The sequence below is a fragment of the Xanthomonas sp. NCPPB 2922 genome, assembly GCF_041520885.1.
GTDB classification, from domain to species: domain Bacteria; phylum Pseudomonadota; class Gammaproteobacteria; order Xanthomonadales; family Xanthomonadaceae; genus Xanthomonas; species Xanthomonas campestris.
In genome coordinates, this window is sequence record NZ_JBGOFY010000010.1 from 1 (window position 1) to 115343 (window position 115343).

The window sequence follows — 115343 nt, forward strand, 5'->3', positions numbered from 1 at the left end:
TCACCAACGCGGTGTAGCGCCCAGCATTCTTCCGCAGCTTCTCCAAAGCCACCTTCGCCTCGTGGATCTGCCGCTCCAGTTCCAGTTCCCGCTGCTGTTGGCTTAACCGCTCCAGCTCCGAACTCAACCGGCGCTCCTTCGCCGTCCTGCTCTGCTGTCCGTCCTTCCACGCCAAAAGCTCGTCGTAGTCGTATTTCACCCGCTGATTGGGGCCGTTAGCGGCACTGCCCGAGGCCTTTTGAAAGCGGGGGCCCATGGGCGGAATGCGGCGTCGCCACTCGCCCAGCGTGTCGGCGTGGATGCCCAGGAACCATGCTGCAGCTTTCGCCGACACCATTCCTCCGCTCGCGCTCTTCGCGCGGACCAACTCCCCGCTCCACGACGCCTCGGCTTTGGCAAGAAACGCTTCTTCCGTGCGGACGGGTTCAATGCTCGTCATCGAGCGCCACCTTTTGATTTCGTGCAGCGAAGATCGTAGCCGGAGGGTCATTGGCTTCGTCAAGTCGCGGCTTGTCCGTGCCTTTCCAGCGGTTCCAGACCCGGGGACTGCTCGCCATCATGTGCTCTTCCACCTCGCCAAACGCCCGGCGCAGCTCGGACCATTCCTGCTCCGTGTAAATCTCGTCCGTTGAGGCGGTTTCCCGGTCTTTGGCCCGGTGATGCAGCATCTGGGACACCACCCGGCTCTTGCCCAACAGCCGCCCCGCGTAGCGCCCCAGCGTGCGGCGCAGGTCGTGCGGGGTCAGGCCGATGTCCACCTCCTTGCGCAAATCGACCAGCCCGGCGTCACGGCGCACGTTGGCGATGATGGATTTGCTGTCCGAGTAGTGCCCGGTCTTGCTGCGCCCGGATCTGGCCGGAAACACGTATCGGGTGCGGTCCAGCGCGTGCTCGGCGTTGGCCACCTCTTCTTGCAGGGATTCAATGAGCGCCTTGCTCCCGCCCCGCTTGCTCACTGCCGCCAAGGCAGCTTTTGCAGCCACCAGATCCTTCTTGGCTTGGGTATCGTCCAGGCGCTCGTTGAACCGGCGCTGGAGAATCCGTTCGGCAAAGTAAGTGACAGGCAGAAATCTCTCTTCCCAGTTCTTCGTCTCGAACAGGTAGACCTGACTGCCTTCGCGCTTTGTGGTCGGATTGATTTGACCGGGGGAGGAAAGGGCAACCCAGGACACCTGCGCCTGAGACAGCTCGCCCGGCGTGCACCGGTCATACCAACGCAACGGAGCGGCCTCGCTGCGGCGGGTGCCCCATAGCAACGTCAACAGCAGGTAGTCCGCCCCTGCCGCGTTCCGCCCACCTTGCTCATCGCGCCGCGCGGCAATGGCTTTGAGCACTTTGGGCAACGTCTCATCGCCCAAGGGGTTGCGAACCTCGGCCCGGCTGTAGTGGCTGCGCAACTCGTGCGCCTCTCTAAGCATGTCCTCGGTATGGATGACGTCCAGCGGGTTGTAGAAGTGCCGTTGAGGCCTGCCCAACTCGTGATCCCGCGCCCTCTCCTGCTTGATCACGAACTCCACGGCCCTCCGCGCGTCGGAAAACGTGTGTTCGGTCGAGGACAGCCCTGCAGCCCGCACCCACTGGATGTGTTTCCCAGTGATGCCCAACGCCTCCAACTCGGCCACCGACAGCTTGGACCAATCCGCTACCCCGCCCAGCTTTTGCCTCATTTGTGTGGGAATGCGATTGGAAAGCTTCATTGAGCTGATCCGACACGCGTCAAAGGCGGCCCTGACCACCTCCGTCTTGATGTCGTTCAACGCCCGATCCGCCAGCTCAACGCCAGGCCTGGAAAGGCGGGACACGCTGTCGTGCACCGCGTCCACACTGACTTGCTTGATCTTTTTTTTCTTTACTCGGGAATCCAGATGGCCGATGTAACGCGCTAGGCACTCCCTTAACGTTAGATCGCCGAAATCAATCGCCGATTCCTCTTCCAAGGCGTCCAGCAGTTGCTGCCGTTTGACGTGGACAGGATTTTTCCCCGTTTCCTTGAGCAACGCTAGATGATGCCGGCAGGCCTCCCTGGCCTCGTCCAGCCCCATGTCGGACACGTTGCCCAAGCTGAAGCGAACCGGCGTTCCGGTTGGCCCTCGTTTCTGGCCCACGTAAGTGGTCATGGTCTTGCCGACCCGGAAGCCAAACCCCGTGGGCGCTCCGGGCCCTCCGTCGAGCACTAGGTAGGGGGTGCCTTCCGATCGAGCGAGCATTCGAACCTTCCCTTGCGCATCCAAGGCCGGCCCCTTGGCGATCGACAACCCCAGCACTTGGGCGTAGGTCAAACTAAACTTAAGAGAGCCGGACTTCTTGCTCGACGCTGGACTCTTCAACACACGCCCCCCTGGATGTCCGTATTGCTACAGTATCGCACGCACATGGCCATCGCCGCAGACCGTTGCTACAGTTTTTTTGCGCCAGAGTCTCCACGTAGCTACAGAATCGCTACACGAAACACCTTCACTTGCCGCCAATCGCCTCCATCCACCATCATTGACGTTACCGGCCAAACAATCAAGTGACTGATTTAAAAGACCAAAGCAGCACCAGCAAGGGATCCAAAGAACACACGCCTGCTATGAAGCAATTCTTCGCAGCCAAGTCGGACTACCCCGACCTGCTGCTGTTCTTCCGCATGGGAGACTTCTACGAGCTGTTCTACGACGATGCGCGCAAGGCCGCGCGTCTGCTGGATATCACGCTGACCCAGCGCGGCAGTTCCGGCGGTGCGCCGATTCCGATGGCTGGCGTGCCGGTGCATGCCTACGAGGGCTATCTGGCGCGCTTGGTGGCGTTGGGCGAGTCGGTGGCGATCTGCGAGCAGATCGGCGATCCGGCACTGGCCAAGGGCCTGGTCGAGCGCAAGGTGGTGCGCATCGTCACCCCGGGCACGGTAACCGACGAGGCGTTGCTGGACGAGCGCCGCGACACGCTGTTGATGGCGATCTCGCGCAGCAAGCAAGGCTATGGCCTGGCCTGGGCCGATCTGGCCGGCGGGCGTTTCCTGGTCAATGAAGTGGACAGCGTCGATGCGCTGGAAGCGGAAATCGCGCGCCTGGAACCGGCCGAGCTATTGGTGCCCGACGAAGACAACTGGCCCGAATTCCTGCGTGGTCGCATCGGCGTGCGGCGCCGGCCGCCGTGGTTGTTCGATGCCGACAGCGGGCGGCGCCAGCTGCTGGCGTTTTTCAAACTGCACGATCTGTCCGGCTTCGGCATCGATGACAAACCCTGCGCCACCGCCGCGGCCGGTGCATTGCTCGGCTATGTCGAAGAAACCCAGAAACAGCGCCTGCCGCACCTGACCTCGATGGCGATGGAAGTGGCCAGCGAGGCAATCTCGATGAACGCCGCCACGCGCCGCCATCTGGAACTGGACACGCGCGTGGATGGCGACACGCGCAACACGCTGCTCGGCGTGCTGGACAGCACCGTTACGCCGATGGGCGGGCGCTTGCTGCGGCGCTGGCTGCATCGCCCGCTGCGGCTGCGTGAGGTGCTGGTGCAACGCCACCATGCGGTGGGCACCCTGATCGACCACGGCACCGATGCCGACATCCGCGACGCGTTCCGCGCGCTTGGCGATCTGGAACGCATCCTTACCCGCGTGGCACTGCGCTCGGCACGCCCGCGTGATTTCTCCACCTTGCGTGATGGCCTGGCGCTGTTGCCGCAGGTGCGTGCGTTGCTGGCGCCACTGGATTCGCCGCGGCTGCAGACCCTGTTTGCCGAACTCGGCGAACACGATGCCACCGCGCATCTGCTGGTCAGCGCGGTGGCCGAACAACCGCCGCTCAAGCTCAGCGATGGCGGCGTCATCGCCACCGGCTACGACGCCGAGCTGGACGAGCTGCGCCGGCTGTCCACCAACGCCGACCAGTTCCTGATCGATCTGGAACAGCGCGAGCGCGAGAGCAGCGGCATCGGCACACTCAAGGTGGGCTACAACCGCGTACACGGCTACTACATCGAGATCAGCAAGGGCCAAGCCGAGAAAGCCCCGCTGCACTACAGCCGCCGACAGACGCTGACCAACGCCGAGCGCTACATCACCGAAGAACTCAAGAGCTTCGAAGACAAGGTGCTGTCGGCGCGCGAGCGCTCGTTGTCGCGCGAAAAACTGCTCTACGAAGGCCTGCTCGATGCCCTGGGCGGCACGCTTGAAGGGCTCAAGCGCTGCGCCGGCGCACTGAGCGAACTGGATGTGCTGGCCGCCTTTGCCGAACGCGCGCAGGCACTGGACTGGTCGCAACCCGAATTGGAAAGCGCGCCATGTCTGCGCATCGAACGCGGCCGCCACCCGGTGGTGGAAGCGGTGCGCGATCAACCGTTCGAGCCCAACGATCTGGAGTTGCACGCCGATCGCCGCATGCTGGTCATCACCGGCCCGAACATGGGCGGTAAATCGACCTACATGCGGCAGAACGCCTTGATCGTGTTGCTGGCGCATATCGGCAGCTATGTGCCGGCCAGCCGCGCGGTGATCGGGCCGATCGACCGCATCCTCACCCGCATCGGCGCCGGCGACGATCTGGCCCGTGGGCAATCCACCTTCATGGTGGAAATGGCCGAAACCAGCTACATCCTGCATCACGCCACGCCGCAATCGCTGGTGCTGATGGACGAGATCGGTCGCGGCACCTCCACCTACGATGGCCTGGCGTTGGCCGATGCGGTGGCGCGCCACCTGGCGCATACCAATCGCTGCTACACGCTGTTCGCCACGCATTATTTCGAGCTCACCGCGCTGGCGGATGCCTCGCATGCCGGTGGCGGCAGCGGCATCGCCAACGTGCATCTGGATGCGGTGGAACACGGCGAGCGCCTGGTGTTCATGCATGCGGTCAAGGACGGCCCGGCCAATCGCAGCTTCGGCTTGCAGGTGGCCGCGCTGGCCGGTCTGCCCAAGGCCGCGGTGACGCAGGCGCGTCATCGTCTGGCCGAACTGGAACAACGCGGCGGCGAAAGCCATGTCGCGCAGATGGCCCCGGCCGCATTGGATGCGCCGCAGCAGTTCGGCCTGTTCACCGCACCGTCCTCCGCCGCGCAGGAAGCACTGCAGGCCTTGGACCCGGACGAACTCACGCCCAAGCAAGCCCTGGAAGCGCTGTATCGGTTGAAGGCGTTGCTGTGAGTAACGGGATTGGGGAGTGGAGATTCAAGATTCGAGATTCGTAACAGCGCAGTTGCATGGCTGATGTTTGCGGCGTTTGCGGATCCGTTGCGGCGACAGGGTCGGGTGGTCGGTTGAATGCTGTTTTGCAGGGATTGGGGGTTCGTAACGGCATAGCTGCATGACCGACGCGTGCGGCCCTGCTAATCCATTGCAGTCGCAAGATTTGTGCGTTTGCTTGCATGCTGCCCTGCGATCGCACCGGCTCGTGCTGCATCACGCTCTGCGCAGTGACGCGCACCGCGCGGATTGCTCTGCTGGCGCAACGGGCGCACCCTGCCACAACGTTTTGTCCAACCGGAGACCACACCGATGACCACGTCCGCCTCGTTGACCGACCAACTGGCCGCGCAGCTGCAGGGGCCGCAGTTGCAGCAACTCGCCAGCCGGCTCGGCATCGCGCCGGAGCAGGCGCAATCGGCGGTGCAGACCGCGCTGCCCCTGCTGATGGGCGCCTTGGGCCGCAACAGCCAGCAGGCCGGCGGCACCGATGCGCTGATGGGTGCCTTGCAGCGCGATCACGCCGGCAGCCCGGACATCGGCAGCCTGCTCGGCTCGCTGCTGGGCGGCTCGGCCAATGGTGCGCAGGGCAATGGCGCCGGCATCGTCGGCCATCTGTTCGGCGACAAGGCACCGCAGGCTGCTGCGGGCCTGGGCAAGGCCACCGGGCTGGAAACCGGCAAGGCCAGCCAACTGCTGCAACTGTTGGCGCCCATCGTGATGGCCTATCTGGCCAAACGCTTCCTCGGCGGCAATGCGGCGGCTGGCGGCAATCAACTCGGCCCGGCCTTGGCGCAGGAACAGCAGCGTGCCAGCAGCAACACCGGCGTCAACGGCCTACTGACCAGCGTGCTGGACCAGGATGGCGACGGCAAACTCGGCCTGGGCGATGTCATGAAACTCGGCGGCAGCCTGTTCGGCAAGCGCTGACGTCACCAGAGCACGTCGGTTCGGCACCGACGTGCTCTCGATAGCACCACGCTATCGATATGGTTGAATAATTCGAATTCCCCAACCGATCGATGCTCTTTATCGTGTGCGAACGCCGCCACGATGAGTCCGCCTGATGCGCCCGTCTGCCAGTCACATTCCGCATGCCGTCCTATACCGACCCCATCGGGCAAGCGCTAGCATCGGCACACGCGGCGACGACTCTCGATGACCCCTGGCCGCACGCGCGCCTTCGATCGATGACCACCTTTTAAATTTTGCCTGCCACTTCGATTCCACCAGCACGTGTCGATGCGTTCGGCACGCAGCTCCCCAAGTGCACACGCACATAGGTAAATCCCATGACAACCGAAGCAAAGTGCCCGTTCAACCATGCCGTCGTCGGTACCGGAACCACCAACCGCGATTGGTGGCCCAAGCAGCTGCGCGTGGATCTGCTCAGCCAGCACTCGAGCAAGTCCAACCCGCTGGGCCAGACCTTCAACTATGCCGAGGCGTTCAAGCGCATCGATCTGGCAGCGCTCAAGCAGGAACTGCGTGCGCTGATGACCGACTCGCAGGACTGGTGGCCGGCCGACTTCGGCCATTACGGCCCGCTATTCGTGCGCATGGCCTGGCATAGCGCCGGTACCTATCGCATCGGTGACGGGCGTGGCGGCGGCGGTCGTGGGCAGCAGCGTTTCGCGCCGCTCAACAGCTGGCCGGACAACGTCAGCCTGGACAAGGCGCGCCGGCTGCTGTGGCCGATCAAGCAGAAGTACGGCCAGGCGATTTCCTGGGCCGATCTGATGATCCTCACTGGCAACGTCGCGCTGGAAAGCATGGGCTTTACGACCTTCGGTTTTGCCGGCGGCCGCGAAGATACCTGGGAGCCGGATCAGGATCTGTATTGGGGCCGCGAAACCAAGTGGCTGGGTGGCGACGACCGCTACTCGCGCGGCTCGCCGGGCGTGGACGAAGCGCACGGCGTGCTGGTGAAGGATGACGACAGCGAAGTGCCGCACACCCGCGATCTGGAAAACCCGCTGGCCGCCGTGCAGATGGGCCTGATCTACGTCAATCCGGAAGGACCGGACGGCAAGCCCGACCCGGTCGCCGCCGCGCGCGACATCCGCGACACCTTCGCGCGCATGGCGATGAACGACGAAGAGACCGTGGCGCTGATCGCTGGCGGCCACACCTTCGGCAAGACCCACGGCGCCGGCCCGGCCGACAACGTGGCCGCCGAGCCGGAAGCCAGCGATCTGGAAAGCCAGGGCCTGGGCTGGCACAACAGCTACGGCAGCGGCAAGGGCGCAGACACCATCACCAGCGGCCTGGAAGTCACCTGGACCACCACCCCGGCGCAGTGGAGCAACGATTTCTTCGATCACCTGTTCAAGTTCGAGTGGGAGCTGAGCAAGAGCCCGGCCGGCGCGCACCAGTGGGTGGCCAAGAATGCAGACGCCATCATTCCCGATGCGCACGATGCATCGAAGAAGCACCGGCCGACCATGCTGACCACCGATCTGGCGCTGCGCTTCGATCCGGCCTATGAGGCGATCTCGCGTCGCTACCACGAACACCCCGACCAGTTCGCCGACGCCTTCGCCCGCGCCTGGTTCAAGCTCACCCACCGCGACATGGGTCCGCGCGCACGTTATCTCGGCGCGGATGTGCCGAGCGAAGAACTGCTGTGGCAGGACCCGGTACCGGCCGTCGACTACCCGCTGGTCGATGCTCAGGATGCCGCTGCCCTCAAGCAGACCATCCTCGCTTCCGGCATTAGCGTGGCGCAGCTGGTCTCCACTGCGTGGGCATCGGCATCGACCTTCCGCGGCTCGGACAAGCGCGGCGGCGCCAACGGTGCCCGCATCCGCCTGGCACCGCAGAAGGATTGGCAGGCCAATCAGCCCGAGCAGCTAGCGCAGGTATTGGGCACGCTGGAGCGCATCCAGGCCGAGTTCAACGGCGCGCATGCCGGCGGCAAGCAAATCTCGCTGGCCGACCTGATCGTGCTGGCCGGTAACGCGGCTGTCGAACATGCAGCGCACGCCGCAGGCTACAGCGTGACCGTGCCGTTCGCGCCGGGCCGCACCGATGCCTCGCAGGAGCAAACCGATGTCGAGTCCTTCGCCGTGCTCGAGCCGGTGGCCGATGGCTTCCGCAACTTCGCCAAGCGCAGCTACGCCGTACCTGCCGAAGCCTTGCTGATCGACAAGGCGCAGCTGCTGACGTTGACTGCGCCTGAGTTGACCGTACTGGTCGGCGGCCTGCGCGTACTTGGCGCCAATGTCGGCGACTCGAAGAACGGCGTGTTCACCACCCGTCCCGGCGTGCTGAGCAACGACTTCTTCGCCAACCTGCTCGACATGCGCACCGAGTGGAAAGCTACCTCCGAATCGAAGGAGGTCTACGAAGGCCGCGACCGCAGCACCGGCGAACACAAATGGACCGGCACGCGCGTGGACCTGGTGTTCGGCTCCAACTCGATCCTGCGCGCGGTAGCCGAGGTCTATGCCAGCACCGATGCGCAGGAGAAGTTCGTGCACGACTTCGTCGCCGCCTGGACCAAGGTGATGCAGCTGGATCGTTTCGATCTGGCGTGAGTCGCAAAGGCGCATGCTTTCTTGCGTGCGCCTGCAGCTCTGTTGAACTAGACGCAAGAGATCGACCTGGCACCCTGAAGACGCTTCCCGGATAGCCGGGAAACACTGGTCACTTGGAGCGGCCAACTGCTCCGTGGCCATCAGTTGGGTGCCGCTGTTGCTCGGTTTGGCTAATGCCAGGTGCATACGCCGCCTCTGGGTATATTGACGGCACCTCCCTCTCCGTTGCTCGCAACACTCTGTCGGCCATTGGCATTTCAAGACCGTGAGATCTCGGTGGTTTTGAAATCATTGAGAGTTCAATGGTGGAGCGGCTGGTCTGCGGCTTGGCTGCAGGGCCCTTGCCCGCCCACCGTCGCGGGACACGCTGCAAGTACGTCCCTGTAAGCTCTTACGCGGCATCCATGCCGCGTAAGGTCCCGCGACGGTGGGCGGGCAAGGACCTGTCGAGATGGTCGTTATGCATGGTTAAGAGCAGAGCATCACGAACGGCGCTTCACACCGCGATGGGGAAGCGCCTTTTTTATTGATTGAACGACATGATGGAGATCCAGGCGCTCCTGTTTCCACCATCCAATTCGTAGCGGACAACCACGCAGCACTACAACGCGTCGATATCGCCCAGTGCATTGATCAACCGGCGCGCACGCTTGTCCGGTTTACCGAGCGGTGCCCGATAGCCGGTGCGCTCGGCAACACGTTGCAGCCGCCACTGCGTGCGTCCCTCGCGTGAGGCGTCGCTTTCGACGTAGAGCGCCTGCGCCACCGGTGCCGGGCCGCGCACATCGCTCAACGCGGCAACCGTGATCTCGAAGATTTCACCGCCACGGTCGATGCGCAGTTGCTCGCCGCTACGCAACGTGCGCGACGGCTTGGGCCGTTGGCCGGCGACATCCACCTTGCCGTTGTCCACTGCCGCTTTGGCCAGGCTGCGCGTCTTGAAGAAGCGCGCCGCCCACAGCCAGACATCCAGCCTGACCGTTGTCGCTTGTTCCGCCAATTGAGTCATTGCCTTGTGCTTGCCGTCAGGTCCAATGGGCCACATGCCGGTGTTGTCATCGCCATTACGTCGGCGCGCCGCAACCGGCTGCGTTGAGCGAAAAATATTTGGGCAACCTCGCCGGAACTCAAGCGCCGCTACCGACCAGACCCAGTCTGCCTCCGGGCTTTGGCTGACCGATACAGCCTGAGCTGCACAGCGCGTGCCGCGCCTCATGTCATCGGCGTGCCAATCATGCTCGCCTGCGCTTGTTTGGATTGCCCCGGCGACCGCACACCTCACACCTCACACATGCCAATGCTAGTGTTCGCAGCTTCCGCACCACGGCGCGTCTGCAATGCCCAAATCCGCTGTCCTGACCGAAGGCCCGATCGGCAAGAATCTGCTGCTGTTCGCGATGCCGATCCTGGCGGGAAACATCGCCCAATCGCTCAACGGCTCGATCAATGCGATCTGGGTCGGCCGCTATCTCGGCGAGGCGGCGCTGACGGCGGCGGCCAACGCCAACAGCATCATGTTCTTCCTGATCGGCTCGGTGTTCGGCATTGGCATGGCCTCGACCATCCTGATCGGTCAGGCGATGGGCGCGCGCGACCTCGCCCAGGCGCGCAAGGTCATGGGCACCAGCGCCAGTTTCTTTGGCGGCCTGTCGGCAGCGATCGCGGTCTTCGGCTGGTTTCTGGCGCCGCACCTATTGACCGCGATGGGCACGCCGCCGGCCTCGCAGACATTGGCCGAGGAGTACCTGCGGGTCATCTTCCTGGCGATGCCGCTGATCTATGTGTTCGCGTTTTTGTCGGCAGCACTACGCGGCACCGGCGATGCCCGCACACCGTTCCGCTTCTTGCTGGTGTCGGTGGTGCTGGACATCGTGTTCAACCCGCTGCTGATCTTCGGTCTCGGCCCGTTTCCGGCACTCGGTATCGCCGGTGCGGCCTGGGCCACGCTGCTGGCGCAGGTGGTCGCACTCGGCGGATTGCTGCTGTATTTACGCAAAAAACGCCATGTCCTGTGGTTGGGGCGCGGCGATCTGCAGCTGTTCCGCATCTCGCCGACGATCCTGCGCGCGCTCATCGTCAAAGGCGTGCCGATGGGCCTGCAGATGGTGCTGATCTCGCTGGCCATGATCGCGATGATGACGCTGGTCAACGGCTTCGGCACCGACACTGCTGCCGCGTACGGCGCAGCGTTGCAGCTATGGACGTATGTGCAGATGCCGGCGATGGCGCTGGGTGCTGCCTGCTCCACGATGGCGGCGCAGAATTTGGGTGCCGGGCTCTGGAATCGCGTCGACGCGACCGCACGCACCGGCATCGTCGCCAACTTCTTGATGACCGGCATTCTGATCGTGCTGCTGATCGTGTTCGATCACTGGACGCTCGCCCTATTCCTGCCGACCGACAGCCCGACGCTGGAAGTGGCGCGGCATCTCAATCACATCGGCATCTGGTCGTTCCTACTGTTCGGCGTGAGCTTCGTCATTTCCGGCGTGGTACGCGCCACCGGTGCGGTGATCCCGCCACTGCTGATCCTGGCATTCGGTCTGTGGGGCGTACGCGTGCCGCTGGCGAACGCCTTGATCCCGCATCTGGGGGCCGACGGCATCTGGTGGAGTCTGCCGATCAGTTCGGTCTGCTCGATGTTGCTGTCGCTGGCGTACTACCGCTGGGGCGGCTGGCGCAAGGCACGCATGCTGACCACAGCTGCGGATCCGGCCGAGCTGGCGGCCGCTGCGGAGGTTCCGGCACACCCGGCTTCGCCGGTCGCCGATACCGCGCCGTTGACGGAATTGCCGCGGCCTCGCCAGCGCTGATGTCGGCTGGCAGTGCGGAGAACAGATGCTCGCGTCCACGTTCCCGCGAACGTTGTGGGATCACAACTGCTGAATCCCGATTCCCATAACGCAAACGGCCGCCCGAAGGCGGCCGTTTGGCAGTGGCAGAAACAACCTGCCAGTGTGACTTACTGAGCCTTGGCAGCAGCCTGGCGAGCAGCCTTGGCCTGTGCAGCAGCGGCCAGATCTTCCTTGATGCGGGCAGCCTTGCCTTCCAGACCACGCAGGTAGTACAGCTTACCGGCGCGAACCTTACCGCGACGCTTCACTTCGACCGAATCGATGATGGCGCTGTGGGTCTGGAACACGCGCTCGACGCCGAAGCCGTGCGAGATCTTGCGCACGGTGAACGCGGAGTTCAGGCCGGCATTCTTGGTACCGATCACGACGCCCTCATAGGCCTGCACGCGCTCGCGGTTGCCTTCCTTCACCTTGACGTTCACCACAACGGTGTCGCCCTGGTTGAATTCCGGCAGCTGGCGCTGAATCTGGGCGGCTTCGAAGTCAGCCAGGATGGTCTTGTTGAGTTTGCTCATGATGGGCACCGCGTGTCTGGTGATATTGGACCGGCAGTCGCCGCACGGCGATTGCTCGAGGTTCGTGGCAGGGCCAGACGCAAGGCTGGCCAGCAAGCCGTATATTGTACCCCAATCAATCTTGCAAGAGCTAGGGGTGAGCCCTTATTCCTTGTCGCCGGGTTTATCGTCGCCTGAGGCGAGTTCGCGACGAAACTCCTCCAACAGACGGCGATCGTTCTTGTCCAACCCGGCCTCGTCGAGCAGGTCCGGGCGACGCAGCCAGGTCCGGCCCAGCGACTGCTGCCGACGCCAGCGCGCAATCGCAGCGTGATTGCCCGAGCGCAGCACCTCCGGCACATCGCCCCAGTCGTGCGTCGATGGATGACTGTAGTGCGGGCAATCCAGCAAGCCTTGCGGGCCTTCGAAACTGTCCTGGGCAGCAGACTCGGCGTCGTTCAACACGCCTTCCTGCAACCGCGTCACCACATCCACCAGCACCGCTGCGCCCAATTCGCCGCCGGACAACACGTAGTCGCCGATGGAGATTTCCATATCCACAGACTGCGCCAGAAACCGCTCGTCCACGCCTTCGTAGCGCCCGCACAACAACACCATGCGTGGCAACTGCGCCAGCTCGCGTGCGAGCGGCTGGGTGAGCGGCCGCCCTTGCGGGCTGAGATAGATCACCGGTGCCGGACGCGTGTCTGCGACTTGCACCGCAGCCAGACAGGCCCGCAACGGCTCGATCAACATCACCATGCCCGGGCCGCCACCGAAGGGACGGTCGTCCACCCGGCGGTAGTTGCCCTGCGCATGTTCGCGCGGATTCCAGCCCTGCAATTCCAGCAAGCCACGCTCCTGCGCCCTCCCGACCACGCCGAACGCCGCGCATTGCGCGATGAACTCGGGGAACAGGCTGATGACGTCGATGCGCAATGGCTGAGAATCGGGAATTGGGAATCGGAAATGGGTAGAACAAGAGCGGAGCCGGGGCACCGCTTTGATCAGAAATCCGGGTCCCAATCCACCACGATCAAATTGGCTTCGAAGTCGACCGACTTGACGAAATCCGGCAGTACGAACGGCACCAGCCGTTCGCGATCGCCGCGCACCACCATCACGTCGTTGGAGCCGGTGGAGAACAGATGCGACACCGTGCCGAGCTTGACGCCTTCGACGGTTTCCACCTGCAACTCTTCCAGATCCACCCAATAATATTCATCGGGCTTGGGTGGCGGCAGCACACTGCGCGAGACGTAAATCTCGATCCCGTGCATGGCTTCGACGGTGTCGCGATCGGAAACGCTGGGGAATGTTGCAACCAGATGCTTGCCCTGATCGCGCCCGCGCGCTCCGCTCAGTGTCGACTCCTCACCCGAAGGCGTACGCAGAATCCACGGTTGATACCGAAAGATTGCGCTACGCGGCTCGGTCCAGGACTCGATCTTGAGCTCGCCCTTGACACCGAAAGCGCCGGCAACCCTGCCCAGCAGGATACGGCGCTCGGTCTGTTTCATCTGCGTCAGCTAGGCCGAGCGGTGCGCTCGGCCCTCCCAGATCAGGCCGCAGCGGCCTGAGGCTTGGATGCTTCGCGGTACAGGTTACGCACCTTGTCGGTCAGCTGTGCGCCCTGGCCGACCCAATGGTCGACGCGCGCGATATCCAGCACGACGCGCGGTTCTGCGCCCTGGGCAACCGGGTTGTAGTAACCCAGACGCTCGATGTTGCGGCCGTCGCGCGCGCTGCGCACGTCGGTCACGATGATGTGGTAGAACGGACGCTTCTTGGCGCCGCCGCGGGTCAGTCGAATCTTGACCATGGTGTCGTTTTCCTGAGTTGCCCAGTCGCCAGAGTGGCGCGGTAAGCCGGCGATTATAGCGGCGCCGGGCGGCGAAGCCAACCCACCCGGTGACCGCCCCCGCGCCAAGGCTCAGATCGCTTGCCAGGCATGGGTTTGCAGGGCCTGCTCCAGCAGCGGCAGCTGGGCTGCATGTGGGCCCCAGCGGGCCGGCCCCATCGCCACGATCGCCTGCTGCCCGCGTGCATTGCAGGCAAAGGCGCCATCGAAACGATCCAGTTCGTCCAGTTGTACCGGCCGCCGAATCTGGGCGATCCCCAGCGTTTCCAGCCCGGCCTGCAGCAATTGCTGACGCGTTCCCAGCAAGGCCGGGCCCTGCGGCCAGACCACGCCGCCGCGCTCCCACAAACCCAGATTCCAGAACGCGCCTTCCAGCACCCTGCCCTGCGGATCCTGCAACACGACATCGTCGTGCTCGGCATTCATGGCCAGCCGGCGCAGACGCAACAACGGAAATGTCCCCACATGCTTGAGCTCGGGCTGATCGCGTACATAGCTGGTCACCTGCACGCGCAGCCCGGTCTCGGGCATGTCCGCTGGCGGCGACACCGCAACCAGTACGTCCAGCGCGACCTCGCGCAAGGGATCGCGAAAATCGTAATCCTGCGCGAACACGGTGACGCGCAGGCTGGCATCGGCCATTGCCGAGGCTTCCAGCGCGGCGTGCATTTGCAGACGCACTGCCTCCTGCGCCAACTCCATACCGAACAGCGCGCGACTGCCCTGCTGCAGACGCTGCAGATGCAGATCCAGCCCGAGCGCGGCACTGCTGCGCACCTGTAGCGTGGTGAAGTGGCCGTAGTTGATCAGCGCGGCAGCCCCGAGCTGCGCCGCGCTGGCGGGTACGCCATTGCAGAAGATCACCGACATAACAGCGCCTGCGCGTCAGCCCACCACTGCGTGACCGCCTGCGCGGCAGGCTGCGCGGGTGCCATCCAGGCCGATTGCCCGGCCCAGGCCTGCATCGCATCCAGGCGGTTGCCGCGGGCTGCGGTCTGACGCATCGGTGCGGTCAGCGCGCGCTGTACCGGGTAGGGCGCCGGCGGTGGCGCGTCCACTGCGGCGGCGGCGCGGACGTAAGCCGTGGCGATCGACCGCCCCAGGCGCCCGGAAAATGCACGTGTTGGCCAGGTCTGCTCCGGCTCTGTGGCCGCCAGGGCATCGGCCCAGGCGCCGGGAAGCGCCGCTTCGGGCGTGCGCAACAAGCCGGTGCCGATCTGCACCGCGCTGGCGCCCAGGGTGAGGGCCGCGGCAATCCCACGTGCGTCGGCAATGCCGCCGGCAGCAATGACCGGAATCTCCAGGTGGTCGACCAGCCGCGGCAGCAACGCGAACAATCCGGTCATCTGGCGCTCGGCCTGGCTGGCATCGAACGCGCCACGGTGACCGCCGGCTTCCGCCCCCTGCGCAACCACCGCATCGGCGCCCGCCGCCTGCGCTGCGCGTGCTTCCTCCAATGTGGTGGCGCAGGCGAACCAGGCGATGCCGGCGGATTTCAGGCGGCTGACCTGATCGGGCCGGAACACGCCCATGATCGAGGAGGCCACTGCCGGGCGGGCCTCCAGCAATGCATCGAACTGCGCATCGAAATCGGCCGGGGCGGCATCGCCGGCGTCGGCCGCCACCGCCGGGCCCCACTGCTCCAGAAATGCACGCATGCGCGCTTCGGCATCGGCATCGCGGGCGGGCGCGGGATCGGGGATCCACAGATTGATCTGCGCAGGCCCGTTACTGGCCTGCCGAAAGGCCTGCATCCAAACCACGATGTCCTGCGGTTGCGACAGCACCGCGCCCATCGCGCCCATACCGCCCGCCGCAGCCACCGCAGCCGACAACGGCACCGGGCAGGCGCCGGCCATCGGGCTGAGCAGGATCGGCACGCGCAGACCGAAGCGCTGGCAGAACGCGGCAACGTGCGCATAGGGACCATCTGTCGCCAGAGTGGCGGCGGCGGCCATGTCAGTGCGCGCCTTCCAGCAAGTGCACGATCCTGGGCCACTGCATCTGCCGTGCCAGGTCCAGCGCGGTCTTGCCGCTCGGAGTGCGCAAGGTGGGGTCGGCACCATGCTGCAGCAGCAAGGCGACTGGCTGGTAATTGCCTGCAAGCGCATCGCGCTGCAACAGCGTCCAACCTGCGTCATCGCGCAGCTGCACCACCTCCGGCTGATCGCGCAGGCCTTCGTCGAACTTGGGGCCCATGTTCTCGCTCATCGGATGCTCCTGTTGCAGTGGATCTTCGACCGCTGGCGCAACAGGCGTGCCCTTGCCGCCGAACATCTTGTCGAACAGGCCCGGCTTGCGCGCCGCAGCCTGTGCCGGCACCAGCCGCACCGCGCCGGGCTCACCGAAATCCAGGCCCCAGGCGGCATCGTGCTCGGCGCGCTCGTCCGGCGCCATGCCACGCCGCATGGCATCGATGGTGTGGCCGCCGTAGACCTTGCCGTCGACCACGTACATCCAGTCTTCCAGATCCGCGAACGGCGCCGACACCGCGTCGCCGGCTGTCAGCGCTTCGATCCATTCCGGTTCGTTGAGCAGGCTGCCTGAGATCTGCTCGCCGTCGAAGTGCACATCGGAGATCCACATGTGCTCATGCGTTGGCGCGCCGTGCACTTCCTGCGCGGCGCTGTCGGTGGCGAACGGCAGTTTGACTGCGGCCATGTCCAGGCCCGGAACGATGCGGCGGTATTCCCAGGACAACTCACGCCAGAAGAATTTGAACGTGTCGCGCGCGGCGATATAGCCCGCCTGCAACGCGGCATCCTGGTTGTCTGCGAAATACATCCGGGTATCGCTCATCTGCTGGCGCTCCTGCCAAGAAAGAGGCAACACGCTACTGCAGCCATGCAGCGAGGGCAACGCGTGCACGACAGATGTAGCGCAATACCGGAGCCGTGCGCGCATAAGCCAAACCGCTGCTGGAAGGCATTGGTATGCGAAAACGAACCCATCGTGGCGCGGCCCGGCCAGGGAGACATCATGGCCATTGTCCCTGCGCCTGGCGTACGCTCGCCAAATTCAGAACCGGCGCCCACGCGGCATGGCGCTCAACACCGATCAGTACTGCAACGGCAACGGCAGGACATCCCGATACCAGTCTTCCACCATCACATCGCGCAATGCGAACGCGCGCACGGCCTGCGGACGCTGCACAAACGCGCCCCACAGGCGAACGTCGACAAATGCCGATGAGGGCCGCGTGCGCCACGCCGCCGGACCGAAGAGACGAACTTCCAGGCAATAAAAGCCATCGGCGATACAGGTGATCTGCCTGCACGCAGGCGTTGTCGCACTTGCCCATAGATGCTCGAGATCCGGCCCACGGACGAGCTTGAACACACGCAGCTCGCCCTGGGTGCACCCGGTGCAATTGTCGGGCAAGGGCAGCGGCTGGTCGAAGTGTTCGGCGGCCCAGGCGCATTCCAGTGTCAGCACATCGCCCTGGCTCAGTTGGAGAAAATACCGATGAAGATGGGTATTTTCTTCCCGCCATGACGAAGCGGGATCCGACGCTGCCGTCACGTCCCAGGCATCCTGCGCGCTGCCGAATAACAGCACCGACCCGCTTGGCGCCGCACGCATTGTCGTCGTCTCCAATTTCGCATGCGGCAGCACACGCGCTTCGTCTTCGATACGCACTCTTGGCGTGCCGTCGTCGCACTGTTCATAACGCAGATGCGAGCCATGCGCGGGCCGCCACGGCAGCGCAAGCCGGTCCGGCTCCGGCACGCACACCCAAAGACTCACTACACCTGGCGAAGGGCCATACGCCTGACCGATGCCGACTGAGTACACGCCGGTTTGCCCCACCGACACACGCACCTCGCGCGTTGCGAAAACGTCCAGCCACTGCGGATGGTTGGCGGCAGGACGCCAGAGATCGCAGCGCCACTGCGCAGGTGCGTCGCCGTCGTTCGGTGCGCGGTGAAATGCGAGCACCAGCGCATCGCCTGTCCGCAGGAAAACATCGACCGTCGTACAGACGTCCTGCCGCGGATAACGCTCTTCTTCGTAGGCGGCGACGTCGATGACATGGCGTCGCCATTGACGCGGCGTGTCCAGGCCAGGCCGCAGATCAGCGGGCCGCAGCGGCGTGTTCGGCAATGCCGCCAGGCGGATGGTCGACTTCGAGTTCGACTTCGGCGGAGTATCGGACACCGCTGCTGCACCCGGCGGTTCACCTGCGACGTTTGCGCGCGCCTCGGCGCGTTCATCGATCAGCCCGGCGACCACCACGACCACCACCCAATACACCACCACCGCCAGCAGCACCGTCCAGCCAGTGGTCGACTGCAGCGCCAGCATGATCGCCAGCGCGAGTTCCAGGCAACGCCTGCCAGCCACGGTACTCATGCGCGTCAGCGCCTGGAACTCAGCGGAACGGCATGCCGCCGCGGCCGCCCATGGCGCCCATCATGCCTTTCATGTTGCGCATCAGGCCTTTCATGCCGCCGCCGGCCAGCTTGCCCATCATCTTTTCCATCTGCTGGTACTGCTTCATCAGCTTGTTGACGTCGGCCGGCTGCATGCCGGAGCCGCGCGCGATGCGGGCGCGGCGCGAGCCGTTGAGCAACGCCGGGTTGCGGCGTTCCTTCTTGGTCATCGAGTTGATGATGGCGATCATGCGCGGCACTTCCTTGCCGGTGACCTGCTGCTTGACGTTGTCCGGGATCTGGCCCATGCCCGGCAGCTTGTCCATCAGCCCATGGATGCCGCCCATGTTCTGCATCTGCTCGAGCTGTTCCTTCATGTCGTTGAGGTCGAACTTCTTGCCCTTGGCGACCTTGGCGGCAAGCTTGGCGGCTTTTTCCTGGTCGACGCTGTGCTCGACCTGCTCCACCAGCGACAGCACGTCGCCCATGTCCAGGATGCGGCTGGCCACGCGGTCCGGATGAAACACGTCCAGGCCGTCGGTCTTTTCGCCGGTGCCGACGAACTTGATCGGCTTGCCGGTGATGTAGCGCACGCTCAGGGCCGCACCACCACGCGCGTCGCCGTCGGTCTTGGTCAGCACCACGCCGGTCAGCGGCAGTGCCTCACCGAAGGCCTTGGCGGTGTTGGCCGCGTCCTGGCCGGTCATCGCATCGACCACGAACAGGGTTTCGGTGGGATTGATCGCGGCGTGCAGCGCCTTGATCTCGTCCATCATCGCCGCATCGATTGCCAGTCGGCCGGCGGTATCGACCAGCAGCACGTCGGCGAAGGACTTGCGTGCGTCGCTGATGGCGGCGCGCACGATATCCACCGGCTTCTGCGAGGCATCGGAGGGGAAGAACAGCACGCCGACCTGTTCGGCCAGGGTCTTGAGCTGCTCGATCGCGGCCGGGCGATAGACGTCGGCCGAGACCACCATGACCTTTTTCTTGCGCTTTTCCTTCAGGTGCTTGGCGAGCTTGCCCACGGTGGTGGTCTTGCCCGCACCCTGCAGGCCGGCCATCAGGATGATGGCCGGCGCCGGCACATTGAGGTTGAGGTCGGCAGCGGCGGCGCCCATGACGGCGGTGAGCTCGTCGCGCACGATCTTGATCAGCGCCTGGCCCGGGGTCAGCGACTTGAGCACTTCCTGGCCCACCGCGCGCACCTTGATGCGCTCGATCAGCGCCTGTACCACCGGCAGCGCGACGTCGGCCTCGAGCAGCGCAATGCGCACCTCACGGGTGGCTTCGCGGATGTTCTCCTCGGTCAGGCGGCCACGGCCACGCAGGCGCTCCATGGTGCCGGAGAGACGTTGGGTAAGGGACTCGAACATGCGCAAGGGACCGCGTAAGGGGAAACGGATGCCGATTATAGCGGCACCGGCTGACGGCCTGCCCCGGCCAGGGCCGCTACCCGGACCAGCGGCCCTGGCCTACCCGACATGGTCAGCTCGCCCAGGCCGCCCGCGTCGCCGCCAGCCCGACCAGCGCCAGGTCGATGCCCGGCCCCACGACTGCTCGCTGCCAGCCCCTCAACTCGCGCGACCCACAGCTGCTGCTTCACGAATCCCGATTCCCGAATCCCGGCCCCACCAATATGCGAAACTTCAACGATGACAATCGTTCTCATCGCCTTTGCCCTGTACTTGCTGGCCGCCGGACTGCTCACCCGCGCCGTACTGCGCGATGGCAACCAGTCGCCCGCGCGCTGGCTGCTGCCGGCCCTGGCGGCCGTGGCGCTGCATGCCGGCTACCACGTGCTGGTGGCGTTTCGCACCGCGGGCGGGCCGGACATGCACTTCTTCGCGGCACTGTCGCTGACCGGGCTGGGCATGGCCGGGCTGACCGCGGTGTTTGGCGGACGCGGGCGCATGGCAGCGGTGGGCGTGGTGGTGTTTCCGCTGGCGGCAATCCTGCTGGCCTGTTACCACGGCTACGGCCACGAACCCAGCGCGGATCTGGGCTGGCGGCTGGAACTGCATGCCTGGATGGCGCTGCTGGCCTACGCCACGCTGGGGATCGCCGCGTTGCTGGCGATCATGCTGTGGCTGCAGGAGCGTGCGCTGCGCCGGCGCGACTTCCACACCTGGCTGCGGGCGCTGCCGCCGTTGACCGAGCTGGAAACGCTGCTGTTCCGCACGATCACGGCGGGCTTCATTTTACTCACCCTGACCTTGCTGACCGGCCTGCTGTTCGTGCAGGACTTCCTGGCCCAGCGGCTGCTGCACAAGACCGTGCTGAGCATCCTGTCGTGGATCGTATTCGGCGCGCTGCTGATCGGCCGCTGGCGCAACGGCTGGCGCGGCACCAAGGCGGTGCATTGGACCCTGACCGCCATGGCGTTGCTGGTGCTGTCGTTCTTCGGCAGCAAGTTCGTGATCGAACTGGTGCTGGGGCCGCGCGGCGGCTGAGGGTGGGCCGGGCGGTGGCGCGACGCGGCGATGTTGGAGGCGTAAGCGCCTATCCATTGCTCGCGATTGATCAGGCACGCCAGCCTGCAGTGTTATCGATCACTAAGGCCGGTGTTATCCGCCGTGTACGCTGGCTGCGCTGAGAGGCACCGCGGCCGCCGAGGTGGCTGCAGTTGCAGCCACGACCAGCAACGCGCCGCTACCTCACCGCCACGCCGGCGCTTCATCGACGCACGCGCCGGACCATGCCGTCCGCGGGAGCAAGCGCGCGACCACCCTCACGCATCCAGCGCAGCGATCACCGACGTCCACGGCTGCTCCGGCCCGGGAGCCGCAAAGTGGTAGGCAATGCGCCGCCGATACACCTGGCCCGGGCGCAGGATCGCGGGCGGGAACGCTGGCTGATTGGGCGCATCCGGATAGTCCTGCGGTTCCAGGCAGACGCCACGGCCCAGGCCGGGATGGTGGCTGTCCAGATGCTGGCCTTCGTACAGCTGTACCGCCGGCGCATCGCTGGTGATGCGCAGCGCGACGCCGCTCTGCGGCGAGTACAGCTCGGCGATGCAGTCGTTGTGCGCGTCCTTCGCTAGTACCAGGCACTGGTCGTAGCCCTTGCCGAGCCGGATCTGCGGGTGATCCAGAACAACGCGCTCGGCCAGCGCAGCAGGCGTGCGGAAATCGAAGGGCGTCCCCGCGACCGAGGCGATTTCGCCGGTCGGGATCGATTCGGCATCCACGGGGAGATAGCGGTCCGCAGGCACGCGCAACACCTGCGAGGCCGCGCGTGTCTGCGGGTCACCGGACAGATTGAAATACGGGTGATGGGTGAGGTTCAACGGCGTGGGGGCATCGCAGTGCGCTTCGAAATCCAGATGCAGGCGATTGCCCTGCACCTGCAGCTGCGCGCGTACCTGCAAGGTGCCGGGGTAGCCTTCTTCGCCATCGGGCGAGGTGTAGCCGAGCACCACCCGGTTCGGCGCCTGCTCCAGCACCTCCCACACGCGCCGCCCGAAGCCGCGCAGCCCCCCATGCAGCTGGTTGCGCCCTTCGTTGGCGGCGAGCACATGGGTCACGCCGTCCAGGGTGTAGCGGGCGCCAGCGATGCGGTTGCCGAAGCGGCCGACCAGGATGTTGAGGCTGTCGTTGTCGGCGGCGTAGGCGGGCAGATCGGGCAGTGTCAGCACCAGCGGCACGCGGCCTTGCGGGGTGGTCAGTTCCAGCGCGTGCAGGATGCCGCCGTAGGTGAGCACTTCCGCTTCCAGGTCGCCATCGCCACGCAAGCGCAGCGCATGCACCTGGACACCGTCCGCCAAGGTTCCGAACACTCGCTGCATGAAGACACCCGCCGATGAAGTGAGCGGCGAGCATAGCGGCGCCACCGGCCCGGCACCATGGCGCGGCGCACATCCTGGCGATGCGGTGCCACCTGCCGCGTCACCGCAAAGCCGCACGCGGCAGAGCTTGCCAGCCAGCGGATGTGGCAGGAAGCAACGTGGGCTGTGGCGCAGACAGGCGAGGCCGCACGCACTAGGCTTGCAGCGCGCCAGCGCTCGCCCACGCACTGCCCACGCACTTGCCCTCGCCCATTCCTCGACAGGAGCAGCACACCGATGCAGTGGATTTCCAACACCTTGCGGCACCCGCGTTCATGGCTGTTGACGGCCGTGCTGATCGCACTGACCGTGAGCGGTAGTGGCGCGCAGGCGGCCGATGTGCAGGTGCGCGGCACGCTGCAGGTAGAGAAGCCAGGCGCGCAGGTGTCGCGGCATCTGTTCGGGCAGTTCGCCGAGCACCTGGGCACCGGCGTATATGGCGGTCTCTGGGTTGGACCGGAGTCTTCCATCCCCAACACGCGCGGCTATCGCAACGACGTGCTGGCGGCGCTGAAGGCGATTGCGGTACCGAACATCCGCTGGCCCGGCGGCTGCTTCGCCGACGAGTATCACTGGCGCGATGGCATCGGCGCGCCCGGCCAGCGCCCGATCAGCGTCAACACGCACTGGGGCGGCGTGGAAGAGTCCAACCGCTTCGGCACGCACGAATTCATGGACTTCACCGAGCTGCTGGGCACCGACGCATACGTGGCCGGCAATGTCGGTAATGCCGCGCCGGACGAAATTGCACAGTGGGTGGAATACATGACCGCCGGCACGCGCTCCAGCCTGGCGGAGCAACGTCGCGCCAACGGCCGCCAGGCACCGTGGAAGGTGCCGTTCTTCGGCGTCGGCAATGAGTTGTGGGGCTGTGGCGGCAACATGCGGGTGGAGTACGCCGCCGATGTGTATCGGCGCTACCAGACCTTCGTCAAGGCGCCGTCCGACCAGAAGATCCTGAAGATTGCGCCCGGCCCCAACAACGACGATTACCACTGGACCGAGGTAATGATGCGCGAGGCGGGCACGCTCATGGATGGCCTGAGCCTGCATTACTACACCGTGCCTGGCGGCTGCCCGCCGCGCGCCTCCTCCACCGACTTCGACGAAGCAGCCTGGATCGAGACGCTGTCGCGCACGCTGGTGATGGACGAGCTGATCACCAAGCACAGCGCGATCATGGACCGCTACGACCCGGCCAAGAAAGTGGCGTTGGTGGTGGACGAATGGGGCACCTGGTACGCCGGCCTGCCTGGCGCCAACCCGGGCTTTTTGCACCAGCAGAACAGCCTGCGCGATGCGCTGGTGGCAGCGTTGAACATCGACATCTTCAGTGCGCATGCCGATCGCGTGCGCATGGCCAATATCGCGCAGATGATCAATGTGCTGCAGGCGATGATCCTGACCGATGGCGACCGGATGGTGCTGACCCCGACCTATCACGTATTTGCGATGTACAAGCCGTTCCAGGATGCCACCCACCTGCCACTGCAATTGCAGACCCCCGACTATCGGCATGGCGACATCCACGTGCCCGCCGTGCATGGCTCGGCGGTCAAGGCCAAGGATGGGCATGTGTATGTGGCGCTCACCAATCTGGATGCCAACAGCCCGGCCACGGTCAGCGTGGCGGTGGACGGGGTCAGCGTGCGCGGCGTGGAGGGGCAACTGCTCACCGCACCGACGATCACCGCGCACAACACCTTCGCTGCGCCCCGCACCGTGCAACCAACCGCCTTCACCGGCGCGCGGATTCAGGGCAACACGCTGCAGGTGGCGCTGCCGGCACGGGCGATCGTGATGCTCAAACTACGTTAACGCGGCGACCATGCGCGGGCGCCGCATACGGCGCTGTGGATGATGCCGCCACGCTGCCATCGCGCCTGCACACTGCACCGCGTGCGCGATGGCGGCATGGCGGGTGTTCTCAAATGCATGGTGTGTGCGCAGGGCTGCTGATCAGCGCGCATCGCTCTTTGACGACTGTGTGAACTCGTCCGCGTCGGTCGGGCGCGCAGCTGTCTCGCGTAACGCGGGGAGCGAAATCCGCCAGTCGTCCGGCAGCCGCTCCAGCACGTGCTCCATGAAAGCACGCACCTTGGGGGTAAAGTCGTGTCGGTCTGCCACGCACAGGTACAGCCGCAACGGCTCCAGCGCGAATGGCGTGGCCGTGCCGCCAGTGCGAGCAACGAACAACGGCTGCAGATGTCCGCGTAGCAGATACGGCTGCACCACGAACGCGCCCAGGCGTGTGATGCCGCCGCCAGCCGCGGCCATGGCGGCCAGTGCATCGACATCGTCGCTGACCAGCGCACGGCCGAGGTCGGGCTGGAAGCGCACGCCATCGCGGATGAAATTCCAGCGCAGGTAGCGCCCATCCACCGGGTAACGCAGCAGCAGGCAGTCGTGATATTTCAGCTCGTCCGGCGTCTGCGGCGCGCCGCAGCGCTGCAGGTACGCCGGCGCTGCGCATACCACGAACGGCACATTGGCGATGTGGCGCGCCACCAGGCCGTCCTCGAGCTGGGCTTCGATGCGCAGGCTCACATCCACGCTTTCCTGCGCGTGTTGCACCACCCGGTCGGTGCACAGCAGTTCGATCTCCAACCGCGGGTAGCGCTGCCGCAGTGACGGCAACATCGGCGCCAGCACATGCCGCGCGAAGGCGGCGGTGCTGGCCACGCGCAGGCGGCCGGCCGGGGCCTGCTGCGAGCCAGCCACCAGTTGCCGCGCGCGCTCCAGGTCGCGTTCGATCTGCCGCACCTGCTCCACGTACAGCGCGCCGCGCTCGGTCAGTGCCAGGCTGCGCGTGGTCCGGTGCAGCAGGCGCACACCCAGGTGTTGCTCCAGGCGCGCGATGTTCTGGCTCACCGCGGCCGGGCTCACACCCAGGCGCTTGGCGCCGCCGGCGATGCTGCCGGCATCCACCGTGCTGACGAAACTACGAATGGACTGAAGAATGTTCATATGCCCAGCCAGTTTTACCAATGGATTCGTAAGATTTTCTTACGTAAGCAACAAGGCTACGCGATCTACCGGCCTGGGTGAGCTGCTTCTACAGTGGCCGCTCCGCCGCACTCCACCCGAGGCCACCGCATGTCATCCACCCCCACCGCCCTAGCCCGTGCTCGCTGGAAGCTGGGCGTGCGCGCCACCCCGTTCGTGTTCGCCTTCTACATGGCCGCGATCATGGCGCTGCTGATGTGCCTGGTGATCACCGGCGCCAACACCGGCCTGGCTGCCGGTTACCTGTGGCGGGTGTTGGATGCCTACCGCATCGCCATGCCCACTGCATTTTGCTGTGTGCTGGTGGTGCGCCCATTGGTCGTGCAACTGGTGGCCTGGACCGTGCATCCGCCGCGCTGAGCCGTGCCGCCTGTGGCTGCCGGCAGCGGCCGGGTTTGCCAACGCAGGCAGGTGCTGCCGCGCAGCATCGCGCCATGCCGGTTTGCGACCGCCGTCATGGCTGGCCGCAATGATTCCGGAATGAAATCCACGGAACTGAACTACAACCGCGAATTGCTTTGACTCTGTACCACCGGCTGCGCAGCGTCGCCCTCCACGAACCCGGGTTCGTTTTGGAGAGAGAGGCAATGAACATGCGATGCAATGTTGCTGTGCAGGTCGCCGTGCTACTGGGAACCGCCTGTGCAGCGCTCACCCCGCAGCTGCGCGCACAAACACTGGTGTGGGAAGACAATTTCAACGGCCCCGCCATCGACGGCAACACGTGGACCTATGACGTGGGCAATGGCTGCCAGATCGGCTTGTGCGGCTGGGGCAATGGCGAGATGCAGTACTACACCAGCCGGCCCGAGAACGCGCGCATCGAAAACGGGCGGTTGGTGATCGAAGCGCGCCGCGAAGCGTTTCAAGGCATGCCGTTCACGTCGGCGCGGCTCAAGACCGAGGGCCGCATGCACTTCAAGTACGGCACGCTGGAAGCACGCATCAAGACGCCGGTGGTCGGCAACGGGCTGTGGCCGGCGTACTGGATGCTCGGCACCATCGGCGTGTGGCCCGGCCGCGGCGAGATCGATCTGATGGAAGCCGGCATGGCCGCGGCAATCGCCAACGGCACCGCCAATCGCCGCATCGGCGCGGCCGTGCACTGGGACTACAACGGCGCGCAGGCCGACTACGACACCAGCTACACCCACCCGGTGGATCTGCATAACGACTTCCACGTGTACCGGATGACCTGGGACCCGAACGTCATCCGCATGAGCATCGACGGCCAGCAGTACTTCGAATTTGCGATCTCCAATATCGAAGGCGCCTCGCTGCACGAATTCCATCAGCAGCATTACCTGCTGCTCAATCTGGCTGTCGGCGGCACCTTCACCGGCATCAACACGCCGGGCGGTGTGACCGCGCCGCTGCCGGGCAAGATGGAAGTGGATTACCTGCGGCTGTATCAGAACCCAGGCGCGTCGCTCTATGTGGGCGCACAACACACCGCGCCGGCCGGGCGCTTTGGTGTGTTCACCGATCAGACCGACACCGCTGCGCGGCTCACCTTCGGCCAGGACGCGCAGCTGTATCTGTGGAACAACCTCAGCCCGATCGCGCAGGCACCGTTCGAAGGCGGCAACGTGATGGCCTACCGCGCCAATGCCGGCGCCTGGTATGGACTGGGCATCCAGACCGACTACCGTGACATGCGCAATTACGCGGGCGGCTCACTCAAGTTGCATCTGAAGACCACCACGCCGTCGACCTTCAAGATCGGCATCAACACCAGCTTTGGCGACAGTTGGGTGGACTTCGTGCCGGGCGGCAACCAGTACGGCCTGGTGCGCGATGGCGTGTGGCACGAGGTGAGCATCCCCTTCAGTGCCTTCTATGACCTGGATCTGCAATCGGTCAAACAGATGTTCATGCTGGTGGCCGACCCGCCGGCGAGCCCGGTGGAGATCGCCATCGACAAGGTCTACTACCAGAGCCGTTGAGCGCCGGCAGCGCCCCCTTGTCTGCATCGCTACGCACGCGGCGATGCAGACTAAGAGCGGCTAACAAAACGTAGCGAGCAGCCGTCAGGTGGGTGTGGACGGCGCGGAGGAACCGGAGTGTACGTGGGTACATGCCGATTCCGAGCACCGGCCGCGCCCGCCTGGCGGCTGCGCAGCCGTTTTGATAGCTGCTCTGAGCAGTAAGGCGACTCAGCCGCCCTCGCCCTTCAACAGGCCGATCAGCTGGCGCAGGCGATAGGGTTTTGGCAGGAAATCCACCTGGGCCGGCAGCGGCGGCAACTGTGCCTTGGCAAAGCCCGAGGCCAGGATGATGCGTGCCTGCGGCAGCAACTGGCTCACCTGTTCGCTCAGTTCGATACCGGACATGCCGTTGGGCATGCGGATGTCGCTGAACACCACGTCGTAGGGGCCGTTCTCGCGCAGCATGCGCAGCGCGCTGTGGCCATCGTCGGCGGTATCGACGGTGATGCCGGCGTCGCGCAGCGCTTCGCCGATGAGATCGCGCAGTTCCTGTTGGTCTTCGACCATCAGCAAGCGCAGGGAATCAGTCATGCTCGGCCTCCAGAATCGCCGGGAGCAACAGGGTCACGGTGGTGCCGCGGCCGGGCGCGGTCTGCAGATCGACAAAGCCGCCGGATTGCGCGGCGAACCCGTGCACCTGGCTCAAGCCCAGGCCGGAGCCCTTGCCGACTTCCTTGGTGGTAAAGAACGGCTCGCTGGCACGCTGCGCCACCTGCGCAGACATGCCCGGGCCCGTGTCGCTGACGGCGATGCCGACATAGGCGCGCGCGGAGCCGTGCGGGTCGTCCAGCGGTGCGCGCTGTTGCGTGGACGCAGACAGCACGATGCTGCCGCCGGAAGGCATCGCATCGCAGCTGTTGAACACCAGGTTGAGCAAGGCTGCCTCCAGTTGGCCGGGGTCCACGCGCACATCGGGCAGCGCATCGGCAAAGTCCACGCGCAGGCTGATGCCGGCCGGGCAGGCGCGCCGCAGCAATTCGAGCGAGCGCTCCACCACCGCCGCGGGTGCGTGGCGCTCGGGCACCAACCGTTGTCCACGGGCGAAGGCGAGCAGCTGCCGGGTCAGCAAGGTGCCACGATCCACCGCGGTCTGCGCGGCCTCCACCAGCATGCGCGTGCGTGCATCCTCGCCGGCGCGCAGCGCGATCAGGTCCAGGCTGGTCACCATCACCGTCAGCAGGTTGTTGAAATCGTGCGCCAGGCCCAGCGTCAGGCGCCCCAGCGCTTCGACTTTCTGCGATTGCAGCAACGCCTGCTGCGCGTGCTGAAGCAACTGCTGAGCTTCATGGCGCTCGGTGATGTCGCGGGTGACCTTGGCAAAGCCGATCAGCACGCCATGCTCGCGCACCGGCTCGATCACCACGCTGGCCCGGAAGCGGCTGCCATCCTTGCGCAGGCGCCAGCCCTCGGCGGAAAAGCGTCCTTCGCGCAACGCCGTGTCCAGCGAGCGCGCAGGCTCGCCACGCTCGGCGTCTTCGGGCAGATAGAACCGCGAGAAATGCGTGCCGAGCACTTCGTCGGCGCTGTAGCCCTTGATGCGCTCGCCACCGGGATTCCAGCTACGCACGAAGCCCGCGGTATCCAGCAGATAGATCGCGTAGTCGGACACGCTCTGCACCAACAGATGGCATTGCCGGCTGTCGTAAGAAAGCGGCCCAACGCTGTCCACGGCCGTTTCCGCATCCATCGCGCGGTTTCCCCCGGAAAAGCGCGCGAACATAGTGACGGAGCCGTGAAGGCAATGTGCAAGCCAACACGGCTGTAAATCCGTCAAAAAACCGGCGATTTGCGTGTGAAATTTATCGGCTACCATGACCGCCCTCCCAGTTTGGTCCACACCTCCATGCAGAACATCACGACCTCGCGCGACCGCTGGATCTGGGTGATCGCAGCAGGGTTGATGGCCGGCACGTTGGGGGTGGAACTGGTCACCCCGCTGGGGTATGCGGTGTGGCTCACCTACTTTGTCGCCGTCGGCGTCACCGTGTTCCAGAACCATGTGCGCGTGCCGCTGGTGGTGGGCGTGCTGTCGTGCGTGTTGCTGGCAATCGGTTTCCACCTGGCCCCGTCCAGCACCAATTCGAGTTTCTCCTCGGTCAACCGCAGCATCGGCGGCATCTCCTTTCTGGCCATGGCGCTGGTGGTGATGCAGGCGATCCGCGCCCGCCGCCAGGCCGAAACCGCGCTGTGGCTGCAGCAGGCCGAAAACACCGTCGAAGCGAGCCTACGCGGCGACCAGAGCCCGGAAGCGCTGGCCGATGCCGCCGTGCGCGCCCTGTGCGACACGCTGGAAGCGCAAGTTGGCGCGCTGTATCGGCTGGAAGGCGAGCGCCTGCGCCTGACCGGCGGCGCCGCGCTGGCCGAGGACGTGCCGAGCACCCTGCCCACCAACCTCGGCCAGCTGGGCGAAACCCTGCAGCGCGGCAGCGTGCGCCGCGTGCGTGGCGTGGATGCCGGGCACCTGCAGATTGCCTCGAGCCTGGGCAAGAGCGATTGCCAGGAATTGCTGCTGGCGCCAGTCACTGCCGACGGCCGCATCATCGGCATCGTCGAGCTGGGCCGCACGGGCGCGCCGGGCACGGCCGCCACCCGCGAAGAAGAGCTGCTCGCCCGCTGCGGCGAGAACATCGGCGTTGCCCTGCGCACCGCGCTGCTGCGCGCCCAATTGGTGAGCCTGCTCGAAGAAACCCAGCGGCAGAGCGAGGAATTGCAGACGCAGCAGGAAGAACTGCGCGTGGCCAATGAGGAACTGGAAGAACAGAGCCGCAGCCTGCAGCAGTCACAGAGCGATCTGGAACAGCAGCAGGCCGAGCTGGAACAGACCAACGTGCAGCTGGAAGAACGCACCCAGGCACTGGAAGCGCAAAAACAGGCCTTGCTGGTGGCGCAGGGGCAACTGGTGCGCAACAGCAACGAGCTGTCCACCGCGTCGCGCTACAAGTCCGAATTCCTGGCCAACATGTCGCACGAGTTGCGCACCCCGCTCAACAGCTCGCTGATCCTGGCCAAGCTGCTGGCAGACAACAAGGACCACACGCTCACCGCCGAGCAGGTGAAGTACGCGCAGGCAATTCACTCGTCCAACAACGACCTGCTTGCGCTGATCAACGACATCCTGGATCTGTCCAAGATCGAAGCCGGGCATGTGGAATTGTCGGACGACACCGTGGCGATGAGCTCGGTGGTGCAGCGCCTGCGCGACACCTTCGAACCACTGGCGCGGCAGAAAGGCCTGCAGTTGGAGATCAGCGCCGACGCGGGCGCGCCGACGCAATTGGTGGTGGATAACCAGCGCCTGCAGCAGATCCTCAAGAACCTGCTGGCCAATGCGATCAAGTTCACCGAGCACGGCCAGGTCAGTCTGGCGGTGCAATCGCACGGCAATGGGCGCGTGCGCTTTGTGGTGTGCGATACCGGCATCGGCATTGCGCGCGAGCAGAGCGAGGTGATCTTCGAAGCATTTCGCCAGGCCGATGGCAGCACGCGCCGGCGCTATGGCGGCACCGGGCTGGGTTTGTCGATCTCGCGCGACCTGGCGTTGCGCATGGGCGGCAGCATCAGCGTAGACAGCGAGCCCGGACGTGGCAGCTGCTTTACCCTGGAACTGCCCGTGGATGGCGCACCGGCCGACGCAGCTGCCCCGGTTGCTGCACCGGCCACGCACCTCGCGCCCACCCCGCGCAGCGACACCGCGCAGCTCTTTGCAGCGCGCACGTCCGCCGCGATCAGTGCTGCGCCGGTAGCGATGCCTGCCAGCAACGCGGCACCGAGCGTGCGTGTCGACGATGACCGCGATCAGCGCACCCGCCCCGGCCGCCTGATCCTGGCGGTGGAAGATGAAGCCCGCTTTGCGCAGGCCCTGGTCGACCTGGCGCACGAGCTCGATTTCGATTGTGTGGTGGCGCCCAATGCCGAAGAAGCGCTGCGGCTGGCCGCCGAACTGCGCCCCAGCGGCATCCTGCTCGACATCGGCCTGCCCGATGCCTCCGGCCTGAGCGTGCTGGAGCGGCTCAAGCGCGACCCGGCCACCCGCCACATCCCCGTGCATGTGGTCTCGGCGCTGGAGCGCAGCCAGATTGCGCTGGAGCTGGGTGCGGTGGGCTACCTGATCAAGCCGGCCACCCGCGAACTGCTCGCCGGGGCGATCCGCCAGCTGGAAGAAACCAACGCGCGCGCACTGCGCCGCCTGTTGATCGTCGAAGACGACAGCGCGCTGCGCGCCAACCTGGAACTGCTGCTGGCCCGCGATCAGCTGGAGATCGTCGCAGTCGGCACCATTGCCGAGGCGATGGACCAACTGGGCAGCGCCACATTCGATTGCATGGTCACCGACCTGGCCCTGCCCGACGGCAGCGGCTACGACCTGCTCGAACGCATGGCCGGCAACGATGCGGTCGCCTTCCCGCCGGTGATCGTCTACACCGGCCGTGCGCTCACCCGCGACGAAGAACAACGCCTGCGCCGCTATTCCAAGAGCATCATCATCAAGGGCGTGCGTTCGCCCGAGCGCCTGCTCGATGAGGTGACCTTGTTCCTGCACAGCGTCGAAGCCTCGCTGCCCAGCGACCAGCAGCGCCTGCTGCGCGAAGCGCGCCGCCGCGATGCGGTGCTCGATGGTGCCACCGTGCTGCTGGCCGAAGACGACGTGCGCAACATCTTCGCGCTGTCCAGCGTGCTCGAACCGCTGGGCGTTACCCTGCAGATCGCCCGCAACGGCCGCGAGGCGCTGGAGCACCTGGCCAAGCACGAGGTGGACCTGGTGCTGATGGACATCATGATGCCGGAGATGGATGGCATCACCGCGATGCGCCAGATCCGCGCCAACCGCCAGTGGCAAGACCTGCCCGTCATCGCGCTGACCGCCAAGGCGATGGCCGACGACCGCGAACACTGCCTGCAGGCCGGTGCCAACGACTACATCGCCAAGCCCATCGACGTGGACAAGCTTGTGTCGCTGTGCCGGGTGTGGTGCTCGCGGCAATGACTGAAGTGGAGCTATTCGACCTGGAGCTGCGCGTGCTGCTGGAAGCGGTGTACCAGCGCTACCACTACGACTTCCGCGATTACGCGGTGTCGTCGTTGCGCCGGCGCATGCGCCATGCCATGGGCCGCTTCGACTGCGCGCGCGTGGCCGATCTGCAGCACCGCTTGCTGCACGAGCCGGACACCTTTGCCCAGGCAATGCAGTTCTTTACCGTGCAGGTCTCGGAAATGTTTCGCGACCCGGCGTATTTTCGGGTGTTGCGCGAACACGCCGTCCCGGTGTTGCGCACCTATCCGTCGATCAAGCTGTGGGTGGCCGGCTGCAGCACCGGCGAAGAGGTCTGGTCGCTGGCGATCCTGCTGCACGAAGAAGGCCTGCTGGAGCGCGCGGTGATCTACGCCACCGACATCAATCCCGAAGCACTGAACATGGCCGAGGCCGGTGCCTACGGCATCGACCGCATTGCCCAGTTCAGCCGCAACTATCTGGACGCTGGCGGCCGCGGTTCGTTGTCGGATTACTACACCACCGCCTACGACGGCGCGGTGTTCGACCGCCGGCTCAAGCGCAATATCGTGTTCGCCGATCACAGCCTGGCCACCGACACGGTGTTCTCCGAAGTGCATCTGGTGTCGTGCCGCAACGTGCTGATCTATTTCAACCGCAGCCTGCAGGATCGCGCGGTGGGCCTGTTCTACGATGCGCTGGTGCACCGTGGCTTCCTCGGGCTGGGTAGCAAGGAGTCGCTGCAGTTCGGCGCCCATGCACAGGCCTTCGAAACCTGCGCCCGCGAGCAGCGGTTGTACCGGAAGGCCGCATGAGCCCGGCCACGCCGCAGTATCTGGAATTCGATGCCATCGTGATCGGCGCTTCCGCCGGTGGCGTGATGGCGTTGCAGACGCTGTTGTCCGGCCTGCCGGCCACGCTGCCGATGCCGGTGCTGGTGGTGCTGCATTTGCCGCGCGACCGCCCCAGCCAGGTGGCCGAGCTGCTGGATGCGCGCTGCGCGTTGCCGGTGCGCGAAGCCATCGACAAACAACCTTTGCAAGCCGGCACGGTGACCATCGCGCCGCCGGACTATCACCTGCTGGTGGAAGGCCGCGACAGCCTGGCGTTATCGATGGATGCACCGGTGCTGTTCTCGCGCCCGGCGATCGACCCGTTGTTCGAATCGGCTGCCGATGTGTTCGGCCAGCGGCTGCTCGCGATCCTGCTCACCGGTGCCAGCAGCGACGGCAGTGCCGGCGTGGCCGCGGTGCGCACTGCCGGCGGAAGCGCCTGGATCCAGCGCCCCGACGATGCCGCCTCTCCCCTGATGCCCGCCTCCGCCCTCGCCCATGCCGGCGCCGATGCGGTGCTCACCCTGCAGGCGATCTGCAGCCGACTGGAAGCCTTTCACGCATGAACCTCACCGCGACCAGCGCCGCCGCCCGCAGCGACGAACCCGCCAAGATCCTGATCGTCGACGATGTACCGCAGAACCTGGTGGCCATGGAAGCACTGCTGCAACGCGAGGGCATCCAGGTGCTGTGCGCGGCCTCCGGTGCGCAGGCGCTGGAGCTGCTGCTCGAACACGATGTGGCGCTGGCATTGCTGGATGTGCACATGCCGGAGATGGACGGCTTTTCGCTGGCCGAGCTGATGCGCGGTTCGCAGCGCAGCCGGCATGTGCCGATTATCTTTTTGACCGCCTCGCCGAACGACCCGATGCGTGCGTTTCAGGGCTATGAGACCGGCGCGGTGGATTTCCTGCACAAGCCGATCGAGCCGCACGTGATCCTGAGCAAGGTCAACGTGTTCATCGAGTTGTACCAGCAGCGGCGCCTGCTCAAGGCGCGCAATGCCTCGCTCGAACGCGCGCTCACGCTCAACGAAACCATGATGGCCGTGCTCACCCACGACCTGCGCACGCCGCTGTCGGTGATTCTGCTGTGCGCGGACAAGCTCGGCCTGGACGTGCCCGAAGACGGCTCGGCCGCGCGCACGCTGGAGCATCTGGAAAACAGCGCGCGGCGCATGGCGCGCATGGTCGAACAATTGCTGGATTTCTCACGCCTGCGTACCGACGGGCTATCGATGCAGTTCGGCCCATGCAACCTGGGCGAGGTGGCGCACAGCGTGGTGGGCGAAGTGGCGCAGGCCAATCCGCACACGCCGATCGAGCTGCGCACCGAAGGCGACCTGGACGGCGATGGCGATGGCGACCGCCTGGCGCAGGTGGTGTCCAACCTGGTCGGCAACGCGGTGCTGCATGGTGGGCGCCACCCGGTGCAGGTGCACCTGGATGGCCGTGAACACGACACTCTGCGGCTGTCGGTGCGCAACACCGGCCACATCCCCGACACCTTGATGCCGCGGTTGTTCGAACCGTTCAAGGCCAGCTTCCACGCCAGCCAGGGGCTGGGGTTGGGCCTGTTCATCGCTGATCAGTTCGTCAAGGCGCATGGCGGCACCTTGCAGGCACGCAACGAAGATGGCGACGTGGTGTTCGAGGCCAAACTGCGCCGGCGCAACCTGGCTGCCTGACGCCGGTCTGCGATGCTGTTGGCAACTGCCCTAGCGGCGGGGGGCAGCATGGAGAGCAGCAAGCAACCCCATCCGCACGGCGCAACGCAGTGCCGCGCGCAGTCTCCGATGTCGATTTTTACAGGCTTCATTCGTCGTTATTTACAGACGCACGCCGTGCGTCCTGCCAACGGAGGTTGTCATGTCGTATATCGATGGGTTTGTGCTTGCCGTGCCCACTGCCAACAAAGAAAAGTTTCTCGAACATGCGCGTACCGGCGACGCGATCTGCCTGGAGCATGGCGCGCTGCGCGTGGTGGAATGCTGGGGCGACGATGTGGCGCATGGGAAGCAGACCGACTTCTACCGCGCCGTGGAAGCCAGCGCGGACGAAACCGTGGTGTTTTCCTGGATCGAATGGCCGGACAAGGCCACCCGCGATGCCGGCATGCAGAAGATGATGGATGACCCGCGCATGGATCCGGAGAACAACCCGATGCCGTTCGACGGCAGGCGCATGATCTACGGCGGCTTCGTGCCGGTCGTCACGCTGGGCAAGGCGGCCCGCTGAGCGCATTGCGCGGCAACCGCGGGTGGATGCAGTCGCCAGTGGCAGTGCATCCACCCGTCCTGCACAAGGCTGCAGCGGTGCGCGCATTACACTGACCAGCCTGCGTGTACTGCATTGCAAGCCGATGCAGCACACGCCGTGCCGGGCAAATGCGCGTACCCACTGGAGAGTCTTGATGACCGATACACCGCTACTGGTGGCCTGCCCCAGCTGCGCTGCAATGAACCGGCTGCCGCCCTCACGGCTGCGCGATGCGCCCAAGTGCGGCAGCTGCCATACCGCCTTGTTCCTGGGCACGCCGGTGGCGCTGTCGTCAGCAGATTTCGATAAACATGCGGTACGTAGCGAAGTGCCGCTGCTGGTGGATTTCTGGGCCCCGTGGTGCGGGCCTTGCCTGAGCATGGCGCCGCAGTTTGCCGCGGCCGCCGCCAGCCTGGAGCCGCAGCTGCGCCTGGCCAAGGTGGACACCGATCTGCATCCGGTGCTGGGCACGCGGTTTGGCATTCGCAGCATCCCCACCCTGCTGATCCTGCGCAACGGCAAGGAACTGGCCCGCCAGTCCGGCGCCATGGGCAGCACACAGATCATCGCCTGGGCGCGTTCGGTGCTGTCCAGCCACTGAAGTCTGTGCATGCGGATGCGTACTGCATGCTGTGCCTGCGTGCCTTGTGACACATGCGCGCGTCAGGCCATAACGTCGATCAGCGGCCGGCCAACTGGCAGCAGCACATTGATCCACGCGCAGGTTGCACGGTGAGCCCTTTGCACGCTGCAAGCCGTTTGAACGCAGTGCGGCGGCTCATGGCCGCCGCACTGCTTACAGCGCTAACGCTTTCGCTTACTGCCAGTTGACGTTGACCGACACGCCCACAATGCGCGGCTCGTTGTAGACCGCGGCCATGTAGTTCTCGATCACGCCCTTGACGTTCTTTTCGTTGGTGATGTTGCGCGCAAATGCCGCCACTTCCCACGCGCCATAGCCACCGGTGTAGCCCAGCTTGAGCCCGCCCTCGAAGTTACCGTCGGCGCGGAACTCGGTGGAGTCGTACAGCACGAAGCTGGTTTCACCCTGCTTGTTCCAGTCGGTGGACACGAAGAACGCGCCGTCATTGCCCACCGGAATGTCGTAGCGCGCGGCCAGGTTGAGGTTGTACTTGGGCGCGTTGGGCAGCGGGTTGCCATCGATCTGCGCGAAGGTGTTGGCGCCCACGCGGATGGTGGGGTCGTTGACCGTGCACACCACCACGCCGTTGAGCGCACAGGCCTGCGCATACACGCGCTTGTCCTGGATTTCGCTGTGCAGCAGGCTCAGGCCGGCGGTCAGCGACAGGTTGGAGATCGGGCGCCAATCCAGGTCCGCTTCCAGGCCGTAGGCCTTGGCCTTGTCGGCGTTGAACAGCACGCCATTGCCGTCGGCGTCGTTGCCGTTGAGCTGGATGTCGTCCACCGTGTAGGTGAAGCCACTGACATTCAGGCGCAGGCGGTTGTCGAACAGGCTGCTCTTGATGCCTGCTTCCCAGGACAGGATGGTTTCCGAATCGGCGGTGGTGAAGTCCGAGTTGAACACCGCGCTGCGGCCCTGGATGGTGGGGCCGCGGAAGCCGCGGGCCACGCGCGCATACACGCTCAGGTCCGGGTTGAGTTCGTACATCGCGCTCAGGTCCCAGCTGGGCTGGGTGTCGGACAGGCGCACGTCGCGACGGCCGCGGTAGGTGACCGCGCCGGCAGCGGTGTCGGCGGTCTTGAGCAGGCGGGTTTCCTTGGTGTCCTTGGTCTGGCGGATGCCGGCGGTCAGGGTGAGCGCATCGGTGGCCTTGTAGCTGAGCTGGCCGAAGCCGGCCCAGGAGGTATTGGTGTTGCGCAGGCGCACCCAGTTGTTGGGGTTACGCGCGGCGGTCTGCAGGAAATAGGCGCGCTGGTAGAAATCGGTGGTGTCGCGGCCATCGAAATAGAACCCGCCCACCTGCCACTGCAGCGCGTCATCGCCCACGCTGGCCAGGCGCAATTCCTGGGTGTACTGGTCGAGATCGCGGATCTGCCCCATCGACTGGCCAAACCCGTTCGGCACGCCGTTGACCGGATAATTGGCCGCCGCGCCGCCATCGGTGTCGCCACGGCTGTAGCCGGAGGTGGTTTCGTAGGCGCTGATGGAGGTCAGCGACACGCCGCCGAAGTCGTACACCGCCTTGATCGAGCCGCCATCGGTCTTGTACGCCTGCGGGTTATCGTGCGCTTCGTCGTAGGCCACGCGGTCGCGCGGTACATCCACCTTGTCGCTGCCCCGGGTCACCGCATTGCGCAGGAACAACGTGGAGGTACCGTCGTAATCGCGCGTGTGTGCGGATGCCAGCACCGAGAATTCCTCGCTGGGCTTGAGCAGCAGCTGCAGGCGCGCATTGCGGTCGTTGTAGCCGCCCATCGCGTCCTTGCGCGGCGTGCGCGTGCCGTCGGCGCTGCTGCCGGCGAAGGTGTTGTCCACCCAATCGTCGCGGTGCTGGTACAACGCCGACACGCGGAACGACAGCACATCGTTGATCGGCCCGCCAAAGCCGCCATCCAGCGAGATGGTGTTGTAGCTGCCGTAGCTGGCGTTGACGCGCCCGGTGTAGGTATCGCTGGGTTTGACGGTGTCGAACTTGACGATGCCGGCCGTGGTATTGCGGCCGAACAAGGTGCCCTGCGGGCCGCGCAGCACTTCCACCTGGTCCACGTCGTAGACGGGGTTGGACTTGAGCACCACGTGCTCCAGCACCACGTCGTCCTGGATGATCGACACCGGCTGCGAGGCGCCGAGATAGAAGTCGATATTGCCCAGGCCGCGGATATAGAAGCGCGGGAAGATGCGCCCGGTGGTGGTTTCCGCATAGAAGCCCGGCACCCGGCCGGACAGCGCCAACAGCGTGTCGTCGCCACCGGCGGTGTACTCGCGCATCGCCGCGCCCTGCACCACGCCGATGGAGACCGGCACGTCCTGTAGGTTCTGTTCGCGGTGCTCGGCAGTGACGGTGACCGTGTCCAGCGCGGTCGGGCTGGCTTCGCCCTGGCTCGCCGGCGCCTGTTGCGCAGCCGCGCCGGTGGCCACCGATGCAAGCAGCAATGCGGCGCAAGCGCGTGCCAGCGGCGTGCGCTGCAGCCCGGCGCTGGAGCGCGTCACGCTGCGGGCGGCAAGGGAGGACAGGGAAGAAGCAACAGGCGAGTACAGCGACATGCGAGGGTGATCCTTGGGTGGGTGGCGCGTGGTTGCGTCCGTTCGGCGTGCGCAAGCCGTGGGAGGCGCCGTGTGGCGCCGCGCGCACGATATGTCAGCGATGTTGCAGCTCTATGGCAGCGATACCGGCCGCGATGCGTCGATCGGAGCGCGCCTCCAGCCATTCCGGCCGGCACGCCTGGCATGGCAAACCGTCATGCCGGCGCTGCGGGCGGGCTGTCATGCTTGGCAGCGCGCCGGAACACCGTCCAAGGCGCCGCGCTACCAGGGGGAAATGCTGTGGAACGACTGCGATGGATGTGTGGCATGGCGCTAGCCATGGCCTGCCAGATGGCAATGGCCGGCACGGCGTTGGTCACCCAGGTGGACTACCAGGGCGATGACGGCGGCGCGGTGCCCACTGACGCCCAGTACCGCAATCCGGTGCTGGCCGGCTTCTATCCGGACCCATCGGCGATCCGCGTCGGCAACGACTTTTATCTGGTCACTTCCAGCTTCGGGTATTTCCCGGGCCTGCGGGTGTTCAAGAGCAGCGATCTGGTGCACTGGACCCAGATCGGCAACGCCATCGATCGCCCCGGCCAGATCAACTACGGCAACGACGCGCTCACCCGCGGCCTGTTCGCCGCCAGCATCAGCCACCATGACGGCACGGATGCGGCAACGGTGCACGTGGATTTCGCGGTAGGCGACGGGCAATGGCAGACCTTGCTCGAACACGGAGACGCCAGCCTGCTCAGCACCGAAACCGCCGGCGGCTTTCTTGGCGCCACCTTCGGCCCGTACGCCTACAGGCCGTAAGCCGTAGTGCCGGCGCGCTGCCGTTCTCGGCGGCAGGCATGGCGCGTCATCGATGCATCAACACACGCAGCGCTGCCGTCAGCCCAGCATGCGGCTGACGGTATTGAGCAGGTCGTTGAGGCTGAAGGGCTTGGGCAGCAGCGCCATGCCCTCGGCGAGGAATTCCTGCCGGGTGGCCGCATTTTCGGCGTAGCCGGTGATGAACAGGATCGGCAACCCGGGGCGCAGATCACGCGCCACATCGGCCATGTCGCGCCCGTTCATGCCGGGCAGACCGACATCGGACACCACCATGTCGATCTGTGCATCGGCGCGTAGCTGCGCCAATGCACCATCGGCGTTTTCGGCTTCGATCACGTGGTACCCGGCATCGCTGAGCACCTCGCTCACCATCATGCGCACCACATCGGTGTCGTCCACCAGCAGGATGCGCTGCGAGCGCCCACGCGGCGCATTCGGCGGCGGCGGTGGCAATGCCTCGCCCACGGTCAGCCCGCGCGGCAACAACAAGGCCACCGTGGTGCCGCTACCCAGCGTGCTGGTGATGCGTGCGGTGCCGCCGGACTGGCGCGCAAACCCGTAGGTCATCGACAAGCCCAGCCCGGTGCCCTCGCCGATCGGTTTGGTGGTGAAGAACGGTTCGAACACCTGGCTCAGGATCGCCGGATCGATGCCGCTGCCGTCGTCGATCACGTTCACCGCGACATAGTCGCCGTCCTCCAGCTCCGGGTCGTTGTAGGCGGTGTGCGGCGCGCTTTGGATGCGGATGGTGCCGTGGCCCTGCAGCGCATCGCGTGCATTGATGACCAGGTTGAGCACCACGTTTTCCAGTTGATTGGCATCGGCGATGGCCACCAGCGGCGCCTCCGCCAGCTGCAGTTCCAGCGCGATGTTTTCGCCGATCGAACGGCGCAGCATGTCTTCCAGCGAGCGCACCCGCGCATTGACGTCGAACGGCTGCGCATCCAGCGACTGCTTGCGTGCAAACGCCAGCATGCGCTGGGTCAGCGCAGCAGCGCGATGCGCCGAGCCGGTAGCGATTTCCGCCAGCCGTGGCACGCGTTCGATGCGGTTGGATTCCACCGCCAGCTGGATCATGTCCAGGCCGGAAATGATGCTGGTGAGCAGGTTGTTGAAGTCGTGCGCGATGCCGCCGGTGAGCTTGCCCAGCGCTTCCATCTTTTGTGCCTGTAGCAACTGGATTTCGGTGCGTTGGCGCTCGGCAATCTGATGCGCCAGCTCGGAGGTGGCGGTATCCAGTTCCTGGCGTTGCTCGCGCTCGCGCAGACGTTGCTCGGTGACGTCTTCGACAAACAGCAAGCCCAGGTCCGGTTCGCGATACGGCGACACCCGCCATTCGGTTTCGCGCACCGCGCCATCGCGCAGGATCGACAAGGTCCCACTCCAGCGCTCGCGCCGGCCCAGTGCGGCGGTCAAGGCCTGCACGGTGGCGCACTGGTCCAGGCCGGGCACGTTGATCGCCTCGCACGGGGTGGCGCTGCCGATCAGCCGCTGAAACGCCGCATTGGCCTCCTGCGTGTGCAGCTGCGCATCGACCACCGCGATCGGCGCGCCGATGTGCTCGAAGATTTCGCGAAAGCGCGCCTCGCTGAGCCGCAGCGCTTCTTCGGCATTGCGCGCGCGCAGCAGCGTGCGCAAGGTGGCGACCAGCACGTTGGGGTCGACCGGATGGATCAGGTAGGCATCGGCGCCAGCGTCCAAGCCGGTGATCATGTCACCGGTGGCAATCGAGGCCGCCGACACGTGCACCACCGGCAGCAGTGCGGTACGCGGCTCGGCGCGCAGCGTGCGCACGATGTCGAAGCCGCTCATGTCCGGCAGGTTGACGTCCAGCACCACGGCCGCAAATGCCTCGGCGGCCAGGCGCACCAGCCCCTCGCCACCGGTGCCGGCTTCTTCGACCACGAACTGGTGGTGTTCGAGCACGCGCCGCACCGAGTAGCGGGTGACCGCGTTGTCGTCCACCACCAGAATCCGATGACTGCTAGGCAAGACCATCCTCCTGCTGCGGCGCCAGCGTCACCGGCAATACCACGAAAAATTCCGAGCCCTGCCCGACCACGCTGTTGATGCCTACGGTGCCGCCCAGCAACTCGGCAAAGCGCTTGCAGATCGACAGGCCAAGGCCGGTGCCGGTGAGGCGCTTTTGCAGTGGCGAATCCACCTGCACGAAATCCTCGAACAGCGCGTCGTGCAGTTCGGCCGGGATACCAATGCCGGTGTCCTGCACGCTGAAGCGCACGTGGGTATCGCCCTGCAGTTGCGCGAACACGCGCACATGGCCTTGCGGGGTGAACTTGAGCGCGTTGGAAATGAAGTTACGCAGGATCTGCGCCAGCTTTTTGTCGTCGGTGTAGAGCATCGGCAACACCGGCGGATCTTCGAAGATCAAGGTGGTGCGGCTGGCGTCGGTGAGCGGGCGGAACATGCCGCGCAAGGCCGCAAACAGATCCATCAGATCGAACCAGCCCGGCGAGATGGTGACCCGCCCGGCTTCGATCTTGGCCAGATCCAGCAGGTCGTCCACCATCTCGCTGAGCTCGCGCGTGGACGCGCTGACAAAGCGTACCTGCTTGAGTTGCTCGGCGTTGAGCGGGCCATCCATGCCGTCTTCCAGCAGCCGGGTGATGCTCAGGATCGAGCCCAGCGGCGTGCGGAATTCGTGGCTCATGTAAGACAGAAACCGGCTCTTGAGCTCGGACACGTCGCGCAATTGCTCAGCCTGCTGATCCAGCTCAGCATACAGCGCCAGCACACCCTGATTGGTTTCGTCCAGTTCCTCGCGCAGCGCCTGATTCTGCTGGCGCAAGCTCTCCAGCTCGGCCATCGCGTCGATGGCGGGAACTTCACTTGCGTGACTCATGACATGCCTCCCAAGCGCATGACAAACACACTGCAATCGTCGCGGCCGCGGTCGTGATCGCGCACCAACAGTGCGGCGATGATGCGCGGATGGCGCGACAGCAGACCCGGATGATCGCGCAGGTTCCAGCGCGATTGCAGGCCATCGCTGTGCATCACCAGCAGCTTGCCGGTGGCCTGTGGAAAATCGAATGGCTGCGCCTTGCGGAACTGCACGCCCACGATGCCCGGATGCGAGGGCATGCCGCGCACGCCATCGCCGTCGCAGAGCGCGGCCGCGATATTGCCCACGCCGGCAAAGCGGACCTGCCCGCTGCGGCTATCGAACTGCGCCACCGCCACCGCACCGCCACGCGTGCCGGACATGGCGGCATGCAGGCGCGTGACCCGCTCGCCGGGCTCGCCGGTGGCTGCTGCGGCCGCGCGGGTGCCGGCGTCTGCCGCCTCCGCTGCACCGGCGCCGTGGCCCAACCCGTCGATCACCGTTACCGTGGCACGCGCCTCGCGGATCTCCAGATGCCAGGCATCGCCACACACGGTTTCGTTGTGGATCGGCACACGCAGCGCGCCGTACGCCAGGTCCTGGTCAGCGCCTTGCTGCGAAAACACACGCGCCACCACAATGGCGCCCTTCGCATCCGAATAGGCATCCAGCAGCTGCGCCTGGCGGTGGATCGCGCCCAGCCCGGTGCCCGGCGTGCCGGAGGTGGAATAGCCATCGCGCAGGCACTGCGCAAGCGCAAACCCCGGGCCGTTGTCGAGCGTGCACAACTCCACGCCAACGCCGGCGCGCCCGGCCACCGGCGACAGTTGCACGCAGCCGCCACGCCCATGCTTGAGCACATTGGTGGCCAACTCGGTGGCCACCAGCGCCACGCGCCCACAGCTGGCCTCATCCAGCGCCAATGCCTGCGCCAGGACCACCGCTTCGCGGCGTGCCTGCCCGACCTGGCTTGCGTCGTCTAGACGAATCGACCGGGTCGGCGCACCTGCAAACGTCACTTCCATTTGGTGATGGTGATCCGCGTGCCCTTGCCGGGCGCGCTGTCCAGCACGAAATCGTCCACCAGGCGGCGGCTGCCGGACAGGCCCAGGCCCAGGCCGCTGCCCGAGGTCCAGCCGTCGGTCAGCGCCAGGTCCAGATTGGGGATGCCCGGGCCTTCGTCGCGGAAGGTCAGCTGCACGCCCTTGCGGATGCCGCTCTCCACCAGCGCCCAGTCCATGTCGCCACCGCCGCCGTAGATCACGGTATTGCGCGCCAGTTCGCTGGCCGCGGTGACCAGCTTGGTCTGGTCGACCAGGCGCAGGCCGCACTGCACCACCAGCTTGCGCACGGTCTGCCGCGCCATCACCACGTCCTGCTCGGTACGCACCGGTTGCGAGCCAGCCGGCGTGCTCATGGATCGAGCACGGGTTGCTGCAGCAGCCGCATGCCGCGTTCGACATTCAAGGCGGTGCGCACGGTGGGCAGGGTCAACCCCAGCTCAACCAGCGTGATCGCCACCGCCGGCTGCATGCCCACCACCACGGTCTTGGCATCCATGATCGCCGCCAACCCGGAGATAGTGCTGATCATGCGGCCGATGAAGGAATCGACGATGTCCAGCGCGGAGATGTCGATCAACACGCCGCGCGCAGAGGTGGCGCTGATCTTTTCCGACAGGTCTTCCTGCAGGGTGAGCGCCAGCTGGTCGTGCATGTCCACCTGGATGGTGACCAGCAACAAATCACCCATCCGCAGGATCGGAATGCGCTCCATGTCAGCCCGCCTTGCTCACGGTCACGCCGGTGCGCTTGAGCGCCAACGCCAACGCATCGGCCAGGTTGGCCTTGGTCACGATGCCCTGCAGATCCAGGCCCAGATGCACGATGGTCTGCGCAATCTGTGGGCGCACGCCGCTGATGATCGCATCGGCGCCCATCAGGCGGATGGCGGTGACGGTCTTGAGTAGGTGCTGGGCAACCAGGGTGTCCACGGTGGGCACGCCGGTGATGTCGATGATGGCGATTTCCGAACCGGTATCGACAATGCGCTGCAGCAGCGATTCCATCACCACCTGGGTGCGCTGCGAATCCAGCGTGCCGATCATCGGCAGCGCCAGCACGCCTTCCCACAACTTCACCACCGGGGTGGACAGCTCCAGCATCTCTTCCTGCTGGCGCGCAATGATGTCTTCGCGGGTTTTCTGGAACGCCTTGATGGTGTGCAGGCCCAGCGCGTCCATCAGCTCGGACAGCGCCCACAGCTGGTGGCCAAGTTCTTCCGGCGTATCGGCGTATTCGCGCTGCACCAGTTCAAACAGCGCGCGCTTGAGCGAGAAGAGGAAGTTGGCGGTTTCCTGCGAATCGAAACCACGGGTGGCGCGGTCACGCGAGAGGTTCTCCAGGAACCGGCGCACTTCGCTCCATTCGGCACTGTCCAGGCTGCTGCCGCCGTCCTTCAACGAAGCCGCCAGCAAGCGCAGAAAGTCGGCGCCCTGCGCCTGTGCATCCTTGTGCGAAATGCGCGCATCGGCGGTCAGGCTGGAGCCCAGCCATGCCGACAACAAGCCGCCTTCCTGGCCACGAATCGCATCGATCGTGCGCTGCTGCAATGCCACCATGAGATCACCCGTCGAGTAGTAGTAAACGATGACGTGGCATGCGAGCTGGACTGCGCCCGAGTTGGCGCGGCGCCCCCACGCCGAAGCGCTGCAGATTAAAGCAATTCAGGTTTGCCAACCAGACACGAACCTGTAGCGGTCATTTGGATCGCTCCAAGCCAGTTTGACATTGCTCCGGAGCGCTGAACGTGCGCCGGGCCACGGCTGCGGGAATGGGGAATGGGGAATGGGGAATGGGGAATGGGGAATGGGGAATGGGGAATGGGGAATGGGGAATGGGGAATGGGGAATGGGGAATGGGGAATGGGGAATGGGGATTCGCGATTCGCGATTCGGGATTCGGGATTCGGGATTCGGGATTCGGGATTCGCAGGCTGCCGCTGCATGTGTGCGGTGGCTACTGGGGCGTGTTGGCGAAATGAGAGAGCTGATCTGGTTTGCGGGCTGTGTGTCAGGACACGTCGGGCGGTGTCTCACAGTGACTGCTGTGTTCGCTGCACGTCGTTACGTGGTTTTGCGTGTGGCCGGAACTGTTTTGAGGTCGCGTTTCGCGGCATTGCCCTGCGAATCGGTGGCTGCACCGCCGCGCGCCGCAGCGCTCGATCAAGTTTGCTAGCTCGGCGATCTGCGCGCCCTCAGCCGCTGCAACGCGCTGTGCTACTGGCAGTGTTTTGATGCGCGCGGCGGCGTGCTCTGATCGCTCCCTGATTTTCCAAGGCTCTCTCCCCCATGTCATCGCTGTTTTCGCCGTATCAGCTCAAGGATGTCTCGCTCCGTAATCGCATCGCGATCCCACCGATGTGCCAATACACCGCCACCGACGGTTTCACCAACGACTGGCATCAGGTGCACTACGCCAGCATGGCGCGCGGTGGTGCCGGGCTGGTGATCGTCGAGGCCACCGGCGTGTCGCCGGAAGGCCGCATCACCCCCGGCTGCCTGGGCCTGTGGAATGACGCCCAGGCCGAAGGACTCGCACGCATCGCCGCCTCCATCAGCGCCGCGGGCGCCGTGCCCGGTATACAGATCGGCCATGCCGGGCGCAAGGCCAGCGCCAATCTGCCGTGGGAAGGCGACGACCATATCGCCGACGGCGATGCGCGCGGCTGGGACACGCTGTCGCCGTCAGCGGTCGCGTTCGGTGCGAATCTGCCCAAGCTGCCGCGTGCAATGGACCTGGACGATATCGCCCGCGTGCGCGGTGATTTTGTCGCCGCCGCCAAGCGCGCCCTCGCTGCCGGCTTCAAGTGGCTGGAGCTGCACTTCGCCCACGGCTACCTGGCACAGAGCTTCTTCTCCGTACATGCCAACCAGCGCCAGGACGCTTATGGCGGCAGCGCCGAAAACCGCGCGCGTTTTCTGCTGGAAACATTGCAGGCGGTGCGCGCGGTATGGCCGGAACACTTGCCGCTGACCGCACGTTTCGGCGTGATCGAGTTCGACGGACGCGACGAGGAAACCCTGCAGGAAGCCATCGCACTGACCCGCAATTTCAAGCGCGATGGGCTGGATCTGCTCAACGTCAGCATGGGCTTCAGCACGCCCAACGCTGTCATTCCGTGGGGGCCTGCCCTGCTGGCACCGATCGCCGAACGCGTGAGCCGCGAGGCCGCGCTGCCGGTGGCCTCGTCCTGGAACATCGACGATCCGCTGGAAGCAGACCGCGTGGTTGCGGCCGGGCAGATGGAGCTGGTGATGGTGGGCCGCGCACATCTGGCCAACCCGCACTGGCCGTATCACGCCGCGTTGGCGCTGGGCGAAGAACGCCCGTCGCGGGTGCTGCCGCCGTCCTACGCACATTGGCTGGCACGTTACGGCAAGCGCAGCTGAGTCAGCTCTTGAAGGTGTGCCTTGCTGAAAATGCAACGCACACGGTCGCAGACTGGCGCGGCGCATCGTGCACGCCAGTCTGTGCTGGACGTTTGGCCGGATGCAGGACGCGCGGCATAAGTGCGAGAAATGTCGTGCCAGTCGCTGCGAGATCACACGCAAGCGTTTCGCCGTGATTGCGGCTCTCGCGCCCAAGCCACGCGAACATTCCGCTGTTTTTGCAGACTCAACACCGCCAGCTTTCGCGCCAAAAAAATTCCATGGTCATCGCGCTTACCGGGCTAAAGACATCACCGCCCGCATTGCGCTCCCCTACTAAAAAAGCGGCGCGCCACGAGAACCGCAGCGCGCCGTAACCACTGGCGGTCTTACAGACCGTAGCGCTCGATCGCCTGCATATGCGGGGTGGTGTCCTGGTCGCAGGCTTCGGCAAGCCGCATCCAGCACATGCGGTGCGGCCAGCCGGCCGTCGCCATCACCAGCGCGCGGTGCAGTTCCAGCGGTGGCACTGCCTCCGGCAAGGCCACGGTAAACAGCACGCCCGGCAATCCGGACTGCGGGTCTTCCGCATCGAAGGCATCTGCATTGTCCGGATCGATCAGGCGATAGTCGTCGCGGCTGTGCACCCACAGCGTCCACCCACGCGCTTCAATGTCCTTGCGCAAGGCGTCGATCGCCGGCTCGCCCGGATGCACGCCATCCACCAGCCAGCTGTTGCCGTAACCACCGGCCTGCAGCACATGCACCTGCGGATAGGTCGGCACGAAGCGTTCGCGTTCGGCTTCATCCTCCGGCGGCAGATACACCAGCTCCGCGTCGAACACCACCCAGTCGCCCACGTGCTGGCGGCGCTGCGACGGCGCATTTTCAACGATGCGTGCGGTCACCGGCCCGGTGCGGCGCGCGTAATACTCGGCCACTTCGCCGTCTTCGATGCAGCGGATGATTACCCAGCCCCAGGTCTCCTCGACCACGCCACTGGTGCTGCTCAACTCCATGCCGATCGCCTGCGCGGAGGCACGCACTGCGTCCCAGTCCTGCGCCGCACTGGCGGCGGTCATGTGGTCCCAATATGCCGAGCGTGGTTCTTCCAGTAGCTCAGTCAGCTGCCGATAGACGTCGGCCGCCTCGGCGAAACGCCCGGTGTTGAGGTACATGCGCGCCAACAGCCCGCGCGCACCGTGCGAGCTCGGCGAGAGCGCCAGCAATGCGGTGCAGGCCTGCTCCAGCGCGGGCCAGTCGGCCAGCCGCTGTGCCAGCTGCGCTTCGCACCACAACGCCGCCACCGGCACCTGCGCACGATACAGCTGCGCCAGACGGCGCACGCCGGCCTCGTCGCCACGGCCCAGCAAGAGATTCATCAGGCGGAAGGTGGGGCTGGTTTCGCGATCGGCGTGCCGCTGAACGAACTGCCACAGCAAGGCGATCGCGTCCTCATCGGCCGCGCATGCGCTCAAGGCCGATGCGGCGGTGTCCACCAGTTCGGCATCGTCGAGCCGCTCGGCCACTGCCTGCAGCAACCACTGCGCTTCCTGTTCCGGATTGCGCGCGGACTCCTGGTCCTGCGCGGACAACCACGCCAGCAACTGGTCGGCGGGCGCCGGCGGCGGCGCGCTCACCGGCGCCGCATCGATGCGTGCGGCCAGGGTGTTCAGCAACTCGGTGGCGCCACGGTCCAGCCGCAGCTTGGGCACATGTGCGCGGGCCAGCGCCAGGTGCCGGCGCGCGGTCCACACCGCGCCGCGCTGCAAGGCCATCCCGATCGCAAGCTCCGCTGCTTCGATCAAGATGCGGTGCGCACCCACCTGCGCGTAGTGGTCCAGCATGGTCTGCACGCGGCTGCCCAGGTCCCAGCTGTTGCGCTCGGGCGCACGCGACACCAGCACCGCCACCGCACGCAACCAGTGCAGGCGATAGCGCGGCGCCACATCGCGCCACGGCAGCAGGGCCTGCATGGCCTCTTCGTCGCGCCCCAACAAGGCCAGCGCGCGGGTTTTCTGCAACTGGCGCGGCTGGCTGCAGTTGGCCCACTCCGCGCCTTCGCGCGCAGCCTCGCGTTCACGCTGCTCAACCAGTTCCAGCGCCTCGGCAGCGCGGCCCAGCGCCAGCAGGATCGAGATACGCATGTCCGGCACGCCGTCGTAGATCTCGCCGCCGTGCGCCAGGATGGTTCCCGACTGCTGCTCCAGATACGCCAGCGCCGCATCGCCGCGGCCATCGTCGAGCAAGGCGTCGGCTTTTTCGCAGCTCAGGCACTGGTAGCACGACCAGCTGGGGTCGATGCGCGCCAGGGTTTCTTCGCACACCTCGATGCGCTCTTGCACCCAGCCCGGGCCATCTTGCACCCAGCCCGGGCCATCGATGTTGGCGTAACACGCCGCCAGGTCCTGGGTGACACACACCGATTGCGGGCATTCCACTGCATCGGGGCGGTGCGCGCGTTCGAACAGCGACACCGCATCGCCCAACGCACGCTCGCCCTCGCACAGGTTGCCCACCCGGTTGCGCATTTCCCAATGTCCGACGAACACCTCCAGCCACGGGTTGGCCAGGGTCTTGCCCAGCGCGCGCGCCTCCGGCAACAGCGCCTCGGCACGCTCGATCTGCAGATCGCAGATGTGATCGGTCAGGCGTGTCAGCAGCTGCGCATTCTGCGGCTGCCCGGCTTCGCCCAGATCGTCCTGCAGTTTTTCCACCCAGTTCCAGATTTCCATGACGCGTCCTTTGATCCGGCGCTCAGCGCGCCAGCAAGTGGGTGACAGCCGCGGCAAAATCGTCGAAGGCCCGATTCAACGCAGACACACCCGCCTCTGCTTCGGCTGCGCCTGGCGTCTGCTGGGTGCGGCCCTGCGCAGCAACGATCACCTTGAGCGAACGCAGCAAACGCGCGGCGACGGCCGCCTGCGGGTTGCCCGCGCGGTGCGCGGCCAGCAGCGACTGCAAGGCGGGGTTGTCCAGATTCAGATACAGCCGCTGGGTCTGTTGCGACTCGATGCGCGCGGTGAACTGCCGCGCCAGGCGCAAGGCCGCGGTCGAGACGCGCTTGTCGTTCTCGTCCTGTTCCAGGCGCCGCTTGAGCTCCGCCTCACGGTCGGGCACCACCACCAACGGCAATTCCTCCGGGCTGAAACGCGCCGGCACCAACGCCTCGCCATCGCCCAGGTGCTGCTCCAGCCAGGCCAGTTCGTCGGCAGGCAGGCTATCCAGATGGAACAGCTGCCGGTTGCCTTGTTCGGTGCCCAGTTCGACCAGGCGCACGCCCTTGGCCTGCGCCCAGCGGCGCAGGAACGGCACCACCGCATAGCGGTTGCCATAGGCCACCGGCACGCCCATGGCGCGGAACAGCATTTCCTCGAAGCCGGCGTCGCTGTCCAGGATCACGTGCACCGCGCCACGCGCCGGTAGTTGCTGCGCCGGCAGATCGCCTTGCGAGGTGGGCACGCGCACGTGTTCCATCAACAATTCGAACAGGCGCTCGTCGCATAACGCCGCGCCCAGCAGCGCTTCGTTGTGGCGGAGCAGGATGCGGCGCCATGCCTCCGGCTGCTGACGTGCGACCTCGGCCAGACCTTGCACCAAGGCTTCGGAGAGTGCGTGTTGCACCGCGCTGTACACCGCATCGCGCTGCAAATCTTCGCGGCTGGCAGTGGGCGTCAAGCGGTTGGATTCGATCACCCCACCGATGAAGCCGGCCCACGGCGGCAGCAGTTCGCGCGCGTTGTCATCGAGCAACATGCCGCGCAAAAACACCGACAGATTGCGGTTGTCGCTGGTGCCGTAGGTCGCCCCATCCTGCACCCACAACAGACCCACGGCATCGCTGCCTTCGTCGCTGCGCACCGGCATGCAGCACAACGGCTCGAAGTTGCGCTCGAAGCGCGCGGCAAATTCGCGCTGGCGGCGCCAGGCCTGCACCGGATGCAACGGCACCGCATCGACCATGCGCCACGGCGGCGGCTCCGGGTTGATCGGCTGTGCATCGCGGCCAATCTGGATCGGCTCGCGCAACAGCGCGCAGTACTGCGACAGGATCTCACGCAGGCGGCCCTCCTGGGCCAACGGCAGATAATTCGGATGCAGCTCCAGCACCACCTCTGTGCCGACCTGCGCACGTGCGGCAATCGGGCTCACCGTGTATTGCTCGGCATTGCTGGACACATAGCAATGGCCCAGCGTCGGCGTCTGATACGAGGTGGTGCGCACGGTGACCCGCCGTGCCAGGACGAATGCCGACAGGAAGCCCAGCCCGAACATGCCGATCAGGCCGCTGTCTTCATGCCCGCTCTGACGCAGGCCGCGGGTGTAGCCCACGCCCACGGTGGCCAGATAGTCGTGGATCTCCTGTTGGGTCAGCCCGGCGCCGGTATCGATGATGCGCACGATGCCCTGGGCGGGATCGCCATGCACTTCGATCAGCGACGCACCACCCCACTCCGGCTGCTCCAGGCGCCGGCGCAGGATCGAGTCGTGCGCGTTCTGCACCAGCTCGCGCAACGCGACCACCGGCGTCGAATACAAATGCTTGCTGAGTACGGACATGAGCCCGTTGAGATCGACGCCTGCGCGGCGGATCTGCGAGGCGTCCGTCGCCTCATTGATGGGATCTTGCATGATCGGTCGTCGTGTCCTTGGCGGCCGCGTCCATCCTCGGACACGCCTGCCTGGGTGGCAATGCGAGCCGGAAAGGATAGCCGCAAGCCACGGACCGCGCACGTACGCGCCGCGCCGGCGGCACAGGCCGGCCTTCTCAGGCAACAGATCCCAGCGTTACATCCATCGTTACATAGGTGCCGGGCATTCCAGGCCCGGCAGCACACTCTTGCAAAGCGCTGCAAAACGGCCGGATTTGCCGGCAAAAACTGCAAACGTCACGCCTGCTTCGTGCAAGCGCGCTGCGCATAAACGCCGGCTGAGCCAACGTCCGGCACAGCCCTGGCAGGACGCATCCCCGCCGCCCCTCTACCCGCCCACCGCTGCCCTGCATTGCTGCAGGGCAGCGGCCTGCTTAGCGTTGCAGAGTTTCCATCGGCGCTTCATTGAAATGCTGGCGATAGCCCTTGGCCAGCGCCGAGCGACTGCCCACACCCCAGCGGCTCGCCGCCTGCAGCACGCTGCCACAACCGCCATCGGCCAACAGTTCATCGCGGATGCCCTGCATGCGATACCGGCGCAGCACCTGGGTCGGCGACAAGCCGGTCGCTGATTTGAAGGCCTGCTGCAGCGCGCGCCCGGTCACCCCGATCTGCGCGGCGACCTCGTTGATCGACAGGTCCGATCGATGGGCATTGGTGATCATGTACGCGTAGGCACGCCGGTACTTGGCCGGCAGGCGGGCGGAAATGTCATCGCTGACATGCGCCGGTGTGCCGCTTTCCAGCAACCGCGGCGCCTGGACCTCGCTGCGCAGGCATTGCACAGCCCCCAGGGCGTAGCGGTTGTAGAGCAGCAAGGCTTGCTCGGCACGTCCCAGTGCCTGGCTGATCTTGGCCTGGCAATACTCGAACTCCAGGTTCCAGCGCGGCGCGTGATGGCGCCCGGCACCGGCCAGCGCGCGTTCGGCCAGGTCCGCACGCCCAACCGCCAATGCGGCCAGCGCCAGCTCCACTTGCGCATCCTGCCGCGCGCATGGCGGGCAGCCGGTGGCCGCTGCGGGCAAGGCATCGATCTGCGCGTCGAAGCCGAAGGTGTCTCCACCAGCAATGCGCAGCAGATTGCGCACATGGCGCATGCGTTGCGCCAGCACCGGCATGCTCTCGGACAGATCGGCGATGCAGGCACGCAGCTCGCTGGCCTCGAAGGTATGCGCGGCATCTTCCTGGCGCAGCGTGGCCTGCCAGAACACGTGGTCGCTCATGCGCTCGCCGCGCCGGATCCGCAGCTGGGCGATCAGGTCCAGACGCAGCGCGCCGACCACACGCGTCCAGTCCGCCGCACCGATCTCCAGCTCGGAAACCACCTCTTGCGCGCGTTCCAACGTCTGCAGTGCCAGGGTGCTCTGGCCCAGGTGGAAGTGGGTCAGCGCCTTGCCGAGCAGGCTCTCGCCACACAGCACCGCCGGGGTATCGCGGTCCATGGCCAGTTGCGCAAAGCAATTGAGCGCTGCACTCAGCCGGCGCTGGCTCAACATCAGCCACGCGGTGTTGCGGCACGACAGCAGGCGCAGCTGCCGCTGGTGCCCACGCATCGCCTTGGACGCCTGCCGATAGGCATCCTCTGCCTCTTCCTGATACTCCAGAATCAACAAGGCATCGGCGCTGGCGCCCAGCAATGCGACTTCGTCGTCGCTGCCATCCGGAGCTGCCTGCCCCTCGCGACGTTGCTGGAGGTGCTGCAGACCCTGTGGCCAAGCACCAACAAGCATCCTGCTCGTATAGATCGGAAGACGGTCTGCGTAAGACAACGCAGAGATCGCTGCGAAGTAGGTCGAAAGGATCATGCCGGGCTCTCTGAAGGGGAGGAGCAAAAACAACAAAAGGCGCCGTTGTGGTGGGCGCAAACGATTGTATGCAGCGGATCCAATAGAATTTCTCACTTCGAAGCAGCTAGAAATTCAAAAATTCTCACTCTGTCTTGCAAACTGCGAAGTGGATCCCGCACCTGCGTAGCGACGAAGGCCAGACGATGCGCCGGCGTATCTTGACGGTGCATCACAGGACGATGCGTGGGCGTACGGATGCGGTGTTCGGCACGCAGATGCGCGAAGGCGCGCTAAACATCTGCGATCGCTCGCGCTCAATGTCAAATGGCCGTTAATCCAGTGCAAATGCGGGCAGACGCTGTTTTTGACGAGTTGCCGGGCCGCCCGTAATTACAAGAGCATTTTGTTCAGCGGCGCGATAGTTAAGTCCCTCGAGATATTCTTTCTCGCGCAGGGAGTCAGCAAAATCTCTATACCTTGGTCTACACCTGCACGTTGGCATGCCGCCGCTCCAGCATGGGGTTTTGTGTGCAGCAACCTGACCGAATTAAAACGCTCCAACCAGCCCTATGCGTCAGACGACGATTGCATAACTAGAGAGTAAGAGCTGTGTTGCCGCTAACTGACCACCCGCTAAAGCGGATGACTCCGCTGATCGGAATTCGCGCTAGGCAACGAAACTTTTCGCCTTCGCAATGGTACATACCATTCGTCTGACGCAGGTCAGATCCCCCCGAAGCGGTCGAGTGATATGGCTATGTGCCTGGATACCTTTAGTAAGCCTGTTGTGCTCAGTTCCATGGTCTGGGCTGCGCCCGTACCGCCGGCGTGGGCGCGCGAGTGATGGACGCCGCTGCGAATGACCGCCAAGGATCGGCATTCGTACTGACGCAGGACGCGCGGCTGGCATCACAGATCAACGCCAGCCTGGCGACTCTGGTCCCAGAGGTCACCATCTTTTCCGACGAACTCGAATTGCTGCGCTGCCTGCGCCACTCGCCGTGCGAGCTTCTGGTTTTCGATGCCCATTGCGTGGCATCGGACGACAGTTCCCTGCTCGCCTGGCAGCGCTGCCACAGTGGTCACCCCACCCCACTGATTGTGCTGGGCCGTTTCGAGTGCCCTGACGACTTGCTGGCCTGGTATCGCGCCGGTGCCCACGAAGTGCTCAGCCTGCCAGTCAACTCACACGAGTTGCATGTGCGCGCATCGCTCGCCATTTGGCCGATGGCAGCCACCTGCATCCAGGCCCAGCAGATCAAGGTGGGCCCGTATCAGCTGCTCCGCGAGAAGAACACGGTGTACCTGCACGAGACAGCGATTGCCTTGACCGCGCGCGAGTTCTCCATCGCCTGGCTGCTGTTTTCGAATCCGGGCGTGTGCTTCCGCCGCTGCCAGCTGGCCAAGGCAGTCTGGGGTAGCCATACCGAGTTCACCGACCGCACCATGGAACAGCACATCTACAAGCTGCGCAAGAAACTGCGGCTGTGCAACCACAGTGGCGCAGTGCGCATTCGCACCGTGTATTCGCATGGCTACAAGCTCGAACTGGCGCTGTCGGACGGCAACACGGCGGCACCCTCCAAGGGCATGACGTCCAATACGGTCAATCGCACCGCAGCTTGCTGAGCTGCGGCTGCTCTGCTTGGAGATAACGCACCGGTGCAGGCGTTGCTGGCGTCTTGACGGAGCTCGCCTGAGTCAGAGTGTTTGGCTGCACGGGCGCGACGTCACGCGCACGGTCGATGGGGTTCGTTCGTGTTGCGACTGCTCATGAAGGCTTGGCCTTCGCAGTCAGCACAGACGTGTACGTTCGAGGCAGCAATGTCAGTAATGCGAGGCCACTGCGCCGCATGGAGCAGCGCTTCGGCCGCCATCGTTGCGGCATCGCCGACACCGGAAATATTGGCCATCCCTGCAGAGCGTTGATGTCCAGCAACAAGGCGGCGTTCTCGCCAGATCCCCCGCCGCTCCTGATCAAGCTTGCGCCGCATGGCAACCCCCGCTGCTGCCATTGCATTACCGCACCGATGCAAACACCCATAAACGACAACGGCGCCAGGTTTCCCTTGGCGCCGCTGTTTTTTGCAGTTTAGAAGAACTTACTGCTTCGGGCTCTCGCCGTACTCGTTCGGGCCGGGCGTGCCCTCCAGGCACATAAACACCAACACGATGAAGCCGCCGAGGTAAGGCACCAGGCTGATCAGATAGAACCAGCCAGACTTGCCCTGGTCGTGGAAGCGACGCACGCTCACCGCAATGCTCGGCACCACCATTGCCAGCATCACGATCACCATGATCGCGAAGACCACCCAGGCCAGCGCGCCCGGGCCGTTATCGCCGCCGCCCACTGCCGCTGCGATGCCGAAAAGACCACCCAGCACCAGCAGGATGATGGCCTGCAGCAGCATGAACATCCAATATTCCTTGCGGCGCGAACGACCATTGAAGTCGGCGTAACGCTTGAGCGGCAGCAACATCCATTCCATCGTGAGTCTCCTGGTGACGAGCAATAAGCGGTATGTGTGATCCGGTGCACAGTGCAACGGGCCGCGCATGGTGCCATAGCCGCAGTCTGGTGAAAACGTTTTCTTTACGCTCTGGCGCGTATGGCCGGCGCTGTCCGACGAGCGGTCGGGCCTGGCGCTGCTGCTGACCCGCACGGCCGCACGCCCCCCATCGCACTTGTCGCTGGGGAGAGCTGCAGCTTGCAGAACGTGGAGGCGCAGCGCCTGCGCCGCCCGCTGCAGCGAGCCCGGTAGAGGCGAGCAACCAGGCAGCGACATAGCGACAACGTCGGTGGCGGCTGCGGGCTTACTCCGCCGCCGCTTCCAGGGCCTGGCTCAATCGCTCCACGGCAACGATCTCCATGCCCTTGATGCTGGACGCCTTCGGCGCATTGGCCTTGGGTACGATCGCGCGCTTGAAGCCGTGCGTCGCCGCCTCCTTCAGGCGGTCCTCGCCGTTGGGCACCGGGCGAATCTCTCCCGACAACCCCACCTCACCGAAGGCGATCGTCTTCTCGGCCAGTGGCCGGTCGCGCAACGACGACAACACCGCCAGCAGCACCGGCAAGTCGGCGGCGGTCTCCTGCACCCGGATACCGCCGACCACGTTGACGAACACGTCCTGGTCACCGACCACGATGCCGCCATGCCGGTGCAGCACCGCCAGCAACATCGCCAGGCGGTTCTGCTCCAGCCCCACGGCGACCCGCCGCGGATTGGACAACGGCGAGGCATCCACCAGCGCCTGCACCTCCACCATCAACGGACGCGTGCCTTCGCGGGTCACCATCACGCAACTGCCCGGCTGGTGGGTGCTGCCGCCGGAAAGGAAAATCGCCGAGGGGTTGGAGACCTCCTTGAGGCCCTTCTCACCCATCGCAAACACGCCCAGCTCGTTGACCGCACCGAAGCGGTTCTTGAACGCACGCAGCAAGCGGAAGCGGCTGCCGCTTTCGCCCTCGAAATACAGCACCGCATCGACCATGTGCTCGAGCACGCGGGGGCCGGCGATGCCGCCTTCCTTGGTGACATGCCCGACCAGGAACACCGCCGTGCCGGTTTCCTTGGCATAGCGCACCAGCCGCGCAGCGCTCTCGCGCACCTGGCTGACCGAACCCGGCGCTGCGGTCAGCGACTCGGTCCACAGCGTCTGCACCGAATCGGCCACGATCAATTTGGGACGCGCCACGCTGGCGTGCTGCAGGATGTTCTCGATTCCGGTTTCGGCCAGCGCATTCAACCCTTCCAACGGGAGGTCCAGCCGCACCGCACGCCCGGCCACCTGGGCCAGCGATTCTTCGCCGGTGACGTACAACACCGGCAGCGTGCTGGCCATGCTGGCCAGCGCCTGCAGCAACAACGTCGACTTGCCAATACCCGGGTCGCCGCCGATCAGGACCACCGCACCCTCGACCAAGCCGCCGCCAAGCACACGATCGAACTCGCCGATGCCGGTGGACACCCGCGCCTGCTCGGACTGCTGCACATCCTTGAGCGCGGTGATCTTGGGCGCTTCGGTCTTGCCCGCCCAACCGCTGCGCCGCGACGCCGCCGGCGAGGCCTTGCCAGCGGGCGTGGCGCTTTCCAGCACGATCTCGCTGAGCGTGTTCCACACCCCGCACTCGGTGCACTGACCCTGCCACTTGGTGTACTCGGCGCCGCATTCGCCGCAGACATAGGCCGTCTTCGCCTTCGCCATCATCTTCTTGCCGTTGCTTCTAAAGCCGAAGCATAGCTGCGGCGGGTCTCACCGCGCGCGACCTGAGCCGGAGACTGGCGTCAGCCGATCGCCGTGTGATGTGTCAGCGGTTGCGGGTCCAGCCGGCGCGGCATCGACCGTTGATGCACGCCATTCGATTACTCAGTCCCGATGCAGAGCGCACTGCGCGTCGCGGATTCGGGATTCGGGATTCGGGATTCGGGATTCGGGATTCGGGATTCGGGATTCAAGAATGCTGCTCGCAGCTCGCGACCAAAGCTACCCGCCTGCGGCATGCGTGGAGTCGCTCAGGCATTGATGCAGGAAACGCACGCAGATGGTTCCGGCACCCAGACATAAGCCGGGATGGCGCCGTCACTCCGCGTAGCGAGATGCGGCGGCATGCCTCGCGCGAACAAAGGCCCTGAAAAGGCGCATCTAAACCACTACGACATCTGCAAACAGCGCACCCAGCGAGCGGCAAGGTGAACGAGCGACGCCCACGCACCAGACTGCTTCAGCCGAACAAGCACCGCTCATCCATCGACGATCATCCAGCTCTACACCGGCATCCTGCACGCATGCAGGATGCCGGCGCAGCGCTCCATTCAACGCGCCTTGTACAGCTCGCTCAAACGGTCCGGTTTGCCGGCAATCCGCTCAAGATGCGGATACAGCAGCCCGCCGTGGTAGTCGATGCGCACTGTGTCGTAGCGGTCGAGTCGCTTGACCAGCAGCTCGATCGGCACGGTGGTTCCCTTGGCGGCGGTGATCGCGTCCTTGATCACGTCACTACTGAAGGCGCGGCCGTTGACCGCCACGATCGTATTGCCCGTGATCAGGCCCGCATTGAAGGCCGGGCCGTCCCAAAGCACATCACTGATATCGCCCGAGGCTTTCAACGACATGCCAAGCGAATAGGTCAGGCTGGCGTCCTTGTCGTCGCTCTCGTCGGTCTTGGTGGCCAGGTTCGGCTCGTCGTTGTAGACCAGCTTCCAGCCATTGGCTTCGATGCCGCCGATCAACGAACCATGCCCATCCATGCGACTGCGCAGGAAGCTCGCCCAGTCGAAGGCAGCCACGCCGTTGAGGGTGCTGACGATGTCATCAAACGTGTACGGATTGACGTCCCAATCGCCGTTCTTCATGCCGAAGAACGCCTTGCCGAAGTCATCGATGGAGCGCTTGTTGTTGGTCAACGCCCGCAGCTTGCTATCCACTTCCAGCCACATCATCTGGCCGCCGGAGTAATAGTCTTCCGACATTTGATAGTTGCGGTACGCCTTGGGGCGGCGCATCGACATGGTCGGGTCGTTAGTGGTGTCCTGCACCGTGCGCCACGCCATGCCGGGGCGGCCACGCTCGTATTGGGCGGCTACGCCGGCAAGCACTTCGCGTGCCTGTTCCTGCGTCCATAGGCCGGAGCGCGCCGACATCACTTCGCCCCAGAACTGGGTCTGGCCTTCATACAGCCACAGCAGGCTGTCGCCCATGGGCACGTTGAAATTCGGCGTCGCCAGATCCGCGCCGCGGCGGTATTTGCCGTTCCAGGAATGGTTGAACTCATGCGCCAGCAAGTCGCGCCCGGTCCAGCTCTTGTCCCACTCGGTGAAGTAATTCGGTGCACCGCTGTTCTCGCTGGAACGGTGATGCTCCAGGCCGATGCCGCCCAGCTTCTTGGTCAGCGCCAGCAGAAATTCGTAGTGGTCGAAATGCCGCGCGCCATACAGCTTGTCCATTTGCTGCACCAACGCGGCGTGCGCCTTGATCTGCTCGGGCTTGGCGTCCAGCGATTTGGCTTCGTCGGCAAAGACGTTCAGATACACCGGCTGCTTGCCGGCGCTCAATTCGACCCGCTTGTAGTACTTGCCGGCAAACATCGGCGAGTCGACCAGGTCATCGAAATCGATCGGCTTGAAGGTCACCGTGTCGCCCACGCGGCGTTCGGTTTCCATGGCCGTGGCATAGCTCCAGCCCGCCGGCAGGGTCACGCTGGCCTGCGCCTTGATGTTGCGCGCGAAGTAGCCGGCCGGATACAGCGCCGTGGTGTTCCACTGCAGGTTGAGCATTTCCGGAGTCATCATCACCCGGCCCTGGCTGCTGGCCTGCGGCGAGAGGAACTTGAATTCGGCCACCAGCTCGCTGGCGCCTTGCGGCACGTCCACCTTGAAGGCGTAGACATCGAACTGGTCGCGCGTCCAGGGCACCACCTTGCCATCGACCTTGATCACCAGACCGGCCAGTTTGTCGATCGGGCCGGTAGGCGAATGGTTGCCCGGGATCCACTGCGGATACAGCAGCGTCATCGGGCCCGGCGAGGCCGGCATGGTGGTCTTGACCTTGAAGATGCGGTGCTGCAGATCGGTGGCATCGACGTCGATCTTCAAGGTGCCTTCGAACGGCACATCCTGCGGCGCGGCGGTTTGTGCGGCGGCAGGCAGGGACAGCGCCGCGAGCAGCGACAAGGACAAGACAGTGGGGACGTTCATCGCGATTCCGTTGGGACCTGGATCAGGCAGCCCTCGATGCTAAGCGCACGCCAGCGCTTCCCCCGTATGCCATTGGTCATGCTGCGATGGATTGCCGGGCAAAAAAAAGCCGCCGGAGTTCCGGCGGCTTTCAGTGATCCGGCGTGGCTGCCGTCTCAATGCATCATGTTGACGTTCATGTTGTGCAGCACCCACAGCGAACCCACGATCACGATGCCGATGATCAGCAGCGAGAACAGGCCCACCTGCACGTTGGAACGCTGCTCCGGCGTACGGTCCATGTGCAGGAAGTACACCATGTGCACCAGCATCTGCACGGCAGCCATCACCGAGATCACGATGACGGTGACGCCCTTGGAGAACGCCCCGCTCATCACCATCGCAAACGGGATGACGGTGAGGATCACGGCCATGACGAAGCCGATCAGATAGGACTTCAGACCGCCGGCATGCGCGTCGGCAGCGTTTTCGGTGTGGTGGTGATTGGCCATTACAGCGCTCCCAGCAGATAGACGACGGTGAACACACCGATCCAGATGATGTCCAGGAAGTGCCAGAACAGGCTCAGGCAGGCAAGACGCGTGCTGTTGCGCGCGGTCAGGCCGTTCTTGGAGATCTGGATCACCAGCACCGCCATCCACAACAGGCCGGACGCCACGTGCAGGCCGTGGGTGCCCACCAGGAAGAAGAAGGCCGACAGGAACGCACTACGCCCCGGGCCCGCACCTTCATGGATCAGGTGATTGAACTCCCAGATTTCCATGCACAGGAAGCCGATACCCAGCAGCGCGGTGACCGCCAGCCAGCCGTACAGGCCGCCCATCTTGCGCTTGTGCGCAGAGATCATGGCGAAGCCGAAGCTCAAGCTGCTGAACAACAGCAGGAAGGTTTCCACCAGCACGAACTTCAGGTCGAACAACTCCTTCGCCGTCGGTCCGTCCACCGTGGCGCCGGACAGCACCGCGTAGGTGGCGAACAGGCCCGCGAACAGCAGGCAGTCGCTCATCAGGTAGACCCAGAACCCGAAGACGGTGTTGCCACCGCCGTCGTGATGCTCGTGGTCGTGATCGTGGCCGCCCGCGTGGGCGCCGTGGTGGTCAAGCGTGGTCGTGGAGGACATGATCAGATCGCCTTCGCGGCCTGAGCCGCATGTTGCTGTTCGAGCTTGGCAAAGCGCGCGTCTTCGATGCGCTTCACTTCCTCGGCCGGCACCCAGTAATCGATGTCGTCATCGAAGGACCGGGCGATGAAGCTGCCGATCATGCCCGCCAGGCCAACGATCGCCAGCCACCAGATGTGCCAGGTCAGACCAAAGCCCAGCAGCACGCTGAAGGCGGCGATGTAGACGCCTGCACCGGTGTTGCGCGGCATGTGGATGGGCTCGTACGAGGACGGACGCACCCAGCCCTTGCCATTCTGCTTGTCGCCCCAGAACTGGTCGCGGTCGTCGATGTGCGGCAGTACGGCGAAGTTGTAGAACGGCGGCGGCGAGGAGGTCGCCCATTCCAGCGTACGGCCATCCCACGGATCACCGGTGTGGTCCATGTTGTCCTTGCGCTTCCAGACGCTGTAAGCGATCTGCACCAGGTTCAAGAAGATACCCAGGCCGATGATCGCTGCACCTGCGGCGGCCACGTACAGCCACGGCGCCCACTCGGGGTGGTTGTAGGTGTTCATGCGACGCGTCATGCCCATGAAGCCAAGCACGTACAGCGGCATGAAGGCCACGAAGAAGCCGATGATCCAGCACCAGAACGAGGCCTTGCCCAGCTTTTCGTTGAGCTTGAAGCCGAACGCCTTCGGGAACCAGTAGGTCAGACCTGCCAGGTAACCGAACACCACACCGCCGATGATCACGTTATGGAAGTGGGCGATCAGGAACAGGCTGTTGTGCAACACGAAGTCCACGGCCGGGATAGCCAGCATCACGCCGGTCATGCCACCGATGGAGAAGGTGATGATGAAGCCGATCGTCCACAGCACCGGCGAGGTCATGTGCACGCGACCGCGGAACATGGTGAACAGCCAGTTGAAGATCTTCACGCCGGTCGGGATCGAGATGATCATCGTCGTGATGCCGAAGAAGGCATTGACGTTGGCACCCGAGCCCATGGTGAAGAAGTGGTGCAACCACACCACGAACGACAGCACGCCGATACACGCAGTGGCATAGACCATCGAGGTGTAGCCGAACAGGCGCTTGCGGCTGTAGGTGGCAATCAACTCGGAAAAGATGCCGAACGCCGGCAGGATCAGGATGTAGACCTCCGGGTGACCCCAGATCCAGATCAGGTTGACGTACATCATGGCGTTGCCGCCACCGTCGTTGGTAAAGAAGTGCGTGCCCAGGTAACGGTCGGCACCCAGCAGCGCCAGCGCCACAGTCAGGATCGGGAACGCAGCGATGATCAGGATGTTGGTGATCAGCGCGGTCCAGGTGAAGATCGGCATGCGCATCAGGGTCATGCCCGGCGCGCGCATGCGCATGATCGTCACGAAGAAGTTCACGCCGGTCAGCAACGTGCCTAACCCGGAGACCTGCAACGCCCAGATGTAGTAGTCCACGCCAACGCCTGGACTGTATTCCAGCCCCGACAATGGCGGATACGCCAGCCAGCCGGTCTGCGCAAACTCACCAACACCCAGCGAGATGTTGATCAGCGCCGCACCGGCCACGAACAGCCAGAAGCTCAGCGAGTTCAGGAACGGAAACGCCACGTCGCGTGCGCCGATCTGCAGCGGCACGATCAGGTTCAACAGGCCGGTCATGAACGGCATGGCCATGAAGAAGATCATGATCACGCCGTGCGCGGTAAAGATCTGGTCGTAGTGGTGCGGCGGCAGCACGCCTTCGCCGCCGTTGCCGGCCAGCGCCTGCTGGGTGCGCATCATCGCCGCATCGGCGAAGCCGCGCAGCAGCATGATCAACGCCACGATGATGTACATCACACCGATGCGCTTGTGGTCCACCGAGGTGAACCACTCATTCCACAAGTAGCCCCACAGCTTGTACTTGGTGATGGCACCCGCGATGAGCAGGCCAAGCAGGCCGGCGCCACCGAGGGCGATCATGATGATCGGCTCGTGGTACGGAACCGCCTCGATCGTCAGCTTACCTAACATCAGTTGTCTCCGAAGTACACATGGCAAACGGCTCTACGACCTTTGCCTTACCGCCGGCATGGCTTTCAGAATGATGGCTACCCATCATGTATTTATCGATCAGCGACCGGAACATGCCGTCGGGCACCGATGAGTAATAGGTGACCGGATACTGTTCCTTGTCGTTGCGATTGGCGGCCAGCGCCTGGTATTCGGCAGCGTCCAGCGCCTTCGGCGATGCCTTAACCTTGGCCACCCATGCCTCGAAGCCGGCCTGGTCGGTGGCACGCGCCACGAAGCTCATCTTCGAGAAGCCATGACCGCTGTAATTGCTGGACAGGCCGAAGTACTCGCCCGGCTCATTGGCAACCAGATGCAGCTTGGTCTCCATGCCGGCCATCGAATAGATCATGGTGCCCAGGTGTGGAATGAAGAAGGCATTCATCACCGTATCGGAGGTGATCTTGAAGTTCAGCGGCGCATGCACCGGGAACGCGATCTCATTGACCGTGGCGATGCCCTGATCCGGATAGATGAACATCCACTTCCAGTCCAGCGACACCGCCTCGATGTTGATCGGCTTGATGTCCGAGTCCAGCGGCCGGTACGGGTCCAGCGCATGCGACGAGCGCCAGGTCAGCACCGCCAGCACCAGGATGATCACGCACGGGATCGACCAGACCACCACCTCGATCGCGGTGGAGTGCGACCAATCCGGCTCGTAGCGCGCCTTGGTGTTGGACGCGCGGTATTTCCACGCGAACGCAATCGCCATGACGATCACCGGGATCACCACGATCAGCATCAGCACCACCGAGGTGATCAGTAGTTGCTTCTCGTCGTGGCCGATCTGGCCTTTCGGATTGAGGATGGCCGAGTTGCAGCCTGCCAACAGCAGGAACGGCAACATCAGACCTGGACGAAGTACACGCCCGAGATGTTTCAACGGAATCATCGGTCGATCCAAGTGCGAAGGAACGCCAGCCTCGTTCGTCGGATCCGCCAGCGGCGTTTTGAACAGCCCGCTCCCGGTGGAGATGGCGGCCCAGATCGAAGACACGGGTTAGCTCCCTGATTTTAGTCTTTGCTGCACCTGCACGAAACCCATTGGCAATGATCCATCGCAATGAATGCGCGCAGATGTGTGCGACATGTTGTCGCAGCGCGTCAAAGTGCAGGGAATGCGGCCAGTTGCGGCCGTCGTGCAGTGGGCAGAGAACCTGCGCGATGCCCTTAAAATTCCAGCGTCGACGCGCATAGCGCCCAAACGCAACTGGGCCGACCAAAGGTCGACCCAGTGATGATGCGATGGTGCCGGAAATAGGAATCGAACCTACGACCTACGCATTACGAATGCGCCGCTCTACCAACTGAGCTATTCCGGCGAGCCGTGAATTGTAGGAGCGGAGCGCCGCTGCGGTCAATCGCCTTGGGTGTCGCGGCTGTGCCACGCACCTGCGTCTCAGCCACCGCGATCGTTGCGCCCTCCTCCGCAGCGCTCGGCTTCAGCCGAGCCGGTGAGGCAACTGCGCGGACATTCCGCCGATGCCCTGGCGTGCGCCTCCTGCTCAGCTGACCAGCCGCAGCCGCAGCTCCTTGGGCAGGGCGAACACCATCGACTCCGGCTCGCCCGCCAGTTCGGACACGCCATTGGCACCGAGCTCGCGCAGCCGCGCCAGCACGCCGTCGACCAGCACCTGCGGCGCCGAAGCGCCAGCGGTCAGGCCGATATGCTGCTTGCCGACGATCCAGGCCGGGTCGATCTCGCTGGCGTTGTCGATCAGGTAGGACTCCACCCCATCGCGGCGGGCCAGCTCGCTGAGCCGGTTGGAGTTGGAGCTGTTGGGCGAGCCCACCACCAGTACCAGATCGCACTGCCGCGCCAGGTCGCGCACCGCATCCTGGCGGTTCTGCGTGGCGTAGCAGATGTCGTCATGCTTTGGCCCCTGCATGGCCGGATAGCGCACGCGCAAGGCCTCGATGATGCCCATGGTGTCGTCCACCGACAGCGTGGTCTGGGTCGTATAGGCCAGGTTCTCCGGCTGGCGCACCTGCAAGGTGGCGACCTGCTCGATATCTTCCACCAGGTAGATCTGCCCGGGGCCGCGCTCGCGGCTCCACTGGCCCATGGTGCCCTCCACTTCCGGATGCCCGGCATGGCCGATCAGCACCACGTCGCGGCCGGCGCGGCAATGGCGAGCAACTTCGAAATGCACCTTGGTCACCAGCGGGCAGGTTGCATCGAACACCTTCAGCCCGCGCCGTTCGGCCTCCACGCGCACGGCCTGGGAGACGCCGTGGGCGCTGAAGATCACCGTGGCGTCGTCCGGCACTTCGTCCAGTTCCTCGACGAAGATGGCGCCGCGCTGCTTGAGGTCGTCGACCACGAAGCGGTTGTGCACCACCTCGTGGCGCACGTAGATCGGCGCACCCAGCGTCTCGATCGCACGCTTGACGATCTCGATCGCGCGGTCGACACCGGCGCAGAAGCCGCGGGGATTGGCGAGCAGGACGTCCATAAGCTTCTTCTCTCGACGGCCCGGCCGCGATGGCCGGACGTTTTCAACAGGGGGCGCGGCCGCCGACAACGCGGCGCCAGGCGCTTTGCTGCGGCGTGCCCGTCAAGGCAGCGTCGCAGCGGGCATGGATCAGGATTATCCCGCTTTTCGACTGCGCTTGCCGTCGAACAAACCGAACAGTGCGATGCCGATCGCGCCACCCACGATCGCCGAGTCGGCGATATTGAACGACGGCCAGGTGTGCTCGCCGACATACCACTGGATGAAATCGACCACGTGGCCGTGCATCAGGCGGTCGATCACATTGCCGATCGCCCCGCCGATGACCAGCGCATACGGCACTGCGCTGCGCCAGTCGCCGCGCGCGGTGCGCGACAGCCAGAACGCCAGCAGGCCACTGATGCCGACCGCCAGCGCGGTGAAGAACCACAGCTGCCAGCCACCGGCATCACTCAGGAAGCTGAAGGCTGCCCCGGTGTTGTAGGTGCGGTACCAGTTCCAGAACCCGTCGATGACCGGCACCGGGGTGTATTCGGGCAGGCTGGACAGCACCCAGGCCTTGCTCCACTGATCCAGGCCGATCACAACAGCCGAAAGCAGTAACCAGATCAGGGCGGACGGGTTGGGTCGTTGACTCATGTCGAAATATCGCAAGTAGGAGGCCTTCTCCGTGGCGGAGAAGAGGCCTGGATGGCGGGAACAACACAGGATGGCACGCACGGGACAACCAACCGACCTGCCCCATGCCGGCATGCGCGCCGGGCTTCAGCTGCAGGGCCCGCCGCAGGGCAAACTGAGGAACGGTGGCTGCCCACCAGAACCGCGTCGACCGCACAGCTGGCCGGCGCCGCAACCCTGCAGCGGACGCGGCGGCGCGCCGAACACGCCGCCACGCCATAGCCGCATCAGAACCAGCGACGCTCCTCGCCCGGGCCTTCGATGTTGCTGACGCAGCGGCTGCACAACTCCGGGTGCCGCGGGTCGCTGCCCACGCTGGCCTGGTGGTGCCAGCAGCGCACGCACTTGGCCTTGGTGGTGGGCTGCGCACTGACGAAGATGTCGTCGGTGCTGGCCGCGGTCACGGTGACGTCGCCACTGATAAACAGGAAGCGCAGCTCATCGCTCAGCGGCTGCCAGCGCGCGGCGGTCTGAGCGTCGGCGGCCACGGTGATTTCCGCGTCCAGCGCCGCGCCGATCGCGCCATTGGCACGCATCGGCTCCAGCACCTTGGCTACCTGCTCACGCAGCGCCAGCAACTTGTCGACGTCGGCGCTGGTCAGTGCAGCGTCCGCCGGCATCGGCGCCAGCCCCTCGTACCAGGTGGCGAACAGCACGTTGCCGGAGTGCTCGCCCGGCAGGTGCGCCCACAGTTCTTCGGCGGTGAAGCTCAGCACCGGCGCAATCCAGCGCACGAACGCCTCGGCCACGTGATACATCGCGCTCTGCGCCGAACGGCGGCCGCGCGCATCCTCGGCCATCGTGTACAGGCGGTCCTTGGTGACATCCAGGTACAGCGAACCCAGGTCCACGCTGCAGAAATTCAGCAGCGCCTGCACGATTTCGGCGAAGTCGTAGCGCGCGTAGGCGGCAGTGATCTTCTCCTGCAGCTCGTGGGCGCGATGCACGATCCAGCGGTCCAGCAGCACCATGTCGTCCAGTGCCACCAGATGCTGCAACGGGTCGAACCCATGCAGATTACCGAGCAGAAAGCGCGCGGTATTGCGCAGACGACGGTAGGCATCGGCATTGCGCTTGAGGATCTCCTGCGACAGCGACATCTCGTTGCTGTAATCGGCCGAGGCGATCCACAGGCGCAGGATGTCGGCGCCCAGCGTGCGCATGATTTCCTGCGGCTCGATCCCGTTGCCCAGCGACTTGGACATCTTGCGGCCGTGCTCGTCCACAGTGAATCCGTGGGTGAGGCACTGCTTGTAGGGCGCGACCTTGTCCATCGCCACGCCGGTCAGCAGCGAGGACTGGAACCAGCCGCGATGCTGATCGGAGCCTTCCAGGTACAGGTCGGCCGGCTTGGGCAGGCCGCGATCCACCAGCACCGCCTCATGGGTCACGCCGGAGTCGAACCACACGTCCAGGATGTCGGTGATCTTGTCGTAGTCGCAGGCTTCATCGCCCAGCAGCTCGGCCGCGTCCAGCGTGTACCAGACATCCACGCCGCCCTGCTCCACCCGCTCTGCCACCTGCCGCATCAGCTCGGTACTGCGCGGATGCGGCTCGCCGGTTTCGCGGTGCACGAACAACGCGATCGGCACGCCCCAGGTGCGCTGGCGCGAGATGGTCCAGTCCGGACGCCCGTCGATCATGCCGGCGATCCGCGCCTGGCCCCACGACGGATACCAATGCACGGTTTCGATGGCCTTGAGCGCATCGGCGCGCAGGTTGGCCTGCTCCATCGAGATGAACCATTGCGGCGTGGCGCGGAACGCGATCGGCGTCTTGTGGCGCCAGCAATGCGGATAGCTGTGCTCCATCGTGCTGGCGGCCAGCAACACGCCGGTGTCGCGCAACGCATCGATGATGACGTCGTTGGCTTTCCAGATATGCAGCCCGGCCAGCACGGTGTCGCCCAGCGGCGGGGTGGACGGCAGATACACGCCGCGCCCGTCGATCGGGTTGATTTGCGCGGCGCTGTAGCGCTCCAGCAGACCATACTGTTTGGAGACCTGGTAGTCCTCCTGGCCGTGGCCCGGCGCGGTATGTACCGCACCGGTACCGTCGTCGTCGGACACGTGATCGCCCAGGATCAGCGGGATGTCGCGTTCGGCATAGAACGGGTGCGCCAGCAGCAGCTGGTCCAGCGCCGCGCCCTTGGCGTGACCATGTACCACCACCGCCTCGACGCCGTAGCGCGCCAGCGCCTTGCCGGCCAACGCCTCGGCGATCACCAGCCAGCGCGGCTGGCCGTGGTCGGCCGGGCCTTCCACCAACACGTAGTCCAGGGCGGCGCCCAGGCTCACCGCCAGCGAGGCCGGCAGCGTCCAGGGCGTGGTGGTCCAGATCGGCACCGCCACCTGCGTACCCGCAGGCAGCGTGACGCCGAATGCCGCAGCGATCGCGGCCGGATCACGTGCCGGGTAGGCGATATCCACCGTCGGCGACACCTTGTCGGCGTATTCGATCTCCGCCTCGGCCAAGGCCGAGCCGCAGTCGAAGCACCAGTGCACCGGCTTGACGCCACGCGTGAGGTGGCCGTTGTCGATGACCTTGGCCAGCGCGCGGATTTCATTGGCTTCGAAGCGGAAGTCCAGCGTCTTGTACGGGTTGTCCCAGTCGCCGATCACGCCCAGGCGCTTGAAATCGCGCCGCTGCAGGTCGATCTGCTCGGTCGCGTACTCGCGGCACTTCTGGCGGAACTGCGCAGCGTCCAGCTTCACGCCGACCTTGCCGAACTTCTTCTCGATCGCGATTTCGATCGGCAGCCCATGGCAGTCCCAGCCCGGGATGTACGGCGCATCGAAGCCAGCTAGGTACTTGGACTTGACGATGATGTCCTTGAGGATCTTGTTGACCGCGTGACCCAGATGGATCTGCCCGTTCGCATACGGCGGGCCGTCGTGCAGCACGAACAGCGGGCGCCCGGCGGCATTGGCACGCACTTGTGCGTACAGCCCCTCGCGCTCCCAGCGCTCCAGCATCGCCGGCTCGCGCTTGGGCAGGTCGCCGCGCATCGGAAAGTCCGTGGCGGGCAGATGGAGTGTGGCTTTGTAATCTTGGGTCACGGGAATCTACCGTTGCGCTGCGTTATGTGAACCGTCCGCACGGGCGTGCGCAGGGCTTTGCGAGGGGCTCGCAGGTGAGGTCTCTGCAGACATGTGCGTAGCTGTCTGCGTCGAAGGTGCATCGGCGTGCTGTGCATCGGCCTGCTGCGGCAAAGAATGCGTGCGCGCATGCGTGGCAAGCACGGCGCGCGCCTGCTCGGCATCGCGATGCATCTGCACGGTCAGCGCTTCCAAGCCATCAAACTTTTCTTCATCGCGCAGCTTGGCGACGAATTCGACAGCGATGTGGCGCCCGTACAAGTCGCCCTGGAAATCGAACAGGTGCGCTTCCAGCAGCGGCTCGATCCCCGCAACCGTGGGCCGCGTACCGAAGCTGGAGACCGACGGCCATGGCTGCGCGGCCACGCCATGCACCCAGGTGGCATAGATGCCGGACAGCGCCGGGGTGCGGGAAAACCGCAGATTGGCGGTGGGATACCCCAACGTGCGGCCAAGCTGCTTGCCGCGGACCACACGTCCACCGATCGCGTACGGCCGGCCGAGCAATTCGCCGGCATGGGCAAATTCACCGGCCACCAGCAGTTCCCGGATGCGCGTTGCCGAGATGCGCTCGCCGCGCAGATGCACCGGCGCAATCTCGCCGGCAGCAAAGCCGTGCTGCTCGCCCAGGGCACGCAACAGCGCAATGTCGCCGCCACGCCGATGGCCGAAGCGGAACTCCGGGCCGATCCACACTTCGCGTGCGCACAGGCGCCCCACCAATGCCAGGCGGACGAAGTCCTGCGCGCTCATCGCCGACAGCCGGCCATCAAACCGGATCATGCCGACGCTATCGGCACCAAAGCCGTACAAGCCTTCGATCTTGGCGCGGGCCAGGGTCAGGCGCGGCGGCGGCGTGTCGTTGGCGAAGAACTCGCGCGGCAACGGCTCGAAACTCACCGCCACCGCCGGCACGCCCAGCGCACGCGCACGTTCGACCGCATGGCGCACCAGCGCCTGATGACCCAGGTGCAGGCCATCGAAGGCACCGATGCAGACCACGCTTCCGTGCGGGAACAGCGTCCCGCCCTCGACGTCTCTAAACAGCCTGCTCATTCCTCGTTCCAAAGCGACGCCAGCCTGCGGGCCAGCCCTCGATCATGCATAACCGTCAAGTATAGCCGCGCGCAACAAATCGCATGGCCCCGGCAGCTGAGATGGGGACGTCCGCCCGGCTTGCCAATCGACCGGCAGCCGGCGCACGCGCAGCGTGTGCCGGGTCGCCCCGGCCGCGTGAGGAGCGACACCCATCTCCGGCACGCAAGCCTCCAGCGTCCAAGCCCCTTCGCGGCGTCACTGCTCGCGCAGATGCCGCGGCCGCAGCCCCAGTGCCAACTGCGCCACTACATAGGTGAGCCCGCCACTGCCCACCAGCACCGCCAGCCAGCCGATGCGCTGCCACTTGTCCATCTCGGTGAACGACGGCAACCACCACAGCAGGCCCAACAGCACCACCACCATCGCCGCACAGGCCACCAGCAGCCGCGCCGCATAGCCTGCCCAGCCCGGCCGGCGCTGATACACGCCGGACTTGCCCAGCCAGAACCACAACAGGCCCAGGTTGAGATAACTGGACAGCGCACTGGCAATGCCCAGTGCCAGATGCAGGCCGGGCTGCTTGCCGAGCGCCTGCATCACGCCTTGCGCCTTCAATTCCGCCGGCACCATCACCTGGTAGAGCACGGCCAGGAACGCGAAGTTGAACACCATGTTGGCGATCAGCGCCGCCACGCCCGCACGCACCGGAGTGCGGGTGTCCTGCCGCGCATAGAACGCTGGCAGCACAACTTTCAGCATCGCGTAGGCCGGCAGGCCAAAACTCAGCCCGTACACCGACAGCGCAGTCATGCGGGTGTCGAACGCGGTGAACTGGCGGTACTGGAACAAGGTAGCCACCAGCGGCTCGGCCAGCAGCAGTAGGCCCAGCATCGCCGGCATCGCGATCAGCAAGGTAGTGCGAAAACCCCAGTCCAACGCCCCGGAGAACGCGCTGCGGTCGGTCTTGACATGATGCCGCGCCAACGCCGGCAGGATCACCGTGCCCAGGGCCACACCGAACACGCCCAGCGGCAGCTCCAGGAAGCGGTCCGCCAGCGACAGCCACGACTGCGACCCGTCACTCAGGCGCGCAGCAATCACCGTGTCCAGCATCAGGTTGATCTGCGCCACCGATGAGCCGAACAGCGTCGGGATCATCAAGGTCAGCACCTTGCGCACGTCCGGATGACGCCAGCCCCAGCGCGGCAGCGTGAGCAGGTCGATACCCTTCAACGCCGGCAGCTGGAACAGCAGTTGCAACGCACCAGCCACCAGCACTGCCCAGCCCAGCGCCAAGATCGGCACGTCCAGGCGCGGTGCCAACCACAGCGCGCCGGCGATCATGCATAGATTGAGGATCACCGGGGTCAGCGCCGGGATCGCAAACCGCTGGAAGCTATTCAGCGCACCACCGGCCAGGGCCGTCAGCGAAACGAACAGCAGGAACGGAAAGGTCAGCCGCAGCAGATCCACCAGCAGGCCGTACTTGTCCGGATCGGTCGCGGCGCCATCGGAGAACACCGAAGCGAGCTGCGGGGTGAAGATCAGCCCCAGCGCCGTCACCAACAGCAACATGCCGCCCAGGGTGCCGGAGACGCGCGCCATCAATTCGCGCAGGTCGGCGTGCGGCCGGGTCTCCTTGACCTCGGTGAACACCGGCACGAAGGCGGTGGCGAACGAGCCTTCGGCGAACAGGCGCCGCAGGAAGTTCGGAATCCGGAACGCCACCCAGAACGCGTCGGTCACCGCGTTGGCGCCGAAGGTAGTGGAGATCGCCTGGTCGCGGATCAGGCCCAGCACCCGCGACACCATGGTCATACTGCTAAACGAGAGCAGCCCCCTCATCATGCGGGGTGTGCTCATGGGCAATCCCTCTTGACAACTGACTTGACGTACATATCTGGGTCCATCATACTTTCGCGCTTGCTTTTTCCACCATACCGATTTTTCAGGAACCCACCACCGTGGCCAATATCAAGTCCGCCAAGAAGCGCGCCAAGCAGACCGTTGTGCGCAACGAGCGCAACACGGGCCAGCGTTCGATGCTGCGCACCGCCGTCAAGAAGGTGATCAAGGCCCTTGACGCCAACGATGCTGCAGGCGCCGAAGCTGCTTTCGCCGTTGCTCAGCCCATCCTCGACCGTTTCAGCGCCCGCGGCCTGATTCACAAGAACAAGGCTGCGCGTCACAAGAGCCGCCTGACCGCTCGCATCAAGGCCATCAAGGCCGCGTAAGCGATCAGCAGGTTCGCCATCGAAAGCCTGGCTTTCGATGGCACAAGAAAACCCGGCCTTGGCCGGGTTTTTTGTGGGCGCCTGTCTGCGCTCAACCTGCATTGCGCGCCTCGAGCTCGTCCTCGCGCTGACGATCGAAGAAGGCCATCACATCCTTCATGATCGGGAAGGTGCCATCACGGCCCAGCGCCGACACCAGGTACCATGGCGCCGTCCAGCCCAGCTCGGCCACGATGGCCTCGGCGGCGGCCTGCGCCTCCTCCGGGAACATCAGGTCGGCCTTGTTGAGTACCAGCCACCGTGGCTTTTCCAGCAGCGCCGGATCATGCCGTTCGAGTTCGCGCTCGATGGTGCGCACCTGATCGACCGGCGACACGCCATCCACGCCACCGTCCATCGGCGAAATGTCCACCAGATGCAGCAACAGGCGGGTGCGCTGCAGATGGCGCAGGAACTGCGTACCCAGGCCGGCACCATCGGCGGCGCCCTCGATCAGGCCCGGCACGTCGGCGATCACGAAGCTGCGATACGCCTCGACGCTGACCACACCCAGATTCGGGTACAGCGTGGTGAACGGGTAATCGGCCACCTTCGGCGTCGCCGCCGAAACCGCACGAATCAACGTGCTCTTACCGGCATTGGGAAAGCCCAGCAGGCCGACGTCGGCCAGCAGCTTGAGCTCCAGCTTGAGCAGGCGCTCCTCGCCCTCCTCGCCGGTGGTGGACTGGCGCGGCGCGCGGTTCACCGAGCTCTTGAAATGCATGTTGCCCAGGCCGCCCTTGCCGCCCTTGGCCACCAGCAGACGATCGCCGTGCTGGGTCATGTCGCCGATGATTTCATCGGTCTGCACGTTCATCACCACCGTGCCGACCGGCACCACGATGACGCGGTCTTCGCCACCCTTGCCATAGGCCTGCCGGCCCATGCCGTTCTCGCCGCGCTGCGCCTTGAACGCGCGCTCATGGCGGAAATCGACCAGGGTGTTGACGTTTTCGTCGGCCACGATCCAGACGCTGCCGCCGTTGCCGCCGTCACCGCCATCCGGCCCGCCAAGCGGGATGAACTTCTCGCGGCGAAAGCCGACACAGCCATTGCCGCCATTACCGGCGGTGACCAGGATTTCTGCTTCGTCGACTAACTTCATGGGCTTGCAACCGGGAATGGGGAATAGGGAATGGGGAATCGGCCAGCAAAAGCGGCGGATTCCTGCCGGCGAAAACACCCGCCAGCACGGCTGTAGAAACACGCGATGGGACGCAGAACCGGCTTTTCCGATTCCCGACTCCCTACTCCCGATTCCCAGCCGTCAAACGAAAAACCCCGCCGAAGCGGGGCTCTCCGTCTCGCCCGCCTGGCAATACTGCCGTGCGGGCTGGTCTGCATGAAGCGGCGATTACGCCTCGGCAACCACGCTGACGGTGCGACGCTTCTTCGGGCCCTTGGTGGTGAATTCCACCTTGCCGTTGACCAGCGCAAACAGCGTGTGGTCACGACCCAGGCCGACGCCGGCGCCCGGGTGGAACTGGGTGCCACGCTGACGCACGATGATGTTGCCGGCATCGATGGCCTGGCCACCGAAGATCTTGACGCCGAGGTACTTCGGGTTGGAATCGCGACCGTTGCGCGAGGAACCTACGCCCTTTTTATGTGCCATGACTGGTTCTCCTTACTTCTTGTCGCCACCGGCGATGCCGGTGATCTCGATTTCGGTGTAGTACTGACGGTGTCCCTGACGCTTCATGTGGTGCTTGCGGCGGCGGAACTTGATGATGCGCACCTTGTCGGCGCGGCCATGGGCCACAACCTTGGCGGTGACCGAAGCGCCCTTCAGCGCGTCGCCCAGCTTGATGCCATCGCTATCACCCAACATCAGGATGGTGTCGAACTTGATCTCGTTGCCGGCTTCGACTTCGAGTTTTTCCACGCGGAGCGTTTCGCCCTGCGCGACGCGGTATTGCTTACCGCCCGTTACCAGAACTGCGTACATGACCAGGTTTTCCTCTGTAGTTATTATGGTCGCCTGACTTGCCCATGGGGCAGACAGGAGCGGGATTGTACTGCCCTAGCCGGTTTCGGGTCAACCCGCAAGCAGGTCTGCCGCCGCAGGCCAAAATCACCCCCGTGAAACGGATCATCCGGCCGCCACAAGCGCTCGGTCACACTGGCATTTGGGGCAATTGCCCTCACCTAGGTCGGCGGGTAGGCTGATCGACTGCCACTCATTCCTGCTGAGCACGCTCGCACCACTGCCGGTTCGCCGGCCCGACATCGGATCCCCCATGGCGATGGATTTCATCCGCATCCGCGGCGCGCGGACGCACAACCTCAAGAACATCGACCTCGACCTGCCTCGCGACAAATTGATCGTGATCACCGGCCTGTCCGGCTCGGGCAAGTCGTCGTTGGCGTTCGACACCATCTATGCAGAAGGCCAGCGCCGCTACGTCGAGTCGCTGTCGGCGTATGCGCGCCAGTTCCTCAGCGTGATGGAAAAGCCGGACCTGGACCATATCGAAGGTCTGTCCCCGGCGATTTCGATCGAACAGAAGTCCACCTCGCACAACCCGCGCTCCACGGTCGGCACGATCACCGAGATCTACGACTACCTGCGCCTGCTGTACGCGCGCGTGGGCCAGCCGCGCTGCCCGGATCATGGCTTCCCGCTGGAGGCGCAGACCGTCAGCCAGATGGTCGACCACATGCTCACGCTGGACCCGGAGCAGCGCTACATGCTGCTGGCACCGGTGATCCGCGACCGCAAGGGCGAGCACGCGCAGGTGTTCGAACAACTGCGTGCGCAGGGCTTCGTGCGTGTGCGCGTGGATGGCGAGTTGTACGAGATCGATGCGGTGCCGCCGCTGGCGCTGCGCCAGAAGCACACCATCGAAGCGGTGATCGACCGCTTCCGCCCGCGTGAAGACATCAAGCAGCGGCTGGCGGAAAGCTTCGAGACCGCGCTCAAGCTCGGCGAAGGCATGGTCGCAGTGCAGTCGCTGGACGATGCCACTGCTGCGCCGCATCTGTTTTCGTCCAAGTACAGCTGCCCGGTCTGCGATTACTCGCTACCGGAGTTGGAACCGCGCCTGTTCTCGTTCAACGCGCCGGTCGGTGCCTGCCCGAGCTGCGATGGCCTGGGCGTGGCCGAATTTTTCGACCCGGACCGCGTGGTGGTGCATCCGGAGCTGTCGCTGTCGGCCGGCGCGGTGCGTGGCTGGGATCGGCGCAATGCCTATTATTTCCAGCTGATCGCCTCGCTGGCCAAGCACTACAAGTTCGACGTGGATGCGGTGTGGAACACGCTGCCGGCCAAGGTGCGCCAGGCGGTGCTGTTCGGCAGCGGCGATGAGGTGATCAGCTTCACCTACTTCACCGACGCGGGCGGGCGCACCACGCGCAAGCATCGCTTCGAAGGCATCCTGCCGAACCTGGAACGCCGCTACCGCGAGACCGAATCCCCGGCCGTGCGCGAAGAGTTGACCAAGTACGTCAGCCAGCAGCCCTGCCCTGCCTGCAACGGCACGCGTTTGAACCGTGCCGCGCGCAATGTGTTCGTGGCCGACCGCCCGCTGCCGGAACTGGTGGTGCTGCCGGTCAACGAAGCGCTGAACTTTTTCCGCGGATTGTCGCTGCCGGGTTGGCGCGGCGAGATTGCCAGCAAGATCGTCAAGGAAATCGGCGAGCGACTGGGCTTTTTGGTCGACGTGGGCCTGGATTACCTCACCCTGGAACGCAAGGCCGACACGCTGTCCGGTGGCGAAGCGCAGCGCATCCGTCTGGCCAGCCAGATCGGCGCCGGCCTGGTCGGCGTGATGTACGTGCTCGACGAACCCTCGATCGGACTGCATCAACGCGACAACGAGCGCCTGCTCGGTACGCTGACGCGACTGCGCGACTTGGGTAACACGGTGATCGTGGTCGAACATGACGAAGACGCCATTCGCCTGGCCGATCACGTGCTGGACATCGGCCCTGGCGCGGGCGTGCACGGCGGTGAAATCTGCGCGCAGGGCACGCTGCAGGACATCCTGGAGTCGCCACGTTCGCTGACCGGCCAATACCTGTCGGGCAAGCGCCGCATCGAGATTCCCAAGCAGCGCCATAAGCCCAACCCGAAGATGATGCTGCATCTGCGCGGGGCCACCGGCAACAACCTGAAAAATGTGGACCTGGAGATTCCGGCCGGCCTGCTGACCTGCATCACCGGCGTGTCCGGTTCGGGCAAGTCGACGTTGATCAACGATACGTTGTTCACGCTGGCGGCCAACGAGATCAACGGTGCATCGCACACGGTGGCACCGCATCGCGAAGTCGAAAATCTGGACCTGTTCGACAAGGTGGTGGACATCGACCAGTCGCCGATCGGGCGCACACCGCGTTCCAACCCGGCGACGTACACCGGCATGTTCACTCCACTGCGCGAGCTGTTCGCGCAGGTACCGGAATCGCGTGCACGTGGGTATTCGCCGGGCCGCTTCAGCTTCAATGTGCGCGGTGGTCGCTGCGAGGCCTGCCAGGGCGACGGCATGATCAAGGTGGAGATGCACTTCCTGCCCGACGTGTACGTGCCGTGCGATGTCTGCCATGGCAAACGCTATAACCGCGAGACGCTGGAGATCCGTTACAAGGGCTTCAACATCAGCGACGTGTTGCAGATGACGGTGGAAGACGCGCTGCGGCTGTTCGAGCCGGTGCCGTCGATCGCACGCAAGCTGGAAACCTTGGTGGACGTCGGCCTGAGCTACATCAAGCTGGGCCAGAGCGCGACCACGCTCTCCGGCGGTGAAGCACAGCGCGTGAAGCTGTCCAAGGAACTGTCGCGCCGCGATACCGGGCGCACCTTGTACATCCTGGACGAGCCCACCACCGGCCTGCATTTCCACGATATCGAAGCGCTGCTCGGCGTGCTGCACAAGCTGCGCGATGAGGGCAACACGGTGGTGGTGATCGAACACAACCTGGACGTGATCAAGACCGCCGACTGGATCGTGGATCTGGGCCCAGAAGGCGGTCATCGCGGCGGCACCATCCTGGTCTCCGGCACACCGGAAGATGTGGCCGCGCACAAGGCCTCGTACACCGGACAGTTCCTGGCCAAGATGCTGCCGTCGGTGAAGGCACGCGAAACCCGCCCGGCCGCGATGGCCAACAAGCCTGATGCGCGCCCGCCGCGCAAGGTCAAGCCGGAGAAGGTGGCCAAGGCCGCCAAGACCACCACCAAGAAGACTGCGAAGAAGAAGGCAAGCTGATGAGCGAACACAAGATCCTTGCACGCGTTCCGATCAGCGTGCGCTGGCGCGACATGGACAGCATGGGCCACGTCAACAACGCCAAATACATTTCCTACCTGGAAGAAGCGCGTGTGCGCTGGATGCTGGGCGTGGAAGGCGTGGCGATGACCGATCGCATCGCACCGGTGGTCGCGGCCACCAACGTCAACTACAAGCGGCCGTTGGTATGGCCCAATGACATCCTGGTGGAATTGTTCGTCGAACGCCTGGGCAGCAGCAGCGTGACCATCGGACACCGCATCCTCGACCAGAAGGACGAGGGCGTGCTGTATTCGGACGGCAACGTCGTGGTGGTGTGGATCGATACCCAGACCGGCAAGAGCGCGTCGTTGCCAGATGCGGTGCGTGCCGCGAGCAGCTGATCGCGCGCAACGCAGACGCGGGTGAATGACCACGGCGGCTTCTCTATGGAGCCGCCGTTTTTAGTTGCGCGTTGCTCGCACCCGGCGAAACAGCTGTCGCCCACGTGCGCTGGATGCTGCACTGCGCTTGCGCGCGCGCCAGCAGCAGCAATGCATCCAGCAGCGCGCTTGCATGCACTCACCGCGTGCAGCGACGGCCGTCTATCATGAGCCGACTTTCAGGAGCCCCACATGAGCATCCAGATCCTCGACCACGGCCGTCTTCGCGAAATCCGTCTGGCGCGCCCGCCGGTCAATGCGCTGGATACCGCGCTATGCCAGGCACTGACTGCCGCCGTGCAGCAGGTGGGAAGCGAGGTCGACGGCGTGGTGCTGTCGGGTAGCGAACGTATTTTTTCCGGTGGCATGGACGTGCCGCATCTGCTCTCGCATGGCACCAACCGCGGCGCGCTGCTGGAGAGCTGGACGGCGTTTTTCGATGCGGCCAACGCGCTGGCCCACTGCCCGGTGCCGGTGGTCGCGGCGATCGGCGGGCACGCGCCGGCCGGCGGTTGCGTGCTGGCGTTGTGCTGCGATTACCGGGTGATGGCGCGCAGCGCCGATACCGCGCGGCCGTACGCGATTGGTCTGAATGAAGTGCAGGTCGGCCTGGCGGCGCCGGAAGGCATCCAGCGCCTGTTGCGCCGCGTGGTCGGCCCGCACCGCGCCGAACGCCTGCTGATCGCCGGGCAGCTGGTGCCGGCCGAAGAGGCAGTCAAGATCGGGCTGGTCGACGAGCTGGTGGATGGCGAGCTGGTCACCGCGCGCGCCGTGGCCTGGCTGCAGGACCTGCAGCAGTTGCCGCGCCAACCGATGCTGGCCACCCGCGCGGTGGCGCGTGCCGACCTGCGCGCGGCGCTGGCGCCAGAGTTGATCCAGCTGGAGCGCTTCATCGACGGCTGGTATGCGCCGGACGCGCAGGCCGCACTGCATGGGCTGGTGGCGCGCCTGCAAAAGGCATAGCACGCACAGGCGGGCCGCTATAATTGTGCTCCGTCGCACGCTCAGGCCAGCCTCTTGTCCGCCAATGCCGAACCCGTGGTCTCCGAACTGATCAGCCTGCTCTCGCTGGAGCGGCTGGAAGACAACCTGTTCCGTGGCCAGAGCCGCGACATCGGCACCAAATACGTGTTCGGCGGCCAGGTGCTGGGCCAGGCCCTGTCCGCGGCCCAGGCCACGGTGGAGAACGGCCGCCAGGCGCACTCGCTGCACGCCTATTTTTTGCGCGCCGGCGATATCGACCACCCCATCGTCTATGACGTGGACCGCACCCGCGATGGCGGCAGTTTTTCGGTGCGCCGCGTTACCGCGATTCAGCACGGCAAGGTGATCTTCTTCTGCGCGGCCTCGTTCCAGGAACGCGAAGACGGCGCCGAGCATCAGTCGGCCATGCCGGTGGTGCCGCCGCCGGAGGACATCGAACCCACCGCGCCGCTGGCACCGGAGGTGCTGGCGCGCCTGCCGGCCAAGGTGCAGCGCTGGCTCTCGCGCGGCGGCCCGTTCGAATTCCGCCACGTGTTCCCGCGCGACGAGCTCAAGCCGCCCAAGCGCCCGCCCTTCCAGCAGATGTGGCTGCGCCTGAGCGACCCGGTGGGCGATGACGTCGGCCTGCACCAGGCACTGCTGGCGTACGCATCGGACTTTCAGCTGCTGGGGACTTCCACGTTTCCGCACGGCATCAGCTATTACACGCCCAACGTGCAGATGGCCTCGCTCGATCACGCGCTGTGGTTCCATCGCCCGTTCCGCACCGACGACTGGCTGTTGTACTCGCTGGATAGCCCCACCGCGCAGGGCTCGCGCGGCCTGGCGCGCGGGCAGTTCTTCACCCGCGACGGCGTGCTGGTGGCCAGCACCACCCAGGAAGGGTTGATCCGGGTAGTGCGTGACGGCAGTGCCACCGCCGTGCCGGCCAAGGACTGACACGTGTGCTCGCTGCAACCGGCCATGATCACTGCATGGGCGATACGTCCAAGCGGGGGAGCGCTTGGCGCAGTGATGTTGCGCGACAGGCCGGCCAGTGCCGCATCTATCGCCGCAACAACCGTAGTTGGTAACCGCGGGCTGCCGCGGATTCGCCTATGCGCAGACGTGGCACGTAGTGCACCGCCCTTCCCTTTTCTTTCTCCCGTTCTAAGCAATTGCGCGCCCAGCGCAGTGGCGACAGACATCGATGGCACGCCCTAATGCGCAAGATTTTCAGCAGTCAACGGATCGAAACCGCCGAGGGCGTGGCCAACCTGCTGCGCAACGCCGGAATCGAGATCCGCATCAGTAATGGCCGGTCTTACCAGAGCAAGCGCAGCGGCCAGTTCAGCTATCTCGAACAAGGCAATGCGCAGGCGCATCCAACCGTGTGGATCGTGCACGCCAATGACCAGCCACGTGCGCGCGAACTGTTGCGCGATGCGCGCCTGCTGGACACCACGCGCCGTGACATGCCCAACGTGGAATACACCTTTCGCGAGGGCGAGACCGGCTCAAGCACCAGCGCGCGCAGCTGGGCCTGGCGGATCCGGCTGGTGCTGTTGCTGGTGATCGGCGCCGTGGCCATGGTGGTGGTGATGCGTCACCGCGCCGCGCCCGAGGCACCGGCGGCCACGCCGGCAGCGCAACCGGCGCCGGCAAAAACACCGCAAGCGCCCGCCGCGGAAGAAGACCAGACACGGGTCCGCATCCAGCCGGCCAGCTGATTGGCGCGTGGCCAATCGGCCGCGCAGGTGCCAATGCGCTTCGTCCGGCATCGTGGTGAGCGTTGGTCATCGCACGACGTGGCCACGATGCCGCGGTCGATCTGGCGACCATAGCTAAGAGCGGCTAACAAAACGTAGCGAGCAGCTGTCAGATGGGTGCGGACGGCGCGGAGGAACCGGAATGTACGGGCGTACATGAGGATTCCGAGCACCGGCCGCGCCCGCCTGGCGGCTGCGCAGTAGTTTTTATAGCTGCTCCAAGTAATGCAACGGCTCCAGGGAACCAGTCCAGCACGCTTACGCGCTGACGCAGCGAGCGGTCACATTCGCCAGGCAACTGCGTCATGCTGGTACCTGGACACGGATTCCGACGATGCACGCCGACACCCTGGACGCGATGCTCCACCACGAACTGCCGCACGCCGCGGCGGGTTGCCATCAGGCATACGGCCGTATCGTCACTGCCTGCCAGAACACGGTCACCGCCATTGCCCTGGCGATCACGCGCGATGTGGCGGCCAGCGAAGACATTGCGCAGGAAGCATTCCTGCGTGCGTGGCAGCGGTTGGCGCAGCTGCATCAACCGGCCAGCTTCCTGCCCTGGCTGCGGCAAATTACCCGCAACCTGGCGCGCGACTGGCTGCGTAGCCACCGGCATCGCCCACTGAGCGGTGAGGCGGCGGATCTGGCCATCGCAATGGCCGCCGACCCTTCGCCCTTGCCGGCCGAACAGGCCCTGCAAGTCGAAGAAGAGCGCGCCGCGCTGGAGATCATGTCCGCGCTGCCCAACGACAGCCGCGAGATCCTGCTGCTGTACTACCGCGAGGGCCAGCGCTCGCAGCAGGTGGCCAGCCTGCTCGGGCTCAGCGATGCGGCGGTGCGCAAGCGCCTGTCGCGCGCCCGTGCCACCGTGCGTAACGAACTGCTGCAGCGCTTTGGCACCTTCGCACGCGGCAGTGCGCCGGGTGTAGCCTTCGCCACCACGGTGACCGCTGCCACGATGCTCGCCGCGCCCGGAACGGCAAGCGCGGCGATTGCGCTGGGGGGGATTGGCAGTCTCGGCGGCGTCGGCAAACTGGGTGCCAGCGGCCTGAGCGGATCGGCGTTGACCAGTGGCAGTGCCGCCGGTGCGCTGAGCGTCCTGCTCGGCATGCCGATGGCAATCGCCTTGCTCGCAATCACGGGCGTGACGCTGACAACCTACATGTCTGGCGCGTATCTGTTGCGCTTTGCGGCCACCGCGCGGGAAGCCGCTGCGATTCGTGGTTTCACTCGCCTGAGCACCTTGACCGCTGCACTGACCTGTGGAGCACCCTTGTTGCTGCGGGCGTTCGGTGCGCCCAAGTGGCTGGCGCTCTGCGTGCTGGCAGTTGGCATGTCGGTGGTCTGTTACCACACCTTGGGCACCCTGCCGCGCATCATGCAGCCGATGCTGGAGCGCGACGCGCGTCGACGCGGCACCACCCGCCCGCCGTTACTGTACCGCTGCATGTTCAGCCGCAGCGCAATGGCAGTCAGCCTGGCTGCGGTCATCGTGCCCATCGCCTACCGCTATGGCGTGCTGGGATTGGTGTGATGCGGGCATGGCTACGTTGTCGCTGAGACTGCGCGCTGCAAAAAAACGGCCTCCTGCAGTTGCAGAAGGCCGTCGGTCGATCGGCGCCTTGTTACGGTGTTGCTGAGTTGCGACTACGTGTGTTGTCCGTGTTGCCGGTCGTCGCCACACGCCCTGGCTGAGCCCCTCTCGCCAGGGCATGCGTGGGCCTTCCTATGGATCAGTTACCGGCCGCCGGCTTGGCCGGCATCGGGCGCTTGCCATGCTCGCCACGCTCGCCGTGTTCACCCCGCGGACCATGTTCGCCGCGCAACTTGGACGCCGCATCGAACTCGGCCTTGCTCAGCTTGCCGTCCTTGTCGGTGTCAGCCTTGGCGAACCAGGCATCACGGTGCTGCTGCATGCGGAGCTCCCGATCGGCACGGTCGACAAACCCGTCCTTGTTGATGTCCATCTGGTCGAAGCGCGCCGCGAACTTGGGGTCGGCCTTGGCTTCGTCACGGCTGATGCGTCCGTCCTTGTTGGCATCGAGCTTGGCCCACATTTCGTCGCGGCCATCACGGCCCGGGCCGCGACGGTGCGGACGTTCGTCGCGCGACAGCTTGCCGTCCTTGTTGGTGTCCAGGCTGTCGAACTTGGCGGCCAGGCGTGGGTCGGCGGCCGCTTCGCTGCGGTCGATCACGCCATCGCCGTTGATGTCGAGCTTGGCCGGGCGCGGTGCGTCGCCTGCGGCAGGCGGGGTGGCAGCGAAGGCGGTGGCGGTGGACAGCGCGGCCAGCACGGCCAGGGCGAGAAACGGTTTGCGGGACGTCATGAGAAACTCCTTGGATGTGAAAACCACACGCGGCACTGCATGGGCCGCATCGCGTGGGTGGTGCGTCCGGATGCGCCGTGCGCTGCCACCAACATCCACATCAACGGGCGATTGCCGCCGCCGTTGACGCGCCAACCGGGCGCATTCATCCAGCGGACAGTCGCCGCCGTTGCGACGCACAGGCGCTATCCTGCGCGCATGGCCATCCATGCCGACACCCACGACGACCTGCGCCTGTTCCAGACCGGCGAGCATGCCTGCGGGTATTGGTCCGATCGCCAGGCGCGCGACCTGGTGCTGGACCCGCACGATCCACGCCTGGGCGCGCTCTATCCGCAGGCGCTGGCGTGGGGATTTCGTCGTTCTGGCGATCTGGTGTACCGCCCGCATTGCGAACGCTGCCGCGCCTGCGTGCCGGTGCGCATTGCCGTGGATGCGTTTCACCCCGACCGCAGCCAGCGCCGCTGCTTGGCGCGCAACCAGGATCTGGTGGTGCGTGTGGTCGCCGCCGAACGCACCGAAGAGCAACTGGCGCTGTATCGCCAGTATCTGCAGCACCGGCATCCGGGCGGCGGCATGGACACGCACGGCGCGGTCGAGTTCGATCAGTTCCTGATCGGCGGCTGGTCGCATGGGCGCTTTCTGGAAATCCGCGAACCGGCCGTCGACCATGTGCCCGGCCGGCTGCTGGCGGTGGCGGTGACCGATGTCACCGAGCACGCCTTGTCGGCGGTGTACACGTTCTACGCACCGGATGCGGCTGCACGCAGCCTGGGCACCTTTGCCATCCTCGAACAGATCCAGTGGGCCAGGCGCGAACGCCGCGCGCACCTGTATCTGGGCTACTGGATCGAAGGCCACGCCAAGATGAATTACAAGCGCCGCTTCAACGCGCTGGAAGCCTACGACGGCCGTCATTGGCGCGGCTTGCCCGCGGCCCAGGGCTCGGCCCGATAGCCCCACGCGACATCGGTCTGTCGCATGCTGCATGCGAGAATAGCGCCATGATCAGACCCGTCTTATTGCTCGCACTGGCCGCGCTTTGCACCGCCTGTGCCCACCGTACCGCCCCGACCGGGCAGAGCGCTGCATCCACCACGGCCGCCCCCTTGCGCATCGCCACCTACAACACCTCGCTGTACTCCGACGAGGCCGGCGGGCTGGTGCGTGAACTGCAGGGCGACAGCGCGCATGCGCGCAAGATCGCCGCCGTGCTGCAGCGCGTGCGCCCGGATCTGGTGCTGCTCAACGAGTTCGATTTCGACCCTGCGCATCGCGCGGCCGATCTCTTCCAGCAACGCTATCTGCAAGTGGCCCAGCCCGGCGGTGGCGACGCATTGGCGTATCCATATCGCTACCTGGCACCGGTCAATACCGGCGTGCCCAGCGGCCTGGACCTGGACAACAACGGCACTGTCGGCGGCGATGGCCGCAGCCGTGGCAACGATGCCTGGGGCTACGGCCTGCACCCGGGCCAATACGGCGTGCTAGTGCTGTCGCGCTATCCGATCGATGCACAGGCGGTGCGCAGTTTCCAGTTGCTGAAGTGGAGCGCGCTGCCAGGTGCATTGCGCCCGGTCGATCCGGCCACCCAACGCCCGTTCTACAACGATGCGATCTGGGCACAGCTGCGGCTGTCGTCGAAATCGCACTGGGACGTGCCGGTGCGCACGCCGCTGGGCGTGGTGCACGCATTGGTTTCGCACCCCACGCCGCCGGTATTCGACGGTGCGGAAAAGCGTAATGCCGCGCGCAACCACGACGAGCTGCAGCTGTGGCGCGCCTACCTGGACAACGCCGCCGACACCACGCGTTGGCTATGCGATGACCAGGGCCGCTGTGGCGGACTGGAACGCGATGCGCACTTCGTGATCCTGGGCGATCTCAACAACGACCCCATCGATGGCGCCGGCCGGCATGAAGCGATCCGTGCGCTGATCAATCACCCGCGCGTGCTGCAGTACCCCACACCCGTCAGCGCCGGTGGCCCGGAAAAAACCGCCGAATACGCCGCACAAGGCATTGCGCATACCGGCGACCCGCACCAGGTCACCGGCGACTTCGGACCGCAGGCGGGCACGATGCGGCTGGACTACGTGCTGCCCTCGGGTCAGTTCACCCTGGCCGGCAGTGGCATCTTCTGGCCCGCCAGCAGCTCGCCGGATGCGGCGATCGCCGATGGCAGCGATCACCATGCGGTGTGGGTGGATGTGGCTGTTAAGTAAGTGGGGCAACAGTCAGTTATTGCAGGAAGGATATATAGTGACACGTCGACGATGGGACACTGTTCTCGCTGCCTGATAGCAAGAAGCGGGTGGATTGATGGCTTACCGCCTAATAACCAGCAGCAACAACGCTCTTTCAACTGGTATAGATGCCGGGGTCGATTGATAAGGAACAGAGAGGGCCGGACTAGTCCGGCTTCATCCCGTGGGTTTACACTCCGGTGCAGCCCAGTAATGCAAGGAAATCCGGATGAGACCAAACCTGAAGGATCTGCGTTTCATCTTCCAAGGCTTATGGCTGTCAATCGTCATCGCCCCGATGCTGTCTGCCTGTGGCGCAAGCGCACCAGCACCTACCGATAAGAAAGACCTCTTTCTTAGCCAACCATTCCGGGTTGATAGCGTTGGCGAACATGTGCGTTTTGAATTCGAAGCAACGCCGGATAACGTAAATCTAGATCATTCTTATATTGTCGGATTGACCTTGAGTCGTAAAGGACGAACCGATCCTGTCACTGCATTAAATCATGGAAAGCCTCGCCTCCGTTACAAACTCAAAGTCGAGATCTGCAAGTGGATGAAAAATCGATGCGAAAAAATAACCACCGAAGACGATTTCCAGTCGCTTTTGCGGACAGAACCCAGTAGGGAAAAATCACTAGAATGGCGAAAAGGGAACGACGATATCAAATATATTCGCAGCGCGGCATACACGTCAGATTCAAGCAACTGGGTTGTCTGTAGATTTCAACCAACAAGTTACGGACGCTATCGGATCGATGTTTCGTCCTCACAGGGAAATCCAGCATTGGATGATCCAACGGCACAAATTTCAGTTCAGAAAAAATGGACTTCGTCGAAATAAATCTTTACGGATCAGCATGGAGCGCCTTAATGGACAAGCAGCACTACACAGTGACGGTCGTTATCGCAGCACCGGGCACACCTCTATACAAAGATGGTAAGCAAGATCAGGTCGATGGCGCACTACAAACTTCTGGCCCAGGCCACATGTTTTTTGTTCTTAGTGACGGCGGAGAGGAGTCAATCAGCTACGGATTTGCGCCGATTATGCATGGACAGATGAATGGCCCAGGAAAAATCTACAACACAGATGCAGATGAATACCACAACCCGGCATACTCAAGAACAATCGAAATAAGCAAAGAGCAGTATGAAAAACTGCAAAAATTCGGTGAAGAGCCGGAAAAACTGGGGTTCGACAAAGAGTACAGGGACGTGCGCAACAACTGTGTCGACTTTACCTGGGCTGCACTCAATCATGCCGGGCTCCATCGCAACAAGAGCCTTGATGTGAATGGATTGCTTGGGCCTGGCGGAGTCGGACAACTGCTTCCGGACGTTCGCATCCCTTTGCCGGTTGAAGGCTCGGGGAAAGATGCTTACCGCCCCTTGCGCAATATTCATGGCGTGGAAAGCATTGAGGCACCGTTTCCGCAAAGTCCGCTGAACAAAGAGGTTCGGCATCCGCTTCCGGCAGACAGATCGATCCAGCAACATCTCTTGAGCGATCAACAGCAACTGCCGTCACTCCGTAATCCCGATCATCCTGGGCACACGCTGTTCGCCCAGGCACAGACCCATGTGCAAGCTTTGGATCAGGCGAACAACCGGCAATCGGATGCGCGCAGCGACAACCTGGCTGGTTGCCTGGCGGTGCAATCCTGCAAAATGGGCATGAACCGCATCGACGACGTGCGTCTAAGCGAGGACGCCTCACATGCGTTTGCGGTACAGAACAATCCCAACTCACTGGGACCGCATGACCAGTTGCGTGCCCATGTGGATACTGTCGCTGCACTCAATACACCGCTGGAGCAAAGCAGTCAGAGCTGGGTCCAGGCTGCGGCAGAACGCGCGCACGGCGAACAGCAAAGGCAGATACAGCAAGAGCAGAGCCAACCACACCCTGCAAGGGCCTTGACCTGAAACTTGCAGTTCGACTTACATGCCCCTGCGTCCGACGCCTTCGATGGAGCAAACGGATGCCTATCAGATCACTGTCTGACCGTGGCTTGGTATCACCCGCAACGGATGTAATGCGGGTGTAGCCACCATGGTTCACGAAGCAATGTTTCGTGATTGCTGCACGTTGGCTGCATGCCAATCTCCCCATCTGAAAGCAAGGCAGTCTTGAAAATCGTGGGCAACGGTCAGGCCGATGCCCACAAGGCCCCGCAAGAACTACGTTATTTAATCGCGAAGCTGAATCGTCAGCGCGGCGGCAGCCACGCGCGCCTTCTCGCGCGCCGCATCGATGCTGTCGGCGCGCGCCAGCGTCACGCCAACACGACGATGACCATCCACGCGCGGCTTGCCGAACAGACGCAGTGCGGTGTCCGGGTCGCGCAAGGCCTCGGCCACGTTATCGAACACCGGCACGCCGTTGCCATGCGCCAATAGCGCGCACGATGCGGAGGGACCGCTCTGACGGATCACGCCGCCGTTCTCCGCTCCGACCGGCAGGCCCAGAATGGCGCGCGCGTGCAGCGCGAACTCGCTCAGTTCCTGCGACACCAGCGTGACCAGGCCGGTGTCGTGCGGGCGCGGCGAGACTTCGCTGAACCACACCTCGTCGCCCTTGACGAACAGCTCCACGCCAAACAACCCCCAGCCGCCCAGCTCATCAGTGATTGCCTGTGCAATCTCCTGCGAGCGGCGCAGCGCCGCGGCCGACATCGGCTGCGGCTGCCAGCTTTCGCGGTAGTCGCCATCTTTCTGCCAATGTCCGATCGGGTCGCAGAACGAGGTGCCACCGGCATGGCGCACGGTCAGCAGGGTGATCTCGTAATCGAAATCGATGAAGCCTTCGACGATGCAGCGGCCGGCGCCGGCGCGTCCGCCGGTCTGCGCGTAGTCCCAGGCCGCGTCGATGTCCGCCTCGCTGCGCAGCGTGCTCTGGCCTTTGCCCGAGGACGACATCACCGGCTTGACCACGCACGGCAGCCCGACTGTGGCGATCGCCTCGCGGTATTCGGCAGCGGTGTCGACAAAGCGATACGGCGAGGTCGGCAGGCCCAGTGTTTCGGCAGCCAGGCGACGGATGCCTTCGCGGTCCATGGTCAGACGCGCGGCACGCGCGGTGGGGATCACCTTCTGCCCCTGCTCGTGCTCCAGCGCCACCAGGGTTTCGGTGTGGATGGCTTCGATCTCCGGCACGATCAGGTGCGGCTGCTCCTGGGCGATCAGCGCCCGCAAGGCCTGCGGGTCGAGCATGTCCAGCACGTGCGAACGATGCGCCACCTGCATGGCCGGTGCGTTGGCATACCGATCGGCGGCAATCACTTCCACCCCGAAGCGCTGCAGCTCAATGGCGACCTCCTTGCCCAGTTCGCCCGAGCCCAGCAACAGCACACGGGTGGCGGAAGGCGATAACGGCGTGCCGAGAGTGGTCATGAGCGCGGTCCAGATCGGGAGGGGCCGCCATTCTAACGAACGCGCGATTGCCGCAGATGGCGGCAGCCCTTGAATAATATGATATCACTTTGATATCTTTCTCACGAACCCACATGGACTCCCCCCTCATGAAAGAGAAGCCGATCGGCTCGTTGGCAGGCATCCCCATCATCCTTGCCGTGGGCGCCGCGTTCGCGGGCATGGCCTGGTATTTGCTCAGTGCAATTTCCGCCGTGAGCATCACGCCAGCCAGCTTCATCGCGGCGCTCGCAGTCGTGGTGGTCGGGATCTTTTTCTTCGCCGGCCTGTACACCCTGGAGCCCAATCAGGCTGCGGTGCTGAGCCTGTTCGGCAAGTACGTCGGCACCGTGAAGGACCCAGGCTTACGCTGGAACAGCCCCTTCTATGCAAAGAAGCGGATCAGCCAGCGCGTGCGTAATTTCGAAAGCGGCCGGCTCAAGGTCAATGAACTCGACGGCAGCCCGATCGAGATCGCGGCCGTGATCGTGTGGCAGGTGATGGATGCTTCCGAGGCGGTGTACAACGTGGACGACTACGAAAGCTTCGTGCACATTCAGTCCGAAGCCGCGCTGCGCGCGATGGCCACCAGCTATCCGTACGACCAGCATGAAGAAGGCCAGATTTCGCTGCGCAGCCACCCGGCCGAGATCAGCGAACAACTCAAGCGGCATCTGGACGAGCGCCTGACCCAGGCCGGTGTGGACGTGATCGAAGCGCGCATCAGCCACCTTGCCTACGCGCCGGAAATCGCCCAGGCCATGCTGCAGCGTCAGCAGGCCAATGCGGTGATTGCCGCACGCTCGCGCATCGTGGCCGGCGCCGTGGGGATGGTGGAGATGGCACTGGCCGAGTTGCAGAAAAACGGCGTGGTGCAGTTGGACGAAGAGCGCAAGGCGCATATGGTCAGCAACCTGCTTACCGTGTTGTGTTCTGATCGCGGCACCCAACCGGTGGTCAACACCGGCTCGCTCTATTGAGGTGAAACAATGAATGTCATGGTGCCGTTGGTGGTCGCGCTGTCCGGCTTGCCCGCACTGGCGATCGCCGCCTCCATCGGTGCGGACGACGACGACCGCGCACGCGGCCTGGGCCTGCGCTGGGCCTTGATCAGTCTGGTAATCCTGATCGGTGCCGCCTGCCTGTACTGGGCCGGCGACAACCGCGCCGGGATCTACGCAGTGGTGATCGGCATGATCATCGGCGTCAACGTCTTGATCGTCTCGATGGTCATGCACCTGCGCCGCCACAGCGGCCGCGGTGAGCGCGAGTGAGCGAAAAAAAGGCCTATCCGCTGCGCATCAACGCCGATGTGCTGGCAGCTGTGCAGCGCTGGTCCGACGACGAACTGCGTAGCCTCAACGCGCAGATCGAATATGTATTGCGCGACGCCTTGCGCAAGGCCGGACGGCTGCCAAAGCCGCCCGCCGACAAGGAACCACACGCATGAGCAAGCGCTGGACTGACCTGACGCTCGAGTTGAAGCCTTCGTTCAGCGGTGGCATCAAGCACGACGACATCCAGGCCGAACCGATCAAACAGGGCAGCCTCGGCTGGAAGCTGGTCAACAGCATCATGCAGGCACCCCTGAGTGCGGCGTTGCTGGCGTTCAAGAAGGAGTTCTGAGGTGACGAGGCCATCGCGCCAGCGGCTCGGTGGAACTGCAGCGCCGGTGGCATGCAGCGGGCAACGCCAGCCGCCGCGCCAGCAGCTGCAGGATCTGCTGCAGCTGGCCGTGCAGCGCACTTAGCCCTACCCTGTTGCGATGCGCCAGACACGGTCCCTGCTGCTCAACACCACCGCGATCGAACTGCTTCCTGCTGCCCTGCTAAGCGCGCGCAGCAATGCCGACGCACGCGTATTGGCGCAGGCCGATTGGCTGCTGCGGCGCAAGCGCGATGGCAAGTACCTCGCCGCGCAGCTGCCGCATGGGTTGATGCCACTGATCCCACGCCTGGCCCGCGAGCCGGGCCTGGACGAGGCACTGGATCTGCTCCACACCAGCGCGCACCGCACCACGCAGGCGCCGGAGGCCGTGCTGCCAATCGACGGGCTGCAGCGCCGCCTGACACAGCTTGGCATTGGCGCCGACGCGTATGTGGCGCAGACCGGGCTGGACCTGATCGCCGAACCGGCAGCGCTGCAGCTGGCCGGGCACGATCGCTTTGCGCGCCCGTTGTGGCTCAGCGCCGGTGCTGCGCGTGCGTGGCGGCAACTGCGTGCGGCCGCGCTGCGCGAAGACGTGGTCCTCGATGCCATTTCCGGCTATCGCAGCCACGACTATCAACTGGGCATCTTCGAACGCAAGTTCGCGCGCGGTCTGACGCTTGCGCAGATCCTGGCGGTCAACGCGGCACCTGGTTTCAGCGAACATCACAGCGGCGATGCAGTGGATATCGGCACGCCTGGCGAACCGCCGGCCGAAGAACGTTTCGAGTCAACTGCGGCATTCGCATGGCTGCAGACGCATGCCGGGCGCTTTGGTTTTCGGCTGAGCTATCCGCGCGACAACCCGCACGGCATCGTCTACGAGCCCTGGCATTGGCGCTGGTGGCCGGCCTGATGGCGCGTGCGCAGGCAGGGCGCAGCGTGGCCTCTCATTCCTGCGAACGCGGTGTCGGCACCTTCGCGGCAATGCTGAAGTCGGCGATCTTCCACAGGTAAAACGCAGCGTAAGTGCGGTACGGGCCCCAACGCTCGCCGCGCTCGGCGAGTTCCTTCGGCGTCGGCATCTGCGCTTGTTTGTCCACGCGCTGGGCGCCCTTGCGCACGCCCAGGTCGTCGATGGGCAACAGGTCCGGTCGGCCCAGGCGGAACATCAGCATCATCTCCACCGTCCAGCGGCCGATGCCACGGACTGGTACCAATGCCTCAACGATGGCGTCGTCTTCCATGAAGGCAAGTTTGCGCAGCGAAGGGATCTCTCCCATTGCCTCGCGCCGCGCCAGGTCACGCAGTGCCAGCACCTTGTTGCCGGACACGCCGCAGGCGCGCAGCGCTGCATCGTCCACGCGCCCCAACGTGTCGGCATGCAGCCGGCTGGCACCGATCGCCACTTCCACGCGCCCAACAATGGTGGCCGCGGCCTTGCCGCTCAGTTGCTGAAACAAGATGGCGCGCGCCAGTGCGTCCACCGGATCGAACGGTTTGCGCCATCCCGGCTGCGGGGCGATCGGGCCGATGCGTCTCATCCAGGCCCCCAGCGCACGATCACGGCGTGCCAGATTGGCGAAGGCCACCTCCACATCGAAGCCGCGGGCGTGACGTGGCATCTCAGCGCCTCAACGCACCGATCGCCAGCACCACCCAGCCCAGCATCAGGCTGACCCCGCCGATCGGCGCCAGGCTGGTGGGCCAGTGCAGCAACGCGCCGCCAACCAGGCTGCCGGCAAACAGCAGGGTGCCGAGCAACAGCAGGTACAGGCCGATGCGGCCCAGCGCGCGGGTCTCAGCACCGCCCAGCACCACCAGCACGGCGCCATGGCCGAAGGCGTACAGCGCGGCCAGTTGCAGGCGCGATTGCACCAGCGCATCGGCCACACCATGCGAGGCGTAGGCCGATAGCCCCACTGCGGCGGCCGCCAGCAGCGCTCCCACAAAGGCCAGGAGCGAAGGATGTTTCTTGCGACGATCAGGCAACGACATGGTGGCAGTTCCAAAGGCAGCGCCGCAGCGCAAAAAAAAACGCGCCGCAAGGATGCGGCGCGTTTTCGTCTGGATCACATCATCGTGGTGAAACGATTACTTGATGGCCCAGTAGACGTCGTAGGTACCGTCCTGCGTGAACGACTTGTCCACCCCACCCTTCCACGACTCGTACGGACGCTCGGTCACGTCGTTGCCGCTGGTGGCAGCCCAGGCGCGCAGCGAGTTACGCACTGCATCCAGGCCGGCCATGTGGCCTGCGTAGGTTGCGAACGCCGAACGGTGCGCCTTGGTGCGCTCGTACTTCACCGGTGCTTCGGTCGGGATGTTGACCTTCAGCTCTTCACCCGTTGCGGCAACCGGAGTTGCGTCGACAGGTGCAGCAGCAGCGTCGTCCTTCTTGTCGTCAGCCTTGGCGGTGTCGGCCTTGGCGTCGGTCTTCGCAGCGCCGCCGGCCTTCTTGCGCACCGGCTGCACGACGTCGAACGCGTACTTGTCGGTGGCGAAGTCGGTGGTGACGATACGCACCGGACCCGACGGCTCGAGGCCATTGGAATCCATGACGCGCTTGATCCACTCCTGGTTGTCCTTGATCGACTTCTTGATCGTCTCGTTGTCACGATCGATGTTGCCGGCGGTGACGACCAGCAGGTCCTCGGCAGGCACATCGACGAGCTTGAGATCGCTCAACACCGGCTTGCCTTCCAGCTCGGCGCGGTAGTCGAAGTTCGGCACGGTGGCCAGTGCGGTGGTCAGGCGCGAAAGACCCAGCTTCAGGTCATCGCCGACATGCCGGCTGACGTACAAGCCCGCGTAGCGACCAAACAGGTTCCAGCCGTACTTCACGCTGTAGTCCTGGGTGATGCGCACGTTCTTGTTGTTCTTGCCGGTCGGCTTCAACGTGAAGTTGGTGACCTTGTCGTAGCCCTTGGTGGGATCTTCGATCGAGATCTCAACGCGCTCGTTCTTGACGCTGTTGGTGATCTCCCAGCTGCCCTGACCGATGTAGCCTTCAGTGGAGCTGTATTCAACGCGTGCACCCTTGCCCTCTTCCGGGCCGGCCAGCTTCAGCTGGATCTTGGGATCACGCAGCACAAGCGGGTTCCAATCCTTGAAACGACGGAAGCTGTTCACGGTGTCGTAAACAATCGTCATCCTGCGGTTGGTCTCGACACTCTCGGACATCTGCCGCTCCGAGGGCAACACCAAGCCCACCACGACAAACAAGCCAGCCACGATCCCCAAGGCGATCAGGAACTCGATAATACGGGTCATTCAGGAGGTCTCCGGGGCCGATCCCACGGCCGGGTTGAGTGAAGCGAAGCCGCCATCCTAGCAGGCTTCGAGAAAGATGTTCAGTTGTGCGACGGGTAGCGCGGTCCTGCGGTGTCATCCGCGCGCTCACGCCGCGTGGTGCAAAGGCGCAATCGCAACCTGGACAAGGGTTTGCAGCCATTACGCGCGGACATCATGCACGCGATGACGCGAGCGCGTGTGATGCACAGGACGCACTCCCTCGCCATTGCGGGTAGGCAGCCTGTTCCATTCACTTGTAGACGACTGCGCCGCGATGAACAAGCGCATCGGCCAGACGCCGTGCCAGCGCGCATCGGCGCCCTGCACGCCGGGGGTTCCGTACCATCAGCTCGAACGCCTTCAGCACTGCCCGGGTGCGGTCGCGCACGCCCAGCTTGGACAGGGTGAGCGGGCGCTGCTTGCAAGCCACTGGCTTGCGCGCGCGCAAACGCACGGCGCGCTGCGACGGGCCGGGCATCCTGTGGCTCAGACCAGCTGCAGCTCGAACGCCTTCAGCACCGCCCGGGTACGGTCGCGCACGCCCAGCTTGGACAGGGTGAGCGGGCGCTGCTTGCAAGCCATTGGCTTGCGCGCACGCGAACGCACGGCGCGCTGCGCCGGGCCGGGCATCCTGTGGCTCAGACCAGCTGCAGCTCGAACGCCTTCAGCACCGCCCGGGTACGGTCGCGCACGCCCAGCTTGGACAGGATGTTGGACACGTGATTCTTGATCGTCCCCTCCGCCACGCCCAGCGAATTGGCGATCTCCTTGTTGGAAAAGCCGCTGGCCATCAGGCGCAGGATCTCGGTCTCGCGGTCGGTGAGCGGGTCGGGCCGGTCGAGACTGACGAACTCGTTGCGCATGTGCTCCAGGCCCGACAGCAGGCGCTGGGTCACCGCCGGCTGCACCAGCGAGCCGCCGTCGGCCACGGTGCGGATCGCGCCGACCAATTGCTCCAGCGAAACGTCCTTGAGCAGGTAGCCCTTGGCGCCGGCCTTGAGCCCGGCCAGCACCAGCTGGTCGTCGTCGAAGGTGGTCAGGATGATGGTCGGCGGCAAGGTGCCGTTGCGCGAGAGCATCTGCAGCGCTTCCAGGCCGGACATCACCGGCATGCGCATGTCCATCAGCACCACGTCCGGCTGGATCTGCGGAATCTGCTCCACCGCCTGCCGGCCATCGGCCGCCTCGGCCACCACCTCGATCCCGGCGTCCAGGGCCAGCAGCGAGCGGATGCCCTGCCGTACCAAGGTTTGGTCATCGACCAGGCACACACGGATCATCACGACACTCCTTGAGTAATGGCCGCGGGCATCAGTGCCGGCGCGCCTGGAACGGAGATGCGCAGGCAAAAGCCGTCACCCCGCCGGGTTTGAATCTCGAGCTGCCCACCATACTGGTTCAGGCGTTCGCGCATGCCGCGCAGGCCATTACCGGGCGCCACCGCGTCGGCACCCTGGCCGTCGTCGCGCGCATCGATCAATACGGTGTCCGCATCGCGGCGCACCTGGATCCACAGATTGCGCGCGCCGGCGTGGCGCACCGCGTTGGTGATGATTTCCTGGGTACAGCGCAGCAGCACATGCGCGCGTTCGGGGTCGTCCAGGGTCAATGGCTGGCCGATGTCCAGATGGATATCCAGCGACGGCACCTGGGTCACCAATGGGCGTAGCGCCGCTTCCAGATCGATGGCGCCGCTGTCGCGCAGCTGGCTGACCGCTTCGCGCACATCGGTGAGCAGCAGCTTGGCCAGGGTATGGGCCTGGCGTACGTGTTCCTGGGCCTGGCCTTCGGTGATGTGGCCGGCCACTTCCAGATTGAGGCTCAGCGCGGTGAGGTGATGACCGAGCAGGTCATGCAGCTCGCGCGAGATGCGGGTGCGCTCGTTGATGCGGGCGCTTTCGGCCAGCAGGGCGCGGGTGGCACGCAGTTCGGCGTTGAGGCGGCGCTGTTCTTCGCGCGCATCGGTCTGCTGACGCGCGACCAGACTGGTCACGAAGATGAACATCGAGAAGCCGCCGTACAGCAGCGACTGCATCAACGCAGCGAACAAGGTGAAATCCGGGCGCAAATAATAGAAAACTGGCAGCACCGCCAGCTGGCTGAGCACCAGCCAGGCCACCCCGATACGCAGCGGTAGCAACCAGGGGATCACACCGGCGGCCACCATCATCAGGATGCTGCCCAGCCCGGTTCCGCTCAGATAGCTGACCGCCAGCGCAAAGATCGTGAGCAGCAGCAGGATCAGCCGGTCGTACCAATGGGCGTGTCCGCCCCCCCTCAAACCACGGGTCAGCCAGAAGTAGCTGGCGCCAAAGCCAACGAAGAATGTCGACATCAGCAGACCTTCCGCCGCACTGCGATGGTCTCCCTCTTCGGCGGCGGGCCAATACGTGTACACCAACGGCATGGCGATCATCGCCCAGGTGAACAGGCCGGCGAAGCGCAGGACGCGCGTATGACTGAGGTATCCCAACATGCACGCATCTTAGGCGTAACGCCTGCGGCTGCCCTCTTGCCGGAAGTCATGCATGCCGATGGTCGTCACGTCAGGTCGCCGCTTCAGGCCTGCCATGTAATAATCCGACGCAGATCCGATTTCGGGTCGATAGCGTTACCCCACGGAGTCCCAATGTCGATCGTCATCCGCGACGTGCGCGAGCACGAGCTCGATTCCGTCCTGGCCCTGAACAACAATGCCGGACTGGCGATCCTGCCGCTGGATTCAACCAAACTGCAGCGTTTCTACGAGCAGGCCGAATACTTCCGCGTCGCCGAGCGCGACGGCAACCTGGCCGGTTTCCTGGTCGGTTTCGGCAGTGGCAGTGCTCATGACAGCAGCAATTTCGCCTGGTTCCGGGACCGTCACCCGGAGTTCTTCTATATCGACCGCATCGTGGTGGCCAGCCGCCGCCGTGGCGGTGGTGTCGGCCGTGCGTTCTATGCGGACGTGCAGAGCTACACCGAACTGCGCTACCCGCAGTTGGCCTGCGAGGTGTTCCTGGACCATGGCGCCGATGCGGCGCTGCTGTTCCATGGCAGCTTCGGCTTTCGCGAAGTGGGCCAGAACACCATGGCCGACGTGGAAGTGCGCGCCAGCATGCTCATGAAAGACATGTGCAGCTACCCGTGGGTCAAGGAGACCTATGCCGGCAAGCTGCCCGAAGAGCTGCCCTGGGTGGGACGGCCGCGGCACGCCGCCGCCGACAACCGTTCGACGGGGACCTGAGGCGTGTCGAGTGTGAATGTGGATTTTGAACAGGCCGGCGAACTGAAGATCGGCCAGGTGGGCATTGCCAACCTGCGCATCCGCACCCTGGATGTGCCGCGTCTAGTGCGCGAGATGCAGGACCGGGTGACCCGCGCGCCGAAGCTGTTCGGCCGCGCGGCGGTGATCCTGGACTTCGGCGGCCTGGCGCAGACCCCGGACCTGGCCACCGCCAAGGCCTTGCTCGATGGCTTGCGCAGCGCCGGCGTGTTGCCGGTGGCCCTGGCCTATGGCACCAGCGAGATCGACCTGCTCTCGCAGCAGCTCGGCATCCCGTTGCTGGCCAAGTTCCGCGCCCAGTACGAAACCGCCGCGGTCAGCCCACCGCCGCCTCCCCCGCCACCGCCTGCACGCGCCGAACCGGCCGCCCCCGTGGCGCGGCCGGCGCCGGGCCGCATGCAACGCAACGCGGTGCGCTCGGGCCAGCAGCTGTACGCGGAGAACTGCGACCTGACCGTACTCAGTACGGTGGGGGCCGGCGCCGAGGTGATCGCCGACGGCAGCATCCATATCTACGGTACCCTGCGTGGCCGCGCGTTGGCCGGCGCTCAGGGCAACCCGGACGCGCGCATCTTCTGCCGCGACTTCCACGCCGAACTGGTTGCCATCGCTGGCCACTACAAGGTGCTGGACGATGTTCCCATGGACCTGCGTGGCAAGGCCGTCCAGGTCTGGCTGGAGCAGGATCAGATCAAGATCGCTGCGCTGGATTGACGCAGCCCAACCACAGAAATATTTCGGAGAAATCCTTTGGCTGAAATCATCGTAGTCACCTCCGGCAAGGGCGGCGTTGGCAAGACCACCACCAGCGCGAGCCTGGCCTGCGGGCTGGCACGGCGCGGCAAGAAGGTCGCCGTCATCGACTTCGACGTCGGTCTGCGCAATCTGGACCTGATCATGGGCTGCGAGCGGCGCGTGGTGTACGACTTCGTCAACGTCGTGCATGGCGAAGCCACGCTCAAGCAGTCGCTGATCAAGGACAAGCGCTTTGACAACCTGTACGTGCTGGCTGCCTCGCAGACCCGCGACAAGGACGCGCTGACCCAGGAAGGCGTGGAAAAGGTGCTCAAGGACCTGGCCGCCGACGGCTTCGAATACATCGTCTGCGATTCGCCGGCGGGTATCGAGAAAGGCGCGTTCCTGGCGATGTATTTCGCCGACCGCGCGGTGGTGGTCGTGAACCCGGAAGTGTCTTCGGTGCGCGACTCCGACCGCATCATCGGCCTGCTCGATTCCAAGACCCGCAAGGCCGAGGAAGGCAAGAACGTGCCGGCCTTCCTGCTGCTGACCCGTTACAGCCCGGGCCGCGTGGAAGGCGGCGAGATGCTCAGCATCACCGACGTGGAAGAAGTGCTGGGGCTCAAGGCCATCGGCGTGATTCCCGAATCCGGCGACGTGCTCAATGCCTCCAACAAGGGCGAGCCGGTGATCCTGGATGGCGAGTCCCCGGCAGGCCAGGCGTATGACGACGCAGTCGCCCGCATCATGGGCGAAGAGCGCCCGATGCGATTCATTTCCGTGGAGAAGAAAGGCTTCTTCAGCAAGCTGTTCGGAGGGTAAGCATGGGCCTGCTCGATTTTCTCAAGAGCAAGAAGAACACCGCCGAGACGGCCAAGAACCGTTTGCAGATCATCATCGCGCAGGAACGTAACCATCGCGGTGGGCCGGATTATCTGCCGCTGATGCAGCGCGAACTGCTGGAAGTGATCAAGAAGTACGTCAACATCGATGCCGATGCGGTACGGGTGGATCTGGTCAAGGATGGCGAGCACGATGTGCTCGACATCACCGTCGCCCTGCCGGAAGACGGCGACAAGTAAGCTGCACGGCACCGTGTGCGCACGGTGCCGTGCTGTTGTGGTCCACCTGCCGCCGCGCCCTGCCGCGGCCAGCATCTACCGCGAGCCCTGCGCGTGAGCATCTCCCCCTCTTCCCTGCCTGCCGCCGATGCCGTGTTGTGCGTGGGCGATATCGGCCTGGACGCGCCCGCTGCCCTACTGGCCCGGTACGGATTGCGCCTGCAGCATGTGGACGCGGATGCGCCGATTCCCGGCAGTTTCTGGGGTGAGCCGGAAGCGGGCATCATCGGTTGCGATGTGTATGTGCGCGACGACACGCCGGTGCATTCGATGCTGCACGAGGCCGGGCACCTGATCGTGCTGCCGCCGGACAAGCGTGCCGCGGTGCATACCGATGCCACCGATTCGGTGGATGAAGAAGACGCCACCTGTTATCTGCAGATCCTGCTGGCCGCGCAGTTGCCCAGCGTGGGCAGTGCGCGCCTGATGGCCGACATGGACAGCTGGGGCTACACCTACCGGCTGGGATCGACCCGCGCCTGGTTCGAGCAGGATGCGGAGAATGCGCGCAGCTGGCTGCTTGCGCGCGGCCTGTTGCCGGGGTGATGGGTGTGCCGCGTTCGAACGCGGCGGTGCGCGCTAGGTCAGGGTCGCGCCACTGAGATCCAGAGTGGCCACCGTGCCCTGCCCCGCACTGGAATCCAGGCGCAGGTGCCAGCCGAGGTGCTCGCAGAGGCGGCCGATCAATTCCAGGCCGATCCCGTTGCCTTGACGCGCGTTGCCGCGTGCCAGCCGCGCATAGATCGCACTGATTTCTTCCGGCGTCATGCCGTGGCCGGGATCGGTGATCTGCACCACGCCCGGTGACGCCAGCGCGATATGGATGATGCCGCGATCGCTGTTCTCGATCGCGTTGCGCAACAGGTTGCCGATGGCGGTCTGCACGATCGCCACCGGCGCCACCAGGCTGCACGGTGGCAGCGGTGCGACCTGCAGTTGCAGGTCCTTGTCGGCGCACAGATGCGCATGGTCGGCCACGATCTCCGGCAGCAATTGATCCAGGCGCAGCGTGTCGCTGCTACGCACCAGCCGGCCCGGGTCCTTGGCCAGCACCAGCAACAAGGTGATCAGCTGTTCCACCGCGCCGCTGGTCTGCGCGATGCGTTGCAGTTGATGGCGCACCACGGCGGGCGTGTCCGGTTGCTCCAGCGCCAGCTCGGCGGCGTTGCCGATCACCGCGATCGGCGTGCGCAGTTCGTGGCTGGCGCTGTCGATGAAGGCGCGCTCGCGCTCGACGAACTGGCCGTTGCGTTCAAGATAGTCATTGAGGGCATCGGCGATCACGTACAACTCGGTGCTGCCTTGCGGGCCCACCGCGATGCGCTGGTCGCGCCGTTCCGGGCGCAATGCGCCGATGTCGCGCGCAAGATCCACCAGCGGGCGCACCAGCCGCGCCATCGCATATGTGCCCATCAACACGGTGATGGCGATCAAGGCGATGCCGGCGGCCAGCATCCAGCGGGTGAGGAAGTGTTCCAGTGCTTCGAAGTCGGTGATGTCCAGCACCAGCGCCAGGCGGCCGGCATGCGTGGTGTCGCGCACCATCACCGCGCTCTGGCGGCCGGCGATCTCCAGATCGTCGTGCAGCCCGGGATGCAAGCTGCGCAGCGCCGGCGGCACCTGCGCGCTGCCGTCCACGCGAAACAGCCGCAAGGTGTCCGAATCCTGCCAGCGATAGCCCGGATCCTGCGCGCTGCGGTCCAGGATGCTGTCCAGTTCCGAATTGAGCAGCGAGCGCCACACGCCATGCTCGGCGCGTTCATGCAGGTATTGCGCGGTGCCGAACACGGCCAGCACCATCAGGAAGGTGTAGCCGAACAGCCAGACCAGCACGCGCCGGCCCAGCGGGCGATGCTTAGCCATCGGTGTACTCGGTGGCAGTGGCGGCGTCATCGGCGGCTTCCAGCGCGGCCACCCGGTAGCCCAGCCGCGGCAAGGTGTGGATGAGCTTTTGCGCGAACGGGCCATCCACGCTGCGGCGCAGTTCGTAGATGTGGGAGCGCAGCATGTCGCCATCGGGCGGATCGTCGCCCCATAGCGCCTGCTCCAGGCGCTGGCGGGTGACCACGGCGGGGCTAGCCTGCATCAGGATCTCCAGCAACTTGCGGCAGGCCGGGTACAAATGCAGCGCCTGGCCGGCGCGGGTGGCGTCCAGCGTGGCCAGATCCAGGCGCAGGTCGGCCACCTGCAGCAGCTTGCCGCGGCGGCGCCCCTGCGCGCGTGCCAGCAGCGCTTCCAGACGCACTTCGAGCTCGGGCAGTGCAAAGGGTTTGGTCAGATAGTCGTCGGCGCCGGCGCGGAACCCGGCGATCTTGTCGGGCAGCTCGTCGCGCGCGGTGAGCATGATCACCGGCAGCTCGGACTGATGCTGCTCGCGCAGCCGGCGCAGCACTTCCGGCCCGTCCATGCGCGGCATCATCCAGTCCAGCACCAGCGCGTCGTAGTGCTGGGTGGTGGCCAGATGCAACCCGGTGATGCCATCGGGCGCCGCGTCCAGGGTGTGCCCGCGCGCTTCGAAATAGTCGAACAGGTTGGCGACCATGTTGCGGTTGTCTTCGATGACCAGCAGGCGCATGGCGGTCTCCGGGGCGTCCGCGGCACGGACAAGTGTGCGCATCCTAGCCGAGCCACGGCGGCGGCGGCGATCGGGTGAATTCCGACATCCTTCCGACACGCGCATGGGCATCGTCCTGCACCGTTTCGACCAAGGCGCCCGTGTGCCGTTTGCCGTTTCCGCCGCGCTGTCGCGCAAACCCGCCCTGGCTGCCGCGCTGGCGTTGATCGTCGTTGCGCTGCTGGCCGGCTTGGGCCTGCGCCAACCCAACCCGCCGGACGAACCACGCTTCGTGCTGGCCGCACGCACCATGGTGGAGACCGGGCAGTGGTTGCTCCCGCACCGGGGCAGCGAGTTGTATGCGGAAAAACCGCCGGTGTTCATGTGGTTGCAGGCGGCCAGCTACGAACTTGTGCCGCACTGGCCGATCGCCTTCCTGCTGCCATCGTTGCTGGCCGCATTGCTCACGCTGTGGCTGACCTGGGACCTGAGCCGGCGGCTCTGGAACCGACGTGTCGCGCGTTATGCGGTGCTGTCGCTGTTCACCGTGCTGCAGTTCGGGCTGATGGCCAAGCGCGCGCAGATCGATATGGTGCTGGTGGCGCTGACCACGCTGTCGCTGTGGGGGTTACTGCGTCATCTGCTGCGCGGGCCGGACTGGCGCGCCTGGGTGATCGGGCTCTGTGCTGCTGGCGTGGGCACGGTGACCAAGGGCGTGGGGTTTCTGCCGCTGCTGGTGCTGCTGCCGTGGATGGCGCTGCCACGCCGTCACCCCAGCGTGCTGCCGGCGCGGGCGCTGGCCGGGCGCAGCTGGCTGCTGGTGCTGCCGGCGTTTGTGGCCGGCACCGCGGTGTGGCTGGGGCCGCTGGGCATCGCCCTGCTGCACAGCCCCGACCCGGCGTTGCATGCCTATGCGCACGAGTTGTTGTTCAAGCAGACCGGCACGCGTTATGCGCACGCATGGCATCACGTCAAACCGTTCTGGTACTACCTGCAGGTGATCGCCACGCTGTGGTTGCCGGGCTGCCTGCTGCTGCCGTGGCTGGTGCCGGCGTGGTGGCGCCGGCTGCGCCGCGGCGACCCACGCCTGCTGTTGCTGCTGGCGTGGAGCCTGCTGGTGCTGGTGTTCTTCAGTGCCAGCCCGGGCAAGCGCGAGGTCTACATCTTCCCGATGCTGCCGGCGTTGTGCGTCGCCGCCGCCCCGCTGCTGCCTGGCCTGTTGCGACGCCGTGGCGTGCAGCGGCTGCTGCTTGGCTATGTGCTGTTGCTGGGCGTGGCGGCGCTGGCACTGGGCGGCGGTATCGGCCTGCACCTGCACTGGGCCGAACGCAGCGCGCTGCAACGTGGCATCGCGTTGGCATCGCTGCAGACCATGAGCGTGTGGCTGATAGGTCTGGGGCTTGTCGCGCTCGGACTGGTGGCCTGGGCACGCGGCAGGCGCGCCGGCAGCGCGCTGGTCGCCGCCACCGCGGCGTTGTGGACGGTCACCGGCCTGGGCGTGATGCCGGCATTGGACCCCTATAGTTCATCTGCGGCGCTGATGCAGCGCGTGGGCGAGCGCATCGGCCCGCACGCCGAGCTGGGCATGCTGGCGTGGAAGGAACAGAACCTGTTGCAGGCCGACCGACCGGTCACCGACTTCGGCTTCAAGGCGAGTTGGCAGGCGCAGTGGGCGCAGGCCGGCCCGTGGTTGGCGCAGGCGCCGCAGCGGCGCTGGTTGTTCGTGCTCAAGCAGGCGGTACCGGCCTGCGTGGCGCGCGCGCAGGTGGTGGAGATCGGCGAATCGAATCGCAATCAGTGGCAATTGGTGCCAGGCACGGCATGGCACGCGGGGTGCAACGCTGCAGGCTCCGCCGCGGAAGGCGCAGATGCCGACACCGACACAGACTGAACCAACACAGTGCGCTTAACGCCGGTCCAACCCGGGTCCGACCGCTTTCCGACACGCCGCTTTCGAAGATGCCGGCCATTGCAATGGTCCGGATCTTTCGATGACAACGCTCCCCCTTCATGCGCCTGCGCTGGCACGCACCGCCACCAGCTGGCAAACCCGCTTTCTGCTGGTGCACCTGTGGCTGCCGCTGGCGGCGTTGCTGGCGATCAGCGCGCTGCTGATGCTCGGCGGCGGCGACCAGTGGGTGGCCGACGCGCTGTATCGGCTGGAAGGTGGGCACTGGCTGTTGAAGGAGCAGTGGTTCACCAGCCAGCTGGTGCATCGCGGCGGCAAGTGGCTGAGCACGGTTGCGGCTGTCGTGGTGCTGGGCATGGCGGTGTTGGCATGGTCGCGGGCGCGTCCGGGCGCACGTGCCTTGCGTTGGCCGCTGACCTACCTGGCGGCGTCGGTGGCGCTGTCCACCACGCTGGTGTCGCTGCTGAAGTCGTGGACGGCGATGGACTGCCCGTGGGATCTGAGCCGCTATGGCGGCACGCATCCGTTGATCGGCTTGTTCGCCTCGCGGCACGGCCTGCATGCCTCCGGTTGCTTTCCGGCCGGCCATGCCAGCGCCGGCTATGCGTGGGTGGCGCTGTACTTCTGCGCACTGGCGCTGCGCCCGGCCTGGCGCTGGCCAGCGCTGTTGACCGGGCTGGCCGCCGGGGCGGTGTTCGGCGTGTCGCAGCAGCTGCGCGGCGCGCATTTCCTCTCGCACGACCTGTGGTCGCTGGGCGTGTGCTGGTTGACCGCACTGGGTCTGTATTGGCTGCTGCTGGCGCCGCCGCGGCAACCGCTGCGCATGCTGGTGCTGTCGGGAGGTGAGCAATGAGCACCTGGCTGCCGCACCCGCGTTGGCGCACGCGCCTGCACGCGCTGAGCTGGAGCACGCGCCCCACTGTCTCCACCGAGATGCTGGTGTTGCTGAGCAGCCTGTTCTTCGCCCTGGTCTGCAACCAGGTGTTCTGGCGCACCGCCATGGCGACCCACCCGGGCAGCCTGGGCTTCGCCGCCTCGCTGATGGCCTTGCTGGTGGCGGTCAATGCGCTGGTGCTGGGGCTGCTGGTGTGGCGCTGGAATGCCAAGCCGCTGCTGACCGTGCTGCTGCTCACCACCGCCTTGGCCGCGCACTACATGGACAGCTACAACGTCTATCTGGACGCGGACATGCTGCGCAACGTGCTGCATACCGATCACAAGGAATCGCGCGAGTTGCTGACGCCAGGGTTGATCCTGCCGTTGCTGTGCTACTTCGCCATCCCGGCCACGTTGCTGTGGCGTGCGCGTGTAGGGACCCGCAGCTTGAGCAAGACCTGGTTGATTCGGGTCGGTTTTCTGGTCGTGATGGCAGTGGGCGGAATGCTGGGCGCGCTGCTCTCGTTCCAGGACATCTCCGCGTTGATGCGTAACCACCGCGAAGTGCGCTATCTGGCCACGCCGATCAACTACCTGGTGGCACTCAAGCAGAACTTCAAATCCGATTCGCCGATCAAGCATGCGCCCAAGCAGCCGGTCGAGCATGATGCGATGGCCACGCCGCGCGCGGCCGGCAGCCGCCCGCGCCTGTTGCTGGTGGTGCTGGGCGAAACCGCACGTGCGCAGAACTGGGGGCTCAATGGCTACGCGCGCCAGACCACGCCGGAGCTGGCGCAGGCCGGGGTGATCAACTTCCCGGACATGCATTCGTGCGGCACCAGCACCGAGGTCTCGGTCCCGTGCATGTTTTCCCCGTTCGGCCGGCGCGATTACAACGAAGACATGATCCGCGGCCATCAGTCGCTGCTGCATGTGCTCGAACACGCCGGCATCTCCACGCTGTGGCGCGACAACCAGTCCGGCTGCAAGGGCGTGTGCGACGGCTTGCAGATCGAACAACTGGACAATGCCACCACCCCGGGCCTGTGCGCCGATGGGCGCTGCATGGACGAGATCCTGCTCGGCGATCTGGCCGCGCAGGTGCGTGCCAAGCCAGGCGATCGCGTGGTGGTGCTGCACCAGTTGGGCAGCCACGGGCCGAGCTATTTCGAACGCTACCCGGCTGCGTTCGAACGCTTCAAACCGGTGTGCAAGACCTCCGACCTGGGCAGCTGCAGCCGCCAGCAGATCGTCAATGCCTACGACAATTCCATCACCTACACCGATCACTTCCTCGCCCAGGCCATCCACGCGCTGCGTGGGATGCCGGACTACGACACCGCGATGATCTACCTTTCCGACCACGGCGAATCGCTGGGCGAAAAAGGCCTGTATCTGCATGGCGTGCCGTATGCGATCGCGCCCAAGGAGCAGACCCACGTGCCGATGGTGATGTGGTTTTCGCCGGAGTTCGCCCGCGACCGTGGTCTGGACGAAGCCTGCCTGCGCCATCGCGCCGGCCAGTACACCGACCAGGACGCGCTGTTTCCCTCGGTGCTCGGCCTGCTGCAGGTCAAGACCAGTGTCTACGCCCGCGAGCGCGACGTGTTCGCCAGCTGCACCAGCTGAGCCCGGCGCCGCGTACGTTGCCGATTCACCGCGCCATGCACCACGCATGGCGCTTTTGCTTGCCCTGAACCCCGGCGCGCTCTAGCCTTCGCCGGACTTCACCGCAAGGACCACCCGTGAATCCTCGTCTGCTGTTGCTGGCGCTCGCCGTTGCCGCCGGTACGTTGTCGCTGTCGTCATGCCGCCAGGATGCGGCGCCGACGCCCAAGCCCGCCACCACCAAGACCGCACCCAGCGAAAGCGCCGACCAGTTCGTGGCGCGCATCAGTGCCGAGTACAAGGCGGCGTATCCGGAAATGACTGCCGCGCAGTGGCTGTCGTCGACCTACATCAACGGCGACTCGCAGTTGCTGGCGGCCAAGGCCAACGAGCGCGCGCTGAGCCAGCTGGATCGCTGGATCGACCAATCCAAGCAGTACGCCGGCACCCCGATGTCCGCCGACAGCGCGCGTGCGCTGCAATTACTCAAGCTGATGAGCGCCCTGCCCGCCCCGCGCGACCCGGCCAAGCTGGCCGAACTCACGCGTATCGCCGCCAAGATGGAAGGCGACTACGGCGCGGGCAGCGCCTGCACCGGTGACGGCGAACAACGCCGTTGCCGCCAGCTGGGCGAGCTCGAACAAGTGCTGGCACGCAGCCGCGACTACGACGAACAACTGCAGGCCTGGCAGGGCTGGCACGCCACCGCGCAACCAATGCGCAAGGACTACCAGCGCTTTGTCGGGCTCGCCAACGACGGTGCACGTGGCATGGGCTTTGCCGATGTCGGTGCGATGTGGCGCAGCGGCTACGACATGCCGCCGGCGCAACTGGCCAGCGAAACCGACCGCCTGTGGGAACAGCTCAAACCGCTGTACACCCAGCTGCAATGCTACGCGCGCGGCAAGCTGGACACGCAGTACGGCAAGGACAAGGGCGAGGTGGCCGGCGGCATGCTGCCCGCGCACCTGATGGGCAACATGTGGCAGCAGGACTGGAGCAACCTGTGGGATCTGCTGCAGCCCTATCCCGGTGCGGGCGACCTGGACATCACCTCGGCACTGGAAAAACAGTACCAGGGCAACCTGAGCGCCGCGCTGGCGCGCAATACCGGTGGCGATGGCGGCGCAGCTGCACGCTTTCTCGCCGAGCGCGACGCGCAACTGCGCACTGCCCAGCAGATGACCGAACGCGCGCAGGATTTCTACACGTCGCTGGGCATGCCGAAGTTGCCGGACACCTATTGGCAACGCTCGCAGTTCATCAAGCCACTGGACCGCGACGTGGTCTGCCACGCCAGCGCGTGGGACATGAACATGGGTGGCGAGCCGAACGCGGGCACCGGCCCGGACGTGCGCACCAAGATGTGCATCCGCCCCACCGAAGAAGACTTCACCACCATCTACCATGAGCTTGGCCACATCTATTACGACATGGCCTACAACCCGTTGCCGCCGCTGTTCCAGAACGGCGCCAACGACGGCTTCCACGAAGCCATCGGCGACACCATCGTGCTGGCGATGACGCCCAAGTATCTGCAGTCGATCGGCATGGTTGGCGAGCAGCAGAGCGGGCGCGAGGCATTGATCAATTCGCAGATGCGCATGGCGCTGAGCAAGGTGGCGTTTCTGCCGTTCGGGCTGATGATCGACCGCTGGCGCTGGGGCGTGTTCGACGGCTCGATTCCCCCGGAACGCTACAACCAGGCCTGGTGGGAGTTGAAGGCCACCTACCAGGGCGTGGCACCGGTGAGCCCGCGCGGCGAGGACTTCTTCGATGCGGGCGCCAAATACCACGTGCCCGGCAACACGCCCTACACCCGTTATTTTCTCGCGCACATCCTGCAATTCCAGTTCTACAAGGGCCTGTGCGATGCCGCCGGCCACCAGGGCCCGTTGTACGAATGCAGCTTCTACGGCAACAAGGAAGCCGGCCAGAAATTCTGGTCGATGCTGCAACGTGGCTCCAGCCAGCCCTGGCAGACCACGCTGAAGGAAGTGACCGGCAACGACACCCTCGATGCCGGCCCGATGCTGGAATATTTCGCACCGATGCAGGAATGGCTCAAACAGCAGAACCAGGGCCAGATGTGCGGGTGGCAGGCCAAGGGCACTACTGCAACGCCGCCGGCAACGCCGGCGCCTTCGACGCGCTGATCCACGTGCGTGACGTCATGCGGTTGCCGGATCCCGGCAGCCACATAACGACCTGTTGATAATCGCGAAAAACCTCGGCGATATACTTCGGCCCCCGCTGCGTCAGCGCAGCATGCAAGGAGCAATCCGATGAACCAGGCCTCCACTGGCCCGGGTCCGCACGATGCGGATCGCGATGCACAGATCATTGCAGACGCGCAGCAAGGCGCGTTTGATCCAACCTACGGCAGCACTGGCACCGAATTCGCGGCCAACGGGCCGGGTGGCCGCAGCCTGGGTCTCAACCCGGGCGAACAGTCGGTCAAGCACACGCAGAGCACGCAGCAGAGCAGCGGCAATGCGAGGCAGCCGCTGGGCGAAACCAGCCTGCGCAGCGCCAGCTCGCAGAGCCTGGGCGTGGTCAGCGATGCCGATGCAAAGACCACCACCTTCAGCCTGGAAGCAGACGCGCAGACCGGCTTGCAGCAAAGCCGGCAGACCAAACTCGGCAACGGCACGTTGAACCTGGAAGCCGGCGTGGCTGCCGGCCAGCGCATGCGCTACACGCTGACGCTGCCTGGCGCCGATCAATCACTGGACGCAGCCACGCAGGTAAACCCGCTGCAACCGGAGAGCTTGCCGGTGGGCGCTCGTGCAGTGCTCGATAGCCAGGCCTTCGCACAGCGCGAGGTCAAGGCGGACCTGCAACAGGTTGCGATGCAGAGCAAGATCACCGAAGCCAGCGGCCGCAGCTATCTGATCGAACGCGTGGACGAACGCCACGTGCGCGTGGTCACCGGCCCCAATGACGCCATCGAAGCGGCCAACGCAATCGGACTCAAGGCCGGCCCCGCGCAGGCCCTGGTTGGCCGCACCGATCGCCTTGGCACTTCACGTGTGCAGAGCGCGCAGTTCGACCTGGCCGATCCACGCGCCGTCGACGCCATGACGGCGTTTGCGCGCACGGGCGAGGTTGCGCCCGGCACGCCCGGCGTGGATCAGATCCAGACGCTGGAGCGGATCGGTTTCAGTTCGCAGCAGCGCATGCAGTTGCAACTGGGCCCGCTCGACGCCGATCTGGGGGGCGCCCGCAATGAAGGCAGCCAGATCCGCATCAGTGAACCCGGCCAGGACGGCTACGCCGTGGTGCAGCAGCTGAAATACGGCGATAACGTGCCACTGACAGTGCTGCGCCACTACGACGGCAACAATGTCGAACGCGTGCAGGAGCGCAGCTACCGTTTCGAAATCGACGGCGACGTTGCCACCCCTGGGCTGATGCAACGCCTGGGCGGCCGCAACGAGGCCAGCGAAGAAAAAGCCATGGCGCAATCGCTCAATAGCGCGATCAGCGGCGACATGGCGGGCACAGGCGCAATTCAGGCCGGGCAGAAAACCACGCTGGTGTTCAACGAGCAGCAGATGCAGGCGTTGCTGCAGCAGACCCAGACCGCCGCCACGGCCAACAAGATCGGCGCGAGCCCGTTGGCACTACTGGTCGGCAACGGCCAGGCATCCGACACCGAGCAATTCGCCATCGCGCTGGCGCGCAATGTGGGCGGGCAGCCTGCGGCCTTTGCCGAGCGCCTGCAACGCATCGCAGACGGCGCCGACGGCCAGTTCGACGGCCGGCTGCAACGCATCGACGCCGATGTGGCACCGCGCCCGGCGGCCGCAACCGCGGCAGTGCCTGATCCGCGCGACCCTGCGCATCCGGACCATGGGCTGCTGCAGCAATGCACCGCCGCCGTAGGGCGACTGGAAGGCGCGCATGGCCCCACGCCGGGCATGGACAGCGAGCGTCTGGCACTGGGATCGCTGGTGGCCGCGCGTGAGCATGGGCTACAGCGCGTCGACCACGTGCTGCTCGGGAACGACCCGGCCCGCGGCTTCGTGGTCCAGGGCGCGCTCGATTCACCGGCGCACCTGCGCGGCAGCTTCGACGCCAAGGCGGCGCAGGAAGCGCCGGTGGAAGCCAGCCTGCAGCGCTTGCAGGCATTGGGACCAGCACCCGAGCGCGATGCTGCCGCATTGGAGCAGGCAACGCAGCAGGAGTCGGTGCGGCATTCGCAGGCGCGTTGACTGCGTTAGCGGGTTCAGTGGCAGCGTCGTGGCCACGCCTGCGTCGCTGCCTTTGCTGGATCGCAAAGGCAGCGACGTAGCGACCCTTCGGGCAGTTGCAGGGCTGTCGTAGGAGCGCGCGCGCGCGCGATGGGGCGGTACCGGGAAAGCCTCTCGCGCGCAAGCGCGCTCCTACAACAGCGGTGTTGCTTGGGTTGCCGTGTTCACGCTGATCAACTTAGCCGATTGCGACGCGAGCAACCTCACTGCGCTGGCGCGTTGGCGAAAGACGCGCAGGCAACGTGGCTCAATCGAGCTCCACGCCCCAGCAAACGCAAACGCTCTAGACAAATCATTGCCCGACCATCGTAGGAGCGCGCTTGCGCGCGATGGTGCGTCACCGGGAAAGCCCTCGCGCGCAAGCGCGCTCCTACCACAGCGGTTTTGCTTGGGCTGCCGTGTTCACGCTGATCAACGCAGCCGATTGCGACGCAAGCACACTCACCGCGCTGTCGCGCTGTCGCGGGGGCGAAAGGCGCGCACGCAACGTGACTCAATCGAGCTCTACGCCCCAGCAATCGCAAACGCTAGACCAATCATCGTCCCGACCATCGTAGGAGCGCGCTTGCGCGCGATGGGGCGTTACCGGGAAAGCCCTCGCGCGCAAGCGCGCTCCTACAACAGCGCCCGAAACCAAGAGCGCCCGCAACGCGCGCTTGTACCGCAGGTCAGTTGAGCTTCGCGCCCTGCAAGCGCTCGCTTAGCTTGGTCTTGAACTGCTCGAATTCCATGCCGTCCGCAGCGGCCTCGGCGTGCGCGGCGTCCTTGAGGGCGTCCGAATAGGTCAGCCGCACGGGGGTGCCCTGGCGTTCGTGCAGTTCGGCCGCTCGCATGATCAGGGCCAGCACCTGCGCGGCGCTGGTGCTTTCGCCGGCGATGCGGCCATCCATGCCCAGCACCCACTCGCCGTCGCGGCGCACGATGCCGGCCAGCAGCGTGCGTTGCTGGTCGCGCAGTTCGGCATGCGGTTCGATCGGCGAGACCGGCGCGGGGTTGGCAGCGGCCTGGTTGCGCGCGCGCTCGGTGGCCCGCTTGCGGGCATCGCGGCGCAGCTTGGAATCGGTGGACATGCAGGCTCCTGTGGGGTCAAAGATGGTCGGCCGGCTCCAGAGGCAGTGCCTCGGCAGCCTGGCGGCGCCGCAAGCGGCGGCCGCTGCGGCGCTCCCAGCGCCAGAATAGCCAGACCAGCAAGAAAAAGCCGGTCATGCCGAACGCCAGATGCCGCGGGTGTTCACTCAGCAGCGGCGACAGCACCCCGGCCACCACGGTATTGGTCATCAGTTGGGTGAAGGCCTGCAGCGAGGAGGCCAGGCCGCGCTGCTGCGGGTACATGTCCAGCACCGCCAGCGCCAGGATCGGGAAGATCAGCGCCATGCCCAGCCCGGCCAGGAAGATCGGCAGCACCGCCCACGGCAGGCTGATCTGCGCCACCGCCAGCGTGTAGCCAAGGTTGACCAGCGCCGCCACACCGCAGCAGATGAAGCCAATGCGTACCTGCCGCACCGGATCCATCCGCCCGGCCATGCGCCCGGACAGGAACGAGCCAAGGGTCATGCCGCCGATGGTGGGAATGAACAACCAGGCGAAATCGCCCTCGCCCAGGTGCAGGTGGCGCATCACCAGCACCGGCGCCGAGGCGATGTACAAAAAGATGCCGGCGAAGTTGAACGCACCGGCCGCGGCCAGGCGCTGGAAACGTGGGTTGAAGCCGATCCGCACGTAGTCATGCAGCAGGCGGCGCAGCTGCAGCGGCGTGCGCGCCTCCACCGGGTGGGTTTCCGGCAGCCAGGTCACCGTGGCGATCAGCAGCACCAGCCCGAACACCGCCAGGAACCAGAAGATCAGCGGCCAGCCGGCGCCGCTGAGCAGGATCCAGCCGCCGATGATCGGCGCGATCGCCGGGGCGATGCCGAAGATCATCGACACCTGGCTCATCAGGCGCTGCGCGTCGTGGCCCTGGAACAGGTCGCGGATGACCGCGCGCCCCACGATCATGCCCACGCCGGCCGACAAGCCCTGCAGCGCGCGGAAGGCCAGCAGCGTCGGCAGATCGCGCGACAACGCGCAGCCAATGGTGCCGGCGATGAACAGCACCAGCCCGCCCAGGATCACCCGCTTGCGGCCCCAGGCGTCGGAGAGCGGCCCGTGCGCGATGCTCATCAGCCCGTAGGCCAGCAGATAGACGCTGATGGTCTGCTGGATCGCCACCTCGTCCACCGCCAGGCTGCGGCTGAGCTGGGAGAACGCCGGGAAGATGGTGTCGATGGAAAACGGGCCGAACATCGCCAGGCCGGCGAGCAGCAGCGCCATGCGACGGGTGGAGGGCGTGGTCGGGGTCATGCCGGGATCCGGAAAGCGGGTACAGCGGAGTGTGCACGTCAGGGGCCGCGTCGGCGGCGGGACTGGATGCACACAGGGCCGCAGATGATAGGTGTTCGCCCCGGCAAGGTTAAGCAAACCCGAGCGCAGCGCCCCTGCCGCGGCAGCGTGGTGCGGCGCGCCGGCGGCTTGGGCGCAGGCTATAATTGGCCGGCAACACGGTGGGAGAAGCGGCACTGCCGCTGCCGAAGGCGCAACAGCCCGTAATCGCTCAGGCCCGATACCATCTTCAACACAACTCTGGAGAGACCGGTTCACTCCGGCGCCGAAGGGGCACGGAACGCAGGCAGGCCACAGGCCAGGCCGCGTTCTTAAACTCTCAGGCAAAAGGACAGAGGGGCGCGAGGAAGACCGCCAGTGCGGCAGGTCGTGGTGCGCGTATGCGCGTCATGCCGGTCGTGGTGCTTCCGACCTTTCGCATGCCCCCTGCCCCGGATGCCCGCCATGTCCCAGACTCCGTCTTCCCTGCGCGACCTCGAACACCACAGCGCGTTCGTCGAACGCCACATCGGCCCCAACGACGCGGAAATCGCGCAGATGCTGGGCGTGGTCGGCCACGACTCGCTGGATGCGATGACCGACGCCATCGTGCCGTCCAACATCAAGTCGCCGGCCGCGCTGGCGCTGCCCGATGCGATCACCGAAGAAGAAGCGCTGGCCAAGATCCGCGCCATTGCCAGCAAGAACCAGGTGCAGCGCACGTTCATCGGCCAGGGGTATTACGGCACGCATACGCCGAAGGTGATCCTGCGCAACATCCTGGAAAACCCGGCCTGGTACACCGCCTACACGCCCTACCAGGCCGAGATTTCGCAGGGCCGCATGGAAGCGCTGATCAATTTCCAGACCATGTGCGCCGACCTCACCGGCATGCAGATCGCCAATGCCTCGCTGCTGGACGAAGCCACCGCCGCAGCCGAAGCGATGACGCTGGCCAAGCGCTCGGCCAAGTCCAAGTCCGATACGTTCTTCGTGCACGACGCAGTGCACCCGCAGACCCAGGAACTGCTGCGCACGCGCGCCGAGCCGCTGGGCATCGTGCTGCGTGTGGGCACGCCGGACGAAGCGCTGCAGGCCGATTGCTTCGGCGTGCTGCTGCAGTACCCGGACAGCTTCGGCCACATCGGCGATCACGCCGCGCTGGCCGATGCCGTGCACGCGCAAGGCGGCCTGGTCGCCGTGGCCACCGATCTGCTGGCGCTCACGCTGATCGCCGCGCCGGGCGAATGGGGCGCGGACATCGTGGTGGGCAACTCGCAGCGCTTCGGCGTGCCGTTCGGCTTCGGTGGCCCGCATGCGGCCTTCATGGCCTGCCGCGATGCCTACAAGCGCTCGATGCCGGGCCGCTTGATCGGGGTGTCGATCGATGCCGCCGGCAACCCGGCCTATCGCCTCACGCTGCAGACGCGCGAGCAACACATTCGTCGTGAAAAGGCCACCTCCAACATCTGCACCGCACAGGTGCTGCTGGCGGTGATGGCCTCGATGTACGCGGTCTACCACGGCCCCGATGGTCTCACCCGCATTGCCCGCCGCACCCATCGCCTGGCGGCGATCCTGGCGGCCGCATTGCGCAGCGCGGGCGTCACCGTGGGCGAGCATTTCTTCGACACCCTGCACGTCAAGGCGATCGATGCCGATGCCATCCACGCCAAGGCACGTGCGGCCGGCATCAACCTGCGCGCGATCGACAGCGAAGCGGTCGGCATCAGCCTGGACGAAACCAGCACGCGCGCCGATGTGGTGGCACTGGCGCAGCTGTTCGGTGCCCAGGCGGATATCGATGCGCTGGATGCCGCCACCGCCGACGCGCTGCCGCAGGGCCTGCGCCGCACCAGCGCGTTCCTGCAGCACCCGGTGTTCAACACCCATCACAGCGAACACGAACTGCTGCGCTACATGCGCTCGCTGGCGGACAAGGACCTGGCCATGGATCGCACCATGATCCCGCTGGGCAGCTGCACCATGAAGCTCAACGCCACCGCCGAGATGATCCCGGTGACCTGGCCGGAGTTCGGCGCGATCCATCCGCTGGCACCACCGGAGCAGTCGGCCGGTTATGCGCAGCTGATCGAAGAACTGGAAGCGATGCTGGTCGAATGCACCGGCTACGACGCGGTGAGCCTGCAGCCCAATTCCGGCGCGCAGGGCGAATACGCCGGCCTGCTGGCAATCCGCGCCTATCACCGCTCGCGCAACGAAGCCCACCGCGACATCTGCCTGATTCCCGAATCCGCCCACGGCACCAACCCGGCCTCCGCGCAGATGTGCGGCATGACCGTGGTGGTGACCAAGTGCGATGCCAACGGCAATGTCGATGTCGATGACATCCGCGCCAAGGCCGAGAAGTATTCCGACCGCCTGGCCGCGCTGATGATCACCTACCCGTCCACGCACGGCGTGTTCGAAGAAGACGTGGTGGCGATCTGCGAAGCGGTGCACGCGCACGGCGGCCAGGTGTATACCGACGGCGCCAACATGAACGCCCTGGTCGGCGTGGCCAAGCCCGGCAAGTGGGGCTCGGACGTGTCGCACCTCAACCTGCACAAGACCTTCTGCATTCCGCACGGCGGCGGCGGGCCGGGCGTGGGCCCGTGCGCGGTGAAGTCGCACCTCGCACCCTTTTTGCCGCGCACGCTGGGCGGCGAAGGCGATGTCGGCATGGTCAGTGCAGCCAGCTACGGCTCCGCCTCCATCCTGCCGATCAGCTGGATGTACGTGACCATGATGGGCAGTGCCGGCCTGCGCAAGGCGACCCAGGTCGCCCTGCTCAACGCCAACTACATCGCCAAGCGTTTGAGCGCGCACTACAAGACGCTGTACACCGGCCGCAACGGGCTGGTGGCGCACGAGTGCATTCTCGACATCCGCCCGCTGGAAAAGACCAGCGGCATTGGCGCCGAGGACATCGCCAAGCGGCTGATCGACTTCGGCTTCCATGCGCCGACGCTGAGCTTCCCGGTGGCCGGCACCTTGATGGTGGAGCCGACCGAAAGTGAATCGCAGCAC

General features: G+C 65.2%; 98 protein-coding genes, 1 tRNA gene, 2 other RNA genes, 3 pseudogenes and 1 riboswitch (1 of these 105 running past the window's edge). Of the genes and pseudogenes, 47 read left to right on the forward strand and 57 right to left on the reverse strand.

The features are described from left to right. Both ACD584_RS12430 and ACD584_RS12435 read right to left on the reverse strand, forming a co-directional pair. Positions 1-439: pseudogene (locus tag ACD584_RS12430) on the reverse strand (nucleotide-binding protein); the annotation flags it as partial. Then, complete coding sequence (locus tag ACD584_RS12435) at positions 426-2279, reverse strand: integrase (RefSeq protein ID WP_228438026.1); 1854 nt, start codon at positions 2277-2279, stop codon at positions 426-428. The pseudogene ACD584_RS12430 and the gene ACD584_RS12435, both read right to left, overlap by 14 nt. Before the next feature lie 293 nt (positions 2280-2572). On the opposite strand from ACD584_RS12435, the gene mutS reads away from it, so the two are divergent. The 3 genes from mutS to katG all read left to right on the forward strand — a co-directional run bounded on the left by mutS (position 2573) and on the right by katG (position 8706). Next, on the forward strand, positions 2573-5128 hold the full coding sequence (mutS, locus tag ACD584_RS12440; RefSeq protein ID WP_228438027.1) for a DNA mismatch repair protein MutS: 2556 nt from the start codon (positions 2573-2575) through the stop codon (positions 5126-5128). Between the two features lie 351 nt (positions 5129-5479). After that, positions 5480-6097 carry a DUF937 domain-containing protein gene (locus tag ACD584_RS12445; RefSeq protein WP_076036175.1) on the forward strand — a complete coding sequence of 206 codons (618 nt, stop codon included), beginning with the start codon at positions 5480-5482 and terminating at the stop codon, positions 6095-6097. A 362-nt stretch (positions 6098-6459) separates the two neighbouring features. Next, complete coding sequence (gene katG / locus ACD584_RS12450) at positions 6460-8706, forward strand: catalase/peroxidase HPI (RefSeq protein WP_076036176.1); 2247 nt, start codon at positions 6460-6462, stop codon at positions 8704-8706. Between the two features lie 601 nt (positions 8707-9307). Here the strand turns inward: katG and ACD584_RS12455 are convergent. Next, entirely contained in the window at positions 9308-9715 is a 408-nt protein-coding gene (locus ACD584_RS12455; RefSeq protein WP_076037751.1) for an RNA-binding S4 domain-containing protein, read from the reverse strand. Positions 9716-10043: 328 nt separating this feature from the next. Between ACD584_RS12455 and ACD584_RS12460 the strand changes: the two genes are divergently transcribed. Further along, complete coding sequence (locus ACD584_RS12460; protein ID WP_076036177.1) at positions 10044-11519, forward strand: MATE family efflux transporter; 1476 nt, start codon at positions 10044-10046, stop codon at positions 11517-11519. Between the two features lie 149 nt (positions 11520-11668). Here ACD584_RS12460 and rplS read toward each other — a convergent pair whose 3' ends face one another. From rplS to ffh, 9 genes are all read right to left on the reverse strand, one after another. Beyond that, the gene (gene rplS / locus ACD584_RS12465) at positions 11669-12076 is read right to left on the reverse strand and encodes a 50S ribosomal protein L19 (protein WP_006449159.1); all 408 of its coding nucleotides are present in this window, start codon (positions 12074-12076) and stop codon (positions 11669-11671) included. A 144-nt stretch (positions 12077-12220) separates the two neighbouring features. After that, a complete protein-coding gene (trmD, locus tag ACD584_RS12470) occupies positions 12221-12994 on the reverse strand; it encodes a tRNA (guanosine(37)-N1)-methyltransferase TrmD (RefSeq protein WP_076036178.1) in 774 nt (257 codons plus the stop codon). A gap of 68 nt (positions 12995-13062) precedes the next feature. Next, a complete protein-coding gene (gene rimM, locus ACD584_RS12475) occupies positions 13063-13575 on the reverse strand; it encodes a ribosome maturation factor RimM (RefSeq protein ID WP_006449157.1) in 513 nt (170 codons plus the stop codon). A gap of 41 nt (positions 13576-13616) precedes the next feature. Continuing rightward, entirely contained in the window at positions 13617-13877 is a 261-nt protein-coding gene (gene rpsP, locus ACD584_RS12480) for a 30S ribosomal protein S16 (protein WP_006449156.1), read from the reverse strand. Positions 13878-13988: 111 nt separating this feature from the next. Beyond that, the gene (locus ACD584_RS12485; RefSeq protein ID WP_076036179.1) at positions 13989-14786 is read right to left on the reverse strand and encodes an aminotransferase class IV family protein; all 798 of its coding nucleotides are present in this window, start codon (positions 14784-14786) and stop codon (positions 13989-13991) included. Next, the gene (locus ACD584_RS12490) at positions 14777-15874 is read right to left on the reverse strand and encodes a nitronate monooxygenase family protein (protein ID WP_076036180.1); all 1098 of its coding nucleotides are present in this window, start codon (positions 15872-15874) and stop codon (positions 14777-14779) included. Before ACD584_RS12490 ends, ACD584_RS12485 begins: the two co-directional genes overlap by 10 nt. A gap of 1 nt (position 15875) precedes the next feature. Then, positions 15876-16715, reverse strand: coding sequence for a DUF2314 domain-containing protein (locus ACD584_RS12495; protein WP_070692453.1), 840 nt, complete (start codon positions 16713-16715; stop codon positions 15876-15878). Between the two features lie 258 nt (positions 16716-16973). Next, the gene (locus ACD584_RS12500) at positions 16974-18188 is read right to left on the reverse strand and encodes a hypothetical protein (protein WP_228438028.1); all 1215 of its coding nucleotides are present in this window, start codon (positions 18186-18188) and stop codon (positions 16974-16976) included. A 100-nt stretch (positions 18189-18288) separates the two neighbouring features. Further along, positions 18289-19665: a signal recognition particle protein gene (gene ffh / locus ACD584_RS12505; RefSeq protein ID WP_070692447.1), complete on the reverse strand. Its 1377-nt coding sequence runs from the start codon at positions 19663-19665 to the stop codon at positions 18289-18291. Positions 19666-19944: 279 nt separating this feature from the next. Here ffh and ACD584_RS12510 point away from each other — a divergent pair, with 279 nt between their 5' ends. Further along, positions 19945-20742, forward strand: coding sequence for an inner membrane protein YpjD (locus ACD584_RS12510; RefSeq protein WP_076036182.1), 798 nt, complete (start codon positions 19945-19947; stop codon positions 20740-20742). Between the two features lie 278 nt (positions 20743-21020). Here the strand turns inward: ACD584_RS12510 and ACD584_RS12515 are convergent, their stop codons facing one another. Beyond that, positions 21021-22076, reverse strand: coding sequence for an aldose epimerase family protein (locus tag ACD584_RS12515; RefSeq protein WP_175611544.1), 1056 nt, complete (start codon positions 22074-22076; stop codon positions 21021-21023). 276 nt (positions 22077-22352) lie between these two features. Between ACD584_RS12515 and ACD584_RS12520 the strand changes: the two genes are divergently transcribed. Further along, positions 22353-23933 carry an alpha-N-arabinofuranosidase gene (locus ACD584_RS12520; protein ID WP_175611545.1) on the forward strand — a complete coding sequence of 527 codons (1581 nt, stop codon included), beginning with the start codon at positions 22353-22355 and terminating at the stop codon, positions 23931-23933. 141 nt (positions 23934-24074) lie between these two features. Here the strand turns inward: ACD584_RS12520 and ACD584_RS12525 are convergent, their stop codons facing one another. Next, positions 24075-25082 (reverse strand): LysR family transcriptional regulator, encoded by a 1008-nt coding sequence (locus ACD584_RS12525; protein ID WP_076036184.1) that lies wholly within the window; start codon positions 25080-25082, stop codon positions 24075-24077. A 129-nt stretch (positions 25083-25211) separates the two neighbouring features. Between ACD584_RS12525 and ACD584_RS12530 the strand changes: the two genes are divergently transcribed. Both ACD584_RS12530 and ACD584_RS12535 read left to right on the forward strand, forming a co-directional pair. Next, on the forward strand, positions 25212-25481 hold the full coding sequence (locus ACD584_RS12530) for a DUF2798 domain-containing protein (protein WP_012438942.1): 270 nt from the start codon (positions 25212-25214) through the stop codon (positions 25479-25481). A 227-nt stretch (positions 25482-25708) separates the two neighbouring features. Then, positions 25709-27067, forward strand: a complete 1359-nt coding sequence (locus ACD584_RS12535) for a family 16 glycosylhydrolase (RefSeq protein ID WP_011036385.1) — start codon at positions 25709-25711, stop codon at positions 27065-27067. A 58-nt stretch (positions 27068-27125) separates the two neighbouring features. On the opposite strand, the gene ACD584_RS12540 is transcribed toward ACD584_RS12535, so the two are convergent. The 3 genes from ACD584_RS12540 to ACD584_RS12550 all read right to left on the reverse strand — a co-directional run bounded on the left by ACD584_RS12540 (position 27126) and on the right by ACD584_RS12550 (position 28796). Next, positions 27126-27200: non-coding RNA, sX9 sRNA (locus ACD584_RS12540), on the reverse strand. Positions 27201-27277: 77 nt separating this feature from the next. Then, entirely contained in the window at positions 27278-27640 is a 363-nt protein-coding gene (locus ACD584_RS12545) for a response regulator (RefSeq protein WP_012438944.1), read from the reverse strand. Continuing rightward, the gene (locus ACD584_RS12550; protein ID WP_070692429.1) at positions 27633-28796 is read right to left on the reverse strand and encodes a nitrogen regulation protein NR(II); all 1164 of its coding nucleotides are present in this window, start codon (positions 28794-28796) and stop codon (positions 27633-27635) included. Before ACD584_RS12550 ends, ACD584_RS12545 begins: the two co-directional genes overlap by 8 nt. A 156-nt stretch (positions 28797-28952) precedes the next feature. On the opposite strand from ACD584_RS12550, the gene ACD584_RS12555 reads away from it, so the two are divergent. From ACD584_RS12555 to trxC, 6 genes are all read left to right on the forward strand, one after another. After that, positions 28953-32093, forward strand: a complete 3141-nt coding sequence (locus ACD584_RS12555) for a response regulator (RefSeq protein WP_076036185.1) — start codon at positions 28953-28955, stop codon at positions 32091-32093. Further along, positions 32066-32914, forward strand: a complete 849-nt coding sequence (locus tag ACD584_RS12560; protein WP_016944969.1) for a protein-glutamate O-methyltransferase CheR — start codon at positions 32066-32068, stop codon at positions 32912-32914. The genes ACD584_RS12555 and ACD584_RS12560 overlap by 28 nt, the downstream gene beginning before the upstream one ends. Next, positions 32911-33498, forward strand: a complete 588-nt coding sequence (locus ACD584_RS12565) for a chemotaxis protein CheB (protein ID WP_014507055.1) — start codon at positions 32911-32913, stop codon at positions 33496-33498. Before ACD584_RS12560 ends, ACD584_RS12565 begins: the two co-directional genes overlap by 4 nt. Then, a complete protein-coding gene (locus ACD584_RS12570; protein ID WP_011036379.1) occupies positions 33495-34619 on the forward strand; it encodes a hybrid sensor histidine kinase/response regulator in 1125 nt (374 codons plus the stop codon). The genes ACD584_RS12565 and ACD584_RS12570 overlap by 4 nt, the downstream gene beginning before the upstream one ends. 181 nt (positions 34620-34800) lie before the next feature. Beyond that, on the forward strand, positions 34801-35169 hold the full coding sequence (locus tag ACD584_RS12575) for a DUF1428 domain-containing protein (RefSeq protein WP_011036378.1): 369 nt from the start codon (positions 34801-34803) through the stop codon (positions 35167-35169). A 175-nt stretch (positions 35170-35344) separates the two neighbouring features. Continuing rightward, positions 35345-35791 carry a thioredoxin TrxC gene (gene trxC, locus ACD584_RS12580; RefSeq protein WP_076036186.1) on the forward strand — a complete coding sequence of 149 codons (447 nt, stop codon included), beginning with the start codon at positions 35345-35347 and terminating at the stop codon, positions 35789-35791. Positions 35792-36007: 216 nt separating this feature from the next. Here the strand turns inward: trxC and ACD584_RS12585 are convergent, their stop codons facing one another. After that, entirely contained in the window at positions 36008-38377 is a 2370-nt protein-coding gene (locus tag ACD584_RS12585) for a TonB-dependent receptor (protein WP_076036187.1), read from the reverse strand. Positions 38378-38477: 100 nt separating this feature from the next. On the opposite strand from ACD584_RS12585, the gene ACD584_RS12590 reads away from it, so the two are divergent. From ACD584_RS12590 to ACD584_RS12600, 3 genes and pseudogenes are all read left to right on the forward strand, one after another. Continuing rightward, a complete protein-coding gene (locus ACD584_RS12590; RefSeq protein WP_175611427.1) occupies positions 38478-38693 on the forward strand; it encodes a hypothetical protein in 216 nt (71 codons plus the stop codon). Further along, positions 38675-39031 (forward strand): annotated as a pseudogene (locus tag ACD584_RS12595) (family 43 glycosylhydrolase); the annotation flags it as partial. The gene ACD584_RS12590 and the pseudogene ACD584_RS12595, both read left to right, overlap by 19 nt. Before the next feature lie 12 nt (positions 39032-39043). Continuing rightward, positions 39044-39178: a hypothetical protein gene (locus ACD584_RS12600; RefSeq protein WP_258872032.1), complete on the forward strand. Its 135-nt coding sequence runs from the start codon at positions 39044-39046 to the stop codon at positions 39176-39178. Positions 39179-39256: 78 nt separating this feature from the next. Here the strand turns inward: ACD584_RS12600 and ACD584_RS12605 are convergent, their stop codons facing one another. From ACD584_RS12605 to ACD584_RS12630, 6 genes are read right to left on the reverse strand one after another with little or no spacing between them, the layout of a single operon-like run. Next, entirely contained in the window at positions 39257-41191 is a 1935-nt protein-coding gene (locus ACD584_RS12605; RefSeq protein WP_029217109.1) for a response regulator, read from the reverse strand. Beyond that, positions 41184-42062, reverse strand: a complete 879-nt coding sequence (locus ACD584_RS12610; protein ID WP_076036189.1) for a sensor histidine kinase KdpD — start codon at positions 42060-42062, stop codon at positions 41184-41186. Before ACD584_RS12610 ends, ACD584_RS12605 begins: the two co-directional genes overlap by 8 nt. Continuing rightward, positions 42059-43069 (reverse strand): ATP-binding protein, encoded by a 1011-nt coding sequence (locus tag ACD584_RS12615; protein ID WP_076036190.1) that lies wholly within the window; start codon positions 43067-43069, stop codon positions 42059-42061. Before ACD584_RS12615 ends, ACD584_RS12610 begins: the two co-directional genes overlap by 4 nt. Then, positions 43060-43461 (reverse strand): anti-sigma regulatory factor, encoded by a 402-nt coding sequence (locus tag ACD584_RS12620; protein WP_011036370.1) that lies wholly within the window; start codon positions 43459-43461, stop codon positions 43060-43062. Before ACD584_RS12620 ends, ACD584_RS12615 begins: the two co-directional genes overlap by 10 nt. Further along, the gene (locus ACD584_RS12625; protein ID WP_011036369.1) at positions 43458-43820 is read right to left on the reverse strand and encodes an STAS domain-containing protein; all 363 of its coding nucleotides are present in this window, start codon (positions 43818-43820) and stop codon (positions 43458-43460) included. The genes ACD584_RS12620 and ACD584_RS12625 overlap by 4 nt, the downstream gene beginning before the upstream one ends. A 1-nt stretch (position 43821) precedes the next feature. Continuing rightward, a complete protein-coding gene (locus ACD584_RS12630) occupies positions 43822-44664 on the reverse strand; it encodes an STAS domain-containing protein (protein ID WP_011036368.1) in 843 nt (280 codons plus the stop codon). A 729-nt stretch (positions 44665-45393) separates the two neighbouring features. On the opposite strand from ACD584_RS12630, the gene ACD584_RS12635 reads away from it, so the two are divergent. Further along, positions 45394-46494 carry an NADH:flavin oxidoreductase/NADH oxidase gene (locus tag ACD584_RS12635; RefSeq protein WP_076036192.1) on the forward strand — a complete coding sequence of 367 codons (1101 nt, stop codon included), beginning with the start codon at positions 45394-45396 and terminating at the stop codon, positions 46492-46494. 368 nt (positions 46495-46862) lie between these two features. Here ACD584_RS12635 and ACD584_RS12640 read toward each other — a convergent pair whose 3' ends face one another. The 3 genes from ACD584_RS12640 to ACD584_RS12650 form a co-directional block, all read right to left on the reverse strand. Continuing rightward, positions 46863-49208, reverse strand: coding sequence for a bacterial transcriptional activator domain-containing protein (locus tag ACD584_RS12640; RefSeq protein WP_076036193.1), 2346 nt, complete (start codon positions 49206-49208; stop codon positions 46863-46865). A gap of 22 nt (positions 49209-49230) precedes the next feature. Continuing rightward, complete coding sequence (locus ACD584_RS12645) at positions 49231-51105, reverse strand: ATP-binding protein (protein ID WP_175611547.1); 1875 nt, start codon at positions 51103-51105, stop codon at positions 49231-49233. A 394-nt stretch (positions 51106-51499) separates the two neighbouring features. Further along, positions 51500-52855, reverse strand: a complete 1356-nt coding sequence (locus tag ACD584_RS12650; protein WP_175611548.1) for a helix-turn-helix transcriptional regulator — start codon at positions 52853-52855, stop codon at positions 51500-51502. A 900-nt stretch (positions 52856-53755) separates the two neighbouring features. On the opposite strand from ACD584_RS12650, the gene ACD584_RS12655 reads away from it, so the two are divergent. Together ACD584_RS12655 and ACD584_RS12660 are read left to right on the forward strand one after the other, a co-directional pair. After that, the gene (locus tag ACD584_RS12655; protein ID WP_029217108.1) at positions 53756-54541 is read left to right on the forward strand and encodes a response regulator transcription factor; all 786 of its coding nucleotides are present in this window, start codon (positions 53756-53758) and stop codon (positions 54539-54541) included. Positions 54542-54765: 224 nt separating this feature from the next. Next, positions 54766-55008: a hypothetical protein gene (locus tag ACD584_RS12660; RefSeq protein ID WP_139328365.1), complete on the forward strand. Its 243-nt coding sequence runs from the start codon at positions 54766-54768 to the stop codon at positions 55006-55008. 6 nt (positions 55009-55014) lie between these two features. Here the strand turns inward: ACD584_RS12660 and ACD584_RS12665 are convergent, their stop codons facing one another. The 13 genes from ACD584_RS12665 to murJ form a co-directional block, all read right to left on the reverse strand. Continuing rightward, positions 55015-55401, reverse strand: coding sequence for a DUF805 domain-containing protein (locus ACD584_RS12665; protein WP_011036362.1), 387 nt, complete (start codon positions 55399-55401; stop codon positions 55015-55017). Positions 55402-55726: 325 nt separating this feature from the next. Beyond that, positions 55727-57118, reverse strand: coding sequence for a DNA repair protein RadA (gene radA, locus ACD584_RS12670; protein ID WP_012438953.1), 1392 nt, complete (start codon positions 57116-57118; stop codon positions 55727-55729). A gap of 608 nt (positions 57119-57726) precedes the next feature. Beyond that, positions 57727-59607, reverse strand: a complete 1881-nt coding sequence (locus ACD584_RS12675) for a M61 family metallopeptidase (protein WP_175611549.1) — start codon at positions 59605-59607, stop codon at positions 57727-57729. 155 nt (positions 59608-59762) lie between these two features. After that, complete coding sequence (gene cyoD, locus ACD584_RS12680; protein ID WP_011036359.1) at positions 59763-60098, reverse strand: cytochrome o ubiquinol oxidase subunit IV; 336 nt, start codon at positions 60096-60098, stop codon at positions 59763-59765. Next, positions 60098-60733 carry a cytochrome o ubiquinol oxidase subunit III gene (gene cyoC / locus ACD584_RS12685; protein ID WP_175611805.1) on the reverse strand — a complete coding sequence of 212 codons (636 nt, stop codon included), beginning with the start codon at positions 60731-60733 and terminating at the stop codon, positions 60098-60100. The genes cyoD and cyoC overlap by 1 nt, the downstream gene beginning before the upstream one ends. Further along, positions 60730-62730, reverse strand: a complete 2001-nt coding sequence (cyoB, locus tag ACD584_RS12690; RefSeq protein ID WP_014507037.1) for a cytochrome o ubiquinol oxidase subunit I — start codon at positions 62728-62730, stop codon at positions 60730-60732. The genes cyoC and cyoB overlap by 4 nt, the downstream gene beginning before the upstream one ends. Next, complete coding sequence (gene cyoA / locus ACD584_RS12695) at positions 62720-63664, reverse strand: ubiquinol oxidase subunit II (protein WP_011036356.1); 945 nt, start codon at positions 63662-63664, stop codon at positions 62720-62722. Before cyoA ends, cyoB begins: the two co-directional genes overlap by 11 nt. 354 nt (positions 63665-64018) lie before the next feature. After that, a tRNA-Thr gene (locus ACD584_RS12700) sits at positions 64019-64094 on the reverse strand. 183 nt (positions 64095-64277) lie between these two features. Continuing rightward, the gene (gene ispH / locus ACD584_RS12705) at positions 64278-65228 is read right to left on the reverse strand and encodes a 4-hydroxy-3-methylbut-2-enyl diphosphate reductase (RefSeq protein ID WP_011269934.1); all 951 of its coding nucleotides are present in this window, start codon (positions 65226-65228) and stop codon (positions 64278-64280) included. 135 nt (positions 65229-65363) lie between these two features. Continuing rightward, the gene (gene lspA / locus ACD584_RS12710) at positions 65364-65867 is read right to left on the reverse strand and encodes a signal peptidase II (protein ID WP_011036354.1); all 504 of its coding nucleotides are present in this window, start codon (positions 65865-65867) and stop codon (positions 65364-65366) included. A 266-nt stretch (positions 65868-66133) separates the two neighbouring features. Beyond that, positions 66134-68965 carry an isoleucine--tRNA ligase gene (ileS, locus tag ACD584_RS12715; RefSeq protein WP_076036194.1) on the reverse strand — a complete coding sequence of 944 codons (2832 nt, stop codon included), beginning with the start codon at positions 68963-68965 and terminating at the stop codon, positions 66134-66136. Between the two features lie 6 nt (positions 68966-68971). Beyond that, positions 68972-70060 (reverse strand): bifunctional riboflavin kinase/FAD synthetase, encoded by a 1089-nt coding sequence (locus tag ACD584_RS12720; protein WP_011036352.1) that lies wholly within the window; start codon positions 70058-70060, stop codon positions 68972-68974. 237 nt (positions 70061-70297) lie between these two features. Beyond that, the gene (gene murJ, locus ACD584_RS12725) at positions 70298-71890 is read right to left on the reverse strand and encodes a murein biosynthesis integral membrane protein MurJ (protein ID WP_076036195.1); all 1593 of its coding nucleotides are present in this window, start codon (positions 71888-71890) and stop codon (positions 70298-70300) included. A gap of 116 nt (positions 71891-72006) precedes the next feature. Between murJ and rpsT the strand changes: the two genes are divergently transcribed. After that, positions 72007-72276, forward strand: coding sequence for a 30S ribosomal protein S20 (rpsT, locus tag ACD584_RS12730; protein ID WP_002807888.1), 270 nt, complete (start codon positions 72007-72009; stop codon positions 72274-72276). 91 nt (positions 72277-72367) lie between these two features. On the opposite strand, the gene obgE is transcribed toward rpsT, so the two are convergent. From obgE to rplU, 3 genes are all read right to left on the reverse strand, one after another. Next, positions 72368-73420, reverse strand: coding sequence for a GTPase ObgE (gene obgE, locus ACD584_RS12735; protein WP_011036350.1), 1053 nt, complete (start codon positions 73418-73420; stop codon positions 72368-72370). A 249-nt stretch (positions 73421-73669) separates the two neighbouring features. Further along, positions 73670-73930 (reverse strand): 50S ribosomal protein L27, encoded by a 261-nt coding sequence (gene rpmA / locus ACD584_RS12740; protein ID WP_011036349.1) that lies wholly within the window; start codon positions 73928-73930, stop codon positions 73670-73672. Positions 73931-73942: 12 nt separating this feature from the next. After that, entirely contained in the window at positions 73943-74263 is a 321-nt protein-coding gene (gene rplU / locus ACD584_RS12745) for a 50S ribosomal protein L21 (protein WP_005989959.1), read from the reverse strand. 292 nt (positions 74264-74555) lie between these two features. Here rplU and uvrA point away from each other — a divergent pair, with 292 nt between their 5' ends. The 5 genes from uvrA to ACD584_RS12770 all read left to right on the forward strand — a co-directional run bounded on the left by uvrA (position 74556) and on the right by ACD584_RS12770 (position 80658). Beyond that, a complete protein-coding gene (gene uvrA, locus ACD584_RS12750) occupies positions 74556-77522 on the forward strand; it encodes an excinuclease ABC subunit UvrA (protein ID WP_076036196.1) in 2967 nt (988 codons plus the stop codon). Further along, complete coding sequence (locus ACD584_RS12755; protein WP_011036347.1) at positions 77522-77926, forward strand: thioesterase family protein; 405 nt, start codon at positions 77522-77524, stop codon at positions 77924-77926. The genes uvrA and ACD584_RS12755 overlap by 1 nt, the downstream gene beginning before the upstream one ends. Positions 77927-78157: 231 nt before the next feature. Then, on the forward strand, positions 78158-78928 hold the full coding sequence (locus ACD584_RS12760; RefSeq protein ID WP_076036197.1) for an enoyl-CoA hydratase/isomerase family protein: 771 nt from the start codon (positions 78158-78160) through the stop codon (positions 78926-78928). Between the two features lie 54 nt (positions 78929-78982). Beyond that, positions 78983-79888, forward strand: a complete 906-nt coding sequence (gene tesB / locus ACD584_RS12765; protein WP_011036345.1) for an acyl-CoA thioesterase II — start codon at positions 78983-78985, stop codon at positions 79886-79888. 263 nt (positions 79889-80151) lie between these two features. Then, positions 80152-80658 carry a putative signal transducing protein gene (locus ACD584_RS12770; protein ID WP_011036344.1) on the forward strand — a complete coding sequence of 169 codons (507 nt, stop codon included), beginning with the start codon at positions 80152-80154 and terminating at the stop codon, positions 80656-80658. Between the two features lie 122 nt (positions 80659-80780). Here ACD584_RS12770 and ACD584_RS12775 read toward each other — a convergent pair. After that, positions 80781-80855, reverse strand: a non-coding RNA gene (locus ACD584_RS12775) — sX9 sRNA. A gap of 176 nt (positions 80856-81031) precedes the next feature. Between ACD584_RS12775 and ACD584_RS12780 the strand changes: the two genes are divergently transcribed. After that, positions 81032-82234, forward strand: a complete 1203-nt coding sequence (locus ACD584_RS12780; RefSeq protein ID WP_076036198.1) for an RNA polymerase sigma factor — start codon at positions 81032-81034, stop codon at positions 82232-82234. 199 nt (positions 82235-82433) lie between these two features. Here ACD584_RS12780 and ACD584_RS12785 read toward each other — a convergent pair whose 3' ends face one another. Continuing rightward, positions 82434-83027, reverse strand: coding sequence for an EF-hand domain-containing protein (locus ACD584_RS12785; RefSeq protein ID WP_076036199.1), 594 nt, complete (start codon positions 83025-83027; stop codon positions 82434-82436). Between the two features lie 39 nt (positions 83028-83066). Here ACD584_RS12785 and ACD584_RS12790 point away from each other — a divergent pair, with 39 nt between their 5' ends. The 4 genes from ACD584_RS12790 to ACD584_RS12805 all read left to right on the forward strand — a co-directional run bounded on the left by ACD584_RS12790 (position 83067) and on the right by ACD584_RS12805 (position 87202). Further along, complete coding sequence (locus ACD584_RS12790; protein WP_070692352.1) at positions 83067-83984, forward strand: arginyltransferase; 918 nt, start codon at positions 83067-83069, stop codon at positions 83982-83984. A 47-nt stretch (positions 83985-84031) separates the two neighbouring features. Next, complete coding sequence (locus ACD584_RS12795; RefSeq protein ID WP_228438029.1) at positions 84032-85252, forward strand: endonuclease/exonuclease/phosphatase family protein; 1221 nt, start codon at positions 84032-84034, stop codon at positions 85250-85252. Between the two features lie 250 nt (positions 85253-85502). Next, the gene (locus ACD584_RS12800; RefSeq protein WP_223647630.1) at positions 85503-86117 is read left to right on the forward strand and encodes a hypothetical protein; all 615 of its coding nucleotides are present in this window, start codon (positions 85503-85505) and stop codon (positions 86115-86117) included. A gap of 29 nt (positions 86118-86146) precedes the next feature. After that, the gene (locus ACD584_RS12805) at positions 86147-87202 is read left to right on the forward strand and encodes an XVIPCD domain-containing protein (RefSeq protein WP_076037756.1); all 1056 of its coding nucleotides are present in this window, start codon (positions 86147-86149) and stop codon (positions 87200-87202) included. A 264-nt stretch (positions 87203-87466) separates the two neighbouring features. Here ACD584_RS12805 and purT read toward each other — a convergent pair whose 3' ends face one another. Further along, entirely contained in the window at positions 87467-88669 is a 1203-nt protein-coding gene (purT, locus tag ACD584_RS12810; RefSeq protein ID WP_042595122.1) for a formate-dependent phosphoribosylglycinamide formyltransferase, read from the reverse strand. Positions 88670-88797: 128 nt separating this feature from the next. On the opposite strand from purT, the gene ACD584_RS12815 reads away from it, so the two are divergent. From ACD584_RS12815 to ACD584_RS12835, 5 genes are all read left to right on the forward strand, one after another. Continuing rightward, positions 88798-89667 (forward strand): SPFH domain-containing protein, encoded by an 870-nt coding sequence (locus ACD584_RS12815; RefSeq protein WP_040941641.1) that lies wholly within the window; start codon positions 88798-88800, stop codon positions 89665-89667. 9 nt (positions 89668-89676) lie between these two features. After that, positions 89677-89961 carry a hypothetical protein gene (locus ACD584_RS12820; RefSeq protein WP_011036335.1) on the forward strand — a complete coding sequence of 95 codons (285 nt, stop codon included), beginning with the start codon at positions 89677-89679 and terminating at the stop codon, positions 89959-89961. After that, positions 89958-90137: a hypothetical protein gene (locus ACD584_RS12825; protein ID WP_011036334.1), complete on the forward strand. Its 180-nt coding sequence runs from the start codon at positions 89958-89960 to the stop codon at positions 90135-90137. The genes ACD584_RS12820 and ACD584_RS12825 overlap by 4 nt, the downstream gene beginning before the upstream one ends. Further along, positions 90134-90313: a hypothetical protein gene (locus ACD584_RS12830; protein WP_070692340.1), complete on the forward strand. Its 180-nt coding sequence runs from the start codon at positions 90134-90136 to the stop codon at positions 90311-90313. Before ACD584_RS12825 ends, ACD584_RS12830 begins: the two co-directional genes overlap by 4 nt. 139 nt (positions 90314-90452) lie before the next feature. Next, positions 90453-91250, forward strand: coding sequence for a M15 family metallopeptidase (locus ACD584_RS12835; protein WP_070692336.1), 798 nt, complete (start codon positions 90453-90455; stop codon positions 91248-91250). Between the two features lie 34 nt (positions 91251-91284). On the opposite strand, the gene ACD584_RS12840 is transcribed toward ACD584_RS12835, so the two are convergent. The 7 genes and pseudogenes from ACD584_RS12840 to ACD584_RS12870 all read right to left on the reverse strand — a co-directional run bounded on the left by ACD584_RS12840 (position 91285) and on the right by ACD584_RS12870 (position 96104). Next, positions 91285-91959 carry a DNA-3-methyladenine glycosylase gene (locus ACD584_RS12840; RefSeq protein ID WP_175611550.1) on the reverse strand — a complete coding sequence of 225 codons (675 nt, stop codon included), beginning with the start codon at positions 91957-91959 and terminating at the stop codon, positions 91285-91287. A gap of 1 nt (position 91960) precedes the next feature. Then, a complete protein-coding gene (locus ACD584_RS12845) occupies positions 91961-92332 on the reverse strand; it encodes a DUF423 domain-containing protein (protein WP_029629014.1) in 372 nt (123 codons plus the stop codon). A 96-nt stretch (positions 92333-92428) separates the two neighbouring features. Then, the gene (locus tag ACD584_RS12850; protein WP_057673028.1) at positions 92429-93607 is read right to left on the reverse strand and encodes an SRPBCC family protein; all 1179 of its coding nucleotides are present in this window, start codon (positions 93605-93607) and stop codon (positions 92429-92431) included. A gap of 271 nt (positions 93608-93878) precedes the next feature. Further along, entirely contained in the window at positions 93879-94106 is a 228-nt protein-coding gene (locus ACD584_RS12855; RefSeq protein WP_228438030.1) for a hypothetical protein, read from the reverse strand. A gap of 8 nt (positions 94107-94114) precedes the next feature. Then, a pseudogene (locus tag ACD584_RS12860) lies at positions 94115-94183 on the reverse strand (DNA-binding response regulator); the annotation flags it as partial. An 83-nt stretch (positions 94184-94266) separates the two neighbouring features. Continuing rightward, positions 94267-94908 (reverse strand): response regulator transcription factor, encoded by a 642-nt coding sequence (locus tag ACD584_RS12865; RefSeq protein WP_011036328.1) that lies wholly within the window; start codon positions 94906-94908, stop codon positions 94267-94269. Next, entirely contained in the window at positions 94908-96104 is a 1197-nt protein-coding gene (locus ACD584_RS12870; protein WP_011036327.1) for a sensor histidine kinase, read from the reverse strand. Before ACD584_RS12870 ends, ACD584_RS12865 begins: the two co-directional genes overlap by 1 nt. A 153-nt stretch (positions 96105-96257) precedes the next feature. On the opposite strand from ACD584_RS12870, the gene ACD584_RS12875 reads away from it, so the two are divergent. From ACD584_RS12875 to ACD584_RS12895, 5 genes are all read left to right on the forward strand, one after another. After that, the gene (locus tag ACD584_RS12875) at positions 96258-96854 is read left to right on the forward strand and encodes a GNAT family N-acetyltransferase (RefSeq protein WP_011036326.1); all 597 of its coding nucleotides are present in this window, start codon (positions 96258-96260) and stop codon (positions 96852-96854) included. A gap of 3 nt (positions 96855-96857) precedes the next feature. Then, entirely contained in the window at positions 96858-97607 is a 750-nt protein-coding gene (gene minC, locus ACD584_RS12880) for a septum site-determining protein MinC (protein ID WP_012438972.1), read from the forward strand. Positions 97608-97643: 36 nt separating this feature from the next. Further along, positions 97644-98453, forward strand: a complete 810-nt coding sequence (gene minD / locus ACD584_RS12885) for a septum site-determining protein MinD (protein WP_011036324.1) — start codon at positions 97644-97646, stop codon at positions 98451-98453. A 2-nt stretch (positions 98454-98455) separates the two neighbouring features. Then, entirely contained in the window at positions 98456-98713 is a 258-nt protein-coding gene (gene minE / locus ACD584_RS12890) for a cell division topological specificity factor MinE (RefSeq protein ID WP_011036323.1), read from the forward strand. Between the two features lie 93 nt (positions 98714-98806). After that, the gene (locus ACD584_RS12895) at positions 98807-99298 is read left to right on the forward strand and encodes a hypothetical protein (RefSeq protein ID WP_372357291.1); all 492 of its coding nucleotides are present in this window, start codon (positions 98807-98809) and stop codon (positions 99296-99298) included. A gap of 33 nt (positions 99299-99331) precedes the next feature. Here the strand turns inward: ACD584_RS12895 and ACD584_RS12900 are convergent, their stop codons facing one another. Both ACD584_RS12900 and ACD584_RS12905 read right to left on the reverse strand, forming a co-directional pair. Continuing rightward, on the reverse strand, positions 99332-100615 hold the full coding sequence (locus ACD584_RS12900) for a HAMP domain-containing sensor histidine kinase (protein WP_012438974.1): 1284 nt from the start codon (positions 100613-100615) through the stop codon (positions 99332-99334). Beyond that, complete coding sequence (locus ACD584_RS12905; protein ID WP_042595113.1) at positions 100608-101327, reverse strand: response regulator transcription factor; 720 nt, start codon at positions 101325-101327, stop codon at positions 100608-100610. The genes ACD584_RS12900 and ACD584_RS12905 overlap by 8 nt, the downstream gene beginning before the upstream one ends. A gap of 103 nt (positions 101328-101430) precedes the next feature. Here ACD584_RS12905 and ACD584_RS12910 point away from each other — a divergent pair, with 103 nt between their 5' ends. The 5 genes from ACD584_RS12910 (at position 101431) to ACD584_RS12930 (ending at position 109916) form a co-directional block, all read left to right on the forward strand. Further along, positions 101431-103197, forward strand: a complete 1767-nt coding sequence (locus tag ACD584_RS12910) for a glycosyltransferase family 39 protein (protein WP_175611551.1) — start codon at positions 101431-101433, stop codon at positions 103195-103197. A 100-nt stretch (positions 103198-103297) separates the two neighbouring features. Beyond that, complete coding sequence (locus tag ACD584_RS12915; protein ID WP_076036202.1) at positions 103298-104068, forward strand: phosphatase PAP2 family protein; 771 nt, start codon at positions 103298-103300, stop codon at positions 104066-104068. Continuing rightward, positions 104065-105720 (forward strand): phosphoethanolamine transferase, encoded by a 1656-nt coding sequence (locus tag ACD584_RS12920; protein WP_076036203.1) that lies wholly within the window; start codon positions 104065-104067, stop codon positions 105718-105720. Before ACD584_RS12915 ends, ACD584_RS12920 begins: the two co-directional genes overlap by 4 nt. 116 nt (positions 105721-105836) lie before the next feature. Then, a complete protein-coding gene (locus tag ACD584_RS12925; protein ID WP_076036204.1) occupies positions 105837-107855 on the forward strand; it encodes a M2 family metallopeptidase in 2019 nt (672 codons plus the stop codon). A gap of 129 nt (positions 107856-107984) precedes the next feature. Further along, the gene (locus tag ACD584_RS12930; protein WP_175611552.1) at positions 107985-109916 is read left to right on the forward strand and encodes an XVIPCD domain-containing protein; all 1932 of its coding nucleotides are present in this window, start codon (positions 107985-107987) and stop codon (positions 109914-109916) included. A 707-nt stretch (positions 109917-110623) separates the two neighbouring features. On the opposite strand, the gene ACD584_RS12935 is transcribed toward ACD584_RS12930, so the two are convergent. Together ACD584_RS12935 and ACD584_RS12940 are read right to left on the reverse strand one after the other, a co-directional pair. After that, positions 110624-111025, reverse strand: coding sequence for a hypothetical protein (locus ACD584_RS12935; RefSeq protein WP_011269939.1), 402 nt, complete (start codon positions 111023-111025; stop codon positions 110624-110626). 16 nt (positions 111026-111041) lie between these two features. Beyond that, positions 111042-112295, reverse strand: coding sequence for a multidrug effflux MFS transporter (locus ACD584_RS12940; protein ID WP_076036205.1), 1254 nt, complete (start codon positions 112293-112295; stop codon positions 111042-111044). Positions 112296-112564: 269 nt separating this feature from the next. Then, positions 112565-112679: riboswitch (glycine riboswitch) on the forward strand. Between the two features lie 90 nt (positions 112680-112769). Here ACD584_RS12940 and gcvP point away from each other — a divergent pair. After that, positions 112770-115343: the 5' portion of an aminomethyl-transferring glycine dehydrogenase gene (gene gcvP / locus ACD584_RS12945; protein WP_175611553.1), read on the forward strand. 300 nt of this gene lie beyond the right edge of the window; the window shows 2574 of its 2874 coding nt (coding positions 1-2574); the start codon lies at positions 112770-112772; its stop codon lies off the right edge, out of view.

Coding starts and splice junctions, on each gene's coding strand:
- katG (WP_076036176.1), top strand. CDS start 6,460: ATGACAACCGAAGCAAAGTGCCCGTTCAACCATGCCGTCGTCGGTACC.
- rpsP (WP_006449156.1), bottom strand. CDS start 13,877: ATGGTCAAGATTCGACTGACCCGCGGCGGCGCCAAGAAGCGTCCGTTC.
- ACD584_RS12550 (WP_070692429.1), bottom strand. CDS start 28,796: ATGGATGCGGAAACGGCCGTGGACAGCGTTGGGCCGCTTTCTTACGAC.
- ACD584_RS12515 (WP_175611544.1), bottom strand. CDS start 22,076: ATGCAGCGAGTGTTCGGAACCTTGGCGGACGGTGTCCAGGTGCATGCG.
- ACD584_RS12510 (WP_076036182.1), top strand. CDS start 19,945: ATGACAATCGTTCTCATCGCCTTTGCCCTGTACTTGCTGGCCGCCGGA.
- ACD584_RS12905 (WP_042595113.1), bottom strand. CDS start 101,327: ATGCGCCTGCTGGTCATCGAAGACAACCGCAACATGGTCGCCAACCTG.
- ACD584_RS12490 (WP_076036180.1), bottom strand. CDS start 15,874: ATGGCCGCCGCCGCCACTCTGGCGACAGATGGTCCCTATGCGCACGTT.
- radA (WP_012438953.1), bottom strand. CDS start 57,118: ATGGCGAAGGCGAAGACGGCCTATGTCTGCGGCGAATGCGGCGCCGAG.
- ACD584_RS12915 (WP_076036202.1), top strand. CDS start 103,298: ATGACAACGCTCCCCCTTCATGCGCCTGCGCTGGCACGCACCGCCACC.
- ACD584_RS12840 (WP_175611550.1), bottom strand. CDS start 91,959: ATGCCACGTCACGCCCGCGGCTTCGATGTGGAGGTGGCCTTCGCCAAT.
- ACD584_RS12835 (WP_070692336.1), top strand. CDS start 90,453: ATGCGCCAGACACGGTCCCTGCTGCTCAACACCACCGCGATCGAACTG.
- cyoA (WP_011036356.1), bottom strand. CDS start 63,664: ATGATTCCGTTGAAACATCTCGGGCGTGTACTTCGTCCAGGTCTGATG.
- ACD584_RS12875 (WP_011036326.1), top strand. CDS start 96,258: ATGTCGATCGTCATCCGCGACGTGCGCGAGCACGAGCTCGATTCCGTC.
- ACD584_RS12760 (WP_076036197.1), top strand. CDS start 78,158: ATGAGCATCCAGATCCTCGACCACGGCCGTCTTCGCGAAATCCGTCTG.
- ispH (WP_011269934.1), bottom strand. CDS start 65,228: ATGGACGTCCTGCTCGCCAATCCCCGCGGCTTCTGCGCCGGTGTCGAC.
- ACD584_RS12570 (WP_011036379.1), top strand. CDS start 33,495: ATGAACCTCACCGCGACCAGCGCCGCCGCCCGCAGCGACGAACCCGCC.
- ACD584_RS12575 (WP_011036378.1), top strand. CDS start 34,801: ATGTCGTATATCGATGGGTTTGTGCTTGCCGTGCCCACTGCCAACAAA.
- rplU (WP_005989959.1), bottom strand. CDS start 74,263: ATGTACGCAGTTCTGGTAACGGGCGGTAAGCAATACCGCGTCGCGCAG.
- ACD584_RS12655 (WP_029217108.1), top strand. CDS start 53,756: ATGGACGCCGCTGCGAATGACCGCCAAGGATCGGCATTCGTACTGACG.
- ACD584_RS12455 (WP_076037751.1), bottom strand. CDS start 9,715: ATGACTCAATTGGCGGAACAAGCGACAACGGTCAGGCTGGATGTCTGG.
- ACD584_RS12935 (WP_011269939.1), bottom strand. CDS start 111,025: ATGTCCACCGATTCCAAGCTGCGCCGCGATGCCCGCAAGCGGGCCACC.
- ACD584_RS12820 (WP_011036335.1), top strand. CDS start 89,677: ATGAATGTCATGGTGCCGTTGGTGGTCGCGCTGTCCGGCTTGCCCGCA.
- ACD584_RS12640 (WP_076036193.1), bottom strand. CDS start 49,208: ATGGAAATCTGGAACTGGGTGGAAAAACTGCAGGACGATCTGGGCGAA.
- trxC (WP_076036186.1), top strand. CDS start 35,345: ATGACCGATACACCGCTACTGGTGGCCTGCCCCAGCTGCGCTGCAATG.
- ffh (WP_070692447.1), bottom strand. CDS start 19,665: ATGTTCGAGTCCCTTACCCAACGTCTCTCCGGCACCATGGAGCGCCTG.
- ACD584_RS12795 (WP_228438029.1), top strand. CDS start 84,032: ATGATCAGACCCGTCTTATTGCTCGCACTGGCCGCGCTTTGCACCGCC.
- ACD584_RS12445 (WP_076036175.1), top strand. CDS start 5,480: ATGACCACGTCCGCCTCGTTGACCGACCAACTGGCCGCGCAGCTGCAG.
- ACD584_RS12635 (WP_076036192.1), top strand. CDS start 45,394: ATGTCATCGCTGTTTTCGCCGTATCAGCTCAAGGATGTCTCGCTCCGT.
- ACD584_RS12940 (WP_076036205.1), bottom strand. CDS start 112,295: ATGACCCCGACCACGCCCTCCACCCGTCGCATGGCGCTGCTGCTCGCC.
- ACD584_RS12830 (WP_070692340.1), top strand. CDS start 90,134: ATGAGCAAGCGCTGGACTGACCTGACGCTCGAGTTGAAGCCTTCGTTC.
- ACD584_RS12785 (WP_076036199.1), bottom strand. CDS start 83,027: ATGACGTCCCGCAAACCGTTTCTCGCCCTGGCCGTGCTGGCCGCGCTG.
- ACD584_RS12535 (WP_011036385.1), top strand. CDS start 25,709: ATGAACATGCGATGCAATGTTGCTGTGCAGGTCGCCGTGCTACTGGGA.
- ACD584_RS12845 (WP_029629014.1), bottom strand. CDS start 92,332: ATGTCGTTGCCTGATCGTCGCAAGAAACATCCTTCGCTCCTGGCCTTT.
- ACD584_RS12525 (WP_076036184.1), bottom strand. CDS start 25,082: ATGAACATTCTTCAGTCCATTCGTAGTTTCGTCAGCACGGTGGATGCC.
- ACD584_RS12460 (WP_076036177.1), top strand. CDS start 10,044: ATGCCCAAATCCGCTGTCCTGACCGAAGGCCCGATCGGCAAGAATCTG.
- cyoD (WP_011036359.1), bottom strand. CDS start 60,098: ATGGCCAATCACCACCACACCGAAAACGCTGCCGACGCGCATGCCGGC.
- ACD584_RS12815 (WP_040941641.1), top strand. CDS start 88,798: ATGAAAGAGAAGCCGATCGGCTCGTTGGCAGGCATCCCCATCATCCTT.
- ACD584_RS12485 (WP_076036179.1), bottom strand. CDS start 14,786: ATGTCGGTGATCTTCTGCAATGGCGTACCCGCCAGCGCGGCGCAGCTC.
- rpmA (WP_011036349.1), bottom strand. CDS start 73,930: ATGGCACATAAAAAGGGCGTAGGTTCCTCGCGCAACGGTCGCGATTCC.
- ACD584_RS12870 (WP_011036327.1), bottom strand. CDS start 96,104: ATGTTGGGATACCTCAGTCATACGCGCGTCCTGCGCTTCGCCGGCCTG.
- ACD584_RS12660 (WP_139328365.1), top strand. CDS start 54,766: ATGGAGCAGCGCTTCGGCCGCCATCGTTGCGGCATCGCCGACACCGGA.
- ACD584_RS12720 (WP_011036352.1), bottom strand. CDS start 70,060: ATGAGCAGGCTGTTTAGAGACGTCGAGGGCGGGACGCTGTTCCCGCAC.
- ACD584_RS12545 (WP_012438944.1), bottom strand. CDS start 27,640: ATGACTGATTCCCTGCGCTTGCTGATGGTCGAAGACCAACAGGAACTG.
- ACD584_RS12520 (WP_175611545.1), top strand. CDS start 22,353: ATGCAGTGGATTTCCAACACCTTGCGGCACCCGCGTTCATGGCTGTTG.
- minE (WP_011036323.1), top strand. CDS start 98,456: ATGGGCCTGCTCGATTTTCTCAAGAGCAAGAAGAACACCGCCGAGACG.
- rplS (WP_006449159.1), bottom strand. CDS start 12,076: ATGAGCAAACTCAACAAGACCATCCTGGCTGACTTCGAAGCCGCCCAG.
- ACD584_RS12610 (WP_076036189.1), bottom strand. CDS start 42,062: ATGAGTCACGCAAGTGAAGTTCCCGCCATCGACGCGATGGCCGAGCTG.
- ACD584_RS12800 (WP_223647630.1), top strand. CDS start 85,503: ATGAGACCAAACCTGAAGGATCTGCGTTTCATCTTCCAAGGCTTATGG.
- purT (WP_042595122.1), bottom strand. CDS start 88,669: ATGACCACTCTCGGCACGCCGTTATCGCCTTCCGCCACCCGTGTGCTG.
- ACD584_RS12850 (WP_057673028.1), bottom strand. CDS start 93,607: ATGACCCGTATTATCGAGTTCCTGATCGCCTTGGGGATCGTGGCTGGC.
- mutS (WP_228438027.1), top strand. CDS start 2,573: ATGAAGCAATTCTTCGCAGCCAAGTCGGACTACCCCGACCTGCTGCTG.
- ACD584_RS12620 (WP_011036370.1), bottom strand. CDS start 43,461: ATGAGCACGCCGGCTGGCTCGCAACCGGTGCGTACCGAGCAGGACGTG.
- lspA (WP_011036354.1), bottom strand. CDS start 65,867: ATGAGTCAACGACCCAACCCGTCCGCCCTGATCTGGTTACTGCTTTCG.
- ACD584_RS12805 (WP_076037756.1), top strand. CDS start 86,147: ATGGACAAGCAGCACTACACAGTGACGGTCGTTATCGCAGCACCGGGC.
- ACD584_RS12495 (WP_070692453.1), bottom strand. CDS start 16,715: ATGAGCGATACCCGGATGTATTTCGCAGACAACCAGGATGCCGCGTTG.
- ACD584_RS12630 (WP_011036368.1), bottom strand. CDS start 44,664: ATGGTGGCATTGCAGCAGCGCACGATCGATGCGATTCGTGGCCAGGAA.
- ACD584_RS12790 (WP_070692352.1), top strand. CDS start 83,067: ATGGGCCGCATCGCGTGGGTGGTGCGTCCGGATGCGCCGTGCGCTGCC.
- ACD584_RS12645 (WP_175611547.1), bottom strand. CDS start 51,105: ATGCAAGATCCCATCAATGAGGCGACGGACGCCTCGCAGATCCGCCGC.
- ACD584_RS12780 (WP_076036198.1), top strand. CDS start 81,032: ATGCACGCCGACACCCTGGACGCGATGCTCCACCACGAACTGCCGCAC.
- ACD584_RS12650 (WP_175611548.1), bottom strand. CDS start 52,855: ATGCTTGTTGGTGCTTGGCCACAGGGTCTGCAGCACCTCCAGCAACGT.
- ACD584_RS12530 (WP_012438942.1), top strand. CDS start 25,212: ATGTCATCCACCCCCACCGCCCTAGCCCGTGCTCGCTGGAAGCTGGGC.
- murJ (WP_076036195.1), bottom strand. CDS start 71,890: ATGATGAGGGGGCTGCTCTCGTTTAGCAGTATGACCATGGTGTCGCGG.
- ACD584_RS12585 (WP_076036187.1), bottom strand. CDS start 38,377: ATGTCGCTGTACTCGCCTGTTGCTTCTTCCCTGTCCTCCCTTGCCGCC.
- ACD584_RS12865 (WP_011036328.1), bottom strand. CDS start 94,908: ATGATCCGTGTGTGCCTGGTCGATGACCAAACCTTGGTACGGCAGGGC.
- obgE (WP_011036350.1), bottom strand. CDS start 73,420: ATGAAGTTAGTCGACGAAGCAGAAATCCTGGTCACCGCCGGTAATGGC.
- ACD584_RS12900 (WP_012438974.1), bottom strand. CDS start 100,615: ATGGCTAAGCATCGCCCGCTGGGCCGGCGCGTGCTGGTCTGGCTGTTC.
- ACD584_RS12665 (WP_011036362.1), bottom strand. CDS start 55,401: ATGGAATGGATGTTGCTGCCGCTCAAGCGTTACGCCGACTTCAATGGT.
- ACD584_RS12590 (WP_175611427.1), top strand. CDS start 38,478: ATGTTGCAGCTCTATGGCAGCGATACCGGCCGCGATGCGTCGATCGGA.
- ACD584_RS12755 (WP_011036347.1), top strand. CDS start 77,522: ATGAGCGAACACAAGATCCTTGCACGCGTTCCGATCAGCGTGCGCTGG.
- cyoB (WP_014507037.1), bottom strand. CDS start 62,730: ATGTTAGGTAAGCTGACGATCGAGGCGGTTCCGTACCACGAGCCGATC.
- ACD584_RS12625 (WP_011036369.1), bottom strand. CDS start 43,820: ATGGAGCGCATTCCGATCCTGCGGATGGGTGATTTGTTGCTGGTCACC.
- ACD584_RS12855 (WP_228438030.1), bottom strand. CDS start 94,106: ATGCCCGGCCCGTCGCAGCGCGCCGTGCGTTTGCGCGCGCGCAAGCCA.
- ACD584_RS12675 (WP_175611549.1), bottom strand. CDS start 59,607: ATGAACGTCCCCACTGTCTTGTCCTTGTCGCTGCTCGCGGCGCTGTCC.
- ACD584_RS12555 (WP_076036185.1), top strand. CDS start 28,953: ATGCAGAACATCACGACCTCGCGCGACCGCTGGATCTGGGTGATCGCA.
- ACD584_RS12770 (WP_011036344.1), top strand. CDS start 80,152: ATGCGCAAGATTTTCAGCAGTCAACGGATCGAAACCGCCGAGGGCGTG.
- ACD584_RS12920 (WP_076036203.1), top strand. CDS start 104,065: ATGAGCACCTGGCTGCCGCACCCGCGTTGGCGCACGCGCCTGCACGCG.
- ACD584_RS12910 (WP_175611551.1), top strand. CDS start 101,431: ATGGGCATCGTCCTGCACCGTTTCGACCAAGGCGCCCGTGTGCCGTTT.
- uvrA (WP_076036196.1), top strand. CDS start 74,556: ATGGCGATGGATTTCATCCGCATCCGCGGCGCGCGGACGCACAACCTC.
- rimM (WP_006449157.1), bottom strand. CDS start 13,575: ATGAAACAGACCGAGCGCCGTATCCTGCTGGGCAGGGTTGCCGGCGCT.
- ACD584_RS12615 (WP_076036190.1), bottom strand. CDS start 43,069: ATGGAAGTGACGTTTGCAGGTGCGCCGACCCGGTCGATTCGTCTAGAC.
- ACD584_RS12930 (WP_175611552.1), top strand. CDS start 107,985: ATGAACCAGGCCTCCACTGGCCCGGGTCCGCACGATGCGGATCGCGAT.
- ACD584_RS12565 (WP_014507055.1), top strand. CDS start 32,911: ATGAGCCCGGCCACGCCGCAGTATCTGGAATTCGATGCCATCGTGATC.